The sequence below is a fragment of the Arcticibacterium sp. genome (assembly GCF_055134445.1).
In genome coordinates, this window is sequence record NZ_JBSRVI010000159.1 from 1 (window position 1) to 82103 (window position 82103).

Genomic DNA, 82103 nt, shown 5'->3' on the forward strand with positions numbered 1-82103 from the left:
TGTCATTAAAGAAATATGAGGCCAGTTCAAGGTTTCCCATAGTTCTAATTTCCTTCAGGATTAGGGAGTGGCTTGATTCAACTTTCTTAATTTTGAAAGGATTTGGTATAGAAGGAATTAGGAACTTCCACGCCAAAATAAGCATGCAAGCCACGAGAAAAACACCGACAATATTTTTTATGAGTTTTGTCATTACTGAATGAAAGGAAATAATATTAATTTTGTTGTGAAATACAAACGAATTTTATGGGCGGTGGTATAAGTATAAATGTACCGTGCGTTAATTATCATTATAAGCAAAACGAAACTAATTTAGATTTAGTTTTATGAATTTACAACCGATAGAAAGAAGAAGTAATTTATCTAGAGAGGAGTTTATAGAAAATTACTTGAAACCTAAAAAGCCAGTTATTTTTACTGATTTAGTGAAAGATTGGCCTGCTACTGAGAAATGGACATTTGAGTGGTTGAAAAAAAACCATGGAAACCTTGAAGTTCCATTGATTGATAAAAATTATCATGACCCTAAAAAGTATTTTCAGATAGCGAAAAGAATGAAATTTGGAGATTATTTAGATCTTATTGAGGAAGGACCTGTGGATCTGAGGATTTTCCTATTTGATATTTTCAAGAAAATACCCGAATTGACGAATGATATCCGCTATCCAAATATTATGGATGGGTTTATTAAAAGTTATAAGTTTATGTTTTTTGGTGGACAGGATTCTGTCACCAGCTTACATTATGACATGGATTGCTCTAATGTTTTTTTAACGCAATTCCAGACGCGTAAAAAGATTATTCTTTTTGGTCCCGATCAAAGTAAAAAGCTCTATAAGCATCCGTATACGGTGATGAGTCATTTTGATCCTGAAAATCCGGATTATGATAAATATCCTGCGGCTCAAAATTTAGAAGGTTTTGAAGGTGTTTTTGCACATGGAGAAACTGCTTTTATTCCTTCGCTTTGGTGGCATCATATTAGGTATGTAGAAGGTGGGTATAGTATAGCTCTTAGGGCTAACGATTCCGTCTTTACGACACTTAAAGGAGGTCTTTATTTGGCTAGACATTCCGTGGTAGACAGAGGGATGACTAAGCTTATAGGAAGTAAATGGAAGGATTGGAAAGAAGCTAAGGCCGCGGAAAATGCCCTTCAATTTGTTTAAGAATTTAGATTAAGTGTGTCTTTACTTTAAGAGAGGTTTTGCTTTTGCAAAACCTCTCTTTTTTTGTCCAGGCGAAGGTTTTCTTTAAACCTGCTATATGCATAAGAAGCTCTCCCCATTTTATCGGGACCGTAGCTAAATTGCTTCAAATCAGTCCGTAACTCATTTAAACTCAATCACCAGAACGGTGCTATGCTAATCTTCTTTAAATGCCTGATTTAATACACTTTAAAACTCATTACGGTTCTCCAATGCATAAACCGGGTTAATGGTAGTTCATGTCTTTTGAGTGACAGGTCTATGTATAGATTCCTAGGATAGTGGTAAAGCTATCTTTTGGGCAATTTCTCTTATAGAATTATGTAATTTGCATGGATGCAATCAAATTTAATCTCAATTATATTTTAAAGCTTTGGAAAGTCTAAAATCTAACATTCAATACATTACCTTAACCCGTTTGCTAAAAACAGATTTTGGACAGTTTGACAATGCTTCTTTAGCTTTTGGCGTCATTTTGAAAGAGTTAAATAATGCTATCCATGTAAATCGAATAGGTGTTTGGGAGCTTCAAGATGATAAAATTATTTCAGAGAGTATCCTTCAAGATGGTGAGCTTAGCGAGCTGCAGGAAGTCTTATTGGAGAAAAACTACCCGGAATATTTCAAATGTGTAAGAAAGGGATTGCCTTTGGTTTCTAAGAACGCCCTAAGTGATAAAGAGCTTACAGAACTGGTGCATGATTACTTGAAACCTTTAAAAATAGCTTCCGTATTAAATTTTCCAATTTATGAGCGAGGGATAATTATTGGTCTTTTGTCTTTTGAGCAAATTGCTACACCTAGAGAATGGACAGAGAACGAGATTGATTTTGGCAATTCGATTACCGGATTAATGTCTTTAGTGAGGAGCCTTTTTATGGCAAGGGAGTCGGAAAGCAAGTTGTTTGATGAAAAGGATTTGCTTAGGACCGTAGTGGATCGTTTGCCATTAGGTGTTTTTGTGAAGGATAAAGAGCATAAGTTGACTTTATTAAATTATGAGGGCCTAAAGTATATTGGGGTAAAGTCTGAAGAAGAGGTTATTGGGAAAAGAAATATAGATCTTTTTCCAGAACAAGTTTCTCAGTTTTCCTTAGATCAAGATAAGGAAATTCATAGAACAGGAAAGTCAATTTTAAAACAGGAATCATTTCAAGTGAGGCCTAGTGATTTAAGTTTTAGGAGATTTGTGATTTCCAAAATCCCAATTGAGGATGAAAATAAGAAAGTAAAAGGTTTAATTGGCATTGTTCAAGACATTACAGAACCGTCGGCTAGAGAGGCAGAGCTCATGGAGCGGGAGGAGAAGTATAGGTTTATTGCCGAGAATACGACAGACGGTTTTTTAGTGTCTGAAGGAGATTACGTAACCTATGTGTCACCTTCTTGTGAGAAAATATTGGGTTATAGTATTGAAGAAACCATGAACATGCAGGGGGAAGAATTATTTAATTTAATTCATCCGGAAGATATGGTCGAGATTAAATCAATTTTAGAAAAGGCCATTGCAGAAAGGCGAAGTAATGTTATCGTAAAGCATAGGGCTAGGCAGAAATCAGGCAAATATATTTGGCGTGAAAACGCGGTAAACTATTTCTATAACTCGGAAGGAACCGTATGGAGAGCTATAGTTTTAATGCGGGATATTACAGAATTTGTCTTATCTGATATAAAGTTAAAAGAGAGCGAAAGGCTTTTGGGAGATATACTTCATTCTCTTGACGAGGCGGTCTGGGCTGTAGACTTTTACAGTGGTACGCCTATTTTTATGAGTAAGTCTTTTGAGTATCTGTTTGGCTTTACTTTAGAAGACTGGAAGGCAAATCCAGACAAATGGAAAGAGGTTATTCATGAGGAAGACAAGTATATTGTAGACCGAATTTTTGAAGACGTTAAGGATAGGAAATTTGGTCCTTACACCGTTCGTGTTTTTAATAAAAGCGGGGAAGTTAAGTGGGCCGAAAATCGTGGAAAAATCCTTTTGGATGAAGAAGGGAAACCCAAAATCCTATTGGGCATGGCTGGGGATATCACGGAGAAGGTATTGGCTTTGAAAGAGTTGGAACGTAGTGAAAAACAGCTCTCTTTAATTATGAACTCTTTGGATGAGGTTGTTTGGGCTGTAAAGCTACCTGCTAGAGAACCTCTATTTGTGAGTAATTCTTTCGAAAAAGTGTTTGGAATACCTATCGATAATTGGTACGAGGATTACGCCGTTTGGTCAAATTACGTGACGGAGGAGTTTCGAGAGAAGGAGAAAATAATGCTACAGAAGCTTTTTAGCGAAGGCTTTACCCAAGGAGTGATTCAAATAAAAGACGCTGATGGTCATTTGAAATGGTTGGAGTGCACGGGTAAGTATGTTTATAACGACAGTAATGAACTAGAGATGATGCTCGGTATCAGTGTTGATATCACCGAACAGATTAATGCCGAAGAGAGACTAAAAAGTAGTGAAAGGAATTTAAGTGACATATTAAACGCTCTGGATGAGGCAGTTTGGGCTGCTAGTATTCCAAAATATGAGCCACTATTTGTAAGTAAATCTTTTGTGGATTTTTATGGCTTTGGGCTAGAAGAATGGAAAAAAGATTGGAAGCTCTGGGAAAGGGCGGTTCATCTAGATGATGCCCATATGATAAAAGGTTTTAAGGATAACATCAGGGCCTATGAATCCATCAGCTGCGACTGTCGCATTGTGAATCTAAAGGGTGAAATTAGATGGGTGGAAAACATTGCGAAAACAATTTTTGATGAAAACGGAAAACCCTATATGGTTTTAGGGATAGCGATTGATATTACCAATAGAAAACGAGGGGAACAAAAACTTAATGAAGTAAAAGAGCAAGCTCTGAAATCTGAAATGGCCAGAGCAGAGTTGGAGTTGAAAACACTTCAAATGCAAATGAATCCTCATTTCATTTTCAATTCATTAAACTCTATTCAGAGTTTTATTCTTAAAAATGACGTGGTTTCTACCAACGACTATCTGAGTAAGTTTGCTCGACTAATTCGCTCTTTTCTAGACAGTTCTAGAAGTGTAGGGATTCGGTTAGGAGATGAAATTAACCTTTTGAAGCTTTACGTAGAAATGGAACAAATGCGTTTTGAGGACAAGTTTGTTTTTAAATTGGAGATAGAGAAAGAGGTCGACAAGATGATTGAAATACCAACCATGATGTTGCAGCCTTTTGTGGAAAACGCTATAAACCATGGAATCAGATATAAAAAAGGCAAGGGTTTACTGTCTGTTTCTTTTCAAAAAGAGGGGGAATATATTTTGTGTAAAATAGAAGATGACGGCGTAGGTAGGGTTAGGTCAAAAGAAATTCTAGATAAGACCAATAAAGGATACATTTCTCAAGGGCTTAAAATAACCGCAGAGCGATTTGAGACCTATAATGCCATTAATAAAACGAACATCAACTACGAAATTTCAGACCTAAATGATAATGAACCAGATGTGGGAACTTCTGTGAAGGTTTATTTCCCAATATCTACTTTGCTAATGGACTGAGATGAGCTTACTTTTTGAATAGTTTTTTGACTCAAACTTTAAAATGTACGGCGTGTGTTTAGGCAACTCAATATGATTTATTTCAATCCTTTTATTTAAATCTTTTGTTAAGATTACTTCTTTTTCGTAAAAAAGAATTCCTGAAAGATTGAAAATTTTAAGGTTATAATTTCCCAAAGAAGGAGCTTGAAAGTCTATTATAAACTTATTGTCAGAAGGGTTGGGATAAACCAAAAGTGTTTCGGCCTCACGCTCCTTTGAAGAAAGTATTGGGTTTATGATAATCTCAACGGCCGTCTCGCTTAAACACGAGTTGTATTCTGCTTTTAAAACATACACGCCTGCATTTTCTAATCTTGCGTTTTTTATATTGGGATTGGCTTCATTGCTGGTGAATCCGTTAGGGCCACTCCAGTTTAAGGTTCCTTTTCCTTGAAAGTTTGCCCTTAATTCTAAATCGCTGGTTTCTAAGATAGGGGAATTAGAAGTGGCCGTTATTTCTGGGAATGGGTTTACATTTATTTTGAAAGTATCTGTCAGACACTTTTTAATATCCGTTGCAAAAATCAGGGTGTCTTTTGATAAATTTGGAATTATGATTTCTGATTTATTGTCGAATAATATCTGAGGCCAGCTGCTCTTTAAATGAAGGCTTTCACCGCAATCTACCGTATACTCTTTGGATAGATTTACGTCTTTTAGAACTGTGAAATGGTCAAGTTGAATGCCCTTTGAAGAAATATATTTGACCACCATTTCATTGTTTTCAAATTCTAAAATTACGGCTCCGGTTTCGTCGGAATTTGAATAATACATGACGTCATGTGGGTATCCTTCAGACTTTCCGCCTACCCATCCAGCCGTTCCCGCTACCAAATAGATGGTTCCTGCCTCTTTATTAACATAAGGACAGGAGTTTTGTTCGCCATTATACCTGCCAGAAGACGTGCTGGTGGTATGATTGTTTATTGAAAAATCAGACTCTTTTCCAGAAAAGCCTTTTAAAGGGTAGGAGCGTTCATAATTATGCGAATGCCCGGTTAATACTAAGTCTACATGGTGCTTTTCAAATATGGGAACAAGGTTAACTCTAATGTCTATAAGTTCCGGTTCTTTATCAGAATCGTGAGAACCTTTTGAGAAAGGGGGATGATGAAAGAAAACCACTGTCCATGGTAATGTATTAGCCGATAAATCTTCTTGCAGCCATTTGGCTTGCTTACTTAACAAATCAGACATCCTTTTGTTCTCTTCCTGACCGTAAGAGTCTAAAGAGATAAAGTGCACATTTCCTGCATCAAAAGAATAATAAGCCTCTGTACCAGATGGAACTCCGCCTGATTCTCCTCGGATAGGTAATGCGAATATATTGAAGTAGTCTGGTCGTTGGCCGAAATCATTGGGCCAAGTTTTGCCAGCATAGTCGTGGTTTCCTGGCGTAGGCCAGAGTACGGTGTTCTTCAGTAAACCTTCTTGATATATGGGAAAAAAATTGGTTTGATATTCACGGTCGAAACCATAGTTGTAGGCGTTGTCTCCTAGGAGCAATAGCCCATCAATCATCTTAGTTCCGAAATACTGTTTTACTTGATTTAGCACTTCCTTTTGTGCTGGTGTTCCGGTACCGCAGTCTCCTAAAGCCACAAATTGAAGGCGTTCCTTTGAATCTTTATTAGGAAGTGTTTTGAATGAACCTTTGTACGTTTTATTATTAGTGTTTTTTATAGCATAAAAGTAAACCCTGCCTGATTGTAGATTTTCTAAATGAGCTTCAAAGTCTATAAAGCCAGTGACTTCCAAAGACTGGTCGAGGTTGTTTTCATTTAAGCCATATTTCAGCTGAAATGTTTGAACCGCGTTTGACCGCCATTTGATAAGCATGCCCGTTTGGGTGGCAGACTGTAAAAAAGGCCCCCTAACTATTTCTTGTCCTGTAGTGGCAAAGAAAGAAAGGAGGCCAAAGATTAAGAAGCTCAACTTCATTTTCTTAAAGCTATCTTATTTTTGAAAAAGGCAGCGGAGACATCATCACTGAAACTACTTTTTCTACTATTTTGCCATCTTCTTCAGACGCCTTTTGAGCAGCCTTCCAGATAGGGTCTATTCTAAAAGCATCCCAAGATTTTTTCGCTTCTGCTTCGCTTTCATGTGCTATGATATAAACCAAGTGCGGCTGTGTATTGTCTTTTTCAATAGTTCCCCAATAGGCAATATTTTCCATGTTATGGTTTTTGAAGATTTTACGGGTATGGTCTCTGAAACGAGCAACAATGTTTGGGTATTTTCCAGGAAGGCAATAGTAAGAACGCAGTTCGAAAATACGCTCTGGCGATGCTGCTTTTAGTTTTAGTTTTTTAGTCAATTCTGGTTCTAACTTAAGGAATTTGGAATCTACGGAAGCTACTATTTTACCGTCTTTTTCTGAGTCGCCTGCCACTTTCTTCCATTCTGGGTCGGTAGAAAATGCCTTCCATGATGCCTGCCTCGCCTCCATAGAAGGATAAGAAAGGATGTAGATTAAATCATTTTTCATATCTGGAGATGTCGGTAGCCAGTACCCTACATTTTCCATACCGTGCTTTTCGAAGATCCTGGTGGTATGGTTTTGGAAACGGGCGATTAAAGCATCTCTTCTTCCATCATGACAGTGGTAAACTCTTAATTCATAAACTTTAGAATCCGGCTTTGAAACTTCTGCTTTAAGTCCTACGCTCATTAGTGTCATTAAAATTATCAATAGGTTTTTCATAAATGATTATTACAGGTTTTCTGTAAATTTACATGAAAACATTCCAAAAACAAGAAGGTTTTTCTTATTCCATATCTAAAGGAATCCAAAGTGCTTTTTTGGGAGCCATGACATACTTTACGAACCGATGCTAAACCATTTAATTTCTTGACCATCCTATCATTATGAATAGAAGAATATTTTTAGGAGTAGCTTTTTCTGCTGTTCCATTATTGTCTTTCAAAAAGAGACGTAAACTTTGTTTTTCAACGCTTGGTTGCCCAGAGTGGGAGTGGCATAAGATTATGGAGAAAGCAGAGGAGTATGGTTTTGCAGGCATAGAAATTAGGGGTATTAAAAATGATTTAGACATTTTGTCAAGTCCGGTATTTTCTAAATCTCATTTGAAATCTTCATTAAAGCTGGCAGAGGATGCGGGTGTTAAGATTGTCAATTTAAATCCTTCTTCTAACCTCCATGAAAGCGATCCTGAAAAGAGGAAGAAGAATATGGACGAAGTAAAAAGGTATGTAGATTTGGCAGTAGAGCTTAACACTCCTTTTGTAAGGGTTTTTCCGGATAAGTTTGCTTATAAAGAGGATAAACAAAAATCTCTGAATTTAATAAGTGATGGCCTGAGTGAACTTGGCGAATTTACGAAAGGAAGCGACGTTAAAGTGTTGTTGGATTGCCATGGTGACTTGGTGAGGTCGGAAGATATTAAACAAGTGATGGAAGCTCAACCGGCAAAAAGTTCTGGAATTATATGGGACTACTTCAATATGCATTATCAGACGCAGGAGTCTGTTTCTACAATGGTAGACACCTTAAAGTCATTTATAGAATTTGTTCAAATAAAAGATGGAAGCTTTAGTAATAGAGAAACGCATGAATATTTCTTGCCAGGTGAGGGCGATGTGCCTATTCCAGCAATTTTGAAAGAAATAGACCGAATCAAATATAACGGCTACATAAGTCTAGAATGGGAGAAAAGGTGGCATCCAGAACTTCAAGATTTAGAACAAGTTTTGCCAGTTTTTAAGAAGGCTATGAATGGATAATCTATAACTATCATTACTTTTAAAAGAGATAGCGAAATTCAAAACGTATAAACTTGTTCAAGAGTCTCACTTTAGTTTTTCTTATAACACTTGGTTCCTTTGCTCAATGCTTAGCACAGGTTGAAAATTCCCGTTTCAGTATTATTCCGCATATAAGTTTGGGGATGCTGCTTCCTGGTTCTCAGAAAAAGATGGAGGGAGATCAGCGGATGAACTATAAGTGGCGATTTTATAATATTGGTTACACCGTAAATAATGAAGGAAAGCGGGAGTTTAATTTGAAAACAACCAATAAGATAGGCGTTAACTTAGGTTACAAACTTACTGAAAACATCCATTTAAGTCTTGGAGGCTCAAGAGCAAACTTAATTACCTCCTATAAATCATCTTTAAAATATGAATTTCAAGGTCAGGCGGTAAACGGTTTTTATGATGATTATAATTATTTGAGTTTAAACTTCGGGATAAAGTACAGAGCTTATAATCTGTACTATTTGGTTCAAGGAAATTATATTCCAAATGCGAATGGTTTTTATGAGAGAAGAGCCAAAAAGCAGTCTTCATCCTCCGCTATTCCGGGTAAGTATATCAATGACGCCGGGACAGGATTGGTTTTTAACACGATAGTTTCCAATGATTTAAAGTATGGTTTGTATTTGGGGGTTGGTCAGGAAATGCTAAATGGAGGAAGTACGGAGTTGGAGTTCGGGTTCAGTTTTGCTTTACAACCCCTGTATGTAGAACAAGTGGATTTCTATCAAAATGCTGGAGTGATTGGTAGAAATAGAAGTAACCATTTAATAAACACGGTATTTGTAGGCTTAAGGCAGCCTTTTGATTTTAAGAAGAAGGAAAAAGTGCCAAAACCAGTCAAAGAAAAAATAAAAAAGAGAGCTCCTGAATCGGAAAAGGTCGAAGTTGGGGAGTTTAAAGTTTTTATTGGAGAAGGCTTAGTTTTAGGCGATATTCAGTTCGGCCAGTCCTCGTCGGAGTTAAATTATTATAGTCAGCAAGGATTAAATACGGTTTATAACTTTATGCTGAAATACCCCAAAGCGACCATTGAAATTAGTGGGCACACATCTTCGGAAGGAGATAGAGGTGCCAATATTGAACTTTCAGAAGAGCGAGCGGAAGCCTGTAAAACTTATTTAGTTCAGAAGGGTATTGGATCTAGAAGAATAAGAACGCTGGGTTTTGGGCCTGATAGACCTATTTCTAATAAAGAGCAGGAGTTAAACAGAAGGGTGGAGTTGAAGGTTTTGAGTATAGATTGATACAAAAAAAACGAAGCACCTTTCGATACTTCGTTTTTTATTAATGGAGCTTTAAAGCTTATCAAACATCACAAATCTTAACGCATCTTTCTAGCGAAGCTAACATGCCAGCTTTGTCTTTAGCCTTTGGAATAAACTCTTGACCTAAATATCCTTTATAACCAGAGTCAATTAATGCTTTAACGACCGCAGGATAATAGATTTCTTGCGTTTCGTCAATCTCGTTACGGCCGGGCATTCCACCAGTGTGGTAATGGTTTATGTATTTTCCAAAACGTCTGATATTTCTGATATGGTCACCGTGCATACTTTGCATATGGAAGATGTCATAAAGTAATTTGAAGTATTCCGAATCTACCATTTCACATAATGACACACCCCAGTCTATATGGTCGCACATATAATCTCTGTGACTGTCTCTAGAGCTTAATAATTCCATAGAAAGCACTACGTCATATTTTTCACACGTCGGAATTAGCTTTCTAATCACTGTGGCACAATTTATCATGCCTTCATAATCATTCATGCCATTTCTGTTTCCAGAAAAACAGATAACAGTTTTGATGCCGTTTTCAGAAGCTTGTTTCAGCAAGTCTTCATAAAAAGGAATGAGAACTTCGTGGTTTTTAGTATTGGCAAAAAAGTTAGTAAGTCCAGTTCCTTTAGGCCATGTACCCCAGCCCATGCCTGCTGTAAGTCCGTATTTTTTCAATATAGGCCATTCTTCAGGACCTGTAAGTTCTATGGATGCCATTCCAATAGCTTTTACACCTTGGCATAATTCTTCAAAATCGATAGAGCTATAGCACCATCTGCATACAGAGTGCTTGATATTATTTTTAAGTTCCACTTCTGGTTGGGTTAAAGTTTCGCTAGCAATTGCCCCTCCAGTAAATGAGGTGGCCGCTACTGTTCCTAATGTTTTGATGACATTTCGTCTAGATGTATTCATTATATTTTGATAGGGGATAATAATTTAAAATTAGGGAAAGTATTTCGTATACCGTTATTCTTTAAGGTTCTTAGACATGGAATACACGATTTGTGCAATCGTTTGACTGCTAAAAAGTTCATGAAAATGCTTGATATCCATGGCTTTGACCTAAAATAAAAAAGTCGGGTATCTCACAAGATACCCGACTTTAAGATAGAAAGAGGTATTAATTCAAGCCATTGATATAGCTTGCTATTTTCAATACGTCTGCTTTAGGAACATGTGTCATTGGAGCCATTGGCGTAGCATAGTCCGGCCAGTTTTTAGGCTGTGGGGTATAAATTAATTCCATCATTTTTTGGTCAGAATATTTACGTTTCGCAATTTCCTTGAACGATGGACCAACCACTCTTTTGTCCTGAGAGTGACAAGCCAAACAAGTATGCTTTTGTAATAATGGCTTTATTTCATCAAAAGTAGGAGGCGTGGTTGCTGTTGCGGCCGTTGGTTTACCAATTCCGTCAGGAGAAACTACTTTTTTTGCAGTTTTAGAGGCAGATGCTGGTTTAGCTTTTCCAGAATCTGTGGTCTTTAAAGTGGCCGTAGAAACTTTATCTCCAGCAGGAATATTATTCAACGTATAATAAACCGTAGGGTGAATCAAAGAATAATAAGTGCCTGCAGCTCTAATGCCATCTAGGTTTAACTCATGAACATAATACTTTCTTAGTCCGTCTAAAACGATTCTAAGTGTTTTACCGTCTGCAGAAAGTTTCACCCCTTTAATGTTTAAGTCTTCTCTGTTAATTGGCGGAGAACCATAAACAGGGTGGTGTTTGTAAATAAAGCTTGAGGCAGAGATAGAAGCCAAGTCTTCGGCGGATTTTCTGTCTACAGGAAGTGTGAATTCTACTTCGAAACCATCAGGCATAGCTTTAACTGTTAGCATCTCAAAAGGCATTTTACCATTCCAAACCAGTCTTTGAAGACCTTGGTTGGCATCACCTGCCGAACCCCAACCACGGTTGGTTTCTCCTACAAATAAAGAACCGTCTTTAGCCCAGTCCATTCTCATTACACCAGATTGGAAACCACTTCTGAAGTCCCAAGCAGCACCTTGGTATTCTCCATTTACTTTTTCCATAAACACTCGCATAATTTTAGATTGACCTTGGTCACCTATGAAAACTTGGTTAGTAAAAGGACCAAAAGCTCCTTTGCTGTCGTCTGTAATTATTTCTGAGTTAGAAATACCTAAAATACCGTGAGGTAACCATACTACTGGAGTTTGAACCTGTGGGTATTTTTCTTTCAGTTGCCAAAGCATGTCTGGCGTTTCGTTAACCACATTTTCTGGTTTTATATATGCTCCAGCTGCATTTTTTACTTTTCTATTATCTCTTTCTGCAAAGAATTGCTCCTCCGTAAGTTTGGTAGGAGACTTATCGTTAGTCCAAGCCAAGCTGGCAGGGTGACCTGTAAATGCCCCTTTTTTCAAATGCCATATTCCACCAGAACCCATCCAATCTCCTTGGTTATCAGAATAAAAAAGTTCGCCGTCAATCATTCCTAGACCGGCAGGAGAACGCATACCCGTAGCCCATTCTTCTCTGTGACCGTCTGGGAATACTTTGAATACAGAACCTCTAGTAGGTACTCTGGCTTCTCCACGCCACCACTCTTCGTTTCCAAAGGCTACGTTTCCGCTAACAAAAAAGCTGCCATCGGGAGCAAATTTAGGACCGAAAGAGTACTCATGATAATGACCAGAAACAGGCCAAGCACTTACCGTTTCATAACGGTCTGCTTTTCCATCTCCGTTTTCGTCGGTTAGTTTTGTTAGCTCACCTCTCTGTACACAGTAAAAAGAGCCATCGCGGTATTCTAAACCTAATATTTCATGTAAGCCAGATGCAAATAACCTAAAATGAGGTTGTCTACTCAATGGGTTGTCCAAGATCCATACGTCACCTCTTCTGGTAGAAATACCCAAAGAGCCGTTTGGTAAAGTTACCAAACCACCCACTTCTAAAAGTATACCTTCTGGTACTGGCGGAGTAACTATTCTATAAAAGTCTTCTTCTTTTGGAGATTCTTGTGCCATCACCGAAAAGCACAACAAGCTCAAAAATAATATTTGTATTTTTTTCATTCGTCTAAGTGTTTTAATATCAGAATAATAGCTCGTAAGTTAATTTATCTTTCACCAGTACCTCGAGCTGCTGTTTACCCGCTGAGTCTATGAGACGAATATCTGCTTTTGGGTCTATTTTGATATACCAACTGTTGTTGTCGATAGCATAAAGGCCATCCATTACCTTGTCAATTTTAGTGGCACTGGTAAGTTTAGCAGCCAATGGGTTTTTAGCACCGTTTAGGGTAATCGTTCTTTCAAAGTATTTGCCATCTTTTACGCTGATTTGGTCGCTAACTTTAGCTCCAAATATTTCATAAAGGAATGTCGGCATGTTGTCTGCATCTATGGTATATCCTTTAGGCTTATAACCTGTTCCGCTTGTGTCTTTTGGCCAGTTGGTCAATGAAGAATTTAGTGTTAAATCGTTATTTAGCAAAGTCACTGGACCTCTAGGTCTTGAAGAACCGTCTCCTCTGCTGTCCCACATTGGTGTAGCGTTAAGGAAATCACCTCTCCAAAATTGCAATAAAGCACCTTTGTCTAAATCATAAGTGAAATGAATATTTGCAGGAGTACCTACGCTTATGGCATGCACAATCCTCGTATTGGTTATCCCGTTATTGAAGTCCATGAAACTTCTCAGATTGGTATTGGTTTTGGCGTCAATAAGAATAGGGTCTGTGGCTTTGTTGCCAAACATAGAACTTGCAGCATGTAAAGCTATCTTTCTAAAACCAGGTCCTGTTACAAAAAGACCAAGAGTTGGGTTCATCCAACCATCGTATTTGGCATTGTAAATTCCCAAAGTGTGCTTACCCGCCTTTAGCTCAATTTCACCCGTTCTCTCATCATTTGGCCCCGTATACTTATTGCTTAATATCTCTGTATTGTCAACTGTCAATGTGTTATTAGAAGAAGAGAATTGATTAAAAGTATATTTTCCATCTGCAGGAGCAATGAAATCTCCTTTGATAGTATACGAATATTCGTTAGGCTGCTTCATAAATTCCCACGAAAGCTCTTTCAGATCGCCAGAGTCGTCAATCTTAAGATTTTTAGGGTCTGCCGCGGGGTCATATGCTGCGTAAGAAACGGCATATTTCAGATTTTGTAGAGAAGCACTTGGCTTGTCAAAATTGCTTATTACAATGTTTCTGAAAGCTAAAGAACCGTGGTCTCCTTGAAATCTCAATGGCCCTTTTGCAATATCTTTCGGCGTCATAGCACCCCTGGTTACACCAGAAAGCTCTACGTTTTCATGAATCAGCATCCCATTAAGTTTTATGGAAAGCATTTTAGCATTTTCAATTTTATTTCCCTTGGCATCAAATTTTGGAGCTTGAAAAGAGATGTCCATGTGCTGCCATAAACCTGGGGCTTTTGTTGCATTTATTCTTGGGGCATAGCCTTCATAGCCCTTTTTCCCGTCGGGCTTGCTCTCGTCCCATCGGTGGTAAATGCCACCACAGTCACCATAAATAGGGTTTTTCTTTCCCCAGCTATCAAAAAGCTGTATTTCATAATTGCCTTGTAGGTAAATGCCAGAGTTAGAACCTTTGGCCATCATGAAATCAAAAGAAATGTCCAGATCGCCATGTTGGAAATCGGAGACTAATTCATACGAACTGCCATATTTGCCATGTTCGTGGGTGTTGACCAACACGCCTGTTCCTGGGGTAGTTTGAATATCATTATCCTTAAATGGATTGGCTTTTGCTGTTCCTGCAATTTGCCAGTTTTTGGAGGCATTTGTAAAGCCAGATAAGTTTTCGGTTAGAATCTTATCTTGGGCAGAGAGCAAATTAACGCTTCCAAAAAGGAGTAGCCCGAGAGCGATTTTTTTCATTTGGTTAAATTTTTTCTGATTGAGAACATCAAATATAAGATTAGAATTAAGAAGTGGAAAGGCATTTTAGTATCAATCCTAGGTACTTACGTATTATGAAGCATGGAAATTGTACTATGGAATCTTTACATTATATTATTAAAAGAATTTAATATGTGCCAGTCGTCTTTTGATATGTTTTAAGTAAGTGTTAAGGGTTGGTTAAAATTATTAAATATCAACTAGGGATTAGCGTTGCGGGATAGTCTTAATCAAAGTCAATAAATTAATATTTCTCGTAGTCTGAATAAGAAATAGTTGCTTATCCAGACTAGCCGCCTTTATTCTCCTTTTATAAGTGCTAAAATATCCGACATTTGTTTTGGAGAAATGGCACTTTCCAGACCGTTTGGCATAGCAGACTGTTTTGCTATTTGACGAGATTTTATGGAAGTCGTCGCAATGTTTTCTGTTTGCCCACCCAATGTTTTTAGACTCAGCGAATTTTCGTTTTCAGAAACAATAATTCCTGATAAGTGATTGCCATCTTTTGTTTCAATTTCCCAGTTGCCATACTTATCGGCAATAGAATTGTTCGGGTTTATGATTTCTGTGATGATGGAATGCTTATTTCTACTTTTTAAGGTGGCTAAATCAGGGCCAAAGGCGGTGCCATTTTTGCCGTCTATTTGATGGCAAATGGCACAATTTTGTTCAAACAGTTTCTTGCCATTTTCGGCATTACCTGCTATATCTGCGGCTGGTAGATAATTTTGCAATACTGCTTTACGGTCTTCATTGATGGCGAATACGGCTCTTGCGTAGTTTCTAATATTCGTATCATAATAATTCATCAATTCCACAATCTGCGGCCATTCGATATCCGATTTGGCAATATTGCCCAATTCTACCTGCCTAATTAATTCGGATACATTGTTTTCGTTATTCAATAAGTAGGCTACCCATGCCTTTTTTGAAGAGCTTTTTAACTCGATGTATTTCTTATTGATACTTGCTAGCTCGGGTTTGCTTAAAAGACTTGGAAGAGCTTTAATGCTTGCTAATTGTAATTGCTCATTTTTTCCAGTAAGAATATTTGAAAGGATTTCATCTTTGATTTTGGGTTCGCCTAGCGACGAAAGCAAGCTCATTCCATCTATTTGAAAGTCGATGTTATTCTCTTCTTTCATTTTGGCATAAACTGAATTTGTATTCAAGGTGTTGGAAAATTTACTTACCTTAAAAGTGCCAATAATACTTTTTCGAAGTTCTGGACTTGGACTCGTTAAGAACCTATTTAATAGTAGTTCTTGTTCTAATTTAGTCAGTGGCTTTGGGGTACTATAGGCTTGCATGGAAGAAATGCCAGAAAGCATGGAGGCTTGCCACCAACTGTTATTTTCTTCCTTGTTTTCAAGGATTTTGTCTATAAGACCCAAATCTCCTTTTTTAAATATAGTGGCAGCCAGATGAGCGAAAAACTCACTTTTATTTGTTGATGGTTCGGTTCCAAAATCCCTTACAGCATTTTTAAATAGTGCTTCTTCTGAACCCGCAGAAGAGGATATGGCCGCAATGCCCACCCATTTGTCTTCCACATCGTTCTTTAGAATGGTCGACTTTAATTCTTTTATCTCGGGAAAATTAAAAAAGGCTGCGGAACAAAGCCATTGAAACCTAACTCTTTCGCTTGGGTCGTTTGCGGTTTTTAACAAGGCCGCTTTGAGTTCTTCTGTTTGAAAATCTGGATTGGACCATACTTTATCAATCAATTGCAAGGCGTTTTCTCTAACACCAGGTTCCTTGGACGCTAAAGCAAGGGTCAAATCATCACTTGTTAATTCTTGCCAATCATGAAGAAGCCATAAAGCTGGAATTTTAGCTTCCTCTTTGTCTTCATTCAATATCTTATGCAGAGCAGTAGCGGCTGAATGATCGTCTCTTTGAAAAAGGAGTCGTTGAGCGGTTCTTCTATACCATCCATTTTTATGTGTGAGAAGTTTGGCCAGTTCTTCCGTGGAATTCTTAGATAAATTCAAAGCACCCATCCAGTCCATTTTTAGACCACTTTTTGGTGTTATTCGGTAGATTCTACCTTTATTAGTTCCTTCATACAGTGCTCCACTTTCATTGACTTCATCGCTCATCCATTCTGGGTGTTCCACTATTTGACGGTAATAATCTACCACATATAAAGCTCCGTCTGGCCCTACATAAAAGAATACAGGCCGGAACCAAGGGTCTTTGGAAGCCAGAAATTCTTTGTTTTCCAACACTCTTTTTCCAGAGAAAGTAGCTCCTTTGCTTTCTATGTGGTCTATGTGAACCAGATTATGGACAGGCTCGCCAATAAGTGTAGTGTTTTCAAATTCTTTACCGAAGGCTCCGCCATCATACCATGTTATGCCGCAACTTGAAGTTATTTGACCTACATCGGTTAGTAATTGGTGATTTGGATTTTGAGTAATTGGAAAAACTTTGGCGGCATTGCCATGGTCAGAAAATTTCTCCATGGCTTCTTCAATGGCTAAGTTTGGATTGGCTTTCACATAGCGAGCATCCATCACTTCATGGAAGAGGTGATTAGCATTATCCGTATAAAACCGATGTCCCCATGGGTCGGTTGTGTGACCATATTGCGACTCGCCAGATAGGGTTTCCAGTTCTAAGGTTTTAGGCTTAAATCGAACATTCCTTCCATCAGCATTTCTGGCTAGTTTTGGCGACTTAGGTTCATTGGGAAATTTTATTTCTGAGCCTTTATCGTGGAAGATGTGTTCATAGGCAAATGAGGTTATGGCACCAGAATGTGCCACATATATCCAATTGTCGATCCCAAACTTAGGCGTATTCATATTATGTTGCGGATTGGAAAGCGAAAACCCGGTTATCATGGCTTTTTTGATATCTGCTTTGCCATCACTGTTTTTATCTGCTAGAAAAGTTACGTCTGGTGCATCTGCGACTAACAGTCCATCTTCCCATTTCATCAAGCCCATTGGCAATGTGAGACTATCTGCAAAAACTTCGCTTTTATCGGGTAAACCGTCTCCGTCGGTATCTATTAGCTTTTTAATTTTTCCTGTTTTAGATAAATCCAATGGATATCCTGGCATCTCGGCTACGTACCAATCTCCATTTTCATCGATTTCCATGGCTACAGGGTCCGAAATAAGTGGTTCGGCGGCCACTATCTCGATGTTGAATCCATCCATGATTTCAAAATCAGCCAAAGCTTTTTGAAGTTCTGGATTTTGGTCGAAATAAGAGGCGTTTGGTTTTTCGCAGGATGCTAAAACGATTAGGGTAAAAAGGCAGAAGTATTTCATGGGGCATTGGTTATTTACCGTAATTTAAAACTAACATATGACATACATTCTTTTATGACCTGACTTTCGTAAGCGGTTTCATCATATTTATTTTTTAGCCTTTTAAAAAAGCTTTGGAATGTCGGCTTCACGCTCGTTTCCATTTTAATATTATAGTAGTCTAGCTCTTCCTGATTATAAGTTTTAGGTTGACCTGTGGTATAGGCGATGAAATATTGATTTCGTTCACATAAAGCTCCCATATAGCAAATTTTAGCTCCTAGTTCTTCCTCAGGCTTTGCGGCTAAGGCTTTCTCAAAACATTCTTTTGCGAAGCTATTGGTGAAGTAATCTTCATCGGTAGGTTTCCCATATTCTATTTCCATGGCACCCCATTCTCTGTCAGAAAAAAGCCAGCCATTTCCCCAATAGCTCATATTATAGGCGGCAAGTCCTAGTTCGTACCAAGCTCTAGCATTGCTGGGGTTCTTATTTATTTCTTTTTGGTTTTTAACCGTGTTCTCTAAAAAATATAGCGGAGAAAGAAGTGCCTCATCTATCCGTTCGCCTAGAATAAACTGTTTTGGGATAGGAGAAAAGTATTGATTAAAAGACCCCTCTGTAAAATGAGATTCCTCACATTGTTTAAAAATAGCCAATGCTTTTTCGTACTGCTGACTTCTTATTAGTTTTCTGCCATAAGCCATCATTAGCTCTCCTTTGTCTAGACTGGCTAAGGTTATGAGTTTTTCATCAGAAGAGCTAAGGCTGCTGCTGTTTAAGAAGTCAATGGTCTCTTTTAAGAGCTCTATTTCTGCGTTTTTTAATAAGATAGGTTCAGAATATCCATTCATGTAGCCATAGCTATCTGTGGAAGGTGTGGCTATATGCTCCGCTAGAAATGCTTTTATATGATTTTCTGGAATACTTTCCTTTTTGGAATTAAAACAGGAACTCAGCCAGCCTTCTTTTTTTGTGGAAGAGATGTCATTTGCTACGAGGTATTTATCTCGAAGCTTGTTTGCTAAAAGCACTAAAACATTATTATCTCTAAAGGAGTCTACGGTCTTAAATTCAGCAATCTTATCAAGCATTTCGTCTTCTTCACTATCTACTGCTTGAGTATCTAGAAAATGAATGGCTTTGAAAAGGTTAATTTGTTTTTGAAGTTCTTTGCTATCCGTTTTTGTTTCATCTAGCAAAGATTTCATCTCATCATAATCACCCTCTATATAGTTGAGATAGGCCGCTGTTGTTTGCCAGAAGGCTTTATCTTTTAATTGGTTATTTTTCAGGAGAGACTCGTTAAAGCTCAGCAGATCTAAAAAGTAGCTTTGTCCCTTGGCTTTTATGATTTGAATTTTGGCGGAGTCTAGTTTATAATCTTCATCAAAGGCATCTAAATTGTGCGAATAAAGACCTGCATTCTTTTCTGCATAAAAGTTAACCTCGTTTTTGTTTATTTCTCTAGCCATGACCAGTTCTAGTATTGGGTGGTTTGGGTTTAGGGCTACCATTTTTTTCATTAAGTCTATGCCGTCTTGGAAAGGCTGTATGGCTTGTAGAGCATACACCATTAATTTCTCGTCTTCCGTTTTCGCTAGTTTGGCGGCATGGCTATAATGAGGATTGCTCAATCTTCTTACGCTTAAATCAGCCTGATTTCGTCTGGTAGGCGATTTTTCAAAAACCTTTGCAAACTCTAAAACGGCTTGTGCCGTATCCCCTTTATGCAATAGAGCCCCAGCATATCTACTCTGCGACCATTCAGAGATATAGGTTTTGCTTTTAACTTCCTTTTGAAACTTTTCGTAGTCTTTAAGTAGCGATTTCCAGTCATTCACTTTTGCATCGATTTTCATGAGTTGAAAACCGTATCGCTCTTTTATAAAATCACTTTTTGATTTTTCAGCGTTTATCAGCACCATATCTCTGTAATCTGCCAGTTGCTGTTCGTTTACAGGTTCAGAGGGCTCCCAGTAGGTTCCAAATTTTTCAGTTTCTTTATCTATGTCCTGAGCTAAAATGACATAGTCTGCCGCCTCCTGTTTTCCAACTTTTCTTAGCTTGTTGGCAAGGATTTCTCCAGAAACATTTGCATATAATCCTTCTTTTAGCTCCTTTTTGCTCAGTTTTTCATTTGTGTAGGTATACCAGCTTTCCATATTCAGGGAATCGGCCAGATAGGCAGATGAAATCATGGAATATTGCTGATTTAGAAAATCGTTGGTGTAGAAATAAGATTGTGTAGCTACCGGATTTTCTGCAGACTCGGGATAAAAAATGCTGAAATATTCCGTGAAGTCTAGTGGCCCAGGACCACAGGCGAAAGAGAATAAGATGAAATAAGAAAGAAGCTTTTTGAAAGAGGTTTTTTTCATGGGGTCAAAAGGGTGCTTTGTTGATTATAAAATTAACGCTGCAAAAGACTTTGGTATTGATCTATGGTGAAATTATTCATACTCTTTTCATCTAGATGGAAAAGTAATATCTGGACATCCTTGTTAGGTACTCTTTGTAAAATGGCTTTTTTGACCTTGTTTAAGGTTTCGAAGCTGGCTTTTTCATGTCTGAAAATATCACCTTTTCGGAAAGACTGATTTTCAAATTCACAGTTTTCTTGACAAATCAGAAGTTTGCCATTTATACCAGGTAGGGTATTGAAATGTTTCTGTAAGTCTATCTTTGAAACATTTTTAAAGTAGGTATGGAATTTATTATTTCTGAAAACGATGGCCTGCTGATAAATAGGTAGGGCAATATCCACGGGCAATGGATACTCCGGAAGCCTGTAAATGTATTGGTCGATGATACTAGGATCAAAAAGCGAGTTTTTAGTATTAACATTGGTCCAGTCGCCCACATTATAGAGCATGAGTGCTACTCTGGCCACTGGCGGAACACCAGTTTGTTCTTTAAACTTTACCTGATGAAGTCTTAAAGTAGCAGTCAGCATGATTTCTTCACCCAGTTCTGGTTTTATTTTTTCTAAAAACAAGAAGTATTTTTCTCTCGTCTTCTTAGTCCAGTCGCAATCCAGCTGCACTTCTTTAAAAGTCAGAGTGTCTTGAGAAGCGATGGATTTTATTTTAGCAGCCGTTTTTGTTGCCAATTCTTCTATTTGAATCTCATTCAGAGCGGTAAACGTTCTGTTGGTGATATAAATAACTGGAACTATATCCCCCTGAGGCTTGTCTTTAAATTTAACCATTCCTTTAGGAATTGCCTCTTTGGCATCTGAGCTAAAATCAATATCAAAAAAACGAATATATTGTTTCCCGATATTTAATTTTTCAATGTCATTAAGGATTTTTTGAGAGGGCTGGTAAATAGATTTCCAGTGGTAAACTGCCGACGAGACATTCTTTTCTTCTGTATTTTTGGTACAGGATAAAAGAGAGAGACAGAACCATAATAATAAGAAACAACGACTCATAGATTCAAAGTAAATGCTTTTCCGCAACTTTGCGAATCAAAACAGAATAACTGAGACACAAAAGGGTGACTTAGGGATTTTATTTTTATCAGGAACGGCCAAATGGCTTAATTAATATGAAAACTTATTTCAAACTACTTTCTTTCGCTGGTAATTTAAGAAAGTTTGTAGTGCCTTTTTTGTTCACATCGCTTATCGCTGCGGTTTTTGGAGTATTGAATTTAGTGCTCTTAAAACCTATTTTAGATGTACTTTTTGGGCAGGCAGATCCAGAAACTATTCAAGGCTTTCTTCAAAAACCAGACGGCTTTAATCCTTTAAATTGGTTCAATTATTATTTGGCAGGTATGATGGAGGCCAATGGTAAACTTGGAGCTCTCCAGTTTGTTTGTGTGGCTCTTATATTGGGTATTCTTATAGGGAATGTTTTTAGGTATATCAGCTTACGTTTGTTGGAAGGTTTTAAGGTGAATATGGTTTCAAATCTCCGTCAAGCCATTTTTGACAAGGCTTTGCTATTGCCTATTGGCTTTTTCAATAATCAAAGAAAGGGAGACATCATCTCTCGGATAGTAACAGATGTGCAGGAAGTAGAAAACAGTATTGCCAATACCACTTCGGCGGGAATAAAGGAGCTTTTTCTTTTGGTGGGCTATTTGGTGGCTCTTTTTTATATGTCGGTTAAGCTGACCTTTTTTGCTCTTATTGTCATTCCTATTACGGGTACTTTTTTAGGCTTGATGCTCAAAAAATTAAGACATGATGCCGGTCAAGGGCAAAGCAGACTGAGTAATATTCTGAGTCTGATGGATGAGACCTTTGGTGGAATGCGTGTGGTAAAGGGTTTTGTGGCAGAGCGTTTTATAAGTGATAAATTTGAAACAGAAAATGAAGGGTATAAGAAATCTATATTTTCTTATGCGGTGAGAAGAGAATTGGCTAATCCGTTTTCAGAGGTTGTAGGTGTTACCATGGTGGCTTCGCTTTTATTATATGGAGGGAGCTTGATTTTATCAGAGCAGAGCAATCTGGATGCATCCACTTTTATGGCATATTTGGCGGTTTTTTCTCAGGTGGTACGTCCGGCTAAGACTATAGCTCAGGCTTTTAGTGCTTCACAAAGGGGAATGGCTTCTGGAAATAGAATTTTGGAAGTCTTAAATATGGATCCTGAAATTGCTGATTCGCCTGATGCGGTGGCGGTCAAATCTTTCGACCATACCATTTCTTTTGAAAATGTTTCTTTTGCGTATGAAGAAGGACAGCAGATATTGAACAGCATTGATTTTGTGCTAGAAAAAGGGAAAACCGTGGCTTTAGTGGGGCAGTCGGGTGGAGGTAAATCCACCTTGGCAGATTTGCTTCCAAGGTTTTATGAACCCACCGAAGGCCAGATTAAACTAGACGGTATAAATATCAACGACATCTCTCAGGCATCGCTTAGAAGCTTAATGGGTATTGTTACTCAAGACCCCGTTTTGTTTAACGATAGCATTTATAATAACATTACTTTCGGCAAGGATGTAAGTCGTGAGGAGGTTTTGGCTGCCGCTAAAATTGCCAATGCCCATGAATTTATAGAAGAACAGTCGGAAGGCTATGAAACCGTGATAGGCGACCGTGGCGTGAAGCTTTCGGGTGGACAACGACAAAGAATATCTATTGCCAGAGCCATTTTACAGAATCCACCGATATTGATTTTAGATGAGGCCACCTCTGCACTAGATACAGAATCAGAAAAACTGGTACAAGATGCCATAATGCATCTGATGAAAGACCGTACTTCTCTAGTGATTGCACACAGGCTAAGCACTATCCAACATGCAGATGAGATTTTGGTGATAGATAAAGGTCAAATAGCAGAAAGAGGAACGCATCAAGAATTATACTCCAGGGCAGACGGTATTTACCATAAATTGGTGGAGTTGCAGGAGATTTGATAAATATTTCTAAATTGATTCTCCATGAAAAACGAAAGCTAGTCTTTTGATTTTCATGGAGAATGGTGCTGTTTTATTTAAAATTCGGGCAATTTATATGCCGTCATAGCATCTATTACTACCAAAACAAAATCACTTCCCCAGCCATTTGACCAAGGTGTAAAAACGGGGTTTTCTGTTGTTTTGAAAGTGCCAGCACTTTTGGATTTTCCACTTCTAGGGTTGTACCAATATGCTTTTAAATCATTTCCAGTCTTTATTTTTGATAAATCTAGTTGAAACGACTTTCCTGTGGGTGTATAAGCAATAATAAAATCCTTATTTTGACCAATGGATGCTAAAACATAAGACGCATCTTCTAGATTCGTAGAGCTTATCAAACTTTGGTCTCGGCTCATTTGCTGCCATGGAAAACTTTCAAAAAGAGCCTTTAAATACTTCATTTGATTTGCACCGGGGAGTTGTAAAGCGGCTTCCCATCCTGTTCGTGCTTTTATCTGTGGTTCTTTATCAATCGCATACATTTGCCACACGTCATTACAGCCGTAGGTATAACCCGCCGTACCCGATAACATACTCCAATACCCACTTATTCTAGCATCGGCATCATCTAACCAGCCCGTTTGTTCTTTGTCCCAAAAACGGTCACCTATATTCTCATATCTGGCCTCTCCATTGATAATGGGCCTGTTTTCAGAAACTTTATGTACATATTCATATTCTTTAGAGACCCTGCTATGTCCACTCTGGAACATATCTATGTCTAGCCATTTGTCGTCAAAATAATTACTCGCTATACTTGAACCTGATGGATGGTAACTGACCAAATGCTTTTGGTCTACGCTTTTTATTCCTTTTGCCATAGACCTAACGATATCAAAATGAATACTTTCTTCAGGTATTCTATCGCCACCTAAAACCCATATGATATTATCATACTTCAGATATCTTTTTGCCAATAATTGACCAAATACTTCAGCGTTTTCCGGATTGAAAATCACAGGCCCCTTACCCCATTTAAGATTGAACTTATCTCCCCAAGTGGGCAGTAAAGCTACTTGTAAGCCTAGCTTTTTGGCTTTTTTGATAACATAATCTACGTGCTCAAAATAGGCCTCGTTTAGTAGCTTGGGGTCATTGTTTAGGAGTGGTTTTTGACCGTAGGCATTTGCCGTGTTTAGTCCATCAAGCTCGGCTAAAATTACCGTTTGAATTACATTAAAGCCCTGAGCAGACCTAGTTGTAAGGTAGTGATCCACTTCCGCTCTGTCTAAGCGATGAATTAATTCCCAAGCCGTATCTCCCATCCAGAAAAAGGGTTCCCCCTTTTCTGTGGATAGAAATTTTCCATTCTCGCTAATTTTAAGCTTTTGGCTATAGCTATTAAAGGAGAGAAGAACTAAGATTAAAAGACTAAGAAAAGCTTTCATTGGTATGTTTTTAGTCCAGACTTATTATCGTCCCGTTTTGCCGAAAGTTACACCTTCCCAAGTATCTGTTCTGAATGGCGTCATTGGCAGTCCATCACGGTTATACATGTTGCAAACAGGGTTATTTGCCCAAGCATATCTTACAGAAACAGGGTTTGAAATACTTTCGCTTGATATTTCCATTTGATTATTAGAGATGATTTTACCCTTCGCCCAAACGAATTTTTTATCTGCTCCGGCAATAGCAAAACCTACGGGCTCATTGGTGTCAAAGGCATAAAGTCCCTGACCAACGTTATCAAACGTCAGTAGAATTTTATCTCCTTTTACCTCCATTGATTTATAGCTTGGACCTTCGTAAATGATGTCTTTATGATAGTCTCTTGCCAGTGCAATTCTTGCCAAACGGTCGGCTACGGTTTGTTTGTTTCTTGGATGAATATCCCTGCCTTCTCCCAAGTCGATGATAACGGCTTCTCCAACATTTGAAAGTTTGCTTTTGGTCATCGTCTGAGCCTCACGAAGCTCTGCCCATCCACTTTCTTCTGGTTGTTCAGATTCTGCCATGAAATCTGCTAGTTGCACATAATAGAAAGGAAAATCGCCTTGCTTCCATTCGTTACGCCAGTTTTGAATCATGAAAGGAAACAAGTCGCGATATTGGTAAGAACGACTAGCATTTGATTCGCCTTGATACCAAATGACGCCTTTGATTCCGTAACCAATAGTTGGGTGAAGCACACCATTATAAATGTTTGCTGGTCGGTGGTTTCCCGTTAATAAGTCTGTTGGCTTTCTCGGCACATCTTCGTCCTTTTTCAGCTCCTCCAAAGATTTTTGCCATTTCTTTACTTCCTCATCATAAATATAAGTTTGTTCTATTTTTTTCCATGAAGACATCAGCTCCGTATAATTCTTATCGGATTCTAAAACACTCCTGTTTACCCACGCTTCAGCTGCTGAACCTCCCCATGCATTATCGATAAGTCCAATAGGGACATCCAAGGCATGATGTAAACGCTGTCCGAAGAAATAACCAATAGCAGAAAAATTAGCAGCGTTTTCTGGTGTAGTGGCCTCCCAAGAACCCTCAAAGTCGTTCTTGATTTTATCGGTGCCAACTTGCGGAACAGAGATTAGTCTTATATTGGGGTATTTTGCGGTAGCAATAGCCAATTCAGCACTGTTAGTTCTATTCAAAGGCCAGGCCATATTAGATTGCCCAGAGCATATCCAAACTTCTCCGACCAATATATCTTCAAAAAAGAATTTAGAGGTTTTTCCCTCAATATCCATTTTAAAAGGGCCACCAGCTGGAATTGGCTTTAAAATAATACGCCATTGACCTTTGGCATCGGCAGTGGCGGAGTGACTTTGACCGTTTATGGCAACGGTAATTTTTTCGTTTGGCTCTGCCCAACCCCAAACAGGATTGTTCTGTTTTTGTTGTAAAACCATGTGGTCTCCAAAAATAGCTGGCAATTTGATTTGTGCCTTAGCCTGAAAGCCCAAAAGGAGGGCAAGAAATAGGGGGATAAGTCTCATCATAATACTTTTTATATAGGGTTAATTAAAGCAAAAGTTCAGTTTTTACTTTGGTTTACCAATATACAATATAAAATGGATGCCCATGATAAGGAATAGCTTAAAACAGGAAATTGACCTACAGTTTAGGTCAAAAAAAGGATTAATTTAAATTTCAGAAGCAAACTGTTTTTTGAAAGAATTCTTATCAAAGAGCTTCAAATTCCTTTCGCTTATTGTCAAACCATTGTTTCATGGCATCTGGAGATTGCATCAATTTTTGCATTTCCCCCATGGCTTGCATATGAGCGGGGTCGTTTTTTTGATACATATCCATGCCGTGTTTTTTGCTCATTTCCGCCATTTCTTCAAAAGTTTCCGCCTTAAATTCTAGGTCGCAGGCTCCTCCTAGTTGTTTGCAGGTCATTGTTTTCATAGTAGATTTGGTTTAAAATATTTCAAACTGTTTTTAAAGATAAGGTTTTGATATTAATCTATTGAGAAACAGGAATGCCGAAAGCAAAGCTTCCAATTCTTTTCTTAAATTTAGAATTCAAATCTATAGAAATATTTAATGGCGAATTTTAATATTGACGCAAAGAAGGATATGACCTATGACGCTATTGTCATTGGGTCTGGAATTAGTGGCGGATGGGCTGCGAAAGAACTTTGCGAAAGCGGACTAAAGACTTTAGTACTGGAAAGGGGAAGGCTGGTGGAGCATGTGATAGATTACCCCACTATGAATAATGACCCATGGGATTTAGACTTAAGAGGTGCTGCCACAGCAGAAGATTTAGACGAGCGTAAAATAGTGGCTCGCTCTGGTTTTGTGGGAGAAAATAACATGCATTTTTATGCTAAAGACGATGAGAATCCATACAGAGAGGAAAAGCCTTTTATGTGGATTCGTGCCAACCAAATGGGAGGACGTTCTTTACTTTGGGGTAAACAATGTTACCGTTGGTCTGATTTAGATTTTGAGGCAAATGCTAAAGATGGTTATGGGGTAGACTGGCCTATCAGATATAAGGATATAGCTCCTTGGTACACGCATGTGGAGAAATTCGCAGGTATTTCTGGTGAAGCTTTAGGTTTGCCGCAGCTCCCAGATAGCCACTTTTTGCCTCCTATGGAGCTGAATTGTGTAGAAAAAGACGTCAAGAAAAGAATAGAAAAAGAGTTTCCTGGCAGAAACATGATTATCGGTCGTGTAGCTCATTTGACGGAGCCATTAAACGGTCGTGGCCAGTGCCAGTCTAGAAACCGATGTGACCGTGGTTGTCCTTACGGAGCCTATTTTAGTAGTAATGCTGTGACTTTGCCTGCGGCAAATGCTACAGGAAATTTGACAATAAGACCATTTTCTTTGGCAGATTCTATCATTTATGATGAAGAAAAAGGGAAGGCCGTTGGTGTGAGAGTGATTGACTCTGAAACCAAAGAGACCATAGAGTATTATGCTAGAATTATATTTAGTAATGCGTCTACCATTGGTACCACGCAGCTATTGTTGAATTCTACTTCTAACCGTTTTGAAAATGGTTTAGGAAATGATAGCGGTGAGTTAGGGCATAACCTTATGGACCATACGTACAGAGTAGGGGCTATGGGTAAGTTTGATGGCCATGAAGATGAGTATTACAAAGGAAGAAGACCAAACGGGATTTATATTCCGAGGTATAGAAATATTGACGAAAAATCGACTACAGATAAATTCTTAAGAGGTTACGGCTATCAAGGTGGAGCGGGAAGAGCTAACTGGGGTGCTGGAGCAAACCAAGAAGCTTTTGGCGGTGAATTTAAAGATGCTCTAATGAAACCAGGAGACTGGGAGTTTTTCATTACGGGTTTTGCGGAATGTCTGCCGTACCATGAAAACCAAGTGAGCTTGGATAGAGATAAATTAGACAAGTGGGGTAGGCCAACTTTGGTGATTGATGCGGAGTTTAAAGAAAACGAATTGGCTATCAATAAGCAGATTCAGATAGACGCGGTAGAAATGTTAGAGAAAGCAGGATTGAAAGATATTGTGGGTTTTGATAACGAACATGGCATGGGTTACGGAATTCATGAAATGGGTACCGCAAGAATGGGTAAAGACCCTAAAACATCGGTACTTAATGCTACCAATCAGGTGCATGCTGTCAAAAACGTTTTTGTAACAGATGGAGCATGTATGACATCTTCGTCTTGTGTCAATCCTTCATTGACCTACATGGCTCTTACGGCTAGAGCTGCTAATCACGCTGTTTCTGAACTTAAAAAGAAAAACCTTTAATACTATGCAAAGAAGAGAAGCATTAAAACAAACCGCTCTATTTGGCGTAGCTACAGCCTTATTTCCATCGCTATTGCAGTCGTGCAAAGAAACGTCTAGGCTAAACTGGCAGCCACAGTTTTTGAGTGTAAAACACGCCGAACTTATTTCTAGCTTGGTAGATACTTTACTGCCAAAAACAGAAACGCCAGGGGCATTAGAAATGAAAGTTGTTATGTTTATTGACCTAGTTTATGGCAAACTTAACGGTGAGGCGGGTCAAGAAACTATGGACAAAGGCATGGATGACTTTGACGCCAGAAGTAAAGAGAAATTTGGTGACAGGTTTGCAGACTTAAGTCCAGAAAATAAAGTAGAATTTCTAAAGATGGAAGAAGCAAATTCTCCCAAATTTAATGGGTCTATCTGGGGAACTGCTGCAGGAAAACAAGAGCCTGTAGGCTTTTATAGAAACTTGAAATCAACCGCTCTTTGGGGCTATTTTTCTTCAGAAGAAATAGGTTTGAATGTGTTGACTTATGATCCAGTCCCTGGGCCGTATCAGGGTTGTATTCCGCTAGCGGAGGTTGGGAATACGTATAGTTTGTAGGAGTTTTAAAATAACAAATGCTCAGGAAATTCAAGTTTCTGAGCATTTGTTGTTAAGTCAAGTTTATAAAGTAGTTAGGTAATAACTGAAAGGGTAAATTTTCAATCTGCATAAAAGAAATTTACAAAATACATAGAATAAGAGATCTTCTTTTAAGAATCAATCACTAACAATAATCTTGGCTTTTTTCAACGAGGTTCCTGATTCTAGTCAGAGATAAAGTTAGCTTTATTGGGCTATGAGAATCACCTCCCATCCTCCAAGATATCCGTAGATCTTTTAATGACTTTAAGAATTAGATAAACGACCGCTGAAATTACAAAAGCCCAAAACCATTGATTTTTAGGTAAAGACCAAGAGCTTTCAGTAAGTCCTATTTTTATAACATCGAAAAGCCAAAATAAACCGAAAAGGGCAGCAATGCCATTCTTTTCCTTTTTGAGTACTTTTTTAAGACTGAAAGGGTATTTTGGTTTTGTAGGAAGTTTTAATTTTGGAACAAAAGCTGGTTTGTCTTTGGCCCATTCCAAGTATTTACTATCAAATTTATTTCTAAGAAAGGCTTCTTCTGCAAACATGATTCGTTCGTAGTAAATCCAGTATAGAAAGGTAAAAGAGACTATAAACCAGATATTTCCTGTTAGCATGGCTACCGCTAGCCACATCAAAAAGTTTCCAACATATAAAGGATGGCGTACCAAAGAATAAATTCCAGTCTCATTTAATTCATCTGCTACTTGCCCTTGGGTGGTGTTTCTTCCCGAAGTATTGGCAGGGGTAAACCCTACCGTGAAAATCCTAACAAACAAACCAAAGATTCCTACCCCCAAAGAGATATACCAGTAATCTTCAGAAAATAGGTATTCGTTTTCTGCAAGAACCTCAAAGTAAAAAACGGCTCCAGTTATCACCAGGAATAGTAGTGGAAAATAACTTCTGTATTTGAAAAGAAAATTTCCTTGTTCTTCAAATTCCTCTATCAGTGCCATTCTTCTTGTTTTTTTTGGACACAAAGATATAGGAATTAATGATTGTAACGCAAAAGGCGGAAAAAACACTAATTCCTTTTGAAAACCGCATTAAACAAAACTACTTTTTCTGGATATCCATCTTTATCTGCGTATTATAGTCCATGTAATGCGAATACCTATCGTTGAGCATCCATAAAATTTGAATTTTTGCATTATTTCCCGCTCCTCTGATGGCATATGGTCGTACATTATCTTTCTCAGAGTTTGAGGTTATTGCGGTTTCTGTCCATGTTTTTCCTGCATCTGAAGATTCAGATTTGAAGATTTCAAAAACATCACCAACAGGTCTTGAATAATAAACTACATTGGTGTTTTCATGGTCTAGGTATATTCCACCAGAATAATGCGGTTCTGGCTCACGCAGTTCTTTTGTCTTATTATATCTTGGAAACCATGAACCGGCCTCAGAGATTTTAGAATTCACCCATTTTTTTCCGTCCCATTTGGCATAATAATATTGGTGTTTGGATTCTTCTGGTAACCTAGAATAAACCATTACTGGATAACCTTTCTCATCTTCTGCAATATCCCAAATCCACGCTCTGCTACCGTTATGGCTTTGTTTAAATTCTTCAGGAGAATCATATACCACATCGCATGCTTCATGTTTTATAGGTAAAGATTCCATGGTACCCACTAGAGTTCCGTCTGCTTTATAAAACTTTCCAGCTTTATATTTTAAATAGTAGATACTGTTTAATGGCTCATTTCTAGGGTGTCCGTCTGTAAACGCAAAATTAATTTCGTCCTTGCCGTTGCTTGAAACTTTGACATACGGTCTTATACCGCTGTCAAAATCTGATTTTACCAGAGCAAAAACTTCAGACCAAGTTTGTCCAAAATCGTCTGTGTAGGCAAAAGTAGGTTTATAATCTCCTCCTCTCCAGAAAAGGTATATCCTATTATTCTCTTCTGAGAGCATCACTGGGTTTGAGTAACAAAACTTCATAGGGCCTTCGGAATTTTTAGTGAGCCTTTTTTGTGGCTCCCAAGAGCTAATGTCCTCAGGGTTTGTCGTGGTCGCGTAAGTGATAGCAGGCTCCTTTTCTCCTTTACCCAGTCTAGAGTGAGCGGAGAAAAATACCATTAACCTTTTGTCGGGAAGCACTAGAAAAGAAGGATTGGCGTGGTCGTCTTTATCAAATTGAGGAGAAATATTTACTTCTTTGGTTTGGCCAGTGGTTTGATTATGACTGGCCACCATAATGCTGCCATCTGCTGCTACCCAGCCAGCATAAATTTTATCGTTTAACTGTATCGCTCTAGGGTCAGAAAACCAGCACCAAGCTCCGTCTTTGGTCATGGTGTCAAAAGAGCTGGAATTTTGAGCCGAAAGGCATAAAGAGAAAAGGAAGAATCCTAAAATAGAAACAGAGAAGACTTTCATTTATTACTTATGGTTGAATTGAAGCCCTTAATCTACCAATATGTTTTAGCAAAATTAAATGAACAACCATTTTTAGAACATAAAAAAAACGCAGAGCCGTTAGGCTCCGCGTTCATTTATAAATTGAGTTTGCTCAAAAACGAATTAAAGCGTTTTAAGTAATGCTTCGTTAAGTCTTACATAATCCATGTTACCCGCTTTTTGAGCAAGTTCCAACGATGCTTTAGCGGCGACAGTTGCGGCAGCTTTATTTCCTGCTTTGGCGTTTGCCTTAGCTAAAAGATGTCTTACCCAGTAAGCATCAGGTTGAGCGTCTGCAGCTTTTTTAGCCCACTCTACTGTTTTAGTGATGTCTTTACCATTATCGAAGTAATAACTTGCAGCAGCATAATACGGCTTGTTATCTTTATTCATGACGTTGTCAATTTGACTCATGATATTAGAATCGATATCTGCTGTTACTGAAATAGTAGCCATTTTGTTGGCCCAAAGAATATCAATATTGGCAGAGTTGTTAGTCACATTGCTCACCATGATGGTAAATGTTTCAACATCAAAAGGAAGAGAGATAGCACTGGCCGTGAAGCTAGCTACCACACTTTCGTCTGTGAAGGTTGGAAGGCTAGTACCTTCTTTGCAAAGCATTACTTCCCATGAAGATTTTCCAGGAACCGTAATAATAGAATATTTGCCAGCTTTAACGGCTTTTCCACCTACAGTTACGTCTTGGCCAAAAGAGAATGTCGTAGCACCATTTGCTCCTGTTCTCCATTTTTCGCCGTAAGGCACTAAACCACCAAAAATAGTACGGCCTTTCATGGACGGACGAGAGTAGTTAATTTCGATGCTTGATAAAGCAAATTCTTGTGTGATAGTCTGACCTGTACTTGGGGCAGGAGTTTTAAGATTTTGAGCTGTGACAGATAGAGAGAAAAGCACAGCAAAACCTAGTAGTAAGTTTTTCATTGGTTTTGAATTTATATTAGTTTTTAATATCATTTCAAAGGTAGCAATTTGGCTGATGAGGTTGCATAACAATGGACATTAAAAGATTTTAAAGATTTGTGGTAGTCAGATCAATTCTTTTTAAGATTGTTTCTTAAAGTTTTAGCTCGCTTATCTTCTCCATCATGGCTCCATCCTGGTGCCATAAACAGGTATCTTAATTTATCAGAAAATTTATCCGCTCTTTTAATGTCTTGGCAGATAGCGGTGTACTCGTGGCCAGCAACTTTTAATGGGTGATGCGTTTCTATATTTACCGTAAGACCATAAACAGGTTTTTCCTGCTCAAGTTCTTCGGAGAAAGTACCAAATAGCCTATCCCAAATAATTAAAACACCTGCATGGTTGCGGTCCAAATACCGGATATTGGAAGCGTGATGCACCCTGTGATGTGAAGGTGTATTAAAAATGGATTCGTACCATTTAGGTAGTTTTTGAACCAATTCCGTATGTACAAAAAATTGGTATAGGAGACTAAGCGAAATCATTGTAAAAATCATTAAAGGGTCAAAACCCAGAAGTGGTAGCCAAAGCCAGAAGAAGAACTTATGAATTCTTTCGCCCACCCCTTGTCTTAGTGCCGTTCCAAAATTCATGTAAACAGAAGAATGGTGAGGCACATGACCAGCCCAGAAAAACCTAACTTCATGGTTTAGCCTATGAAACCAATAATAACTAAAATCGTCTAAAAGAAAAAGAAGTATCCACGCCCACCACTGACGCTGAACAATATCTTTTAAAGGGCTTATTTCGTGAAGTAAAAGGAATACCATAAAGGCAAATAGTTTCGGTAAAAACTCCACAATACTACTAAAAATACCCATGGAAATAGAAACCCAGAAGTCCTTTCTATGGTAAAGGTTTGGGAGTTTTTCTTTCGCAAAAAGATATTCCACGGCTGCGGAAACTAAGAAAAGGGGAATGGCAAATAGTAGTAATTTGTCGTTTTGGAGTTCAAGAAGAGCGGCTTGAAAATTCATTTTTGATAGGGTCTTTATCAAAAATAGCGTTTTAGGAAGAAACTATACTTCCTAAAACGCTAAAACATTATGGCTTGACCTCTCTAAGAAGAATCTAATGCACAGAATCTTACAATTTTAATTTCGGGGGTAAAACATATATTCTATTTCTTCTCAAAAATCAGATAATAGCCGCCATCTCTAGGGTGACTGTTTTCATCTCTGAAGTTTCCAATTCTTAGTTCGCCATTATCAGAGAAGGCAAAATCTGTAGCGGTGTCTAGTTGCGTTAAAAAACGCGTTTCGCAATTCATCAAATTTTCTGGACCTGCCATTTTAGTACTTCCAATGGCACCTGTTTTTATTTTACCTGTTCTGTTTTTGTCGTCAAAAGAAATGACCTCTAAAGACCCAAAATAGGTATTAATTACGGAGTTGCCTCCAAAAGAATACTTGCCGCCATCCTTGGTTATTTTTAGTGTGAGTGGCTCATGTTTTTCTACCTCCCAGCCACATGGTGTATCTATGGCATCGCTTAAGAAAACGTTCTTTAAAACCCATTCTCCAGCCAAATCTTCCTTTATAGCCACGTCAACTTTTTCGCAAGAATCTAGTTGTGTCATAAGTAAACCGATGATAAGAAAAGCAACTTTATTTAACATGATATTTTATTTTTATTCTTAGACGCTTATCCACTCCAAAAGGTTGTATGGACAATTTTACTGATACCCCGCAGCCAGTAGATTGAAGAGTTCTGCATAGAGAGTATCATTAGCCATAAGCTCTTCATGCGTGCCTATTTCTAGAGAAAACTGTTGATAAAGTCTCAGAGAGCATTTAAAAATGTTATACATTGTATTACTATTAATAACACCACTTCTATAAAATGAGGAAAAGATTTATTCTTCTTTTACAATTTACATTATTCAGCATTTCCACAGCGGCTTATTCGCAGAAAAGCAATCAAGATGTTTCTGAAATTAGTATTCGGGCAACGAATTTTAATCTTTGCAACAATGAGGTTTCTAATTTAAGTGTTTCTAGTTCAAAAGATTACAGTAGATATGACTGGTACAGGAATGGCTTATTTATCGAAAGTTCTTTGGCTCCAATAATTCAAATAAGTAGAGGAGGTGATTATCTCGTAAAGGTTAAGTTCCAAGAGACTTTCATGACATCTAATGAAATAAGGATTGAAGACTGTGCTATTGAAGTTAAAAAAGAGGCGTCAGAGCGTTTTTTGAAAACGAATAACACTAGTTCGGAAAGGTCAATTTTAACAAATAATTATACGACATGTGCAGGTAGAGATTCAGTAGATTTATGGGTTTCGCCTATTTCTCTTGGCGAAACTTATCAGTGGTATATGACAAATTCCACTGGAGGCTTTTCTCCCATGGCCGGAGAAACAGATTCACTTCTTAGAACTAACCAATCTGCGGGTTATAGGGTCTTGATTTCAAATGGCTCAGGGGCTAATTATTCTGAGCTATTCTGGCTTTATTCTAGGGCACATATTAGATTTTTGGACGATATGGGCGAACTATATACTACTAAAAATGTAAATCCGAATGATTCAGTAAACCTGTTTGTGGAGGTTTATGGACCTCAACTTCCATTTCCCTTTATTGTAGAGCAATTAAGTGATTATAGTTATGAATATACGGCTACTACGTCCCCATTTGAATTAAAGTTATCAAGCCCTTTCAATGCATCATTTTATGCGAGAGGGTTAAATGCTAGTAATGAATGCGGTGGCACCGATACTTTTGGTGGGCATAGTTTAATTGTAGATTCTGATACAAAAATTGTGAAGGACAGTGTTGCATCTACAAATGTGTGTGCAGGGGAAATGATAGATTTTTGGTATGAATTGGAGGGTACTTTAAGGGATGTTAATAATGAAATCTTGGTACTTATATCCAGTAATATTAATGGAGGGACTAATGCTGATTTCTTTGAAAGTCCTGGACAGATACAAATACCCTCGAATGCACAATTAAATGAAGAATACTCCATTAGGTTATCTGGTAGAACGCCATATATACCTCACAGAATTTCTGAACATAAGTTAAAAGTCACCCAATTAGGTTGTTTTCCAGAGGCCGTAATAAGAGCCTCATCAGGCCCTTATATATGTGATGGAAATTATTTACATGTCAGTTATATTAATCAACCAGGACTTTCTTATCAATGGTTTAAAGATGGTAGTATTATAGAAGGGGCAACTTATAGTCACTATCAGCCAACCTTGAGTGGTTCCTATCATGTTCATGTTTTTAATAGCTCTGGATATGATTCAAACTCTAGACCATTTTCTATTTCTAAGATAGAACTTGAAAGTAAACTCGATGTATCTCAATACAAGAATTCTGACAATTCTATTAATACTGTTCTTAATGCAACTCCAAAAGGAAACAGTTACGCCTATACTTGGTATTTTGATGACGACTCTAGGAGTAGTTATGATAAAATGATTGGCCATACTGCAGACTCACTTAATGCTTTCTTTCAAGGTTATTACCAGGTGGGTATAAAAAGGGACTTTTGCAGTAAAAGGTCTAGTGTATTTAAATATAACAAACAGGAGAATGTTACTTTTTTCGACTCAAATGGTGATATTTCGACGACCATTGTTCCTGGAGATTCTGTGGAATTTGAAATAAAATTTGGCTCAAATATTGGACCGTTTGAGGCGGTGGTTAGTAGTAAGGAAGGAGAGATTAATTTATTTTCTATGAAAAACCCTATTAGGTTTAAAGCCGCTCCCAGATTTAGCACTAGCTTTCAACTTGAATTGGCGAAGTCTGGATTGGGAGAGATAGAATCTCTTTTATATAATTTTGTAAATATCAATGTTGAAAGGGTAACGCCTGATTTTACTTTTGTTACACCGACGTCATTAGATGTTTGCCAAGGAGAAAATGTTGAAGTTTTTATTAACCAAACGGGTAATTGGCCTGATGATTATTTTTTAGGTGTTTATAGAAAGATTGGTATCGGGGGAAGCAGCAAGGCGTATGATTGGCCAGAAGGAAATTCAGTAAGATTTGAAATTCCTGCCTACTCAAGTGTTGGTCAACAGGTTAGCATAGGGTTAAAGCCTGATTTCGGCTCTTATGCTCTGAAAACATCTAACTTTAAGTTTAATGTAATTTCTGAAGGTTGTTTTTCTTCTGATGCTGTTCTGATTAATTTGACTGAAAAGGATAGCTGCAATATAGAGAACAAGCTTTCCGCTTTTCCTAAGTCAGGGGATTCTTACCAGTGGTTTAAGGATGGTCTTTTAGTTGAAACTTCGAATTCTTCCTATTTGGATGTTCATAGTTCAGGAGAATACTTGGTGAAGGTTATTAAAGGTTCCATTATTCTAACCAGTAATACTCTAAATTATGCCTCTAAATATGGTAATAATCTTTCGGCTTCAATAACCTACTCTGCAGGTGGTGATTTCTGCTCTAATTCAGGAAGTGCAATATTAGATTTAAATTCAGATTACCTTTTTCCTAACACTACCTTTTCTTGGTTGGGCTCTGTAAATGGTAATAAATCACTTTCACCTTTAGCTGCGAATAACCCACAATGGATCGTAACCAAACCTGGAGTCTATGGTTTGTTAATTGAGAATGGAGGGTGTACTTATTTTAAAGAATTTCAGACATGCGATATTCTAATAGACTTTGACTCTGTTTCGCTTTGTAAAAACGAAAATTTTGCTGTGAAACTTAAAGTAAGTGATAACCTCCCTTATAAAACGGATACTTTGACACTACAGATATTTAATGCTCAATCAGGGGTTTTACTTGATGAAAAGTTGAAAAGAATTATTAGGAAGCCATATTACCCTAATGTTGATTTTTATACTTGGGATTTTAAAATATTGGAATCATGGCCTTCTGGAAATTATCGATTTCGTATAAAAAATAATGGAGCTAACGGATCAGAAAGCTCTGGAGTCTTAACAATTAAAGCTGAAACGGTAAGTGAGGTTAAAATTCAATCAAGTTCCGATTATACCCTTGATGGTGACCCAATCAGTATCGAGGTATTAGGGTGTCAATCAAGTAAGATAAAATGGAATAATGGAGGCGATGGAAGTGAGATTATTGTTTACCCTATATCGCCAACCCGTTATGAGGTGTTATGCGAAAGTGATATTTGTAGCAATCAAATCCTTAGAAAAACTATACACGAAGATTGCGATCCCTTTGAAGCTAACAATACTTATAAGGAGGCTATTAAAATAAGTCAATCAGATTATATTAGTGGCATCCTTTGTTTAGATCATATAGATGACGAAGATTGGTTTATCTGGTTTTATAATGGGAAACCATATTATTTTAGAATTCGGCTTGACGATACATTTGGTTCATACCCTGTGAATACTTATTTCGTTAAATTAAAAGTAGTTTCAGGTGTTTTAGAGTTTGAAACTGTTGGAACTCAAGCTGGTCAATACCTTTATAGCCCAATAGAGCTTTATGACTCCGATATGAAAACGATGTTGGCACATGCTCGATTTAATAAAGGTTATGGTTTCTCAAAAGTCACATATATCCTGCCGCAACTTAATTGTGTTGATTTTATTCACACTCACTCTAGTGTTTTTGATGTGAAAGCAGGTGAGAATATATCACATAAAGCAGAAAAAATAATTGGGAGTAATAAGATAAGTGATAATTCGGAGAGCTCACTTCTTGGTATCAAATCGATAACGCTAAACCCTGGTTTTGAAACCAAGATTATCAATATGGGCAGCTTTGAGGCTTCCATAGAAGGTTGTCCAGAATAGTTTACTGATACCCCGCAGCCTGTAGATTGAAGAGTTCTGCATAGAGAGTATCATTAGCCATAAGCTCTTCATGCGTGCCTATTTCTAGCACTTTGCCATCTTTTAAAACCATGATACGGTCTGCCATTCTTACGGTGCTAAATCTGTGGGAGATGATGACGGCGGTTTTTCCTTTGGTCAAACCTATGAATCGCTGAAAGGCTTCAAATTCCGCTCTGGCATCTAGGGCTGAGGTAGGCTCATCTAGAATTAAGACTTTGGCATCTTTCATATAGGCCCTCGCCAAAGCTATTTTTTGCCACTGTCCGCCAGAAAGGTCTTTCCCGTTTTTGAAACGTCTTCCTAACTGCTGGTCTAAGCCAGAAGGCATTTCGTCAATCACCTGATTTGCCAAACTTTTTTCAGCGGCGTTTTCTAATTGATTTACGTTTTCTATTTGGTCAATTTTCCCAACCGCCACATTTTCTCTAATGGTCAGTTCATATTTAACAAAGTCCTGAAAAATCACACCAAAATATTGCTGATAAGCGGCTCTGTCGTATTTTTTGATGTCAATTCCTTCTAGTAAGATTTGACCCTCCGTAGGGTCGTAAAACCTTAAAAGAAGTTTTATCAAAGTCGTTTTTCCTGCTCCATTTTCTCCTACAAAAGCCAGTTTCTCATTAGCCAATAGGTTGAAGTTGATACCTCTCACCACCCATCTTTCTGAGTTGGGATAATGAAACCCTACATTTTTAAATTCGAAACCAGTTTTGATTTCGTTAGGTAAGGGCAAATGTTCATCATGGCCAGTCTCTTCATTTTTAATGTCTAAAAACTCGAAGTAGTCTTTTAAGTAAAGAGAGCTTTCTGTGATTTGGGTGAAACGCGTAAAGAAGCCTTGTAACTTGTTCCGAAGACTACTGAATGAACCTGATAAGAAGGTTAAATCTCCAATGGTTAGTACACCAGCCACGGTTCTCATAAGAATCAAAACATATGCTCCATAATAGGCTCCAGTGCCCAAGACATTAAAAACTGAACCCCAAGAGGCTCGCTGAATAGATAGTTTTTTATTTGCTTCGTAATATTTGTCGGACAAGATTTTAAATCTATTTGCCAGATAATCTGCCAGTCCAAAAAGTTTCACTTCTTTGGCGGTTACGTCTGATGCACCCGCATAGCGGAGGTAATCAAGCTCACGGCGTTCAGAAGTCCAGCTACGCGATAAGGAATAACTAGTTCCACTAAATTTGATTTCGTTGATAACCGTCGGGATAATGGAAACCACTAGGAGCACAATTAGCCAAGGCTCAAAAACCACCAAACCTGTTAGCAATGAAACAATGACAATGACATCCTGCGTTTGCGTCAAAATATTTGACATTAAACCCACTCTGTTAGTGGTTTGGCGTCTAGCTCTTTCTAGTTTGTCGTAAAATTCAGCGTCTTCTAGTTGTTCTAAATTTAGCTCAGCGGTTTTCTGTATGAGTTCTACAGATGATGCATTGGAATATTGGTCACCTAAAAGAGCGTCTGTAAGGTTAACGCCTCGTTTTAAAAGGTCCGATAAGACAGCAAGGCCTAATTCTACGCCTACTAAAATCCAAAGTTGTTTGAGGTCTTTTTCAGGTAGGCTTACTTGTAGAATAACTTCGTCAATTATCATTTTGCCTACCCAAAGCATTAAAACGGGTGTAACGGCGTCAATGAGTCGTGAAAAGATATTGAAGAAAAAGAGTAGTGGACTTACTTCTTTTACTTTCTTGAAAAACCTTGGAACGTATCTTAAAGCTTCAAAGCTTTCTTTGAAGTTGAATGATTTCGGTTTTAATGTTTTTATTGATGGAGGGGCCATAGGTTTTAAAACCACTTTTTGGACTTTATAATTCCTATAAATATGGAAGTGCTAGGTGACTATTAATATTAGCTATATCCACCTAAGCGAATACATGAAAAATAGCCTCTTTTTTTGGTGCATAACAGTTTAAAAAGAGCTTTTGAAGTGAATCTTATAAGTCATTGGAAGTGAGAAGGTTAGTTAAAATATTGATAGGGTTATTTATTTTTCAATTGTCTACTTTTTGTCCACCCCCAAACTCTTTATTTTTTAAATTTATTGGTTTAATTTACTTCTGTAAATGCAAAATCAAACCCTTCTTACGGCTACTAAAATGTGCAGCCTGAGAAATAAACAATAAAACTCGGACTTTATGAAACGAGACATGAAAACGAATTGCAATTGCTTCAAAACCTTTGCATTCAACAGAGTTTTCGTACTAGTTTTTCTACTAGTATGTCAAAGTGCAATTTTAAAGGCCACCGTATGGCATGTTAAAACTGTCGCCTCTGGTACCGCTTCGGGTGATAGCTGGACTAATGCTTCAGGAAGTTTGCAAGGAATGATCAATGGAGCCACCGCTGGTGATACCATTTGGGTGGCGGCAGGAACCTATTTACCTACCTTGGCACCAGATGGTGTTGGTACAAACACGCGTGACAAATCGTTTTACCTTTCAAAAGACCTCAAAATATTTGGTGGTTTTACAGGTGCTATTAGTGAAACCGATTTAGGCGATCGTGATTGGGCAGCGAATGTAACCACCCTAAGCGGTGATTTGGGAACGCTTAATAATAATACCGATAATTCTTATCATGTTTTTATCACAGCTAATTTGACCAATGCTGCTATCATTGATGGCTTTACCATTAAAGGCGGTAATGCCAATGGAAGTTCTGCTGGTCTTACGTTTGCCACTTACAGCTATAGAAGAGATGTCTGTGGTGGAATAGACAATGTATTATCTTCCCCCACCATTAGAAACCTTATTATCACAGCTAATTACGGCACCTATGCCGGTGGTATGTATAATCTCAATGCTTCGCCAAAAATTATTAATACCGTATTTTGGGCAAACTCCTCCACAGAAGGTGCTGGAATGTATAACAATACCTCTAATACTACCGTCACAAATTGCACTTTTTATGGGAATACTTCCTCAGGTAATTATGGCGGAATATTTAGTGGTAGCTCAAATATATCCATCATCAACTCTATTTTTCAGGGAAACTCTCAGGCAGGGTCAATCAGTGTGGCTGGGGCAGATATTGGAGGTAGCTCACATACGGTTACTTATTCTATGACCCAACAAAATAGTTCTTACAGCAGCGGTACAGGAATCATTAATAACCAAGACCCGCTTTTTGAAGATGCGGCTAATGGCAATTTTGCTTTAAGTGCAGGTTCACCGGCTATTGATATGGGAAATAATACAGCATGGACTAATACTGGTTTAAATACAGATATATTGGGCAATGTACGTCCGCAAAACGGTACTGTAGATATAGGAGCATTTGAATTTAATGTGGCAGTTACTCCAATTCTATATGTAGACAAAGATGCAACAGGTGGAGCTAATAATGGAACCTCATGGGCAAATGCCTACACAAATCTGCAAGATGCTATAGATGCTACTGCAATTGGAAATCAAGTTTGGGTAGCGGAAGGGACCTATTATCCCACTGCTTCTCCAGACGGTATTCCTACAAACACCAAAGACCAGGCGTTTCATTTCGATAAGGACATTGAAATTTATGGGGGATTTGCAGGCACTGAAACTCAGCTTTCACAACGAATTTGGAATTTACATAAAACTATACTTAGTGGAGATTTTAAAGGTGATGATGAAGTATCTGCCAGTGGAGCAACACTTTCTATAAGTAATAATACGGAGAATGCTTACCATGTGATGATTACTGCTAATTTAACAAATGCGGCAATTATCGATGGCTTAACCATAACAGGTGGAAGTGCAAATGGTTCTACATTTGGGTATATCACCTACGCTTTAAAAAACTTTTACTTTGACGGTGGCGGGGGCATGGTCAATATTTCTTCTTCTCCAAACATTGCCAATTTAACCTTCATTGGAAATGCTGCAGATGATGGTGGTGGTATTTTTAATTATGACTCGTCATCTCCTATAATTACAAATTCGAATTTTTCTCATAATTTGGCAGACGATGATGGCGGCGGAGGGTTATTTAATTCGAATTCTTCTCCCATTATTATAAATTCGATTTTCTCAGGAAATTCTGCGGATAATTCTGATGGTGGTGGGATTTATAATGAAGATTCATCCTCGCCGATTATTACAAATACTACTTTTTCTGGAAATTCTGCAGACAATGGCGGGGGGATTTATAATTCTTCTTCTTCTCCTGCTATCGTCAATTCTATTTTTTGGGATAACTCCCAAAATGGAAGCAATATTGTGGCAGGGGCAGACATTTACAATTTTAGTTCTAACCCTACAGTAACCTATTGCCTCACCCAAAAAAACAGTGTTCACAGCAGCGGTACAGGTATCATCAATGACCAAAACCCACTTTTTGTAGATGCTGTCAATGGTGATTTTCGCCTATTAAACGGCTCCCCCGCTTTAGACGTAGGAGATAATAGTGCTTGGACAGCAACTGGTCTTAGCACTGATATAGTTGGCAGTGTTCGTCCTCAAAATGAAATAGTAGATATTGGAGCTTATGAGGGTGCAGTGCTGGTAGAAAGAGTATTTGTGGATAAAGACGCCACAAATGGCAATAAAGATGGTTTATCATGGGCAAATGCATATCTCAATCTACAAGATGCCATTGATAATCCTTTTCATTCCACTGAAATTTGGGTAGCAGAAGGCACTTATTATCCCACCATTACAACTGATACCGTATATACCGGTTCAACAAGTTCTCTAAACCCACGAGACAAAGCTTTTCTAATATCAAGTAATATTCATATTTATGGTGGCTTTGTTGGTAACGAAACAGAATTATCACAAAGAGACTGGGAAGCACATGAAACCATTCTTAGTGGCGATTTTAATAATGACGATAACATAAGTGGGAACGGTTCAAGTCTTCATATTACTAATAATACAGATAACGCTTATCATGTAATTCTAGTAACTACGGCTACTTCGTCTATTTTAGATGGATTTACCGTTAAAGGCGGGAACGCCAATGGACCTAGTAGAACATACCTGGATGGCAACCAGTTTTTTAGAGGTCAAGGAGGAGGGATTTACGTTAATATTGGCCAAATTCAATTATTGAATCTAAACATAAAGGGTAATTATGCCATGGATGGTGGCGGGGGATTAAGCATTAATTCGAATTCAGGCAGTACCGTTCTTACCAATGTAAAAGTGTTGAAAAACGAGAATGATGGCGTTCAAACCGAATCGGCACTTACCATTAGTAGTTCCTCGTTTTTAGGAAATAAGGGAAGAGGAATTTACCTCGATGGTGCCATCAATTCTATTATTCGGAATTCCATATTTTCGGAGAATTCTAGTACCGGAGTTTACTGTAATCGTTCGACTACCACATTTACTAATAATACCTTTTACGGCAATTCGGGCTCCTCTGGAGGAGGAATTCATACCAAAAATAAGGCAAGTGTCATCAAAAACTGTATTTTCTGGAATAATACAGTAAGTGGTTCAAATAGTAGTTCAGGTTCTGACATATTCTATGAATATACTTTTTCAGACCAAATTCCTACGGTAGCATATTGCCTCACACAAGCAGGAAGTGAATTTAGCTCTGGAACGGGTATTATCAATAATCAAGACCCGCTTTTTATGGACCAGGATGAGGGTGATTTTAGAATTTTGGCTGGCTCGCCAGTCATAGATGTAGGTGATAATGCCGCCATCAGTGGGGTAAGTACAGATATTGCTGGCAATGCCAGGATACAAAACTCCATTGTAGACTTGGGTGCCTATGAAGGCACCTCCATTCCAGCTATTATTTATGTAGATAGAAGTGCCTCCAGTGGCACAAAAAACGGTGCTTCTTGGGCAAATGCCTATGTAGATTTGCAAGATGCCATTGACAATCCCTATGGAACTACGGAAATATGGGTGGCAAAAGGAACCTATTTACCTACCAAAGACCATACAGGGAATGCCACATCCACAGACCCTCGTGATAAAAACTTTCATATGGGGGCTGATAAACAGCTCTATGGTGGATTTACGGGTATAGAGACAGAACTTGCTCAAAGAGATTGGAAAGCAAATCCTACTATTTTAAGTGGAGATTTAGACTATGCTACTGAGCCAGATACGATAAGAGGAAGTGGCAATACACTTTCCATCACAGGAAATTATGGAAACGCTTTTCATGTATTGATTACAGCTAATTTAACTTCCTCGGGCATTATTGATGGTTTTACTATAAAAGGAGGAAGTGCGAAAGGAGAACACACCAATATTAATTTTGGGGCAAAATCTTTTTATAGAACAGAAGGTGGTGGAATGAATAACGCTAATTCATCTCCTTTAATAAGAAATATGATATTTTCTGGAAATACAGCTTTTAAGGGGGGCGGAATTGAAAATTTCCAGTCTTCGCCAACCATGTCTAATATTATTTTTTCTAATAATTTAGCTAACACCGCAGGGGGAGGTATTGATAACTATAGTTCTCTCTCCTTAGTTATTACAACCGTAATTTTTTCAGGAAACTCTGCTGGTTACGGTGGTGGCATGAGTAATGACAATTCTTCTCCTATTATTACTAATGCTACTTTTTTTGGAAATTCAGCAAGTGTAGTAGGTGGGGGGATTAAGAATTCTACTTCTTCCTCCCCAATAGTTAAGAATACAATATTTTGGAAGAACGATAAAAATGGTGCAACTAATGTTTCCGGAGCAGATATTGAAAATCTTACTGGTTCACAATCTGCAGTCTCCAACTCTATCACCCAAGAAAATAGTATTTACAGTAGCGGTACTGGTATTATCAACAACCAAAACCCACAATTCACAGATGCTGCCAATGGCGATTTAAGTTTAAACGGTTGCTCACCTGCCATAAATACCGGAGACAATTCCGCATGGACTGCCACAGGGATTTCTACGGATTTGGCGGGAAATGCCAGACCATTTGGGACTAGTGTGGTAGACATGGGAGCCTATGAGTTTCAAGGAAATAACCCGTTTACCAATGCCATTTATGTAAAATACAATGCCACTGGCGATAATGATGGAAGCACATGGGCAGATGCCTATACAGACTTGCAAGATGCCATAGATAATCAGTGTGGCAGTTTGCCTATCTGGGTGGCTGTTGGCACTTATTATCCCACCGCAGGTACAGACAGAACCATCTCTTTTGCTATTCCAGACGGAGTAAAACTGTATGGTGGTTTTGCAGGAACAGAGACGCTGCTTGCTCAGCGTGATTGGACTACCCATGAGACTATATTAAGCGGGGATATAGGAACTCAAAATGACAATACGGACAATAGCTACCACGTGGTGTATACTAAAAATGTAAGCTCCGAAACTTTAATGGATGGATTTACTGTAAGTGATGGAAAAGCTGAAGTATTGCCGTTGCGTAATGGAGGGGGTTGGCTTAATGATGGATCAGGGTTGGGGAATAGTTCAAGTCCAACCTTGAGCAATTGTACTTTTTTAGGTAATTCGGCTATTTATGGCGGAGCCATCTACAATAATGGGACTGACAATGGAGTCTCAAGTCCAACCTTGAGCAATTGTACTTTTTTAGGTAATTCGGCGGCCGAAGAAGGCGGAGCCATCTACAATCATGGAATTAACCTTGGAGTCTCAAGTCCAACCTTGAGCAATTGTACTTTTTTAGGTAATTCGGCGGTTGATAATGGCGGGGCCATGTATTTTTCGGGAGACGGAGGAAGCGTAAAGGCAGTGGTCATTAACTGTACGTTTCAGGATAATGGCAATGATCATATCGGCTATGATGATGCTGACCAAGGTGCCCAACCTCACTTTGTCAATTGTACTTTTACGGGTGCCACTGCTTATGCTATTAATATCTCATATTGGGATAGTGGCGAAGCTCCCCTTGATTTCACCAATTGTATCTTTTGGGGCAATAATGGCGATATTTTAGGGGGAGAAGAAGGTACAGACAACGCTCGTTTAAACATTCGAAACAGCATCGTTGAAGAGGCGGCTTTTGCTTCTGCAAATAATAACATTAATCAAAACCCACTTTTTGTAGATGCTGCGAATGGCATTTTTGCTCTAAAATGTAACTCTCCGGCAATAAACCAAGGTACTGCCACAGGAGCTCCTACGACAGATATCACTGGTTTCGTAAGAGTAGGTCTACCAGACATGGGGGCGTATGAATACGGCTATGCGGAGGTGGAAAATCAAATTTCCAATGGTAAAAACCCGAGTTTAAGCGGAGTGCCTATTTTAAAAGCAAGTAGCAAAATCCTAAACACCAATAATGCACTTTATAGAGGCATTAATAATGTGCAGCTTTTGCCGGGCTTTTCAGTCGCTCCAGCCCCAGGCCAAGCTTCGGTTTTTCGGGCGGAGATAGGGGGCGGGTGTCTATAAGGATTTCAAGTTATATTAAAAAATAAGGGCTCTGAATTAACTTTCAGAGTCTTTTTTCAATTGTCCACATTTTGTCCCAAAGGAAAAAGTATACTTCTTTTTGTTTCCCTTAACATTGCTTGAAATCTAGATTTTGATGAGCCATAAGAAGAAGAAAAAAAGTGCTAAAGATATACTATTGCAAAAGAGTATTTTGCAACGGGATGTTATGGCTGAAATGGAAAGGTTGAAAGAAGAAATTAATGGTCATTTTGAAAAGCTAAATGCCAAGATTATTGATAGTGAAGAACCCTAAGTCTTTCAGGTTATTTAAGGGTTCTTAAATAGGGCTAAAACAATTAAATGATTTAAAATAAATTGGATACACCTTTTTTTTCAACTCAAATGCAAGGTTTTAGCATCATTCTCTGAAAACATCGTGCATTCCTTTAAATGGTTTCTTCTTGTCTTGCCAGACGGGACTAGGCGTCTCCCCACATATTTTTGTTTAGGCAAAAATGAATCGCAGCGGCGAACCGTCAAAAACCATCACCAAAATAAACTTGCACAATGAAAATTCAATAAGCTCCTAAATGTAAGAATGGTATAAAAAATGAATTTTAACCATGCTTCAAACAGTATTTTGGCAATATGGAATCACTTTTATTCATCTTTCTTGTTCAGTAGCCTCTAAAACACTATTTCTTAAGCAAACGAAATCATTTAGTAGCTAATGCTGAAATAGTTGAATAAGAAAGATGACCTTACATATCATTGAATCAAAATGTTTCTTTTAACAAATATGAAATTTAGAGCATGGCTTCTTTTACTTCTATTAAATCATAGTCTGCTTATTGCTCAGAAAGAGAGCAAAATAGATTCTTTAAAATCTGCTTTTCGTAGTCAATTACCCTCATTAGAAAAAGCTCAACTTTCGCTGGAAATAGTTAAATATTATAGTCGTAACAATACCGACTCAACTGCCAAATATTTGGAGGTATCTAAGAATGCAGTCAGCAAATATGGTACTAAAAGCATGCAAGCACGGAATAGGCTAAATTTTGCTAATTATTTACAAAACCGTGGAGATTTTGACCAAAGCATTAAGGTTAATCAAGAAGCAATTGATTTATATGAACGTATCAAAAACGACCAAGGATTGGGGTCTGCATATAACACCTTAGGCCTAACGTTTAAAAAAATAGGGAGAGACAAAAAAGGTTTAAAGTCTGTACTCGCCAAAGCTTTGCACTATTCCTTGCTCTCTAAAGACTATTATCAAAAAGCCAATGACACCAATGGCCTTCTAAGTATATATTCTAACCTCGGCATTATTTATCGTAGCTTACACAGGTTTCCTGAAGCCGAAAAAAGTTATTTGGACGGATTGGCAATCGCCAAAGAAACGGGTCTAGACAGTTACGTGGTAGGGGTTTTGTATGCAAATCTTTCTCAAATCTATTCAGATAATTACCAGCAATACGATAAGGCAATCAGTTATTTGGAAAATGCTTTGGCCATATACCAAAAGCATGACATCTACAATTCTCAAGAGCATGTATTCAGAAACTTGGCCATTAACTACACCAAAAAGGAAGATTTTGTCAAAGCTAATTTTTACGCAGATAAGGCAGTAGAAATTGCAGAAAAGGGAAAGGATCCACATCGCATAATCAATGCTTATACAGCATTATTTCAAGCACAACACCAGGCTGGCAATAATAAAGAGGCCTATGATAATTTGTATTTTGTCAGAAATTTGGAAGACAGTATAATGTCTATCGAAAAAACGGGAATTATCGCAGAAATGGATGCCAAATTTGAATCTGTGAAGAAAGAGGCTAAAATTCAAGTTTTAAGTAAAACAAATGAACTCAATAAATGGAGAATAGTAGTTCTTTTACTATTTCTGACGGCCCTAGGCATATTGTATTATTCCATTCACCAAAAAAGGGGGAAAGATAAGCTGCTATTTGAAAGTGAGAAAAAGATAGAGCAGGAAAAACTCAGATTTTCAGAAATAGAATTAGACATTAAAAAGAAAGAACTTACGGCTAAAATACTTCAACTGGCACACAAAAACGAGTTTCTAAATAGCCTCAAAGGAGAGATGCAGCATCTTAAAAATAATGTAGACGACTCCGTGAATAAAACCAGCCACAGAGTTAGCCGAATGATTAATAGAGACATAGAAGGGGATACGCAGTGGGCTCAGTTTTCAGAAGAGTTTAGTGGTATTCATCAAGATTTTTTAAGGGCATTAACCACCAAATTTGGAAGTTTCACTAAGAGCGAAATCAGGCTCATTTCGCTTTTGAAAATGAATATGAATTCTAAAGAAATTACCGGCATTCTAGGTATAAGCGATGATGGCATTAGAAAAGCTCGCTACCGATTACGGAAAAAGATGCATCTGGAAGAGAATGAGCTCCAGAGTTTTTTGTTGGGTTTTTCATAACCACAATTTTTTAAAACGCTAAAAAGATGTCAAAAAGGCTCTGAATGTAGACTCAGAGCCTTTTTTGAATTGTCCACATTTTGTCCCATTCCAAAATCGTCGTTTCTTCATATAAGCCTTAACCTTACCATCGCTAAGGCAAAGTCCTTCGTCTGATTTCTGCAAATTTCAATGGCCAGGTGGAGGAAAGATTAAACCATAGGTTCTTAATCTAAACTCGTAAAATATGAATGTGCCCAAAATTTTAGATGCTGCCAAGCCTGATATGTTTACACATTTACAGGCTTCCATTAATTATACCATCTTAAATATGTATGATGGCAAAAAGCTAATATCAGGTTATAGCTTAAAGGTTTTTGAAGAACTTTTTGAAGGCAATTCCTTTGTTAGAATTGACCGCTCAAACTTAGTAAGCAAAGCTTTTATTATAGGATGCATCACTCGTAAAAACGGGGAATATATTTTGCTCAAAAATAAGAGCGAGCTACTAATTCCTAGAAGGCGAAGAGCCCTGCTTTTAGATAAGCACCCTAATCTTTTTACAAACCTCAAAACTGCTTAATAGCCATGAAAAGAATTTTATTTTTATTGATTTTTTTGATTGTCAATTTCCAGGAGTCAATGGCACAATCACCCAACCTCAATGATTACAATCTTGCAGTTTTTCTTCGTGACTGGAAAGCCTCACTTACCAACAATGACGGAGCTAATGGATTGGCCGATAATAGGATGTATCTTGATATAAAACTTGATACAGATAATCAGGCTACACAATTGGTGAATCTAACCCCAGGATTTGACAATAGAACTCTAGGTATACCTTTGCTTGGGATGAATAATAATCATGGAGTTCCTGATCAATATTTTTATTCTTGGGTTACAGGACAAGCTAGATATGAAGTATATTATCCTTATTTTTTTCAAAGGGGTATTACGGGAAGTAATGGAAAATTTGACGTCTCTGCTCTCACTTATGATGAATGTTGTAATTCAAATTATGTTTGGAATACAGACGATGCAGGAAAAGGAAACCTGAACCTTTTGGTTGATTTTAAAAACGGAAATATTCTTCAAGAAAACGATGTACAGCTTGACATTGACAATTATGGTGACAATACCTTCAACACAACCTATGATAGCAATGTTTACTTGAGGTATTATTGGAGACCAGCCCATGGGGAATATCTTTGGGATCCACTACAATTTGGAGTTTTGAGCACCAATACTACTACAAACCATAGAAATGCTCTTTTGGGCAACCCAAATTTCACAGAGCTAAATAACAGTAATGATCCCTACGGCTGGGAATATCATGACCGAAACTCTACGGGCTGGGGTGGATATAATGAATTTACAGCTTCTCGTGAGGTTTACTATGAATTTGTACTAAATGAACCCAGAGACGTGGTCATAAGTACTGATAATCCAGGGACCAATTTCGATACCTACTTACACTTGATTTCTTTAACGAACAACCGTAACAACTATACCTACATAGAAGGAGACGACGACGATGGCAGCAGTACAACATCCTATATTTCACGAAGATTAAACCCCGGCGTTTATGGGGTGATGGTAGAAGGGTATTATAGTACATCTACAGAAACTGGATCTGAAGGCCAATTTGAACTTAGCGTAGGTAGCTCAAAAGTCTTACCAGTACCTGGGGTAATTTCATTGAATGGGGGTATTCTTGAGAGCTCAAAAGATCATTGTCCAGGCAATGGCAATATCGGCGAAGTTTTATATAACTATACCTTAGCCAGCAGTATTTATGGTGCCAGTGTTGCTTATTCTTGGGAAAGGAAAGACCCAAGTCACGATTGGTTCAGCGTTAATAATTGTTACGAAGATCAGGCAAACGGTTGTGATCTAGGGAAAATGGAATCTTATGACTGGGTAAAGTTTAGAAGAAAAGTTACAGCTTATGGGGCTGTCTCCTATAGCAACGAAATCACCTTCAATGCTTACACCTTGACCAATACTTCGGGAGGTACCATTACAGGAGATCACATTATACCTTTTTTTCAAGAAAAACCAGATACCCTAAAATCACTAACATCCGGAGTTGCATACCCTTTTTTAAGTTACAGCTGGGAACAAAGCACCAATACGGGAGTTAGCTATGCTCCTATATCAGGAGCAACAAGCAGTCAATACATTATTCCCCAGGGAATTGGCGAAACCAATCCTGAATATCGGTTCAGAAGGCTTACTCATAATCAATGCCAAAATTCTTTAATTTCATATTCCAATGTCTCCACCATTAAAGTGATAACGGCCAATGGGAATATTTCAGGTTATGTGAGAGATAGAAACAACGTTAACGGGATTGATGGGATTAAAGTCTATGCCAAAAGGACTTCTACAGTATCAGGAGGAGTAATTAATAAGCTCGATTCAGCTATAACAAGCAATGGCGGAAATTTCATTATCCCAGATCTGTATTACGGCAATACGGCTAATTCTTCCTCTGATCAAGCAAACTATGTAGTGACACCCTACAAAGAAGGTCATGATTTTGATAAGAATATAGAAACCGTAGTTTTGTCTCGAGCCATTAATGAAAGAACACTAACATTTAAAGACACAACAGGCTTTACCATTACAGGGAATATTACGCAAGAATGCGACTATTGCGATGGGAATAATTTGTCAGAGAAAACGGATGTACTAAAAGACGTCATTATACTGGAAAATCAAAGTTCTGGTAGCGGCAGCTTGCAAGACTTAGGCATTAAAACAGATTCTGATGGAAAATATAGTACCATTAAGCTCAATTCGGGCAATTATATAATAAAACCACAATTTCATTCGCATCAATTTGCTCCTGCACAAACACAGGTAACGGTAGGCAATGGCAATGTGGTTTCGGGCATCAACTTTAACGATACCACCACGCATTTCATAACTGTAAACGTGGCTAAAGACTGTGAATATTACCCGTCGGTAGGTTCTGCGGAATTGCTTTTTACCAAAATAGACCCCATTAATTCAAAAATAAAACTCACTGTTAATACTACTAATAATGGGTATGCGAAAGTGAGATTACCAGCAGGTAAATATAAAGTTCAGGTGAATAGCATTACAAATTTGCCGACTTCTATTCCCAATAATGACCTAAATGCAGGCGATATGGTCAATTTTTTAAATGCATTGCCAGACTCAATACTGATTCGAGACATTACAGATGTCGATGCCACCATGAATCTATTTTTCCATGAAAGCCCTGTAATAGAGGTATATGGCTTGGACGCACCTGCCTGTAATCTAACAGGGCCTAACCCAAATGCTGAATACACCCTTTTTAAGCAATTAGTACCTAGAACATTTTCTGTAAAGGTATTTGAGGGCAATCCGTCAAAACTGTGCCCAGTTAAAGACGATACCTTAAAGTATGCCTCTAACCTTCAGAAAAATAATGAAAAATTAAACTATCTAACTTCGAATGGGCTCAGTATTTTGACTCTTACAGGTGGTGATATTAGCACGGATGGAGGCCAAAACTATGCAAAACCTATCTCATTCACCTTTAGTGATAATTGGAACAGACCTGCCACACCAAAAGTAGTAAAAGCCATTGTCACAGGTATTAAAGCCAGTGAAGGTGGCTTTACCACTACTTCACCCCAGATACCCTATTTAATCTTAAGAGACCCACCTGGAGATGGAAGCTTTAGTTTTTTGGAGCAAAATAAAACCGTGGAAACCACTGAACAGATATCTTATGCCTCGGCCATTGAAAAAGATGATTGGATTACAGCCAAGCTTGGCTTTGCATTTGAGACGGGAGTTGGCATTAGTACATCTTCAGAGATTCACGTCAGTGCCACCGGAGAGTACAATTATAACAAACGTAGTGTAAATGATACGGTAAAGGTGCATACGCTAACAGCCAATACCACATTCAAAACTTCGGATAACCCAGCAGTGGTGGGCTCAGGCGGAGATATTTTTGTAGGTGCTGCCACCAATTACAAAACAGCCATAGTTAAAAACCTGAAATACAAACAAGCTACCTGTAATTTTGAGCTTAAAGACGTATTTATGGTAGCAGATAGCGGCTTTGCCACCGAGTTCATTTTCTCAGAAAACCACATTAAAAACACACTCATTCCTCAGCTTTTACAAGGCAGCAATACTACCGCCAATGATTCCACCAAAAGGGCATTGCTAAGGCAATTATCCGTATGGCAGCAAACACTTGATAGAAACGAACAGCTGAAAAAGAATGCCACATTCAGTCGTAACCGGTCTTTTGATGGAGCCGTAGGCGAATACACCAATTACGTTTATACTGAAAACTCAAGTACCATTTCTGTGGAGTTTGAAATAGGAATAGATAGCAGTGTTGCGGTAGAAATGGGTGCCGAAATAGCCGGGTCAGGTCTATCCGGAGGAGTAACCATTCGATTGAAAAAAGAAATTGGAGGTACCAATGCTACAAACAATATTCAAGATAGGCAAGTGGGCTATACCCTAAAAGATGATGATCCGGGCGATAATTTTTCTGTAGATATCAAAACGGACCCCGTTTACAAAACTCCTGTTTTTGATCTGGTGGGTGGTACAAGTAGCTGCCCACATGAGCCTGGTAGCCAATTCCGCGATGTTTTTGATTTCTATGCGATCAACCCGATACTAGAAAATCAAACTTCTGGTCAACCCATAGTTTTTGATTTTAGGCTTTATAATTCCAGTTTTATCGACAGCGATGTCACTCGTAACTACTATGTGCGTTTTGTGGACGGTAGTGCACCAGGGGCTAAAATAACCAATGAAGGAAATCCATTTCTGGTACCTAAAGTATACACCTTATTTACGGAAAACACTAAACCAACGGCCAACGCAGCCACTGCAAGTTTTTATGTTGGCGTGGAGAAAGCTTACGGCAGTACACCTGAAAATAGGTGGGGAGATATACGCCTGCAAGCTTATGATGCCTGTAGCAGCGGCGATCCAAACTACATGGATGTCATGAAAGAAGTAAGCCTGGTGGCCGGATATGCCAATTCATGTAGCCCAATTCGTTTGTCGATGCCCGAAAATGATTTCAAGGTCAATGGTTCGTCTAATATAATTACAATTGAGTTTAAAGATTATCTATACAATGCATTAGGTGATGCTGATAAGGTGAGGTTTGAATATGCCGCAGCAGGTTCTAATACCTGGATATCAACACCGGCTTTTGAATTCCTCAAAGCTGATTTGCAAAATAGTAGCTTTGGTACTCAAAAAAGTATAAATATCAGTGCATTGCCAGACGGTGATTATAAGTTTAGGGCAGTATTAACTTGTGGTTTGCAAACAATCCTTTCGGTACCTGTCAATGGTACGGTGGATCGAATTCCTCCACTGCTTTTTGGCAACCAGGAGCCCGCTGACGGTATTTATGAATTAGGCGATGTGATTTCTATCAAATTCAATGAAAATTTACAATGTTCGGCTTTGAGCGGGACAAATTTCAGTTTGAAAAAAGTATCCAATAACCAAGAAGTTCCGGCTACTTTGGCCTGTTTTGGAAATCAGTTAATTATTACACCAAACAGCTCCATCCTTTCATCATCAACCGAGCGATATGCAGCTAGTGTAAATAACATACGAGATGCCTTTGGTAATAATAATACCAATTCATTTGAATGGAATTTTGGAGTAAAACAAGCCACTGCACCTTCCTCGCCCTATGTGGCTACTATATCAGCTGGTACCACTCAATTAAACGAAGATAGTCCCGATTCTTTGGCTATAATTTTTCAACTATCAGAAAAAATCCCTCATCCTGAAGTAATCAATTTTAGTATTGCAGGTAATGCAGAGTATCTGAGCGATTATACAACAAGTTTTACTAAAACAAATCTGGGATACGAAGGTTCTGTAAAAATGGACTCCGCTCAATTGATAAAAACCATTTTCTTGAAACCCAAAGCGGATACCCAGGTGGAACCCAATGAAACTGTAATCATTAGCCTCGCTACAGGCGGGGAGTATGGTTTTGGTACAAATAATTCGTCGGTAATACTTACGATTACTAATGACGATGTTGCCATAAATGACTGTGATAATAATGGTGTTGCATTTAATCAAAGTAATAATAATGTGGATAATACAGCCATCGCCGAAAATACTTATCACAAATTATTATTGGAGTCGAATGGGAAAATTGAAGCACCAACAACCGTAATTTTCAAAGGAGAAAAGTCCATTACGCTAAAACCGGGATTCGAAGTTAAGAGTGGCTCAGTTTTCAGGGCTATTCTGGAAGATTGTCCTAACAATGTGGCTGCTTCTTTTGTAAATAACACCGACAAGGCGAGAATAATGAACCAGACCGATGCTAGTAATGAGGATTTATTAGATCTACCCTATCATTTGCCTTATGAAGTAATTGACAAAGTAGGAGAAATAGAGCTTGATTTCGTTGGCAGTACAGATCTTTTAATGAGAATAAACTTATTTACTTTCAATGGCAATTTTGTGAAAGAAATCATGTACGACAAGGACCTTTCTGCTAAGGAAGATTTAGTAGTCGTTGACACCAAAAACTTGCAAAGTGGGGCATATTTTTTAAAAATTGAAAGAGAAGGGCAAGTATACTTTCATAATTTAATATTACAGTAAACGAGATGGAGCATGTTAAGAATAATGTAGATGAGTCCTTGAATAAAACCCGCAATCGTGTTATCAATAGAGACATTTAAGGTGTTATGCAGTGGAACCAGTTTTCTCAAGAATTTAGCGGCATTCATCAAGTTTTTTTAAGGGCATTAAGAACCATATTTGGAAGTTTCACAAAGAGCGAAATCAGGCTTATTTCGTTTTTAAAAATGAATATGAACTCCAATGAGGTTACGAGCATTTTGGGCATAAGCGATGATGGCATTAGAAAATCTCGCTACCGCTTACTTAAAAAAAAGAACCTAGAAAAAAATGAGTTACAGAGCTTTTTGCTGAGCTTTTGATAAATACGAATTTAGATTTTTTCAATAAAGAGCTCTGAGTCCACATTCAGAGCCCTTTATTGATTGTCCACATTATGTCCCATGCCTAAATGGTGGTTTCCCTGTAAATAGCCTCACCTTACGAAGGCTACGGCAAAGTCCTACGTCTGATTCCTGCAAATTTCAATGGCCAGGTTGAGGAAGGATTAAACCATGGGTTCTTCATCTAAACTCGTAAAATATGCAACAAGAAATGATTTCAAGAAGTAAGCATTTGCTATTATTAAAAGATGGAAAAGTGAAGTCTGTTTTTAATAAAACTTTACTGATTTTTCTTTTTCTAAGCCAAAGCTTTTTAGCCATGGCCACAGTATGGCATGTAAAACCCATAGCCTCTGGTGATGAATCAGGTACTAGCTGGGCTAATGCCTCTAGCAGTTTGCAAGTTATGATGGATGCCACCTCTGCCGGAGACTTTATTTGGGTAGCCGCGGGTACTTATTTGCCCACATCTTCTCCTGATGGTGTTTCCACGAATAATCGTGATAAAAGTTTTCATTTATCAAAAAACATAAAAATTTATGGGGGTTTCGCTGGTACGGAAGAATTGCTTTCAGAACGTGATTGGATGACAAATGAGACCATACTTAGTGGCGATTTTGATGCCGATGATGTGGTTAGCGGCATAGGTGATAGTCTAATTATAAACAATAATGCCGAAAATGCTTATCATGTGTTTATGGTAACTACCGCTACTTCACCCATTTTAGATGGTTTAACCATAAAAGGAGGAAATGCCAATGGTTCCAGTTCAATCCAACTGAACGGCAACCAGTTTTTCAGGTCGGAGGGTGGAGGCATTTATGTACGTATAGGCAACATACAATTAGCCAACTTAACAATAATAGGGAATAATGGCGGTGGGCTAAATATTGACGGGTCTACGAATAACACAAGCATCGTAAATGTTAGGGTATTAAAAAATGTCAATCATGGCTTGAAAATTAATACTACAGTTGACATTCGTAATTCCACATTTTCGGGAAATAAAGGCCCCGGTATTTATCTTTACTCATTGGGGTACTCGTACATTAGAAACTCCATCATTTCCTATAATTCTGTTAGAGGCGTCTACGATAATCAATTAAATAATAGCTATATTAATTGTACTTTTTATGGAAATTCAGCGGAATATGGTGGTGGGCTTGGGCTTTTTAGGCTGTACTCAGTCGCGACTATCAAAAACTGTATTTTTTGGGACAATGAGGCTACAGGTACTTATTCAGGTGCTTCTACTACTAATGAAATATATTTTGATGAAACAGGAGAGGTACCTACGGTGCAATTTTGCCTAACACAGGAAGGGAGTCCATTCGGATCGGGATACGGCAATATCAATGACCAAGACCCCCTTCTAATTAATCCCGAGGGCGGTGATTTTAGGATTTTAGCTGGCTCACCGGTATTAGATGTAGGTAATAATGCTGCCATAAGTGGCGTCAGTACAGATATTGCCGGCAATGCCCGTATCCAAAATACCACCGTAGACATGGGTGCCTATGAAGGCATCACCATACCAGCTATTATTTATGTAGATAGCAGTGCTACTAGTGGTACAAAAAACGGTGCTTCTTGGGTAAATGCCTTTATAGATTTGCAAGATGCTATTGACAATCCCTACGGAACTACGGAAATATGGGTGGCCAAAGGCACGTATTATCCCACTCAAATACCAGATGGAAATACCATTGGGGTAAATGGCATAACTGTTAGAGACAAATCTTACCACTTAGCTACAGACATGCAAATCTATGGGGGCTTCGATGGATCGGAAACCATGCTTTCTGATCGGGATTGGACAACTAACGAGACCATTCTTAGTGGCGATTTTGGTGACAATGATGTGATATCAGGAAGTGGTGCCTCACTAAGTATAATCAATAATACTGAGAATGCTTACCATGTAATAATTACTGCTAATCTAACCAGTGCCGCTAAAATTGATGGTTTTACGGTGAAAGCAGGGAATGCTACTGATGTTGGAAACTTAGTATTTAATTCAAATGATTTCGATAAGGGTTATGGGGGGGGGCTGTATAATTTTTCTTCTTCACCAATTATAAGCAATGTTACCTTCCTAGGAAACTCAGCTCTCTATTTTGGCGGTGGGCTGTATAATTATTTTTTTTCTTCACCAAGTATAAGCAATGTTACCTTTCAAGGAAATGCAGCAGAATCTGGTGGTGGGCTGTTTAATCAATCTTCTTCTACTACTATCAGCAATGCTACCTTTCAAGGAAACTCAGCAACAACTTCTGGCGGTGGGCTCTATAATTTTTCTTCTTCTTCTACCACTATAAGCAATACTACCTTTCAAGGAAATGCAGCAGAATCTGGCGGTGGATTGTATAATTCTACTTATTCTTCACCAAGTATAAGCAATACTACCTTTCAAGGAAACTCAGCAACAGATAACGGTGGCGGGCTGTACAATAACGAATCTTCTTCTCCAAGTATCGTCAATTCTATTTTTTGGGAAAATTCTGGAAATGGGTTGCTGAATTCATTTTACAATGAAAATTCTTCTTTATCCATTAGTAATTCCTTAATTCCTGAAGCTGATTCTACGGCACTCAGTAATAACGCTAATGGCGGGATTACAAGTATTAACAATATGGTTTACAACCAAGCCCCACAATTTGTAGATGCCACCAACGGCGATTTAAGTTTAAGTGGATGCTCTCCAGCCATAAATACAGGAGACAATACCGCATGGATTGCCACAGGACTTTCCACAGATTTGGCAGGAAATGAAAGACCCTTTGGAACTAGCGTGGTAGATATGGGGGCTTATGAGTTTCAAGGAAATAACCCGTTTACCAATGCCATTTATGTAAAACACAATGCCACTGGCAATAATAATGGAAGCACCTGGGCCAATGCCTATAAAGACTTTCAATTGGGCATAGATAATCAGTGTGGTGATTTAGCTATTTGGGTGGCGGCAGGTACTTATTATCCTACTCAAGCACCAGATGGTACTGTCTCTACCGGGCCTTTGGACAGAAATAATGCCTTTCATTTAGCCCATAATATGGAAATTTACGGTGGTTTTAGGGGCACAGAAACTTTGCTTTCTGAGCGGGATTGGAAAGCAAATCCTACCAACCTAAACGGAGACCTTAATGAAGATGATATAGTTTCAGGAAGTGGAGCAACACTGTCCATTACAAATAATACCGAGAATGCCTACCATATATTGATAACAGCTAATTTGACCTCGGCTGCTATTATTGATGGTTTTTATATGAAAGCGGGGAATGCTGATGGTGCTGGAAACATTGTCTTTTCAACAAGAACTTTCTCTAAGAGTTTTGGGGGCGGGTTGTATAATTATTTATCTTCTCCTAGTATTAGCAATGTTACATTTCAAGAAAACGCTGCGTATTTCGGGGGTGGGCTGTATAATTCTTCTTCTAATCCTAGTATAATCAATACTACCTTTCATGAGAATTTAGTTTCTAATTCCGGGGGTGGGCTGTATAATAGTTTATCTTCTCCTACTATAAGTAATGCTATCTTCGAAGGAAACTCAGCTGATACCGGGGGTGGGCTGTATAGTGAATATTTCTCTCCTTCTATAAGTAATACCACTTTTAAAGGAAACTCAGCATTTGCAGGCGGTGGGGTGTTTAATGATAAATCTTCTCCAAGTATCATCAATTCTATTTTTTGGGAAAATTCAGGAAGTGGTCAGGGAAATTCTTTTTACAATCATTCTAGCTCATTAACCATAAGCCATTCCTTAATTCCTGAAGCTGATTCTACGGCACTCAGTAATAATTCAAATGGCGGAATTAGTAGTATTAGCAATATGGTTTACAACCAAAACCCCCAATTCGTAGATGCCGCTAATGGCTTCCTGCAATTAAAATGCAACTCTCCGGCCATAAATGCAGGAACTGCTACAGGAGCACCCGCGGAAGACATCACTGGCTTTACCAGAGTAGGTCTTCCAGATATGGGAGCTTATGAATACGGGCAGGCGGTAGTAGATATTCAAATACCCGATGGCACAAATCCAAGCCTAAGCGACATACCCATTTTAAAAGCCAACAGCCAAATCCTAAACACCAATAATGTGCTCTTCCAAGGGGTAAATAATGTACAGCTTTTACCTGGTTTCTCCGTAGCTCCTACAGGAGGAGCTGCTACTGTTTTCAGGGCTGAGATAGGGGGTGGGTGTCCTTAATCTTTTAATTCCGATAAATTCGGAGCAGAACTCTGTGCCCCCATTTTGGTGACAGAAATGGTTACCTATTTATAATTCTATTGACTACCTAGCCATAATAATGAGCCCTAATCCAATCACGTAAAGGGCTAACATCATATTCAATATGGCGGAAACGCCCTTAGGGGCTTCCTTGAATTCTTTCCAAATAAAAATTCCCCAGATAGCCGCTACAATGGTGGCTCCCTGACCAAGTCCATAAGAAATGGCCGGTCCGGCTTTATCGGAAGCTAAGATGCTGAAAGACATTCCTAAACACCAAACTAAACCGCCGAGAATTCCCATAAGATGATTCCTTCTGCCTCCATTGAAGTAGTCATTATATGAAACGGGTTTGCCTTCAAATGGCTTAAACATGAGCAAGGTATTGAAAATAATATTGCTTACGAAAATCCCGATACTGAAGACAAAAACAGCAGAATAGGGGCTAAGTTTTCCATTAATCGGCATGGCAAAGTCTGGAAACATTGAATTAGCTACATACTTATAGAAAAGCCCCATAAGAGCACCAGCCACCACAGCTAAAATAAGCCCTTTATTTGGTACTTTTTCTTGAGTCTGGGTAAGCTTTTTATAGGATATTGCATTCAGAATTATAGCAACAAGCACAAGACCAACACCTCCAAAGATCCAGATTGGATTGCCAACAGGAACATCTATATAGTTCACAATAACACCAATAACTAAGGCTAGCCCAATACCAATGGGAAATGCCACAGACATACCGGCAATAGAAATGGCCGCTACGAGAAGAATATTGGCCGCATTAAAAAGTATTCCTCCCCCAAATGCGGATATAATATTGGGCATTTCAGCTTGACCTAAGTCTTTTATAAAGGAACGGCCTTCGGTTCCTAAACTACCTGCCGTCAAAGCAAAAAGTAATGCAAAAATTACTATTCCTATAACATAATCCCAATAAAACAGCTCAAAACGCCAAGATGAGGAAGTTAGCTTTTGGGTGTTGGCCCAAGAGCCCCATGAGAGCATGGTGATGACACAAAAAAGAACTGCCAGTCCATATGATTGAATGATAAACATGATTATAGTTTTTGGGTTAATTGTCTAGGTCTTTTAAGTACGGAGCAGAACTCTGTGCTCCCATTCTGGTCACAGAAATGGCGGCAGCTTTATTGGCAAATGCGATGGACTCCTTCCAAGATTTGTTTTGTGCTAAGCTCACCGTTAAGGCACCATTAAAAACGTCGCCGGCTGCAGTAGTGTCAATGGCTTTCACCTTTTTGCTTTCTGTTAGGAAGCTTTCATTTTTTGAAGCATAAAATGCTCCTTGTTTTCCTAAGGTGATTATGATATTTTTAACGCCTTTATCCATTAAAATATCTGCTGCGATTTTACATTTTTCTATGGAGTCGGGATAGATACCAGTCAAGAGTTCTGTCTCTGTTTCGTTCGGGGTAATTAGAAAGAGTCCTTCTAAAATGTTTGCGGATAAGGCATTGGCTGGAGCAGGGTTAAGTACGAGATTCTTATTATACTTTTTTGCCAAATTAACAATGGTCTCAGTACTCGCTAGCGGGATTTCTAATTGGGTTAAAATAATGTCAGCATTTGCAAAAGAGGACTCTAATTTTAGAATCTTTTCAGGAATCAAACTGGCGTTTGCTCCAGGGGCGACCACTATCGTGTTTTCTGCATTTTCATTGACGGTAATGACCGCTACTCCAGAAGGTTTGTTTTCTTCCAAACTTATAAGTGAAGTGTCAATTTTATCTTTTTCAAAACCTTCCAGAGATTGTTTGCCAAAAACATCATTTCCTAAATTGCATACAAAGGTCACTTGTCCGCCAAGTCTGGCTGCAGATACCGCCTGATTTGCCCCTTTTCCGCCTGGGAAAAGGAAAAAATCACCTCCTAAAATGGTTTCGCCAGGTTTAGGGAGTCTGGTGGTTTTTACCACCATGTCTGTGTTGGCACTACCTATGACTAAGATTTTTGGATTTTTCATACGGGTTATTTTGTATTAGGGAGGGTGTAATGTTCCATTCGGTTATAAAAGTCTGTCATCAAACTTTCTATATCAAAGTTTTCCCAAAGCGTGATTTTCCTTGCATTGTTTGGTCTTTCTTTCCACTCGTTATTTTCTAAAATTGGGGCAGGTATTCCTCTGGCAACACCCCATGCTGGATTTTTGATAATGGCTACTGCCACCATATCGAAAAGTGGTCTTGAAGGTGGTGTTCCATGTAAGGTAATATGATCAAAAAGGTCGATAGCGTAATCGCCAAAATGTTTAAAAGTGCCACCGTGCCTTCCTGTAATTTCTTCTGTAGCTTCAGGTCCTAATCCTGGCATTTTTTTTTGAATATCCGATTGGAGAGCTTTCACGGCATCTGTACCAGAAGGTTCGCCATATCTTACGGTCACCATTTCAAAAGGGATATTGGAGTCCAGCAAATAATTCATAGATGCAGGGTCACTGTTTTGATTGTATTCTCCAGGCTTAGGATAGTTAGAACCAAGCCAAACCAATCTTACTTTTTCAGCAAAAGTGGGGTCTTGTTTTACCGCCAAAGCAACATTGGTCAATTTACCAACAGCTATTATAGTCAACGGGCCTTTATTGGCAGATTCAATCATAAAGTCCACGGCATCCGAACCGTCGTTTCTTAGTGAATCAGAAGCTATAATTTCTTCAAAATTGGCATTAGCTCCATTTAAGAGGGGAATTTGTCCATTTAAATTATAGAGTTTTAAGATCCGCTCTGCCTCATTATAATGTTCTTCAATTTCTCCTCCGCTAGGTGTGGCGTTTACAGTAACCCCTTTGATGTCAAAAAACTCGCCATTACTTAAGAGGTAAGCTAAAGCATGCTGGTCGTCGAGTTCATTATTGGCATCGGTATCAAAAATGACGGTGATTTTTTCTTTACTAGGATCTTTTTTACAGGCAATAAAGAGAAGGAGTGAACAGAGAAAGAGTAAACTTAATTTTTTCATATTGGGTCAAATAAATGTTAGGTCTAAGCCTCATTAATAATAATGGGTCATTAAAACTATTTATAATTTCATTTCTATACTAGCAGAATGCTTGATTCATTTTTTTCGTAAATTCACCCGTCTATTCAACCATATTATTAAATGATTTATTTAAGAGTGCTCCTGATGCTATTCATCGGAGTTGCAGTGCAGGCTCAAAAAAGGCCTAATGTAGTTTTTATTCTAGCGGACGATTTGGGTTATCATGACCTTGGCTATACAGGCAGCAGTTATTACGAAACACCAAACATTGATGGCCTCGCTTCTAGGAGTTTAAACTTTATCAATGGTTATGCCGCTAGTCGGGTTTGCAGCCCATCAAGAGCCGCCATCATGACAGGGAAGTCGCCGGCTCGATTACATATAACAGACTGGATTGGAGCAAAATCGGGTACGGATTGGCGTACGGTTGGACGAGAAAACAAGCTTTTACCGGCTTCTTATATTCACCAGCTACCGCAAGAAGAAACGACTATGGCTGAAGCTTTCAAAGCACAGGGATACCGTACGTTTTTTGCAGGTAAATGGCATTTAGGTGGTGAAGGTTCTTATCCAGAAGATCATGGTTTTGATATTAATATTGGAGGTTACCATGCTGGTAGTCCGTTTGGCGGATATTTTTCGCCTTATGAAAACCCTAAAATGAAAGATGGAGAAAATGGAGAGAATCTATCCATTAGGCTTGCCAACGAAACAGCCAATTTTATTTCAGAAAATAAAGAAAAGCCTTTCTTCGCATTTTTATCTTTTTACGCAGTACATGGTCCTATCCAGACGACAGAAGAGAAGTGGCAAAAATATCAAAACAAAGCAAAGAAGGCGGGTATAGCGGATTCAGGTTTTGAAATGGAAAGGGTTTTACCCATTCGTCAGCATCAGGATAATCCTGTTTATGGTGGGCTCGTAGAAACCATGGATGATGCCGTAGGAATAGTGCTTAAAAGACTTGAAGAACTTGGTCTGGCTGAAAACACCATCGTCGTTTTTACTTCGGATAATGGGGGCGTGGCTTCTGGAGATGCGTTTTCTACCTCAAATGCTCCACTTCGTGGAGGTAAAGGGTATCAGTGGGAGGGAGGCATAAAAGAGCCTTTTTTAATATCTGTTCCAGGCCTTACTCCTAGAAAAATCTCAGATAAAGTGATTGGTATGGATTTCTATCCCACGCTTTTAGATTTGGCAGGTTTGTCTGCCATAGAAGGTCAGTATTTAGATGGTATGAGTCTTTTACCTATTATTAAACAAGAAAAGGAGATCTCTAGAGATTTGTTTTGGCACTATCCGCATTATGGAAACCAGGGCGGCGAGCCTTCTTCCATGATTAGATCGGGTAATTGGAAGCTTATTCATTATTGGGAAGACGAAAGAAACGAACTTTATAATCTTGAAAAAGACCCTGAAGAAAGAATTGACCTAAGCCAAAGTCAATCTGTAAAAACAGCGGAACTGTTGACAAAATTGAAAGCATGGTTAAATACTTCTGAAGCAACGTTTGCTGCCCAAGATCCTATTTTTGACCAAAGAAAATATAATGCTGTTCTAGAAAAGAACAAAAAGATATTACTACCTAAATTAGAAAAAGAAAGAAAGCAAATGTTGTCAGAAAGTTACAAACCCAACGCAGATTGGTGGGGGAGTAGAGGTACTGATGATTGATCCCTATTCAGTAATTTTATATAATTCAACCCTATTAAATGAAATCAATTTACATCATAGTAGCCCTTTTTATAGGGCTAAACTTCGCTATGGGGCAAGGCATACCTTTGCCAGAGCATCCAAGACCAGACTTTGAAAGAACAAACTGGCAAAACTTAAATGGCATTTGGGAATTCGAATTTGACAGCCTTAATGTAGGTCTCAGTAAAAACTGGACTTCCGGAACTGCAGATTTTTCCAAAGAAATAAACGTGCCTTTTCCGTGGGGTTCTAAACTTTCGGGAGTAGCAGATGAGGCCGATATAGCTTGGTACAAAAAAAGCATTACTGTTTCTGAAAACTGGAAAGGAAAACGTACTTTTTTCACGATTGGTGCTTCCGATTGGGAGACTACGGTTTGGCTTGATGGAAAACTTTTGGGAAAACATGAAGGAGGCTACACGCCATTTTCTTTTGATTTGACAGAGCATTTGACCTACGGAAAAACTCAAAACTTGGTGGTAAGAGTGGATGACGCCCGTAGAATGTTTACACTTTACGGTAAGCAAGGTTACGGAAATGCCAGAGGGATTTGGCAAACGGCCTACCTAGAGGCAAGAGGAGCTACCTATATAGATTACCTTCATTTTATTCCAGATATTGACAAAGGGCAATTTACCATCAAAGGAGAGCTAGGGCAGGCGACTATGAAAGAGGAAACCCTTGAACTCTCTGTGGCAGGTGTAGGAAATGCTTTTAAGACTATAATTAAGGCGGGTCAAAAAAGTTTTGAAGCGACCTTTGATTTAGCCAATGCACATTTATGGTCTATAGAAGATCCATATCTTTATGAGGTTACCGCTATGGTGGCAGACGACAAAGTAAAATCTTATTTTGGTATGCGTAAGATATCGGTGACCAATTTACCGGGTACAGATATTCCCTATGTGGCACTCAATAATAAGCCACTTTATCTGCAACTGACACTAGACCAGTCTTACCATCCAGACGGATTTTATACTTTTCCTTCCGATGAGTTTATGAAAAATGAGATTCAGTTATGTAAGGATATTGGTCTAAATGGACTTAGAACGCACATCAAAATAGACATTCCAAGAAAGCTTTACTGGGCAGATAAACTAGGCCTTTTAGTCATGGCGGATTTGCCAAATAGCTGGGGAGAACCAGACGCTGACGCTCAAAAGGAATCGGAGTATACCCTTCGTGAAATGATAAAGCGTGACTTTAATCATCCTTCTATTTTCTCTTGGATTACCTTTAACGAGACCTGGGGCTTGAAGACGAAAGTTAAAAACGAGAATGGCAAGCTTCAAGAAAAATACTTGCCTAAAACACAGTATTGGGTGGCGTCTATGTATTATTTAGCTAAGTCTTTAGACCAGACACGTTTGGTGGAAGACAACTCTATTTGCTGTGGAGCAGGACATACCGAAACGGACATTAATTCTTGGCATTCCTATTTGCCAGGCTATGAATGGGAGGCTTTTATGACCAATTTAGATAAAAACACCTTTGCTGGCAGCACATCAGATTTTAAGGAAGGATTTGCTCAAGGAAATCAGCCTATGATAAATTCTGAATGTGGTAACGTTTGGGGTTATGACGGTAGCACGGGAGATATAGATTGGAGTTATGACTACCACAGAATGATGAATGTTTTCAGACAGCATCCCAAGATGGCTGGTTGGTTATATACCGAGCATCATGATGTTATTAATGAGTGGAATGGCTACTGGCGTTTCGATAGAACCATGAAGTATACGGGTTTGAATGAAATAGTAAAGGGGATGAAAGACAAAGATTTTCATTCACTTTTTTATGTTTCTACAGGCCAAGATATAACCCAAACTGCCAAAGCTGGTGCTATGGCATCTGTGCCCGTTTTTATTTCGTGCCATACCGGTGAGGTGCTTCCGCAATCTAAAATGACGCTAACGTATCAAGTGACTGGGATAGACGTTTTAGGGAATAACGTAAGCATGCCAGCCGAATCTAAAACAATAGATTATACACCTTGGATGCAAAAAAGAGAGGCTCCTTTAAGTGTTAAAATGCCAGAAAATGATGGCTTATATACGGTGGCTCTAATATTGAAGGATATGAATGGAAGAGCACTCCATCATAATTTTATGAACTTCAAAGTGGGTGGAGGTAAGCTACCAACGGGCTTTTCTGTATTAGAGGTATCACCGAAAGCGGTTAAAAAAGCAGATTGGTCTATAAAAAGTTGGGACGTCATGGATGGTCTGAAAATGAATGGTACCGGAAACGGTTCTTTTGAGTATGTGTTTAGCGGAGATGTTAAAAATGTAAAGTCAGGTTACCTTTTGATGGAGCTAGGAGCCAAGGAGCTTTTTGCAAAAGACAGAGGTGGTATAGATTTGATTGATATGGATTATATGTTGGGTGCCATTGCGGAGCCAAGTCAAAACAAAAACGCATATCCTATGACCGATGAAACCAAATTTCCTTCAAAAGTTTCGGTGGCCATTAATGGCGTGACGCTAAAAAATGTAAGCTTAGAAGATGATCCAGCAGATCACAGAGGAATATTGAGCTGGCATAGCCAAAAAGAAGACGGACTCCTTCATGAAGCGGGTAGTTATGGGTATATGCTTAAAGTGCCACTTACGCAAAACCAATTAAAGGCTTTGAAAAAGGATGGGCAGCTTACGGTTAAATTGACCGTTAATAACGGCGGTGGTTTAGCCGTTTATGGGAAAGACTTTGGTCGTTATCCGTTTAACCCTAGTTTGGTTTTAAATTCAGATAAATAAGGATATTAAGAGAATCAAAAGGTCTTGGAAAACAGGTAAGTTGGTGTCTATTTATAAAACGGCACTTGATATTAGCCTTTAAGGGAATAAAGGCAGCATATAAAAATTGGCGGCTTGTCGTAAATCGGGTCGCATAAGAGAGCGTTTAGGTCTAATTTTGCAAGACAATAACCTGTTGAAATGCAAAAACTAACGCTCTCTTTTCTTTTTCTATTTAGTCTGATAACCGTTCAGGCTCAGATTGTAAAAGTCGCTCCTGAAAGCCCCAGTGTAGATGACGAAATAGAAATTCTGTTTGATGCTTCCAAAGGCACGGCAGGTTTGCTGAATGCTACTTCTGTTTATATGCATTCTGGTGTCGTATTAACGGGGCCTGTTGGTACTTCTTGGGAGTATGTGATTGGGAATTGGGGCAAAGATGATGGCATTGGAAAAATGACCAAAGTGATAGGAGAGCAAAATCTCTGGTCTATTAAAATTCCGAAGGTCAGAGAGTACTATGGCGTACCAGTTAGCAGCACCGTCTTTAGATTATCCATGGTTTTTAGAAACGCAGATGGAAGTAAGGAAGGTAAAGGCACGGCTGGTAATTTTAACGGAGGCACAGTTTCTTCCAATGGCGACATATTTATTGATTTGGATGTCAGTAATTATGTTCAAATCACGGCACCACTAAACACGACTGTTTATTTTACAGAGAAACAAGCTCAAACTTTTGCAGCTAAGGCTTCATCTGTTGCTAGTAAGCTTTCCTTATATTTAGACTTCGGAAAAGGCTTTGAATTGCTAAAATCTGTTGAGAATCAGCAAGAAATTAAGGCAGAATATATACCAAGCCAAACGGGTAAAGTTGAAATCTTAGCAGAAGCTATCTTTGAGTCTGACACCCAAAAAATAACTAAGAATTATCAATTTGTGATTCGTAGAACCATAAGTACAAAAGAACTTCCGGCTGGGATTAGAAAAGGGATAAATTACCTAGAAGATGCCTCAAAGGCCATTTTGGTGTTAGAAGCTCCAGGGAAGGAATTTGCCCATGTAGTCGGAGATTTTAATAATTGGGAAATAAAGGATGAGTTCTTGATGAATCAAACGCCTGATGGTGAAATGTTTTGGTTGGAGCTCAGTGACCTTACTCCGGGCAAGGAATATGTTTTTCAGTATTGGTTAGGAGAGGACATAAAAGTGGGTGATCCCTATGCCGATAAGGTGGCAGACCCGTGGAACGACGAGTACATTGAACCAAGTGTTTATCCAAATTTGCCCACCTATGATAGAAGAGATTTTGGCGTAGCTACTGTTTTACAAACAGGTCAAAAAGCTTTTGAATGGCGGGATTCTGAAAGTTCTTGGTCAAAGCCAGCAAAGGAAAATTTGATTATTTATGAGCTATTGGTTAGAGACTTTATTGGCTCCCATAATTATAAGGACCTTTCAGATACGCTGAGCTATTTGAAAAAACTGGGCGTAAACGCCATAGAACTAATGCCTATTATGGAATTTGAGGGTAATGAAAGTTGGGGTTATAATCCCAGTTACTTTTTTGCCCCAGATAAATATTATGGGTCTAAGAATGCTTTAAAGAATTTTATTCAAACGGCACATGAACAGGGTTTTGCGGTGATATTGGATATGGTGCTTAATCATGCTTACGGTCAAAACCCGATGGTGAAAATGTATTGGGATAAGACTAAAAACAAGCCGGCCATCAATAGCCCATGGTTTAACCAAGATGCTACACATCCTTTTAGTGTTGGATATGACTTTAACCATGAGAGTCCTTATACACAGTCTTTTGTAGATGACGTAAATATGTATTGGCTCAAAGAATTTCACTTTGATGGTTATCGTTTTGACCTTTCTAAGGGTTTTACACAAACGCAGAATTCAAATAATGTAGATAAGTGGGGGCAGAAGGATGACACTAGAATTGCTATTTTAAAAAGGATGGCGTCGAAGATTTGGGAGAAGGATAAGGATGCCTATGTGATTTTAGAGCACTTTGCAGCGGCTGCGGAGGAAGATGAATTGCAACAAGCAGGAATGCTAACATGGGGGAATCATACACACAGTTATGGTGATTTATTGACAGGAAACACGTCTTCTAACATTTCTGGTGCAGATGACCATGGGATGGTTTCCTATATGGAGAGTCATGATGAAGAAAGACTCATGTATAAGGCCGATAATAGTTTGGTCAAAACCACCACTTACGCAATTCATGATGAATTGGTAGCTTTAAATAGGATTAAGATGTTGGCCGCTTTTTTCTATCCTTTGCCAGGTCCTAAAATGATGTGGCAGTTTCAGGAATTGGGATATGATGTAGGTATAGACTTTAATGGTAGAGTGGGGGTCAAACCACAAGTTTGGGGAGAAAACGGGCTTGCCTATTATAAGCAAGAAGAGCGTCAGAAATTATTGGAAGCTCATGCCGCTATCATTGGTTTAGTTCAAAACCATAGGGCTACATTTTCTGATGGCAAGTTGACAAAAACATTAAGCGGTAGCATCAAGCAGCTCAGTTTTGAAGCCGATGAAATGGACGCTGTCATTATTGGGAATTTCGATATTGAAGAGCAATCCAAAGAAGTGACTTTCCCTGCTTCAGGAACTTGGTTTAGCTATTTCTCTACCGACTCTTTAGTGCTTTCTGGTAATAAGACCACGGTGAAGCTAAGCCCCGGTGAGTTTCAAATATACACCACTAAAAAAATGGAAGCGAGGAAGGATCTAGTCACTGTTTTTGACCCGATCGTTTTTACGGAGGCTGATATTTTTTCTGGCAGTATGGATGTGACACTTTATTTGAAAGCGAATCTTGCTCAAAGTTTAGGTGCAAAGGACTTTAAGGACTTGGCGGATATTTATTTGGTTGGTGGCGTGGTGACGGATGGCCCCAATGGCGTGAAGCTGAAATATAAAGTCGATAATATTTCATCTAAAAATCAGCTTTCTTTAGGCTCTGCGGAGCAAAATATCTGGCAAATAGCCATGAACCCTAGAAGCTTTTTCGGGGTACCAGAAAATGAAGAAATTTTCAGAATAGGGCTTTATTTTTCTAGTAAGGATACTTTAACAAAGGGCTTGGGCTATGGAAATGAAATCATTTGGTTGAATTTGAAATCGGAAGGTGATGTGGTGAAAGTAAACCCTGAAGCGTTTTATAAGGATACCCCTATTACGATAACTTTGGATGCAGCCCTGGCAGGAACAAATGGTACGGCTGGCTTAACGGGTGCCAGTGAGATTTATATGCATGCAGGTATTATTACCAATGCTGCTGCCAGTCAAGATTGGGGATATACCGTTGGCAACTGGGGGAAAGATGATGGCATAGGGAAAATGAAGAAGGTGGCAGGTTCAGATAGCAAATGGGAAATCACGATAACACCCAATAAGTATTTTGCAGCAGTGCCTACAAGTGCTACTTGGTATAGAATAGGCATGGTTTTTAGAAATGGAGCTGGAACGCTAGAAGGGAAGAACAGAGAGAATGCAGATATATTCATCAATTTCGCAGAAATGGAGAAGGAGTTAATTTTAGCGGCAGAGCCAATTATCCAGAAAATTCTCATTTACCCGAACCCAACCAATGGGGTACTGAAAATAGAATCTAAAGAGAGCATTTACGGGGTCTCATTATATACCTTATCCGGTAATTTGGTAAAGAAGTTTAGCAATACATCAGATTTAAGAATAGACGGTTTAGCAGCAGGAAGCTATCTTTTGGAGGTGTATTCAAAGAGCGGAAAAACGACGAAGAGGATATTTTTGCGTTAGTATTTTTCGTAAAAATATTCGAAAGAAAGATTTCTATAAAGCGGCTTAGTGGTTTCTTGATTGATATGTTCGTATCCAATATTTTTAACTAAAAAGCCATCCGAGTTAAAGCTATTGGTGAGCATTTTCTTGTCAGATAAGATTCTTTCACCGTTGATTGTTTTGTAGGTGACTATCAGTTTTTCAATTCCCTTTCTATAATCGAAAGCCTTGATTTTTGGAAAGCCCTTGAATTTTGGAAGGGCAGATTGCGGCAAGCCGTTTTTCTCGAGCGTATAGTCTTGTTCAAAAACCAATTTGCCATCTTGAAACTTTTCATATCTTTTTAGAAGGAGATTCTGATCTAAATAGGTCTTTTCGTTTTCTTGTGTAAAGATGTATCCATCACTGATTTTTACCAGTTGTTCCGGAACTTCGTCATCGTAGTTTACCACTGTTTTATTTCCGGAGCTTAGGGAAAAGAAAATGGTGGTTAGGAGTCTTCCAGCATTGTCATATCTATATTCTCTGACATTATTTCCTTGGTTTTCTATGGATAAAAGGCCGTTCCTATATTCATATGTAGTCGTTGTGGTGGCCGTGAGTCTTATACTTAGAGCGTCTTGTATTTTTTTGATAAGGTAGCCTTCTTTGTCGTAGCTATAAGAAATAGTTGTTTTTACAGGTATTATCTGATTTGAGCTCAAAAGATAGGTCGTATCATTTTGTTTTTCCGCTACTAAATGGTTGGCATCGTTGTATATGTAGGTGCCCGTGTAGACTTCTATTTTATCTGCCTCAGAATGCACATACCTATAGCTTTTAAGTCTTGTGGATTCCCTTTGAGGTACCTCTGTTTTCTCACAGGCCCAAAGTGCACAAAGCAATAGAAAAAATGGTAGCGGTCGGCTCATAAAGATGTTGATTATCTCTAAGTTACGTCTTTATGAGCAACAGCTATCTAAAACAATAAAAAATACTAGAGCCTTTTCTTACTTCTTTCTGAAGAGAACCGTAATCGTTACACCTTCAAAACCGAAATGCTCTCTAATTTGATTCTTTAAAAATCGCTCGTAAGCCTCACGAATATACTGAGGTAAATTACAGAAGAAAACGAAGGTAGGCGAAGGCGTTGGTAACTGCATCACATATTTAATTTTGATGTATTTACCTTTCAATGCTGGAGGGGGTGTTCTTTCTATAATAGGAAGCATGACCTCATTGATCTTTGAAGTAGGAATTTTCATTCCTCTACCTTCATGAACTTCCATCGCTTTTTCAATCACTTGAAAAATACGCTGTTTGTTTAGTGCCGAGGCAAAAACCATAGGCATATAGTTCATAGGTGCTAACCTTTCCAGAATTTCTTTCTTCATCTGGTCAGCGGTTTTAGAGCTTTTCTCCACCAAATCCCATTTGTTCATCATCAGCACTATGCCTTTCTTGGCATTATGTGCATGAGAAATAATGTGCATATCCTGAGCCTCTAAACCCCTTTCTGCATCCAAAAGAATAATACAAACCTGAGCACTCTCCATAGCTTTCAAGCTTCGAAGGACAGAGTAGAATTCTATGCTCTCTTGCACCTTTGCTTTTTTACGAATTCCAGCCGTATCTGTTAAGATAAAGTGGTTTCCATAAAGTTTGTAATGCGTGTCTATGGCGTCTCTAGTAGTACCAGCAATATCGGTTACGATACTCCTGTCTTTTCCCAAAAGAGCGTTCAAGAAGGAAGATTTTCCTGCATTTGGTCTACCTAGAATAGCGATCCTCGGAATACCCTCATCTGGATTCTCTATGCCGTCATCTTCAAAATGCTTGACCACTTCGTCCAATAACTCACCGGTTCCTGATCCATCTGTAGAAGAGATTGGGAAAACTTCTCCCATACCCAGAGAATAAAATTCAGGGGCTACCAATGATTGTCTTTCAAATGTTTCCGCTTTGTTGGCGACCACAATGATTGGCTTTTTAGAACGACGAAGCACATTGGCAAAGTCATTGTCTAAGTCTATCAAACCAGTCATGGTATCTACTACAAAAAGCACCACAGTGGCTTCGTCTAATGCTAAGGCTACTTGATCTCTAATGGCTCCTTCGAAAGTGTCTTCCGAGCCTACCACATACCCACCTGTATCTATTACTGTAAAATATTTTTCTGTCCATACAGACTCACCATAATGGCGGTCTCTTGTAACCCCCGATTCGTTATCGGTGATGGCCATACGTTGCTCTATTAACCTGTTGAATAAGGTTGATTTGCCTACATTTGGGCGTCCAACTATTGCTACGATATTTGCCATAATAATTCCTTTACTTTTCTAAAATTAACCCCTTTTTCTCAAAAGGGCTGCAAAGATACTGAAAGAAAGAGTATTATGCTTGGCAATGTCCTTTTTTCGGTATATGGAGCGAATAAAGGTGCAGGGCAATCATGTAATAGTGCAATAAAACCCTTTGTGTTTTCTTAAAACATACTAGAAAACTCTTGGTAAGAGATTAGAAACAAGGCTACTAGAGCCAATACAAAGCCTATTTTGTTGATTTGTTTCAGTTTTTCCTTAAAAAAGAGGGCTGCCACCACGGCAGATAAAACAATGACCCCAATGTTGTAAATAGGGTAAACAAAAGCACCACTATTTCCAAAAGAGGTAAGTGCGAGTATGATCAAGTAAAACGATAAGAAATTGGGAATGCCCAGAGAAACGGCAGCCAGAGCGTTTTTCCATTGCCACTTTTCTTTGTGTTTTATTAAGCTAAATATCAATAGAATAACGCCTGCTATGGCGGCTCCCAAAACCATAACCAAAGTGACAGGAATCGTTAATTCAGGATTTGGGATAAATGCTAAATTCAGGTAATTGATGGCCGAATTGGTGATTCCATACATCAGAAACACTCCTAATGGCAAATACCAGCTAGATAAAGAAGAACTTAATCCACTTTTAGATTTTTGATAAGTGGCTAAGCCCACCGCCACAATGGCCAAGAAAAGTCCAAAATAATTAAAAATGTCAAAAGCCTTTCCGTAGGTTTCTAAAAGTAGTAAACTGACGAGTACGGGTATAACTAGAGAAACATTATTTGCTAAAGAAGTAATGGTAATTCCTGCTTTCTGTGTAGATAAGCCAGATAAAACAAAAGTGATGATAAAACCGACCCCTAGTGCTAAGCAATACCATGTCCAGTTTTGAGACAAGTCTAGGGTGAAAGATTGCCCTGCTGGCATGAGCAACATTCCTGTTGCAAAACAAACGATGTAGTTTAAACAAATGGCATGCAGGGTATTGACTTCAAACCTTGGGAATAGTCTGAAATTAACCAATAACAAAACCGAAAATAGAATGCTTAGAAGAAGGTAAATCATTTTATGCTAATGTGGTGTTCTTTTCAGGTTGCAATTGAAAATTTATGACTTCTATAGCCCAGTTAGGATAGAATTTGGTCGGGCCATCTATTAATACCCAAATCGCTTTATTTTGTCTTTTTTTAAACGCCAATCTGGTTCCACTTTGATGTACTGCTGAAGGAATACTTTCTTTTCGAAGAATGCCTCCATCTCTTCTCTCCCCTCTGTGCCTACTTTCTTAATTCTCTCCCCTTTATGTCCAAGTAAAATTGCTCTCTGTGAAGCTCGCTCCACATAAATCTCGGCATAGATTCTTATGATATCATCGTCTTCCTTAAATTCCGTTATGACCACCTCGCAACTATAAGGAATCTCTTTTTTGTAGTTGGTGAAAATTTTCTCACGCAGTATTTCGGCCGCAAAAAATCTTTCAGGTTTGTCTGTAAGGGCATCTTTTGGGAAATATGGCGGATGAATAGGCAGTAGTTTTACAACCGTTTCAAAAAGTCCTTCCACGCCAATGTTTTCAAGAGCAGAAATACTCAGAATTTCTCTTGGGTTTAGAATGGATTTCCAATGCTCTATTTTTTCTTCTACCTGCTCTTGGGTAGCCAAGTCAATCTTATTGATGATTAAAAGCAGTGGAGCGTCAGATTTTCCTAGTTTTTGGATAACATCTTCTTCGTCGTATTTCTCAAAAATATCTGTGACAAAAAGCACTACGTCTGCGTCTTCTAGCGAGCCATGCACAAATTCCATCATGGTGTTGTGCAGTTCGTACATCGGTTTAATAATACCAGGGGTATCAGAATAAACCAGCTGAAACTCATCGCCATCCATTTCGCCATTAACAATACCCATTATTCTATGACGGGTAGTTTGAGCCTTGGAAGTTATGATAGATAGCTTCTCGCCCACCAATTGGTTCATCAAAGTAGATTTCCCCACGTTTGGTTTACCAATAATACTTATAAAACCAGCTTTGTGTTTTTTTGTCATAGGGCAAAGATAAGGGGTATAGGATGAATTTATTCTACTTCTTGTTTCAAGAAAAGATTATTTAGGTACGAAGCATAATTATAAAATTGTCTCAAGGCATGTAGCCCTTAGCTTGGATTGTCTATGCTGTGATTATTTTTTATAATTTTAGGTCTGTATGAAATACAACTTTGAATTTATATCTGATAGGAATGTGAATTTAGATAAGGTGATTGCCTTAGGAGATTCAAATAAAAGAACTTTAGGGCACCTTCCACGAGGAGCGTTTAAAGAAATTGCTAGAAAAAGAAATATTTTGGTTGCTAGTAAAGGAGAGGAGGTGCTCGGGTATTTGCTTTTTAGAGTTAACCAAGGAAGACAGGCTTTGATAATAGTTCATCTGTGTGTAAAAAAAGAACATAGAGGTAAGGGGTTGTCAACATACTTAGTTGATGAAATAATAAAAATATATGGTCAGAAGTTTTCTAGTATTGGGTTAACATGCAGAGATGACTATGAACATGCGGTTCAATTTTGGTCAAGGTATGGTTTTCAACAAGGCTATTCGAAAAGAAGTAGGAGTATTAAAGAGCACTTTTCTACATATTGGTTTATACCCTTGAGGGAGGACCTTTTTAGTCAATCTTTTACTACTGCTACAATAAAGTGTGTCCTTGATGCTAATATTATTGTCAAACTTCGTGATGATGTGGATGATAGTGAGATACAAGCTCTGAAAGCCGACTGGATTACAAAAGAAGTAGATTTCTATTATACTAGAGAACTACTTTCAGAGTTTCAACGAGATAACAATATTGATAGGCGTAATCGGTCGTTTAATTTTCTTAGAGCAAGTTTTGAGCCAATAGATAACCCAGATAATGATGAAAGCGAAGCGATCTATAAAGAGCTGAAAGTTTTCTTACACACTTTAGATACGGTTAATAATATTTCAGACAGAAGGCAGCTGGCCGAAGCAATTGTTTCAAAAGTGCAATATTTTATAACTTTAGATGAGCATATTTTAGAGTGTTCTGATAGAATTGAATCTGAGTTTAACCTTGCTGTTGTGACACCTTTGGAATTCATAATTTCGATTGATAAAATTGAAAACTATGCTGACTATCAACCCAAAAGATTGGGGGGAGTTGATATAGTTTATAGAAAGGCAAATTTCGATGAGGTTGAAGATGTGCGGAGATTTTTTCAGAATAGTAGGGAGAGCGAAAGAAAATCGGAATTTGCTGGTGTTTTAAAAAAGCTGTGCAGCGAAGAATTATCTAACTTAATGCTAACTAAAAAAGGGGATTCTTTTCTCGGATTATTTGGATACGAAATAACTGACGACAAAGTTGTTGTCCGAGTGCTTAGAACCATAGATACAAGCCTTGGTAATATTTTATTTAAACAACTTTTATCAGAGAGTATTAGTATTGCAAAAACTAGTAAAGCATGTTCTATAATTTTAGAGAATAAGTATTTGACTCAAGAGAAGTCCAACATTCTATATGCTATGGGCTTTAGAGTAACAGGATTAAGTTGGGAGAAAGTGTTGAGATATGGAATTGTAAGTAGTTATAGTTTAATAGGTTCAAATGTTGGTGATATTGTAAAGCTTTACTCATTTGAACGTTTGTTTTTCCCAGTGAAAATTAAAGAGCTAGATATTCCAACTTTTATAATACCTATAAAGGCTCATTGGGCATCGGAACTCTTTGACTATGTTTCGGCTGATGCAACATTGCTCGGAAGCAAGCCTGAACTGACGTGGAATAGAGAGAATGTTTATTATAGGAGTGCTCAAAAATGTGGTATTGTACCTAATAGTAGGATATTATGGTATTTAAGTGGCCAGAAAAATAATGCAAGGAATCAATGCATAATTGGTTGTTCCTACTTAGATGATGTTGAGATTGATAAGCCAAAAGTTTTATGGGCAAAATATAAAAGAATTGGAGTTTATGACTGGAAGCATATTTATAAACAAGCTAAGGGTGATATTGAAAACGAAATAATGGCAATAAGTTTCAGTGATACCGAAATCTTTAATAGACCAATTTCTTTAAATAGAATTCAAAAGGAATTAAAGAATAAGTCAACATTTCAGTCCCCTTTGAAGGTAACTAACACTATTTTTGAGGAGATATATAAACTAGGCAATGAAATTTTATAAAAACGAGAACGACATACTTTTCCTATCCATAAAGCCGGAGTTTGCAAAAAAAATCTTTGAAGGAACGAAGCGTGTTGAACTTCGGAAATCTAGGCCTAAGGTGCAGGTAGGAGATAGTGTTATTATTTATGTTACAAACCCCGTGAAAGCCGTACGTGGAATTTTTAGAGTGAAAGGCCTTATTGAAAGTAAACCAGAAGATTTGTGGAGCAGTCATCGTGAGTATTTAGGGATAGATCTTCAGTCTTTTAAAAATTATTACGAGGGTAGTATTCTTAGTATTGGAATTGAAATAGAAGAAGTAATTGAATTTAAAAATGAAGTTTCATTAGAAACTATTAGGAAATTCATACCTAAGTTTACTCCTCCTCAGACCTTTAGATATTTTTCCCCAAGTTTAGTTTCAGATTTTCTATGAAAGGGATTTCTGGACAGAATTAGACACAAAAAAAGAGGTCAGTAGACTTCTTTTTCCTTTCGAGTAGTAGGCTTGAAATTATGAGCCCAACTAGCTGCCAACTGCTCCATCCCGTAATAATTGGAGTAATTTTCTTTTTATAAACTATGGATTACTAGAATTAAAAACAGCACCAGGTTCGGTATCAAAGCCGCCTAAAATTTCTACAAAACCGCAAGTGATATGGTCTGCTGACCTAACGGTGACCGTGTGTTCATTTTGAATGAGAACCTTTTCGGTTAAGTTTGGAACACGACCAAGGTTCCAGGTTGTTGGATTCATCCAGTCGCCAGATTGAACACTTTTTATATTATCACTTAAAACCAAAGTGGGCTCAAAACTACCATAGGTTATTGGATTGGCTACACTTGGGCTCAGTTCAAACCAATCTTGTAAAATGTCTTGGTAAACGCGACGGAAATCTATCTGCATTTTAAGGTTGTATTGGCCAGACTCTACAGAAAGATCTGAAAGGTTTGGGTTGGTGCCTATTATCCTTTTCTTTATGGCATTTCCAAAAATAAACATGGGAGCAGCTACACCATGATCGGTGCCCTTACTTGCATTAGAATTTACCCTTCTTCCAAATTCAGAATAGGTCATGCCTATTATTTTATCAGCTATGTTTTGCTGCTCAATATCAGATTGGAAAGCAGCAATGGCAGAAGATAATTCCCCTAATAATTTACTGTGATCGCCGGTGGTAGGATCGTTTTCAACCTGACCACTGTGTGTATCGTAGCCCCCTTGGGTTACCATGTATACTTTGGTTTTTAAACCTCCATGAATTAGTCGTGAAACTATTTTTAGTTGGTCTGCCACAGAATTATTGCTGGGATACGTGGCTATATTGGTACCTGCAAGTGCCGCATTCTTTATTTCTGAAGCGTAGGCGATGGAGAGCGTTTGCTGTTTTCTTATAAATTTGACCAAATCTCCTGCTTCGCAACAGGGCAAATCTGCAGGAGGTAAAATACCACCTTCGCCAATTAACGTTGCGAATTCCTCAGGGTTGCTTACCGCCACAGCCATGGATTGACTTGGCCCAGCCAATAATGTGGAAGTTAAGTATCCTATCTGTAGGGCTATTGGATCTTCCATGGCGGCAGTGGGATAACCATTTGGGTAATTAGGGTATTTCCCATCCAGATAACGACCAATCCAACCCGTGTTTCCTGTGACGTTTGAAGGTGTTCCGGTAATCATGATTTCATCAGACCGATAATGCGAAAAGTTCGGATTAGGATAGGATACCGAGTTTATGATGGACAGTTTACCATTATTGTACAATTGTTGCATGCCGGTCATTGCTGGATGGAAACCCGTAGCAAAGGTGTCATTGAGCGGCAGTACATTGTTTTGTGGAATAGCAATATTACTTCTGAAGCCTTGATACAGGCCGTATTGATCTAATGGAATAACGGTGTTTAACCCGTCGTTTCCTCCATTCATGTTGATAATTACCAAAACCCGGTCTTCCGTTAAAGCATTGTTTTGGAGTAGGTTTTGGACAAATTGAGAATGGTTAGCAAAAGCATGAAAACCTTGACCTTCTAGCATTAAAGGAATTGAAAATAAGCTAGCCTTTTTTATAAAATTTCTTCTTTTCATCAAGTTAGTTGGAATTCAGCCATGCGTAGTAAATATTTCATTAAGTCAGTGATACGAGCGTTCACTGCTGCCAGTTTTGTGGTATTTGCTCCCGGTGGATATTCAAAGGTCCAGTCATTTCGAGGCAAACTCTTCATCATAATGATGTCGGTTAAGAAGTCCTTTTGGCTGGTGTTTAGAGGAATGGCAAATAAATTATTTGTGATTTTTTCAACTACCAGAAGCGGGCTTCCGGAAGTGTTATTCATGGCTTCATGTGTAAGTGCTAATAAGTCTATGCCGAGAAAGTAATTTGAATTGATTTCAAATGTTCCATTGGCTATGTCATCCGTAAATGAACTTCGCTGTGCCAATGATGTGGAGTTAATCCAGTTCCTACCTAAGCCTGTTTGATAGTAAGGTTCATAACCAAAGACGGTTGGCTGTTGGAGAATGGCCATTTGCATATTATTGGTTTTCTCATAAATGTAATTCACGTAGTTGTAGAAACTCGTGGAATCGCTAGAGCTGACAAAGGGAGCGGGAAGTTCAAAGAAACGCAATGCTCCAATTATTAAATCTACAGGCGACTTGACAAGAGAGCCAATATTGGAAACATCATAAAAGTGCTGTGATTTTAGCAGTTTTTTAATCACAGGATTGATTTCAAAGTTGCTATTTACAAATAGCGTTGCCAATGGTATAATTACATTGGTTTCAATATCGAGAGTTACGTCTGTGTGAACAAACCATCGGTAAAGTTTACGACATATAAATTTTGGTGATTCTGGATGACTGACCAGCATATCTATCAAGCTATCCAGTTCTACTTGAGCATTGGAATTGCCCGTGATTGATGTGTTTCCGTAATGTGAAGAAAAAGTTTTGTTCGTAATGTCGTGATTACTTGAGTTGAAAAGGTATGAATGGCCATAGTTGGTGAAATTGTCTTTCCAGCCCGTTAAAACCTTTGCCGCTTCTTTAATGTCGTCTTCCACATAATTAGGCTGGTTATTATAGTCTGTTGCCCCTACTACAAATAATTCCTGTAACTCGCGTGCATAGTTTTCGTTGGGTGCTCCTTCTATATTTTCGTTGCCATTCAGATACCGTAGCATGGCGGGCGATTTGGTGATACTGTCCACGAATGTTTTGAAGTTACCCAAGGCGTTCTCTCGTATTATTTTCAAATAGTAATAAGTGCCACGGTATTCGTCGACCGTTTCTGTGTTGGTAACAAAGTGATTTTGCCAGAAAAGGCTCATTTTCTCCAAAACAGAAGGAGCTACAGACGTGTCAACCATTTTAGCTATCCACCAATATTTGACATATTTCCAGTAGCGAAAATTGTTGCTCAAATCAACCCAGATCTCTACAAATGGTAAGCCGCTTGTGTCAGGAATAGGTTCTGGGCTATATCTGACCGGCCAGATGCTTGCAGGATTCCTAGGCGTGGCATAATTGGTAGGGTCGTTTTCGCATACCGGAGGAGCCTCGCTATAATGATTGTAAGTACATGCATTGCCTGGAGGGCGGGAAGGTCCAATATTACAGTTGCTAATTAGTAGGTCTACTGCTGCATTGGCCGTCATTCCTGTGAATTGGGTAATCTCGGCTTGTGTGGGGCCCATCGTTGCCCTTCTTAATAAATGAGCAGCTTGCTGGCTACTTAATGTACCAGTGAATAAGTCTAAGTAAGGCATTATTGATTGTATGGATTTAAAAAAATTGCTAAGACGGCGGAAATGTAAGTGAATAGAAAGAAAGGAAAAAATTAAATTATTTTACGGTCAACCCTGCTTTGGGTAAGATATGAGCTACTAGAATACGGGTCAAGAGCAAAATCTGGGGGATGAGTTCTTTAAGCATAAATTTGACATAGTCTAAAAAGGAAGAATTCAATACTCCTGACACCTCTAAACCTAGATCTAAAAGCTTTGATTTTCGCATTGAA

General features: G+C 38.4%; 46 protein-coding genes and 1 pseudogene. 19 read left to right on the plus strand and 28 right to left on the minus strand.

Going from position 1 to position 82103, the window contains the following annotated elements:
• Positions 1-193, minus strand: a pseudogene (locus ACTBZY_RS20480) (hypothetical protein); the annotation flags it as partial.
• Between the two features lie 133 nt (positions 194-326).
• Here ACTBZY_RS20480 and ACTBZY_RS20485 point away from each other — a divergent pair.
• Complete coding sequence (locus ACTBZY_RS20485) at positions 327-1169, plus strand: cupin-like domain-containing protein (protein ID WP_463048246.1); 843 nt, start codon at positions 327-329, stop codon at positions 1167-1169.
• A 412-nt stretch (positions 1170-1581) separates the two neighbouring features.
• On the plus strand, positions 1582-4725 hold the full coding sequence (locus ACTBZY_RS20490) for a PAS domain S-box protein (protein WP_463048247.1): 3144 nt from the start codon (positions 1582-1584) through the stop codon (positions 4723-4725).
• Here the strand turns inward: ACTBZY_RS20490 and ACTBZY_RS20495 are convergent.
• Positions 4714-6708: a metallophosphoesterase gene (locus ACTBZY_RS20495; RefSeq protein WP_463048248.1), complete on the minus strand. Its 1995-nt coding sequence runs from the start codon at positions 6706-6708 to the stop codon at positions 4714-4716. The two genes, ACTBZY_RS20490 and ACTBZY_RS20495, sit on opposite strands and share 12 nt — an antisense overlap.
• A 10-nt stretch (positions 6709-6718) precedes the next feature.
• A complete protein-coding gene (locus ACTBZY_RS20500) occupies positions 6719-7474 on the minus strand; it encodes an NIPSNAP family protein (protein WP_463048249.1) in 756 nt (251 codons plus the stop codon).
• Positions 7475-7638: 164 nt separating this feature from the next.
• Between ACTBZY_RS20500 and ACTBZY_RS20505 the strand changes: the two genes are divergently transcribed.
• The gene (locus ACTBZY_RS20505; protein WP_463048250.1) at positions 7639-8514 is read left to right on the plus strand and encodes a sugar phosphate isomerase/epimerase family protein; all 876 of its coding nucleotides are present in this window, start codon (positions 7639-7641) and stop codon (positions 8512-8514) included.
• 53 nt (positions 8515-8567) lie between these two features.
• The gene (locus ACTBZY_RS20510; RefSeq protein WP_463048251.1) at positions 8568-9791 is read left to right on the plus strand and encodes an OmpA family protein; all 1224 of its coding nucleotides are present in this window, start codon (positions 8568-8570) and stop codon (positions 9789-9791) included.
• A gap of 61 nt (positions 9792-9852) precedes the next feature.
• On the opposite strand, the gene ACTBZY_RS20515 is transcribed toward ACTBZY_RS20510, so the two are convergent.
• The 6 genes from ACTBZY_RS20515 to ACTBZY_RS20540 form a co-directional block, all read right to left on the minus strand.
• Complete coding sequence (locus ACTBZY_RS20515; protein ID WP_463048252.1) at positions 9853-10743, minus strand: hydroxypyruvate isomerase family protein; 891 nt, start codon at positions 10741-10743, stop codon at positions 9853-9855.
• Positions 10744-10951: 208 nt separating this feature from the next.
• On the minus strand, positions 10952-12877 hold the full coding sequence (locus ACTBZY_RS20520) for a hypothetical protein (protein ID WP_463048253.1): 1926 nt from the start codon (positions 12875-12877) through the stop codon (positions 10952-10954).
• A gap of 19 nt (positions 12878-12896) precedes the next feature.
• The gene (locus ACTBZY_RS20525) at positions 12897-14708 is read right to left on the minus strand and encodes a 3-keto-alpha-glucoside-1,2-lyase-like domain-containing protein (protein ID WP_463048254.1); all 1812 of its coding nucleotides are present in this window, start codon (positions 14706-14708) and stop codon (positions 12897-12899) included.
• 320 nt (positions 14709-15028) lie between these two features.
• Complete coding sequence (locus ACTBZY_RS20530) at positions 15029-18016, minus strand: PVC-type heme-binding CxxCH protein (RefSeq protein WP_463048255.1); 2988 nt, start codon at positions 18014-18016, stop codon at positions 15029-15031.
• Between the two features lie 14 nt (positions 18017-18030).
• Positions 18031-20376 carry a hypothetical protein gene (locus tag ACTBZY_RS20535; RefSeq protein ID WP_463048256.1) on the minus strand — a complete coding sequence of 782 codons (2346 nt, stop codon included), beginning with the start codon at positions 20374-20376 and terminating at the stop codon, positions 18031-18033.
• A 32-nt stretch (positions 20377-20408) separates the two neighbouring features.
• Positions 20409-21431: a hypothetical protein gene (locus ACTBZY_RS20540; RefSeq protein WP_463048257.1), complete on the minus strand. Its 1023-nt coding sequence runs from the start codon at positions 21429-21431 to the stop codon at positions 20409-20411.
• Between the two features lie 116 nt (positions 21432-21547).
• Here ACTBZY_RS20540 and ACTBZY_RS20545 point away from each other — a divergent pair, with 116 nt between their 5' ends.
• Positions 21548-23371, plus strand: coding sequence for an ABC transporter ATP-binding protein (locus ACTBZY_RS20545; RefSeq protein ID WP_463048258.1), 1824 nt, complete (start codon positions 21548-21550; stop codon positions 23369-23371).
• Between the two features lie 77 nt (positions 23372-23448).
• Here the strand turns inward: ACTBZY_RS20545 and ACTBZY_RS20550 are convergent, their stop codons facing one another.
• From ACTBZY_RS20550 to ACTBZY_RS20560, 3 genes are all read right to left on the minus strand, one after another.
• Positions 23449-24801, minus strand: a complete 1353-nt coding sequence (locus tag ACTBZY_RS20550) for a glycoside hydrolase family 140 protein (RefSeq protein ID WP_463048259.1) — start codon at positions 24799-24801, stop codon at positions 23449-23451.
• Between the two features lie 24 nt (positions 24802-24825).
• Positions 24826-26349, minus strand: coding sequence for a sialate O-acetylesterase (locus ACTBZY_RS20555; protein WP_463048260.1), 1524 nt, complete (start codon positions 26347-26349; stop codon positions 24826-24828).
• A 184-nt stretch (positions 26350-26533) separates the two neighbouring features.
• Positions 26534-26752, minus strand: a complete 219-nt coding sequence (locus ACTBZY_RS20560) for a DUF1059 domain-containing protein (RefSeq protein ID WP_463048261.1) — start codon at positions 26750-26752, stop codon at positions 26534-26536.
• 147 nt (positions 26753-26899) lie between these two features.
• Between ACTBZY_RS20560 and ACTBZY_RS20565 the strand changes: the two genes are divergently transcribed.
• Together ACTBZY_RS20565 and ACTBZY_RS20570 are read left to right on the plus strand one after the other, a co-directional pair.
• Complete coding sequence (locus ACTBZY_RS20565) at positions 26900-28606, plus strand: GMC oxidoreductase (RefSeq protein ID WP_463048262.1); 1707 nt, start codon at positions 26900-26902, stop codon at positions 28604-28606.
• Between the two features lie 4 nt (positions 28607-28610).
• A complete protein-coding gene (locus ACTBZY_RS20570) occupies positions 28611-29195 on the plus strand; it encodes a gluconate 2-dehydrogenase subunit 3 family protein (RefSeq protein ID WP_463048263.1) in 585 nt (194 codons plus the stop codon).
• Positions 29196-29440: 245 nt separating this feature from the next.
• Here the strand turns inward: ACTBZY_RS20570 and ACTBZY_RS20575 are convergent, their stop codons facing one another.
• The 6 genes from ACTBZY_RS20575 to ACTBZY_RS20600 all read right to left on the minus strand — a co-directional run bounded on the left by ACTBZY_RS20575 (position 29441) and on the right by ACTBZY_RS20600 (position 34431).
• On the minus strand, positions 29441-30184 hold the full coding sequence (locus ACTBZY_RS20575; protein ID WP_463048264.1) for a methyltransferase family protein: 744 nt from the start codon (positions 30182-30184) through the stop codon (positions 29441-29443).
• Between the two features lie 100 nt (positions 30185-30284).
• On the minus strand, positions 30285-31613 hold the full coding sequence (locus tag ACTBZY_RS20580; protein WP_463048265.1) for a BNR-4 repeat-containing protein: 1329 nt from the start codon (positions 31611-31613) through the stop codon (positions 30285-30287).
• Positions 31614-31757: 144 nt separating this feature from the next.
• Positions 31758-32579, minus strand: a complete 822-nt coding sequence (locus ACTBZY_RS20585) for a DUF2911 domain-containing protein (protein WP_463048266.1) — start codon at positions 32577-32579, stop codon at positions 31758-31760.
• Positions 32580-32689: 110 nt separating this feature from the next.
• Positions 32690-33598: a sterol desaturase family protein gene (locus tag ACTBZY_RS20590; RefSeq protein WP_463048267.1), complete on the minus strand. Its 909-nt coding sequence runs from the start codon at positions 33596-33598 to the stop codon at positions 32690-32692.
• Between the two features lie 143 nt (positions 33599-33741).
• On the minus strand, positions 33742-34239 hold the full coding sequence (locus ACTBZY_RS20595; protein WP_463048268.1) for an META domain-containing protein: 498 nt from the start codon (positions 34237-34239) through the stop codon (positions 33742-33744).
• Positions 34240-34296: 57 nt separating this feature from the next.
• On the minus strand, positions 34297-34431 hold the full coding sequence (locus ACTBZY_RS20600; RefSeq protein ID WP_463048269.1) for a hypothetical protein: 135 nt from the start codon (positions 34429-34431) through the stop codon (positions 34297-34299).
• Positions 34432-34463: 32 nt separating this feature from the next.
• Between ACTBZY_RS20600 and ACTBZY_RS20605 the strand changes: the two genes are divergently transcribed.
• Positions 34464-38369 (plus strand): 3-coathanger stack domain-containing protein, encoded by a 3906-nt coding sequence (locus ACTBZY_RS20605; protein ID WP_463048270.1) that lies wholly within the window; start codon positions 34464-34466, stop codon positions 38367-38369.
• Position 38370: 1 nt separating this feature from the next.
• On the opposite strand, the gene ACTBZY_RS20610 is transcribed toward ACTBZY_RS20605, so the two are convergent.
• Positions 38371-40206 (minus strand): ABC transporter ATP-binding protein, encoded by a 1836-nt coding sequence (locus tag ACTBZY_RS20610; protein ID WP_463048271.1) that lies wholly within the window; start codon positions 40204-40206, stop codon positions 38371-38373.
• Between the two features lie 367 nt (positions 40207-40573).
• On the opposite strand from ACTBZY_RS20610, the gene ACTBZY_RS20615 reads away from it, so the two are divergent.
• The 6 genes from ACTBZY_RS20615 (at position 40574) to ACTBZY_RS20640 (ending at position 60371) form a co-directional block, all read left to right on the plus strand.
• Positions 40574-46744: a choice-of-anchor Q domain-containing protein gene (locus ACTBZY_RS20615; RefSeq protein WP_463048272.1), complete on the plus strand. Its 6171-nt coding sequence runs from the start codon at positions 40574-40576 to the stop codon at positions 46742-46744.
• Between the two features lie 136 nt (positions 46745-46880).
• On the plus strand, positions 46881-47039 hold the full coding sequence (locus ACTBZY_RS20620) for a hypothetical protein (RefSeq protein WP_463048273.1): 159 nt from the start codon (positions 46881-46883) through the stop codon (positions 47037-47039).
• Positions 47040-47525: 486 nt separating this feature from the next.
• Entirely contained in the window at positions 47526-49181 is a 1656-nt protein-coding gene (locus ACTBZY_RS20625; protein ID WP_463048274.1) for a tetratricopeptide repeat protein, read from the plus strand.
• A gap of 226 nt (positions 49182-49407) precedes the next feature.
• Positions 49408-49743: a LytTR family transcriptional regulator DNA-binding domain-containing protein gene (locus tag ACTBZY_RS20630; RefSeq protein ID WP_463048276.1), complete on the plus strand. Its 336-nt coding sequence runs from the start codon at positions 49408-49410 to the stop codon at positions 49741-49743.
• A 5-nt stretch (positions 49744-49748) separates the two neighbouring features.
• Complete coding sequence (locus ACTBZY_RS20635; protein WP_463048277.1) at positions 49749-55799, plus strand: Ig-like domain-containing domain; 6051 nt, start codon at positions 49749-49751, stop codon at positions 55797-55799.
• Positions 55800-56360: 561 nt separating this feature from the next.
• The gene (locus ACTBZY_RS20640) at positions 56361-60371 is read left to right on the plus strand and encodes a beta strand repeat-containing protein (RefSeq protein WP_463048278.1); all 4011 of its coding nucleotides are present in this window, start codon (positions 56361-56363) and stop codon (positions 60369-60371) included.
• An 84-nt stretch (positions 60372-60455) separates the two neighbouring features.
• Here the strand turns inward: ACTBZY_RS20640 and ACTBZY_RS20645 are convergent, their stop codons facing one another.
• From ACTBZY_RS20645 to ACTBZY_RS20655, 3 genes are read right to left on the minus strand one after another with little or no spacing between them, the layout of a single operon-like run.
• Positions 60456-61451, minus strand: coding sequence for a GRP family sugar transporter (locus ACTBZY_RS20645; protein ID WP_463048279.1), 996 nt, complete (start codon positions 61449-61451; stop codon positions 60456-60458).
• A gap of 16 nt (positions 61452-61467) precedes the next feature.
• Complete coding sequence (gene rbsK, locus ACTBZY_RS20650; RefSeq protein WP_463048280.1) at positions 61468-62376, minus strand: ribokinase; 909 nt, start codon at positions 62374-62376, stop codon at positions 61468-61470.
• A 5-nt stretch (positions 62377-62381) separates the two neighbouring features.
• Complete coding sequence (locus ACTBZY_RS20655; RefSeq protein ID WP_463048282.1) at positions 62382-63368, minus strand: nucleoside hydrolase; 987 nt, start codon at positions 63366-63368, stop codon at positions 62382-62384.
• Positions 63369-63509: 141 nt separating this feature from the next.
• Here ACTBZY_RS20655 and ACTBZY_RS20660 point away from each other — a divergent pair, with 141 nt between their 5' ends.
• The 3 genes from ACTBZY_RS20660 (at position 63510) to ACTBZY_RS20670 (ending at position 71623) form a co-directional block, all read left to right on the plus strand.
• Complete coding sequence (locus ACTBZY_RS20660; RefSeq protein WP_463048283.1) at positions 63510-65063, plus strand: sulfatase; 1554 nt, start codon at positions 63510-63512, stop codon at positions 65061-65063.
• Positions 65064-65101: 38 nt separating this feature from the next.
• Complete coding sequence (locus ACTBZY_RS20665) at positions 65102-67840, plus strand: glycoside hydrolase family 2 protein (protein ID WP_463048284.1); 2739 nt, start codon at positions 65102-65104, stop codon at positions 67838-67840.
• Positions 67841-68020: 180 nt separating this feature from the next.
• Positions 68021-71623: a DUF4961 domain-containing protein gene (locus ACTBZY_RS20670; RefSeq protein ID WP_463048285.1), complete on the plus strand. Its 3603-nt coding sequence runs from the start codon at positions 68021-68023 to the stop codon at positions 71621-71623.
• Here ACTBZY_RS20670 and ACTBZY_RS20675 read toward each other — a convergent pair.
• The 4 genes from ACTBZY_RS20675 to era all read right to left on the minus strand — a co-directional run bounded on the left by ACTBZY_RS20675 (position 71620) and on the right by era (position 75950).
• Entirely contained in the window at positions 71620-72516 is an 897-nt protein-coding gene (locus tag ACTBZY_RS20675; protein ID WP_463048286.1) for a hypothetical protein, read from the minus strand. The genes ACTBZY_RS20670 and ACTBZY_RS20675 overlap by 4 nt on opposite strands.
• A 78-nt stretch (positions 72517-72594) precedes the next feature.
• Positions 72595-73905 carry a ribosome biogenesis GTPase Der gene (der, locus tag ACTBZY_RS20680; RefSeq protein WP_463048287.1) on the minus strand — a complete coding sequence of 437 codons (1311 nt, stop codon included), beginning with the start codon at positions 73903-73905 and terminating at the stop codon, positions 72595-72597.
• 164 nt (positions 73906-74069) lie between these two features.
• A complete protein-coding gene (locus ACTBZY_RS20685) occupies positions 74070-74969 on the minus strand; it encodes an EamA family transporter (protein ID WP_463048288.1) in 900 nt (299 codons plus the stop codon).
• Positions 74970-75059: 90 nt separating this feature from the next.
• Positions 75060-75950 carry a GTPase Era gene (gene era / locus ACTBZY_RS20690; protein ID WP_463048289.1) on the minus strand — a complete coding sequence of 297 codons (891 nt, stop codon included), beginning with the start codon at positions 75948-75950 and terminating at the stop codon, positions 75060-75062.
• A gap of 157 nt (positions 75951-76107) precedes the next feature.
• On the opposite strand from era, the gene ACTBZY_RS20695 reads away from it, so the two are divergent.
• Positions 76108-78102: a GNAT family N-acetyltransferase gene (locus tag ACTBZY_RS20695; protein ID WP_463048290.1), complete on the plus strand. Its 1995-nt coding sequence runs from the start codon at positions 76108-76110 to the stop codon at positions 78100-78102.
• Positions 78089-78520: an ASCH domain-containing protein gene (locus ACTBZY_RS20700; RefSeq protein WP_463048291.1), complete on the plus strand. Its 432-nt coding sequence runs from the start codon at positions 78089-78091 to the stop codon at positions 78518-78520. Before ACTBZY_RS20695 ends, ACTBZY_RS20700 begins: the two co-directional genes overlap by 14 nt.
• A gap of 144 nt (positions 78521-78664) precedes the next feature.
• Here the strand turns inward: ACTBZY_RS20700 and ACTBZY_RS20705 are convergent, their stop codons facing one another.
• The gene (locus ACTBZY_RS20705) at positions 78665-80170 is read right to left on the minus strand and encodes a DUF1501 domain-containing protein (RefSeq protein WP_463048292.1); all 1506 of its coding nucleotides are present in this window, start codon (positions 80168-80170) and stop codon (positions 78665-78667) included.
• Positions 80170-81852 carry a DUF1800 domain-containing protein gene (locus tag ACTBZY_RS20710; protein WP_463048293.1) on the minus strand — a complete coding sequence of 561 codons (1683 nt, stop codon included), beginning with the start codon at positions 81850-81852 and terminating at the stop codon, positions 80170-80172. Before ACTBZY_RS20710 ends, ACTBZY_RS20705 begins: the two co-directional genes overlap by 1 nt.
• Between the last annotated feature and the right edge of the window lie 251 nt (positions 81853-82103).

Bases quoted from the DNA above. Each gene is read 5' to 3' on its own strand.
- ACTBZY_RS20565 (WP_463048262.1), top strand. From the start codon at position 26,900: ATGGCGAATTTTAATATTGACGCAAAGAAGGATATGACCTATGACGCT.
- ACTBZY_RS20705 (WP_463048292.1), bottom strand. From the start codon at position 80,170: ATGAAAAGAAGAAATTTTATAAAAAAGGCTAGCTTATTTTCAATTCCT.
- ACTBZY_RS20710 (WP_463048293.1), bottom strand. From the start codon at position 81,852: ATGCCTTACTTAGACTTATTCACTGGTACATTAAGTAGCCAGCAAGCT.
- ACTBZY_RS20575 (WP_463048264.1), bottom strand. From the start codon at position 30,184: ATGGCACTGATAGAGGAATTTGAAGAACAAGGAAATTTTCTTTTCAAA.
- ACTBZY_RS20560 (WP_463048261.1), bottom strand. From the start codon at position 26,752: ATGACCTGCAAACAACTAGGAGGAGCCTGCGACCTAGAATTTAAGGCG.
- ACTBZY_RS20505 (WP_463048250.1), top strand. From the start codon at position 7,639: ATGAATAGAAGAATATTTTTAGGAGTAGCTTTTTCTGCTGTTCCATTA.
- ACTBZY_RS20700 (WP_463048291.1), top strand. From the start codon at position 78,089: ATGAAATTTTATAAAAACGAGAACGACATACTTTTCCTATCCATAAAG.
- era (WP_463048289.1), bottom strand. From the start codon at position 75,950: ATGACAAAAAAACACAAAGCTGGTTTTATAAGTATTATTGGTAAACCA.
- ACTBZY_RS20550 (WP_463048259.1), bottom strand. From the start codon at position 24,801: ATGAAAGCTTTTCTTAGTCTTTTAATCTTAGTTCTTCTCTCCTTTAAT.
- ACTBZY_RS20590 (WP_463048267.1), bottom strand. From the start codon at position 33,598: ATGAATTTTCAAGCCGCTCTTCTTGAACTCCAAAACGACAAATTACTA.
- ACTBZY_RS20635 (WP_463048277.1), top strand. From the start codon at position 49,749: ATGAAAAGAATTTTATTTTTATTGATTTTTTTGATTGTCAATTTCCAG.
- ACTBZY_RS20570 (WP_463048263.1), top strand. From the start codon at position 28,611: ATGCAAAGAAGAGAAGCATTAAAACAAACCGCTCTATTTGGCGTAGCT.
- ACTBZY_RS20535 (WP_463048256.1), bottom strand. From the start codon at position 20,376: ATGAAAAAAACCTCTTTCAAAAAGCTTCTTTCTTATTTCATCTTATTC.
- rbsK (WP_463048280.1), bottom strand. From the start codon at position 62,376: ATGAAAAATCCAAAAATCTTAGTCATAGGTAGTGCCAACACAGACATG.
- ACTBZY_RS20530 (WP_463048255.1), bottom strand. From the start codon at position 18,016: ATGAAATACTTCTGCCTTTTTACCCTAATCGTTTTAGCATCCTGCGAA.
- ACTBZY_RS20675 (WP_463048286.1), bottom strand. From the start codon at position 72,516: ATGAGCCGACCGCTACCATTTTTTCTATTGCTTTGTGCACTTTGGGCC.
- ACTBZY_RS20685 (WP_463048288.1), bottom strand. From the start codon at position 74,969: ATGATTTACCTTCTTCTAAGCATTCTATTTTCGGTTTTGTTATTGGTT.
- ACTBZY_RS20495 (WP_463048248.1), bottom strand. From the start codon at position 6,708: ATGAAGTTGAGCTTCTTAATCTTTGGCCTCCTTTCTTTCTTTGCCACT.
- ACTBZY_RS20540 (WP_463048257.1), bottom strand. From the start codon at position 21,431: ATGAGTCGTTGTTTCTTATTATTATGGTTCTGTCTCTCTCTTTTATCC.
- ACTBZY_RS20655 (WP_463048282.1), bottom strand. From the start codon at position 63,368: ATGAAAAAATTAAGTTTACTCTTTCTCTGTTCACTCCTTCTCTTTATT.
- ACTBZY_RS20520 (WP_463048253.1), bottom strand. From the start codon at position 12,877: ATGAAAAAAATACAAATATTATTTTTGAGCTTGTTGTGCTTTTCGGTG.
- ACTBZY_RS20615 (WP_463048272.1), top strand. From the start codon at position 40,574: ATGAAAACGAATTGCAATTGCTTCAAAACCTTTGCATTCAACAGAGTT.
- ACTBZY_RS20665 (WP_463048284.1), top strand. From the start codon at position 65,102: ATGAAATCAATTTACATCATAGTAGCCCTTTTTATAGGGCTAAACTTC.
- ACTBZY_RS20555 (WP_463048260.1), bottom strand. From the start codon at position 26,349: ATGATGAGACTTATCCCCCTATTTCTTGCCCTCCTTTTGGGCTTTCAG.
- ACTBZY_RS20670 (WP_463048285.1), top strand. From the start codon at position 68,021: ATGCAAAAACTAACGCTCTCTTTTCTTTTTCTATTTAGTCTGATAACC.
- ACTBZY_RS20610 (WP_463048271.1), bottom strand. From the start codon at position 40,206: ATGGCCCCTCCATCAATAAAAACATTAAAACCGAAATCATTCAACTTC.
- ACTBZY_RS20580 (WP_463048265.1), bottom strand. From the start codon at position 31,613: ATGAAAGTCTTCTCTGTTTCTATTTTAGGATTCTTCCTTTTCTCTTTA.
- ACTBZY_RS20660 (WP_463048283.1), top strand. From the start codon at position 63,510: ATGATTTATTTAAGAGTGCTCCTGATGCTATTCATCGGAGTTGCAGTG.
- ACTBZY_RS20640 (WP_463048278.1), top strand. From the start codon at position 56,361: ATGCAACAAGAAATGATTTCAAGAAGTAAGCATTTGCTATTATTAAAA.
- ACTBZY_RS20485 (WP_463048246.1), top strand. From the start codon at position 327: ATGAATTTACAACCGATAGAAAGAAGAAGTAATTTATCTAGAGAGGAG.
- ACTBZY_RS20515 (WP_463048252.1), bottom strand. From the start codon at position 10,743: ATGAATACATCTAGACGAAATGTCATCAAAACATTAGGAACAGTAGCG.
- ACTBZY_RS20525 (WP_463048254.1), bottom strand. From the start codon at position 14,708: ATGAAAAAAATCGCTCTCGGGCTACTCCTTTTTGGAAGCGTTAATTTG.
- ACTBZY_RS20630 (WP_463048276.1), top strand. From the start codon at position 49,408: ATGAATGTGCCCAAAATTTTAGATGCTGCCAAGCCTGATATGTTTACA.
- ACTBZY_RS20620 (WP_463048273.1), top strand. From the start codon at position 46,881: ATGAGCCATAAGAAGAAGAAAAAAAGTGCTAAAGATATACTATTGCAA.
- ACTBZY_RS20625 (WP_463048274.1), top strand. From the start codon at position 47,526: ATGAAATTTAGAGCATGGCTTCTTTTACTTCTATTAAATCATAGTCTG.
- ACTBZY_RS20595 (WP_463048268.1), bottom strand. From the start codon at position 34,239: ATGTTAAATAAAGTTGCTTTTCTTATCATCGGTTTACTTATGACACAA.
- ACTBZY_RS20500 (WP_463048249.1), bottom strand. From the start codon at position 7,474: ATGAAAAACCTATTGATAATTTTAATGACACTAATGAGCGTAGGACTT.
- der (WP_463048287.1), bottom strand. From the start codon at position 73,905: ATGGCAAATATCGTAGCAATAGTTGGACGCCCAAATGTAGGCAAATCA.
- ACTBZY_RS20645 (WP_463048279.1), bottom strand. From the start codon at position 61,451: ATGTTTATCATTCAATCATATGGACTGGCAGTTCTTTTTTGTGTCATC.
- ACTBZY_RS20605 (WP_463048270.1), top strand. From the start codon at position 34,464: ATGAGGAAAAGATTTATTCTTCTTTTACAATTTACATTATTCAGCATT.
- ACTBZY_RS20695 (WP_463048290.1), top strand. From the start codon at position 76,108: ATGAAATACAACTTTGAATTTATATCTGATAGGAATGTGAATTTAGAT.
- ACTBZY_RS20545 (WP_463048258.1), top strand. From the start codon at position 21,548: ATGAAAACTTATTTCAAACTACTTTCTTTCGCTGGTAATTTAAGAAAG.
- ACTBZY_RS20585 (WP_463048266.1), bottom strand. From the start codon at position 32,579: ATGAAAAACTTACTACTAGGTTTTGCTGTGCTTTTCTCTCTATCTGTC.
- ACTBZY_RS20600 (WP_463048269.1), bottom strand. From the start codon at position 34,431: ATGTATAACATTTTTAAATGCTCTCTGAGACTTTATCAACAGTTTTCT.